The organism is Thauera sp. K11 (assembly GCF_002354895.1).
Lineage (GTDB): Bacteria > Pseudomonadota > Gammaproteobacteria > Burkholderiales > Rhodocyclaceae > Thauera > Thauera sinica.
Genome location: NZ_CP023439.1, coordinates 3934655 through 4049021, shown reverse-complemented (window position 1 = coordinate 4049021; position 114367 = coordinate 3934655). Strand labels below are relative to the sequence as shown.

The window sequence follows — 114367 nt, the reverse complement described above, 5'->3', positions numbered from 1 at the left end:
GCGGCGCTGTCGGCGCTGCTGCCGGCCGCCGCGCCGGGCGGGCTGCAGGCGCTGCTTGCCGTCACCGATGCCGAATTGCGCTACCGCAGCCGCCATGCGCGGGGGCTGGCACCGCAGCCGGTGGCCGAACTGGTGATGCTCGACGGCGACAACCCGCGCGCCCTGCGCTACCAGATCGAATCGCTGATCGAGCACGTGGCGGCGCTGCGCGACGGCGAGGATTTCGCCCGGCCGCTGCGGCAGCAGCGCGAGGCGCTGGCCTCGCTGTCGTCGTGCGCCTGGGTGGTGCCCGGGCCGGGCGAGGTGCCGGCCGCGCGCCAGTGCGAACCGCTGCGCGCGGTGCTGGGGGACATCTGGGCCTGCGGCAACCGGCTGGCGGACGCCCTGTCGCAGCGCTACTTCACCCACCTCGACGCCCGCAGCCAGGCGACCGCCTCGCTTTGAGCGAACAGGGCCAAGGCATGCCGCTCTACGACATCGACCACGACACCATCTACCGCTACGACGGCGCCGTGCTGCTGTCGCAGCAGATCGCCCACCTGCGTCCGCGCGAGTGCGCCGGCCAGCGCTGCCTGTCGCACAGCCTCGACATCGTGCCGGACGCGACGCGGCGCATCGAGCGCATCGACTTCTTCGGCAACCCGGTCACCGGCTTCGGCCTGTACGCGCCGCACGACACGCTGGCGGTGCATGCGCGCACCCGCGTGCTGGTGGAGCCGGAGACGCCGCCGCAGGCCGCGGCCGGGCCGCCGTGGGAGGCGGCGCGCGACCATCTGCGCGACGGGCTGTCGGGCCATGCGCCGCTGCAGGCCGACGCGCGCGATGCCGGGCAGTACCGCTTCGCGTCGGCCTTCGTTCCGTTCAGCGACGAATCCGCGCGCTATGCCGACTACGCGCTTCAGTGCTTCACCCCCGGACGCCCGCTGGTCGAGGCGCTGCTGGCGCTGTCGGCGCGCATGCACGCCGATTTCAGCTTCGATCCGTCTGCCACCAGCGTGGCCACGCCGGTGGCCGAGGTCTTCGCCCGGCGCCGCGGCGTGTGCCAGGACTTCTCGCACCTGATGATCGCCTGCCTGCGCGCGCTCGGGCTGGCGGCGCGCTACGTGTCGGGCTATCTGCTCACCGAGCCGCCGCCCGGCCAGCCGCGGCTGGCCGGGGCCGATGCGTCGCACGCCTGGGTGGCGGCGTGGTGCCCCGGCCTGGGCTGGGTGGAAGTGGACCCGACCAACGACGTCCGGCCCGGCACCGGCCACATCACGCTGGCCTGGGGGCGCGACTACGGCGACGTCTGTCCGCTGCGCGGCGTGATCCTGGGCGGCGGCGGCCACAGCGTGGAGGTGGCGGTCACGGTGATGCCGGTCGCGGACGAAGCCGGAGACGGCGGACATGCACCGCAATGAGGCATGGATGACCGAGATGGTGCGCACCAGCCCGGTGCGCCGGCGCAAAACCCGGATTCCGGGCAGGAACGGCATTGGCACGCTTTCTGCTCATACATGCACGGAAAGGGGAGTTCCTAAATGTCCGAAGCGTCCAACACCGGGGCTGCGCCCTACGACGAGATGCACACCGCCGACGGCAGCGTGCGTCCGCACTACACATCCTATGCAGAGTGGCTGGACGACGTGCCGCGCGCGCTGATCGACCGCAAGCGCAGTGAGGCCGACATCGCCTTCCATCGCGTCGGCATCACCTTCAACGTGTATGGCGCCGAGGGCGGCAAGGAGCGGCTGATCCCGTTCGACCTGCTGCCGCGCATCATCCCGGGCCGCGAGTGGCGCGAACTCGAACGCGGCCTGGCGCAGCGCGTGCGCGCGCTCAACGCCTTTCTCGCCGACATCTACCACGGCCAGGAGATCCTGCGCGCCGGGCGCATCCCGGCCGACCAGATCATCAACAACGCGCAGTTCCGCCCCGAGATGAAGGGGGTGGACGTGCCCGGCGGGCTGTATTCGATGATCTCGGGCATCGACCTGGTGCGCGCCGCCGGCGCCGACGGCCGCGGCGAGTTCTTCGTGCTCGAGGACAACCTGCGCGTGCCCTCGGGCGTGTCCTACCTGCTGGAGAACCGCAAGATGATGATGCGGCTCTTTCCGGACCTTTTCTCGCGCTACCACGTGCAGCCGGTCGACCACTACCCCGACCTGCTGCTGGAAACGCTGCGCGCGGTGGCGCCGGCCGGCGTGATCGATCCCACGGTCGTGGTACTGACGCCGGGCGCCTACAACAGCGCCTACTTCGAGCACAGCTTCCTCGCCCAGCAGATGGGCGTGGAACTGGTCGAAGGGCAGGACATGTTCGTGCAGGACGACGTGCTGTACATGCGCACCACCCAGGGGCCGCGGCGGGTGGACGTGATCTACCGCCGCATCGACGACGACTTCCTCGATCCGCTCGCCTTCCGTCCGGATTCCATGCTCGGCGTGCCCGGCCTGATGCGCGCCTACCGCGCCGGCCACGTGACGCTGGCCAACGCGGTGGGCACCGGCGTGGCGGACGACAAGTCGATCTACCCCTACGTGCCGGAGATGGTGCGCTTCTACCTGGGCGAGGAGCCCGTCCTCAACAACGTGCCGACCTGGATGCTGCGCGAGAAGGACGACCTCGCCTACGTGCTGGACCACCTGCCCGAACTGGTGGTGAAGGAAGTCCATGGCGCCGGCGGCTACGGCATGCTGGTCGGCCCGGCGTCGACCCGGGCCGAGATCGAGGATTTCCGCCGGCGCATCCTCCTCGCGCCGGAGAAATACATCGCCCAGCCCACGCTGTCGCTGTCGACCTGCCCGACCTTCGTCGAGGCCGGCATCGCGCCGCGCCACATCGACCTGCGTCCCTTCGTGCTGTCGGGCGGCAAGGAGATCCGCATGGTGCCCGGCGGCCTGACGCGGGTGGCGCTGAAGGAAGGCTCGCTCGTCGTCAATTCGTCGCAGGGGGGCGGCACCAAGGACACCTGGGTGGTCGATTGAGGCCGTGCGCCTAGATCCCCGCCCGATCCCATCGATGAACCGGAGGAAAGGACCATGCTGAGCCGCACCGCCGACCATCTCTACTGGATGGCCCGCTACACCGAGCGCGCCGAGAACACCGTGCGCATGATCGACGTCTCCTACCGCATGTCGATGCTGCCGCACGCCGGCGGCGACGACCACGGCAACTGGCGCGCCATCCTCGACATCAGCGAATTGTCCGCCGCCTACGCGCGCACCGGCCGGCCGCTGAGCCCGCGCGACGTGATCGAGTTCGTGCTGCTGGACCGCGACAACCTGTCCAGCGTGTGGAACTGCCTGCGCGCCGCGCGCGAGAACGCGCACGCGGTGCGCGGCAAGCTCACCGGCGAGATGTGGGAGACCACCAACGCCACCTGGCTGGAGATCCGAGACCTCACGCCCGAGCGCCTGCACGAGATGGATCTCGGCGCCTTCTTCGAATGGGTGAAGTTCCGCTCGCACCTCCTGCGCGGCGTCACCGTGGGGACGATGTTCCACGACGACGCCTTCCAGTTCGCGCGCCTGGGCACCTTCCTCGAGCGCGCCGACAACACCGCGCGCCTGCTCGACGTGAAGTACCACGCCCTGATGCCCGCCGGCGAGGACGCGCAGGGTGCCACCGACTACTACCAGTGGGGCTCGCTGCTGCGCTCGGTTTCCGCGTTCGAGACCTACCGGCAGGTGTACCGCGACGTCATCACGCCGCACAAGGTGGCCGAGCTGCTGATGCTCAACGACGCCATGCCGCGCTCGCTGCACGCCTGCCTGGACGAGGTCGTCGACATCCTCGGCCAGGTCGCCAACGCGCGCTCGTGCGAGACGATCCGCAAGGCTGGCGCGCTGCATGCCAGCCTGCACTACGGCAGCATGGACGACATCTTCGCCGTCGGCCTGCACGAGTCGCTGGAGAAGTTCCTCGCCTGCATCAACAAGCTCGGCGACCGCATCAGCAACGACTTCCTGGTGCCGGTGGCGATCGCCTGAAGTGAAACGGCCCCAGGCTCACTTCGTTCGCTGCCCCGAAGGGGCGTCAGTATGCTTGAGGCGGCTCGGCGCATATTGAAATGACGGGCGCGGCGCGGTACCCGCCGCCGTGCCACAATCCGCAGCCATGCATGGCGCGCGGCAAGCCGGCCATGCGCCGATCAACCCATTGCGATTGACCCATGACTTACTGCGTCGCCATGTGCCTGGACGAGGGCCTGGTCTGCCTGTCCGACTCCCGCACCAACGCCGGTGTGGACCACATCAACACCTTCCGCAAGATGATCGTCTTCGAGCGCCCCGGCGACCGCGTCGTGGTGCTGATGAGCGCCGGCAACCTGGCGATCACGCAGGCGGTGGTCAACCTGCTGCGCGAGCATGCCAACGTGCAGGACCACGAAAGCGTGTGGAGCGCGGCGACGATGTTCGAATGCGCGCGCATGGTGGGCGACACGGTGCGCCGGGTCTACCAGCGCGATGCGGCGGCGCTCAAGGAGTTCGGCGTCGACTTCAACGCCTCGTTCATCCTGTGCGGCCAGATCGACAACGAGCCGCCGCGGCTGTTCCAGATCTACGCCGCGGGCAATTTCATCGAGGCGTCGGAGGACACCCCGTATTTCCAGATCGGCGAATCGAAGTACGGCAAGCCGATCATCGACCGCGTGGTCAGCAGCGCCACCTCGCTCGACGAGGCCGCGAAGTGCGCGCTGATCTCGATGGATTCCACCATCCGCTCCAACCTGTCGGTCGGCCTGCCGCTGGACCTGCTGGTCTACCGCCGCGACCAGCTCAAGGTTGCGCGCCACGTCAGCATCGACTGGGACAACCCCTACTTCAACATGATCCACAGCCAGTGGGGCGCCAGCCTGCGTCGCGTCTTCGGCGAACTGCCCGACCCCAACTGGGCGACCTGGCCCGAAGGCGCCGCGGCCCCATGCGTGCCGCAGCCGGCCGAGGGAAAGGACGCGGCTTGAGCGGCCGGCCGCGCTCCCGCGCGGGAGCGCGGGCAAGGCGATCGTCGAGTAACACGGGGGACGAAAAATTTTCCGGGAAGGCTCTTGCATTTGATTTTGTTGCAGTGCAACATTGAGCCGCATCCAATTCGTACTTTCCCTGAAATCGATCACAGGAGTATCGCCATGAGCATTTCCCCCGAAAAGTTCGTCGCCGCCGGCAAGGCCAGCCTCGAGACCAGCCTGCAGGCCGCCTCCGCCGCCAGCGCCAGCCTGTTCTCCGCCGTCGAGCGTCTGTCCAGCCTGAACCTGGCCGCCGCCCGTGCGCTGTTCGACGACAGCGTCGCGCTGAGCAAGTCGGTCGCCGAAGCCAAGGACCCGAAGTCCCTGGCCTCGCTGCAACTCGGCCTGATCACCCCGGTGCTGGAAAAGAACGTCGCCTACCTCGGCAACGTCGCCAGCATCGCCGCCCAGGCCCAGGGCGAACTGAGCAAGCTGTATGAAACCGAAGCCGCGCAACTGGTGAAGAACCTGAACGCCGCGGTGGAAGACTTCGCCAAGAACGCGCCGGCCGGCTCGGAAACCGCCATCGGCGCGCTCAAGAGCGCCATCGCCAACGCCACCGCCGCCTACGAAGGCGCGACCAAGGCGGCCAAGCAGGTGTCCGAAGTCGCCCAGGCCAACGTCGAAAGCGCTACCGCCGCCGCCGTGGAAACCGTCGCCAAGACGACCCAGGCCGCCGCCTCGGTGCTGAAGTCCGTCTGATCGGCAAGACGCAGGGGTTGCGCGGCGGCTTGCCGAAGCGGACCCGAACGATCCGAAGCCGCCCGGTCCGTCCGGGCGGCTTCGCTCATTTCAAGGCCGGTGCGCAGTGCGCTTCAGCGATTCGACCAGGCGACCCGCCGCGGACTCGATCTTCATCCTGTCGCCTTCGCGGCAGTCCAGATAGTTCCGGTACGTCATGTAGGTCGGCAGATCGGCGCTGTGCAGAAAGATGGGGAAGATGATGTCCTCGTCGTGCTCGCGGCCCCGCACCCAGGCGATGTTGAACTCCTCCTTGCATACCTTGGATGCGAGATAGTCGGGCGAGAACATCGCAACGACCTTGCGGCACCGGTCCAGGCTCTCGAAGATCTCCGGCTGCCATGCACACCCGACATCCAGTGTCTTCCGGTCGAGGAAGATGCGCAGCAGCGGATTCGCGCGCAGCAGCGCCTGTTCGAAGATTTCGATGTCGTCCGCGTTCTCGTGCGCATAGCTGATGAAGACGTCGAACGTTTTTCCGGGTACCGTCGCCGCCGAGTCGGAGGCGGCGTACTGGGCCGCCCGCTGCAGGAAGAGCGCGCGCGCCTCGTTCGTCTGCTGCTCCGTCAGCGTGACGATCTTCAGCACGTCCAGCGGCAGGCCGCGCTCGAGCCAGTGGATCGCCGCGTCCAGCAGCGGGTCCAGCATGTCCGCCGCTGCGTATCCCTGATTGCCCGCCGCGACCAGAGGCATCGCCACCGACCGGAAGTCGGCATGCTCGGCGAGTATCGGCGTCAGGGCGCGGAAGATGTCTCCCACTACGGCGGGCGGTTCGCCGCGGACCAGGGGTTCGAAGCACAGGATGCGATCGAAGTGGAAGATCTCCCTGGCCGCCCCGAGGTCTTTCGACAGCCAGCACGAGAACGCCGTACGCAGATCCAGATCCTTCCCGGCCGCAAGTTCCTTGACGGAGAGTCCCTTGTTGAAGAGGGCGCCGATCAACGACGTGCGCGTCGGGAAGTAGTCGTCCGGGAAGGCGGACACCACCAGCACGTCGAACCCTTCGTCCGGCCCGATGGCAGTGAGGTCGCCCTGCATGAGTTCGATGCGCGGGGATCGGCTGCCACGAACTGGGATCGTTCCGATCAATTCCATCTCGGTCTCCGGGTCGGCGCCATAAGCAGTCGGCCCGCATGGGCGGATGCCGGCGATGAGTTGTGTTCTAGTTTCCGCCATGCGAGTGTGCAAGAGGCATACGCCCGCATGCGGGCGGGCGGTTTGCGATGGCCGGGCGCCGCCGCTACCATCCGGACGATGTCCGCGCCCGCGATGCCCCCCACCGATCTCGACGTCTTCACCTGCCCGCTCGACGGCATCCGCCTCGTCGAGGCTTCGGCCGGCACCGGCAAGACGTGGAACATCTGCGGCCTGTACCTGCGGCTGCTGCTCGAAAAGGCGGTGCCGGTCGAATCGCTGCTGGTGGTCACCTTCACCCGGGCGGCCACCGCCGAGCTGTCGACCCGCATCCGCGACCGCATCGTCGATACGCTCAGGGTGCTCGACGGCGGCCAGGCCGGCGGCGATCCCTTCGTCCCCTCGCTGATCGACACCGTGCTCGCGGCCGGCCTGGCCCGCGACGACATGGCGGCCCGTCTGCGGCGCGCGCTGCAGACCTTCGACGAGGCCGCGATCTTCACCATCCACGGCTTCTGCCAGCGCGCGCTCGCCGACACGCCGTTCGCCGCCGGGCTGCCGTACGCGCTCGAACTGGTCGAGGACGACGCCGCGCTGCGGCTCGAGGCGACGCAGGACTTCTGGCGCCGCGAGATCGCCGGCGCCGACCTGCCGCCGGCGCTCGCCGAGCGGCTGCTGCAGCGCGGCGACAGCCCGGAGCGCTGGGCGGAGCTGCTCGGCCGCGACATGGCGCGGCCGCTCGCCGAGCGGCGCTGGGACGATCCGCCCGGCGGCGCCGGCGATTTCGGCGCGGCGGCGGTGCGCCTCGAGGCGGCCTACGAGGCGGCGCAATACGCCTGGCGCGGCGGGGAGGCCGCCATCGCACAGGCGATCGATGCCGCATTGCCGGGGCTGAACGGCAAGATCTACACCCCCGATTCGGTGGCGCGCGCGCACGAGCGTTGGGCCGCATGGTTCGCCGCCGGCGACCCGGCCGCGCTGCCCGCGGGAGGCGGCAAGCTCGAATTGCTGACTAAGGAAAAGCTCGAATCGAGCGTCACCAAGGCCGGCCACGCCAAGGGCATCGCGCCGCCGCATCATCCCTTCTTCGCTGCCGCCGGCGAACTGCTCGCGGCACGCGAGGCCGCCGAGGAACGGGTCGAGGCGGCGCGCCTGGCGCTGCTGCGCCGCTTCGTGCGGCAGACCGCGGAGGAACTGCGCCGGCGCAAGCGCGAGCGCCGCCAGGTGGCCTTCGACGACATCCTGTGGAACGCCTACGACGCACTCACCGCCGGCCGCCAGCCCTGGCTCGCCGCGGCGCTCCACGCCCGTTTCCCGGTGGCGCTGATCGACGAGTTCCAGGACACCGATCCACTGCAGTTCGCCATCTTCGACCGCGTCTACAACGACGGGGGGCGCCACGGCGGCCTGTTCCTCGTCGGCGACCCCAAGCAGGCGATCTACAGCTTCCGCAGCGCCGACCTGCACACCTACCTCGCCGCCCGCGACCGTACCGACACGCGCCATACACTGCGCCACAACCAGCGCTCCGCGCCGGCCCTCATCGAAGCCTGCAACCGCCTGTTCGGCGCCAATCCGGCGGTCTTCATGCTGCCGGGGCTGACCTACGAGCGCGTCGATGCCGGCACGCGGCCGCGCGCGCCCTTCATCGACGACACCGCGAGCGGCGCGAGCGCGGCGGCCCTGCACCTGTGGCGCATCCCGCGCGAGGAAGCGCCGCCGGGCGAGGAAGAGGCGGGCGGCGACCGCCTGCCGCGCGCGCAGGCGATGCGGCGGGCGGCGCTGGCGAGCGCCGCCGAGATCGCCCGCCTGATCGCGGCCGGCGGCGCCGGCCAGGTGCGCATCGGCGAGCGCGGGCTGGCGCCGGCCGACGTCGCCGTGCTGGTGCGCAGCCACGCGCAGGGCGCCCGCATGCGCCGCGCGCTGGCCGCCTTCGGCGTCGGCAGCGTCGAGCTGTCGCAGGCCAGCGTGTTCGCCACCGAGGACGCCGAGGAACTCGAGCGCGTGCTGCTGGCGATCGCCGAGCCGGCGCGCGAGCGCCGCGTGAAGGCCGCGCTCGCCACCGCGGCGATGGGGCGCGATGCCGCCGCGCTGGCGGCGCTGGCCGCCGACGAGGCGGCCCTGCTCGCCACGCTGGACGCCTTCGCGCGCTGGCGCGACACCTGGCTCACGCGCGGCTTCGGCGTCATGCTGCGCCAGTGGATGGCCGACGACGGCGTTGCCGCGCGGCTGCTGGCGCGTACCGACGGCGAGCGCCGCCTCACCAACCTGATGCACCTGGCCGAACTGCTGCAGCAGGCCGCCGGCGGCGCTTCGCCCGAGGTGCTGCTGCGCACGCTCGCCACCTGCCGCCGCGACGGAGCGGGCGGAGACGCGGCGCAACTGCGGCTGGAATCCGACCGCAACCTGGTGCAGATCGTCACCATCCACCGCGCCAAGGGCCTGGAATACGGCGTCGTGTTCTGCCCCTTCCTGTTCGACGGACACCCCGGCCGGGCCGACGGCGGCGACATGCGTGCCTGGCACGACGACGGCGGCCGCCTGGTGCTCGACTACCGGCGCGCGGCCGGCGACGATGCCGGCATCAAGGCGCGCATGCGTCTGGAGCGCGACGCCGAGAGCCTGCGCCTGATCTACGTGGCGCTGACGCGCGCGGTGCATCGCTGCTATCTCGTGGTGGGCTGCTATGCCGCGATGCGCTTCGGCCGGCCGAGTTATGCCGAGGCGGGACGCAGCCTGCTGAACTGGATGGTGGCGGGCGGCGGCATGGACGTCGAATCCTGGCGCGAACACAAGATGACGCCGGCCGAGATCGACGCGCGCTGGCGCGGCCTGGCCAGCGCCAGCCTGCTGGATGGCCGGCCAGCGATGCGGCTCGCCGATCTGCCCGACGGCGGTGGCGAGCCGCTTCCGCCGGCGCGGGAGGCGGGCGCCCGGCCGCATGCGCTGCGCCCGCCGGTGATCGCGCCGGGCTGGAGCATCGGCAGCTTCAGCGCCTTGCTGTCGGGGGCGGTGCATGAGCAGGCGGCGCGCGACCACGATGCGCGCGTCCTGTCCACCGGCGAGTTCGGCGCACCGTCCGCCGAGCCGGAGACGGCCTGGGCGGAACTGCCCGCCGCTGCGTCCGCGGACGACGACATCCTGCGCTTTCCGCGCGGACCGGCGGCCGGCGACTGCCTGCATGCGGTGTTCGAGCGCATCGATTTCACCGCGCCCGCCGGCTGGGAGGCCGCCATCGCCGCGGCGCTGGCCGACCATCCGCAGCGCCCGGCCGCCGGCGTGGATGCGGAGCGCCTGCCGCGCATGCTGCGGCGCATGCTCGGCGACGTGCTGGCGACGCCGCTGCTGCCCGACGGCGCGCCGGTGCTGCGCCTGGAAACGCTGGCGAACGCGCGCCGGCTGGTCGAACTGGCTTTCCATCTGCCCGTTCCGCGCTTGTCCGCCGCCGGGCTCAATGCCTGGCTGGCGGCACGCGGCTACGGCATGCCGCGGCTGGCATTCGCGGAACTGGGCGGCTATCTGAAGGGTTTCGTCGATCTCGCCTTCGAGCACGAGGGCCGCTACTGGGTGCTGGACTGGAAGTCGAACCATCTCGGCGACCGGCCGGAGGACTACGCGCCAGACCGGCTGGAGGCGGCGATGAAGGCGCATGGCTACCATCTGCAGCACCTGCTCTACACCGTCGCGTTGCATCGCCATCTCGGCCGCAGCCTGCCGGGCTACGACTACGAGCGGCATTTCGGCGGCGTGCTCTACCTCTTCGTGCGCGGCGTACGGCCGGGCTGGCGGGTGGACGGGCAGCCGGCGGGGGTGTTCCTGCACCGCGCAGGGAGCGGGGTCATCGCGGCACTCGATGCCCTGCTGGCTGGAGCCGGGCAGGCCGGGGTGATCGCATGATCCTTTGCTGCGTCTGTGCCGCGCTGGCGGGTGGGTTCGGGGGCGGAGGCGTTGTCGGGGCGTTCATCCGGCCGCGCAGCGCATTCGTTCCGGCGGCTGCGGAACTCGCCGTCGCTGCGCTCGGCTCGGGCAGTCCTCGCCGCCTCCACGAAGGCGCCGCGTGGCCGGATGAGCCTCGTCGCGCCTTTGGGCGTGGGGTTCGGCGCGGTGCGGTTCGTTTGCCGGGGGAGGGGGCATGAACGGCGCGCTTTCCGCACAGTACGATCTCGCCGACGGTTTTGCCGCGCATGCCCTGGCCTGGGCGCGCAGCCTGGGTGCGCCGGAGGAAAGCCTCGCGGTGCTGCCGGCCGTCGCGCGTGCGCTGAGTCTGGCGGCGAGTGCGGGGCATGTGTGCCTGCCGCTCGCCGAACTGGAGGAGGGCGAATGGCTGGGCGAGGCGGGAGCTGCCGTTGGCGACCGGGCTGCGCTGTGCGACCGGCTGCTGGGAAGCGGCCTGGTGGCTACCGAGGAGCAGGCCAGCGGGATGCAGGTTGCCGGGATGCGGACCGCCGAGGTACGAACCGTCGGGGTGCGGATCGCCGAAGGGCGGGCCGCGGACATGCGGCCGTCGGCCCATCCCATGGTGCTCGATGCCGGCGACCGTCTTTACCTGCGCCGCTTCTTCGATCTCGAATGCCGCCTCGCCGCGGCGCTGGCGGCGCGCACGCGGGTCCGTGCGGACGGGCCGGCGGGGGAGGGTGTGGCGGCGCTGCTGGACGTGCTCTTCCCCGCACGGGAGGGCGCGGCCGTGCCCGACTGGCAGAAGCTTGCCGTCGCGCTGGCGCTGCAGGGGCGGCTGACGGTGATCAGCGGCGGGCCGGGGACCGGCAAGACGACGACCGTCGCCGCGCTGCTCGCCTGCCTGCTGCAGCGAGAGCCGGATCTGCGCATCGCGCTCGCCGCGCCGACCGGCAAGGCCGCGGCGCGGATGCTCGAAGCGCTGCGCGGCCGCGCCGCGACGCTGCCGCCGGCGTTGCGCGCGCGCCTGCCGGCCGATGCCAGCACGGTGCACCGCCTGCTGGGCGTGATGCCCGGGCCGGGGCGTTTCCGCCACGATGCGGACAATCCGCTCGCGGTGGATGTGCTGGTGGTGGACGAGGCGTCGATGCTGGATCTGGCGCTGGCGGCGCGGCTGCTCGATGCGCTGCCGCCCGATGCGCGCCTGGTGCTGCTCGGCGACAAGGACCAGCTTGCGGCGGTGGAGGCGGGGGCGGTGTTCGCCGAGTTGTCGTCCGCGCGCGTGCTGACGCCGGCCACCGTCGATCGATTGGCTGCGTCGTGCGCCATTCCGGCCGGGGTGATCTCGCAGGCGCTGGCGGCGGGCGACGGCGGCGGGCGGGACGGCGGCATGGCCGACAGCGTGATCTGGCTCACCGAGAGCCACCGCTTCCGGCGTGATTCGGGCATCGGCCGGCTCGCGGCCGACATCAATGCCGGTGCCGGCGCCGCGGCGCTGGAGTGGCTGCAGGCCGGCGCGGACGAGGCCGCGGTGTGGATCGCCGACGATGGAGCGCGGCCGGGCGCGCGGACGCTGGCGTGCATGGAGGCCGGTTATGCGCCCTACCTGGACTGCCTGCGCGACGTGCGGGGCGACACGCAGTCGCGGGCCGCGGCCGCCTTCGCGGCCTTCGACCGTTTCCGCGTGCTCGTCGCGGTGCATGAAGGGCCGCGCGGCCTGGCGGCGCTGAATGCCCATCTGGAGCGGCATCTGCGCACCGCGCTCGGCCTGCCGGCGGCGGTGGGTACGGCCGGGCGCTGGTACGCCGGGCGGCCGCTGATCGTGCTGCGCAACGATTACCTGCTCGGCCTCTACAATGGCGACGTCGGCTTGTGCCTGGCCGACGCGCAGGGCGAACTGGCGGTGTATTTCCCGCGCAGCGGCGGCGGTTACCGCGCCATCGCACCCCTGCGCCTGCCCGAGCACGACACCGCCTTCGCGCTGACGGTGCACAAGAGCCAGGGCTCGGAGTTCGACGAGGTGCTGCTGGTGCTGCCGGCGGCCCACAGCCGGGTGCTGACGCGCGAACTGCTGTATACCGGCGTTACCCGCGCCGCGCGCCGGGTGGCGCTGGCCGGCGCGCCAGAGGTGTTCGTCGCCGCCTGCGCCGCCCGCACCCGGCGCCATGCCGGCCTCGGGGCGCGGCTCGCGCAGTGCGCGGGTCGCTCCGTCCGCTGATCATCGACCAGGAGTTCAAGTGCCCCAGCCTACCCTCAAGCAGCGCAAGACGTTCGCGCTGATCCGCATCATCGGCGGCCTGTTCGCTGCCTTCTATCTCGGCTACGTCGTCGTCGCCAACCTTGCCGCCGGGGTGCCTTTCGACCGCACGCTGATGTTCACCGCGCTCGTCGCGGTGGCCGGCTTCGCCTATGCCGCGTGGTATCTGCGCGACCTGTCGGCGGTCGCACGCGAAGAGCGCGAGAGGCCGCCGGAATGACCCTGCGTCTGTCATCGGGCGGTCGTTTTTTGTATCCGCATGAATCCGGCCGTACCGGCCTTCCGCCGGCGGTGGCAGCATGCCGCGTGACAGGCGGCGGGCTCGCCCCCTGCCCGATAACCCCAACAATCCCGCCATCGGAGGTCCCTCATGGAAAAGAGCAAGCGGCTGTTGTCCATTTTGCTCATCGCCAGCTTTTCCAGCTTCACCATGGTTCCCAACGCGCAGGCCGTGATGGTGAGCACCGAACAGGCCGCGCAGGCGAGCGCGGCGCAGCAGGGCGGCGATCATCATGCGCGCCTGGGCGACATGCTCGCCCGCGCCGAGGTGCAGGCCGAACTGCAGCGCTACGGCCTCACCGAGGAGCAGGCGCGCGAGCGCATTGCCGCGCTCACCGACGAAGAGGCGGCCGCGCTGGTGAAGCGGGTCGACGATGCGCCGGCGGGTGGCATCATCGGTGCCATCCTGCTGGTGTTCTTCGTGCTGCTGCTGACCGACATCCTCGGCCTGACCAAGGTGTTTCCCTTCACCCGCTCGATTCGCTGAGCGTCCGCCCGATGTCGCAGCCCGGCGCCGCCGCGAGGCGGCGTCTCTTTCTCGGCGGCGCGGCCTGCGCGGCACTGGCGCTGGCCGGCTGCGCGGTGCAGGCGCCGCGTCTGCTGGCCGCGCCACCGGCCGGCCTGCCGCGGCGGGTGGAACTGACGTCGACGCCCTTCTTCCCGCAGGAAGAATTCCAGTGCGGACCGGCGGCGCTGGCCACCGCCCTGAGCGCGGCGGGGCTGCCGACGCGGCCGGAATCGCTGGTCGGCAAGGTATTCCTGCCCGGCCGGGAAGGTTCGCTGCAGGTCGAGATGCTGGCCGGCGCGCGCCGCTCCGGCGCGGTGGCGACGGTGATCCCCGGCGCGCTGGAGGCGGTGATGCGCGAAACCGCCGCGGGCAACCCGGTGGTGGTGCTGCAGAACCTGGGCCTGTCCTGGGCGCCGTCCTGGCACTACGCGGTGGTCATCGGCTACGACCTCGACGCCGGCCGGTTCCTGCTGCGTTCCGGGCCGATCGAGCGCCAGGAACTGCCGTTCGCCACCTTCGAACACACCTGGGAGCGCGCCGGACGCTGGGCCTTCGCCGCCCTGCCGCCCGGGCGCCTGCCGGCCACCGCGGACGAGGCCGAAGCCACCCGCGCGCTGGTCGCCTTCGAGCGCGCCGCGCCGCCACGCCAAGCGGTGCAGGCCTATGCCGCCGGCCTGGCGCGCTGGCCGGATAGCCTGACGCTGGCGATGGGGCTGGGCAACGCGCAGTACGCCGCCGGCGACCTCGAGGCCGCGCGCCGCGCCTTTGCCGATGCGGCGCAGCGCCACGATGCGGTCGTGGCCTACAACAACCTCGCGTCCGTGCTGCTGGCGCTGGGCCGCGGCACGCAGGCGCGCGAGGCGGCCCTGAAGGCCGTGGACAAGGCCGGCGACGGTCCGCTCGCCGACAGTGCTCGCGCCACCCTGCGCAGCGTGGACGAGGCGGCGGCGCGGCCCCCGCGGGCGGACCGCGGCGCAGCGTCCACCGGCGGAGGGCAGCGATGACGAAGCGGCGCACTTCCCGCTCGCCGCTCGGCGGGGCGCTGCGGCGCGCAATGACGGCGATGGCCCGTGCCGGCCTGCGCGCCGGCGGGCGCATGGCCGGCGAGGTGGCGGGCAGCCTGGCGAAGCAGGCGGTGGATGCGGCGGCGGCACGGCTTCGTCCGCCGCCCGGTCCCGGAGACTGGATCACCGGGCAGGCGATCGGCGCCGGCGGCGCGCGACGCTACTTCCTGTTCCGCCCGCCCGGTGTGTCGAATGCCGAACGCCTGCCGCTGATGGTCATGCTGCACGGCTGCGGCCAGACCGCGGCGAGCTTCGCGCGCAGCACCCGCATGAACCGGCTCGCCGTGCAAGGGCGCTTCCTGGTGCTCTACCCGGAGCAGGACCGGCGCGTGAATCCGCAAGGCTGCTGGGACTGGTACGGCACCGTCACGCGGCAGGCGCATGCCGAGGCTTCGACGCTGATGGCGGCGGTCGACCAGGTCTGCCTGCTGTATCCGGTGGATCGCACCGCGGTCGCCGTCGCCGGCCTGTCGGCGGGGGCCGGCATGGCGGCGCTGCTGGGCACGCTGCATCCGGAGCGCTTCCGCGCGGTGGTGATGCATTCCGGCGTGGCGCCGGGTGCCGCGCATTCGGCGGTGTCGGCGCTCGCCGCGATGGGCGGGCGGCGCGAGCCCGAACTGCCCGCGGCGGCGCAGTCCCTGCCGCCGCTGCTGGTGATCCAGGGCGATCGAGATCGCGTCGTCGCGCCGGCCAACGGGATTGCGGCGGCGCAGTCCTGGGCGGCCGCGGCGGGGGCCGCCGCGGCCGAGCCGCGCGCGCTGCGGCGCGGCAAGCGGCATCCGGCGATGGTGACCGACTTCAAGCTGAAGAAGAGGCTGGTCGCCAGCCTGTGCCTGGTCGAAGGGCTCGGCCATGCCTGGAGCGGCGGCGATGCGCGCCAGCCCTTCAGCGATGCGCGCGGCCCGGATGCCTCGAAGATGGCCTGGGCCTTCGTCGCGCGCCAACTGGACCGCTGAAGCGCCGGTCAGCCGAGCAGCAGCGCGTCGTCGTCGATCTGTTCGCCGCGTACGCGCTCGAACATCGCCAGCAGGTCCTTCACCGTCATCCCCTTGCGTTCCTCGCCGGAGACGTCGAGTACCACCTTGCCCTGGTGCAGCATCACCGTGCGTTCGCCCACGTCCAGCGCCTGGCGCATGCTGTGGGTGACCATCATCGTCGTCAGCCTGTGTTCGGCGACGATGCGCACCGTCAGCGCCAGCACGAAGTCGGCGGTGCGCGGATCGAGCGCCGCGGTGTGCTCGTCGAGCAGCAGCAGCCGCGACGGGCGCAGCGCGGCCATCAGCAGGCTCACCGCCTGGCGCTGGCCGCCGGACAGCAGGCCGATGCGGTCGGACAGGCGGTTTTCCAGGCCGAGCCCCAGCGTCGCCAGTTGCGCGCGAAACTCCTCGCGCAGCGCCGGCTTCACCGCCCAGCCCAGGCCGCGGCGCCGGCCGCGCAGGGTGGCGAGCGCCATGTTCTCTTCTATCGTCAGGTCCTCGCAGGTGCCGGCCATCGGGTCCTGGAACACGCGCGCGACGTGGCGGGCGCGTTCCCACACCGGCTGGCGCGTCATGTCGATGCCGTCGATCTCGATGCGGCCGGTATCGACCTTGAGTTCGCCCGACACCGCGTTCAGAAAGGTGGACTTGCCGGCGCCGTTGGAGCCGATCACGGTGACGAACTGGCCGGACGGAATGTCGAGCGACATGCCGCGCAGCGCCCGCGTCTCGATCGGCGTGCCCGGATTGAAGGTGATGTGCAGATCCTGTGCGCGCAGCATTCAGGTCTCCCGCCGGGCTGTCTGAGGCCCCTCGGGGGGCAGCGGACGAAGTGAGCGTGGGGGTCGTTTCATGTCAGTATGCGCCGAGCCGCCTCAAGCGTACTGACGCCCCCTCGGGGGGCAGCGAACGCAGTGAGCGTGGGGGTCGTTTCATCTTAGTTGCCTTTCTTGCCGGACCAGTGCTGGCGCAGCTTCGGCACCACCAGCGCGATCGTGACCAGCACCGCGGTGACGAGGTTCAGATCCTGCGCCTGCAGGCCGATGAAGTCGCTGTTGAGCGCCAGCGCGATGAAGAAGCGATAGACGATGGCGCCGACGACCACCGCGATCGTCGCCAGGTACAGCCGGCGCGAGGGCAGCAGGCTCTCGCCGACGATCACCGCGGCAAGGCCGATGACGATGGTGCCCACGCCCATCGAGATGTCGGCGCCGCCCTGGGTCTGCGCGAACAGCGCGCCGGCCAGGCCGACCAGCGCGTTGGACAGCGCCATGCCGCCCAGCACCATGAGTCCGGTATTGACGCCCTGCGCCCGCCCCATGCGCGCGTTCGAGCCGGTGGCGCGCATCGCCAGGCCGGTCTGCGTCGAGAAGAACCAGTCGAGCACGAACTTGGCCGCCAGCACGACCACCACCAGCAGCATCGGCCGCAGCACGTAGTCGGCGATCGCCTCCGGCTGCAGCACGGTGAACACCGTGGGCTCGGTGATCAGCGGCACGTTGGGCCTGCCCATGACGCGCAGGTTGATCGAATACAGCGCGATCATCATCAGGATGCTCGCGAGCAGGTCCATGATCTTGAGGCGGATGTTGAGCCAGCCGGTGATCAGGCCGGCCACCGCGCCGGCGACGGTCGCCGCCGCGGTGGCGACGAAGGGGTCGGTGCCGCTGGAGATCATCGTGGCGGCGACGGCGCCGCCGAGCGGAAAGCTGCCGTCCACGGTGAGATCGGGAAAGCGCAGCAGGCGGAACGAGATGTACACGCCCAGTGCGACGAGGCTGAAGATCAGCCCGATCTCGAATGCCCCGAGCAGGGTATAGAGCGACATGGAGACTTACCGGTGGGGGAAGAAGGCGGCGCGCGCCGATGTGCCGCGCGCGCCGGCCGGAAGTGGTGGCGCGCGTTTACTTGATGATCTGCGACGCCGACTTGAGCACCGCCTCGGACAGCTTGACGCCCTGCTTCTCGGCCGCGCCCGGATTGACGAAGAGTTCGAGCTTGGTGCTCGTCTCCGAGGCGATTACGCCCGGCTTCTCGCCCTTCAGGATGCGCGCCACCATCGCGCCGGTCTGCACGCCGAGCTTGCGGTAGTCCACGCCCAGCGCCGCGACCGCGCCGCGCTTCACGCTGTCGGTGTCGGCGGCGATCATCGGGATCTTGGCGTCGTTGCCGACCTTCACCAGCGACTCGTAGGCCGACACCACGTTGTTGTCGGTGCTGGTGTAGAACAGATCGACCTTGCCGATCAGGCTGCGCGCGGCGGAGCCGACGTCCACCGTGCGCGGCGCGGCGGCCTCGACCAGGGTCATGCCCTGCTTGGGCAGGGCCTCGCGCAGCGCCTTCACCACGACCACCGAATTCGCCTCGCCCGGGTTGTACACCACGCCGACGCGCTTGGCGGCGGGCACGACCTGCTTCATCAGCGCGATCTGCTTGTCCAGTTCCAGCACGTCGGACACGCCGGTGACGTTGGTGCCCGACGCTGCCATCGACGGCACGAGCTGGGCGGCCATCGGGTCGGTCACCGCCGTATAAACGAGCGGGATCTCCTTGGTCGCGGCGGCGACCGCCTGTGCCGACGGCGTGGCGATGGCGACGATGACGTCGGGCCTGTCGCCGATGAACTTGCGCGCGATCTGCGCTGCCGTGCCGGTGTTGCCCTGCGCGCTCTGGTACTGCCACTTCAGGTTCTTGCCTTCCTCGAAGCCCGCCGCGGCGAGACCTTCCTTGACGCCGTCGCGCACCGAGTCGAGCGCCGGATGCTCGACGATCGCTGTCACGGCGACGGATTTCTGCTGCGCGACGGCCGGTGCGGCGACCGCGAAAGACAGCATCAGGGCGCTCAGCAGGGCGGTGCAGGGCTTGGCGAAGGACATGGGCGACTCCTCGGTTGGCGGACGCGAATGCGTGGCACGGATTCTGGCCGCGCCACGCGGATTTCAGGCTCGCAGTCTACCTGCTCGCGGCGGGTCGGCAAACGGCAGCATTTCGGCGTCGGGATGAGGCGACGCGGCAGGTCTGGCGGCGGGGGATGCGTGGAGCGGACGAGCACTGTCCGAGTCCCGAGCGGCAGCGAGGTCGAGTTGCGCAGGACGCGGAGCGCATCCCCCGCCGCCAGACCGGATTGGGGCACTCTTGCGCTTCGGCCTGGTTGGGGGATGCGGCGGCGGGGATGCGCCGCGGGCGCCCGTTCAGCCCGAGAGCGCGCCGCAGAAGGACTGCGGCAGCCGTCCACGCTGGTCCACCTCGAAGACCCTGGCGCTGCCGGCGAGGCGGTCGACCAGCAGCGAGCGTGCCTTGCCCGGCATGGCAACCAGCACGAGGTTCTTGCCGAGCGCGTCGGCCAGCCCGGCCTCGTAGTTCACCCACTGCGAATTCTCGCCGTGCGGCGAGGCCAGGATGACGACCGTGCTGGCGGCGTCCATCGCCGCCTTGATCGCGCTGCGGACGTCGTCGTCGGGAGTGACGCTCGACTTCAGGTCGAAGACATCGACCTCGGCGCCGGCGTCGGCGAGCTGCCTCGCCAGCGACCGGGCCAGTTCGCTGTCCTGGACGGCGTACGACAAAAAGACCTTTTCGCTCATGGGTGGTGGACTCCGCGTACGAGGCTCCGGATGTCTCCGACGATGTTCTTCCATTCGAGCGCCGCGTTGCACTGGCTCGCAATCAGCAGCGGCGGTACGCCGTGCTCGCGCGCCCGCAGTTCGCGGTATTCGAGATGATGCAGAAGGATGAAAGTCTTCACTTCGAACGCATCCGCGTAAGCCAGTTCCATCCACTGCGCCGCACCACCTTCCAGTGTCGCTGGCGAGACCAGGAAGATGGTGGCGATGGATTCACGCACGTTTTGCTTCAGCGCCGCCGCGATGTCCTTTTCGGAACGCGCTTGGTCGCGCTGATAGGCCCACGCCGTGACACCCTCGGCCGCCAGCATCGTCTCGATCGCGTATTGCAGCAGATTGGCCTCGAATGCATCGTGCCCCGAATACGAGATGAAGACTTGCGCGCGCGCCATGGATCGGATGATAGACGATCGCCGCCCGCGGATGCATCATGCCGCGCCGCAGTCTGGACCCGTCGTGGCGGTGCAGCCATCCGGACGTGACGTTGCGCCTCAGCCGTGATCCAGTGTTTCCGCCAGCAGGCGTTCCACCTCCGGTGCGGCGGAGAACGCGACGTTGAAGCGGATCCAAGGGCTGGGCTGCATCTGCGGGCGGAACACCTTGCCCGGCGCGAGCATGATGCCCCGCTCCGCCGCTTTCGACGCCACGGAGGCGGCGTCTTCGATGCCGGGGGGGCGGGCCCACAGGAATACGCCGGCCCTGGGCTCCAGGTACACCTCCATGCCGACGCGTTCGAGCATCCGCAGGCAGGTCTCGCGCGCCCTTGCCAGCCGCGTCTGCAGGCGCTCGATGTACTTGCGGTAGTGGCCGTCGGTGAGCATCTGATAGACCAGTTGCTCGTCGAATTCGCCCGAGCACACGCCGGTCAGCGCCTTCACGTCGGCGAACTCCATCGCCAGGTCGGGGCGGGCGGCCAGGAAGCCCACGCGCAGGCTGCCCGACAGCGTCTTGGAAAAGCTGCCGACGAAGATCACCCGGTTCAACTGGTCGAGATTGGCCAGGCGCGTCGGCGGCTGGGAGTTGAAGTCCGCGTAGGTGTCGTCCTCAATGATCAAAAAGCCGTGCCGCTCGGCAAGCTGCAGGATGCGGAACGCGACCGCGGGCGCCAGGCTGCCGCCGGTCGGGTTGTGCAGCACCGAATGGGTGAAGAACACGGTCGGCGTGTGATGTTCCAGCAAGGCTTCGAGCGCGGTGGCGTCGGGGCCGTCCACCCCGCGCGGCACGCCCACCAGCGTCGCGCCGAGCAGGCGCAGGTTGCCGAAGAAGTTGAAGTAGCCGGGGTCATCGACGAAGACCACGTCGCCCGGGCGTACCAGCCGGCGCGCGATGATGTCCAGCGCCCGGCTCGCGCCCTCGGTCAGCACGATCTGCTGCGTGTCGGCGCCGATACCGGATTCCGCCAGGCGGATCTGCAACTGCTGGCGCAGCGGCAGATAGCCCGGCACCGGGCCATAGGTGGCCAGGCGCGCGTCCGGCCGGCGCGACAGCGTGCGCAGATGGCGCCTGAGCCCCTCCTCGTCCAGCCAGTCGGACGGTAGCCAGCCGGCGCTCGCCTTGATCTGCCCCGGCCGGTCGTCGAGAGCCTGGCGCAGCAGCCAGGCGACATCCACCGCCCGGTCCACGTCCGCCGGCGCGGCGGGTACCCCCGCTTCGCGCCGCGCCGCGACGTAGAAGCCCGAGCCGCGCATCGAACGCAGATAGCCCAGCGCGACCAGCCTGTCATATGCCTCGACGACGGTGAACCGGCTCACGCCGTGGCTTTCGGCCAGCTTGCGGATCGGCGGCAGGCGCATGCCGGGGCGCAGGATGCGATCGTCGATCTGGCCGCGCACGGCATTCACGATCTGCTCCACCAGCGGGGTGGAGAGGGATTCGTCGAGACTCACGAGCTGCACGTCTTGCTCCTGTCGAAAGGGCCGCTGCGGGCCGGCCTGTACTGCCGGTTCGACCGGTACGCTTCAGCGCGCCGTCACCGGAGGTGTCCGTTCAATTCGTAAAAGTGTTCGGTATTGTTTGATCCATGCTTCCCGACCGTCAAGGAGACAGACATGTCCGCCCGCCTGCTTTCGCCGCTTCTCGCCACATTCTGCCTGGCATCGCTCGCAGCCTGCGGCCAGGCGGCGCCGGCTGGCCGTATCGAGCTGCTGTGGCCGGAGCGGGCCGTCGTATATCGCGTCACCGGCGAGCCGGGCCGCATCGAGGCGTACTCGATCCGCAACGGCATCGCCCCGCTCGGCACCACCCGGCTGCCGGCCGGATTGCGTCCGGCCGCGATGGCGCTGGACGCCGGCAAGGGGCGGATCATCGTCTGGGGCGAACGGGGCGGCGCCATCATCGACGGCCACACGCTCGCGCTGCGCGCCGAATGGCACGATGACGCCGCACGGCCGGACGACGTCCCGCCACGGCACATGGCGCCCGGTCAGCCGGCGCTGGCACGGACCGAGGCGATGGCCGGGCCGCGGTAGCGTGGTCGTTGCCTGACGGGTTCTGAATGTACTGCGCCGGGGCAGGTAGCCCAGCGCGGAATGCGACTGCACCTCGTCGTGGTGACGGCGCCGCTGCTCGATGACGACGCGCGCCTCGAGGCGGTTGCGGAAGTATTCCGTGGATAGGCACTCATCACGGAATTTGCCGTTGAAATTCTCGTCGCTGCCATTCTGCCAAGGCTTGCCCGGCCGCGACGGCGTCATCTGCGCGCCCTGACCGGTCGCGCCCGGAAGCCTCCCGACCCCGGGCAATCCACGCCGCATGGTCCTGATCCCCGGGCCTGGTGGAAAACGCCCTCGTCGTCTCCCCGACTCGCCGCCCGGTACCGCGACACCTTTCCGTCCGCCATCCGCGAACGTCATTCCCGCAAAAAAATCCGCTTTCGTGCCAGCGATCAAAGATATCTGATCGTCCTGCAAAGAACGACCGATCCAACTGGCTTGAAAATTCCTTCGCCATCCACGCGATACGACATTCGGATTAACGGTGTCGAGGATGGCGTGCCATCCACTCTTGCGGCGTCGTATCCGTGGGTTTCCCAGGAATGGCGCAAAGCAATGGAAAAAGGGCGGCGAAGTAATTTATATCGCATTTTCTTCAAGCACTTACTTGCGTTGCATTGATACAAGGAGCATAATTTTGAAAGTCAGTCAGTCAGTCAGTCAGTCAGTCAGTCAGTCAGTCAGTCAGTCAGTCAGTCAGTCAGTCAGCATAGGCACGTCATCAAGCTGATGGCGCTCGCGGCGCCGCTCACGGGTGCCGTCTGGAGGTCATTTGCCTTCGGGGAGGTGATGCCGTGAACGCAGCCTTCCGACTTGTCCGCCTATTTGCCTCCGGCCTGCTCGTCTGGTCGAGTGCGCAAGCGGTTTCCGCTTCCAAAAGCGACATCCTGTCCACAGCGCGGGAGGCGCTGCAGAACGGGCAGCCGGTGCAGGCCCAGTCCCTGCTGCTGCCAGTCCATCGTTCCGGGAACCACGACAATCAAACACTGTTTCTTCTGGCGCTGTCGGCAAAGCAACTCGGTGACTGGGCGGCGAGCGAGAGATACCTGACCGAATTGCTCCAGCGCGAGCCGGCGGCTTCCCGCGTCAAGCTCGAACTGGCCGAGATCCATTACCGCAGCGGTCGCCCGGAAAAAGCCAGGCAGCTTCTGCTCGACGTCAAGGCCAGCAATCCGCCGGCCAGGGTTGGGGAAAACATCGAGGCTTTCCTGGCTTTCATCGAATCCGGGGGCGCAAAGGCATGGAGCGCCTATGCCGGCGTCGGCCTGCTCTACGACAGCAATGCCAACCAAGGGCCGGACATCGACAACATCCTGATCTACGACCTGCCGTTTACGCTCGATCGGGACGCCAAGGGCAATCATGACTGGGCCCATCTGTACAAACTCGGCGCCGGCTATACCCATGCCTTGCGGGACGATCTTGCCGTGCAGGCGGGTTTGCACCTGAACTACACCGACTACCGGCGGCTCAACGGCTTCGACACGCTGAACCTGTCCCTGTCGGTGGGGCTGGGCTGGTCGAAGGATGCCTGGTCGTTTTCCCTGCCCTACATTTTCAATGTCATCCGCTTCGGCCATTCGCAGCGTTATTACTCCATCGGCCAAGGGCTGGCGCCGCAGATCGCCTACCAGGTTTCTCCGCGGCTGTTGCTGCAAGGCAGTCTGGCCTGGCAGGACCGGCGCTACAAGGACAACAGCCCGCGTAACGGCGACGTGGTGACGTTCAGCCCTTCGTTGCGCTATGCGTTGGATGCGAGCAGCCATGTCAGCGTCGGCGGCTATGCCGGCCGGGAGAAAGCCGGCCTGGAAACCTACGGCAACCGCTCCCGGGGCGTCGAGTTCGGTTACTTCAAGGCTTTCGACAAACACCTGAATCTGCATGTTTCACCGGCTTTCAGCCACACCGATTACAGCGGTTTCGAGGCGGCCTGGCAGAAAGGCCGGGTGGACCGCCGCACCGATCTGAGCGCCAGCCTGAACTACCTGATCGCCCCGTGGAACAGCAATCTGACGCTTTCATTCACGGCGTCCGACAATCGCTCGAATATCGGGATGTATCGCTACAAGCGACAGCAGACGATGGTTTCGCTGGCCAGGCACTTTTGAAATCGAGGGAATGAAATGAAACTCAGCAAAATCGCGGCAATGGTTCTTGTCGGTCTGCACGGCGTCGCCAACAACGCCAACAGCGCGCCGTCAGGGGCAGTAGGGGATATTTCCGTTTCTGGTGCAAAAGCGGAATTCAAGGCAGGTAACAAGGATTATGACTCTGCAGTTGCCGCACAGGTCAAAACGCTAAGCGAAGGCGTGAAAATAGCTGCAGAATCATATTCTGCTGACGCGATCAAATTGCAGGATGCCATCAGGGCACAGGAGAAGACTGTAAAGGAACTGGATCAAAAACAGAGAAAACTCTTTCAGCAATCGAATGATCCACAACTCAAGTCTCTGGTTTCGCTGATCCCGGATGCGGTCAAGAGAAATAGCGATGAAATGAGAGGCGCCCTCCGGAATTTGAACGAATTGAATAGCAGCCTGGACAAGGCGATATCCTCATCCGAAAAATTTGCAAAGTGGGGGAAGGGGCTTGGTGCGGCTGCCGATATTGCCAGTGTCTACGTTGATATCAAGGACTACGGCCAATCTCGAAAGACTCTCGTGGATAACATGACGATTGTCAAGAATCTCGTGGTGGCTGGTACATCGTATATTCCAGGGTATGGGCTGCTCATCAGTGTGACAGATCTAGGGGTGGATTTGATTTCGGATTCGTTGGACCAGGGTTTGAGCATAGGACGAAAGTGGTCCCTGGAGGAAGCGGACAGATTTCGTCTCCTTGCAGTAAATGCCATTACCGAAGTCCGGGCGGAGATAGAGTTCGAGGCCAAGAATGGTGTTGCACTTGATACTCAGCAAATTCATCGCATACAGCTAAAGCATGGAATCGAGCTGTTTGAGAAGCTCTCCGCTGAAAAACCTGAAAATCGCATGTTCGATGGCGATGTGGCGGTCGCCAGCCATGAGGAGTCAATGGCTTTTGCTCGAAAGCTGATGGATGGTTTTAATCTCGATGTGTTGTCGGCAAACTCATCGAAACTTGCCGCTGCATACAGCGCCATCAACGACTACAACAGCACGATGCAGGAGCTCCAGAGGCAGGAGGCGGAAATAAATGCGCTCATCGCCAGGATGGAGCAATCCGTGGAAAAGCTGTCGACCATGACGGAGAGCCTGGAAAAGATCAGCCTTGCCAGTTGGAGCCTGGTTCCCGCCAAACCTGCCACCTCTAGCCAGCCTGTTTCTCCTGCTGTCAGCCAGGACAGCGCATCAAAAAAATCGGCGGATGATGTTCGCAGGATCGAGAATACGCTTTCCGGCACCTCGACCAACCCAGGTACCGTAACCGGGTTCGACGGGTTTTCCGTCGCCTACCACGAAGCGCCCAGGCGTCGGGATGTGGTCAACATGCCCATTGAAATCGAGAATGCGACAATGAAGCACCCTGCTGCCGAAGTCCTGCCGTCGCCGCATTACGGGCGGACGGCGATCCGGCTAGATCATGCCGCTTCTGCATCGCAATTCGATTACATGTCTTGGGGAGCCTGGTCGGGGAACCTGTCATATAGTGAACCCGACCATCAGATGAAGCTGACTTTCGGCCATTTCATCGTGGGTCGGGCAACGATGCCGAGTGAAATGCCGAAATCCGGGCAGGCCAGCTACAGCGGACAGATCATCGGGCAATACGTCGAGGCCGGGGTTGGCCATAACGATCTGGGCGGAACGGTGAACCTGACTGCAAATTTCAATACGATGAAAATTGGCGGTGGCTTCACGTTCAGGCGCGGGGACGGTTCAAATCTGATAACCACACAATTGCCCAGCAGCGCTGGAGCCATTGCTGGCAACCGGTTTCATGGTGACTCGCTCAGGTCACTTGACGGCACGGATGTCTTCGGCAACGTGATAGGAAGGTTCTACGGGAACGCGGGGAAGGAAATAGGTGGAACGGTGCATCTGTTCGCCGGTAACAAGACGATCGCCGGCATCTTCGGCGCGAAGAAGCAGTAGCACCGATGCGCTGACTTAACCGACAGGTACTGACCTTGGCGATTATTGAAGTTAGGGAGCCCGCTGTCGCACAGCGCTCATGTTTCCAGTCAATTTTTCCTTTTCCGGTTATGAAACCCATCACACTTCTCCTTGTCTTGCTTGGTCTTTTTCTTGTTCATGTCGATCTCCATGCCAATGAACAGTATTTCGTGCTTGATCGAGGGGTTACGCCTTTCCAGCCTTTGGCTGACGAACCCTACCGTTGGCTCCTGCCTGATGGCACTCAGCTTGGCAAACCGAAACGCCTTACAGACGAGCAGGGGCGGGCTTTTGTTACGAAGGCGTTGAATCAGGAAGAATACCTTCTCGATTTAATGTGGGGAAGATTCAGGGTTCATGTCGATCCGAAATGCTGGAAGGGCGCGCCAGAGAATTTTCAAGATTGTGCGAAAGTTATCGAGCGGATTGATGGCTGCAAATTGTTCGAGTGCGAGACAACGGCCTCGAATAATTTCATAGATGATTATCGGCAGAAAAATACACGGCGATCCCAATGGGTCCTAGCGGAGGTTTCTGCAAAGGAAGCCCGAGAACTTGTCGGAAGTGAAATCAAGGCGCTGGAGAAGCTCAAACTGTCAGAAATGACTTCTGCGATGGAAAAGAGTCTTGCGAACTGCCCGAAGGTTGATATGAAGGCGCCGAATCCCGAGGCAGAGGCTCTCTATCAAAGGGGCTTGGGCGAACCGATGGGTTCCGAGGAAGGCGAGGTGGCCTTCATTGAAGCTGCAAAATTAGGCTATTGGCGTGCGGCAAGCAATCTTGTAACCATTGCCTTGCAATATGAAGATATTGAATCGGCCTACCTGATTACGGCATGGCTGATCAAGCACAAGAGGCCTTCGGCATACAGCAAGCTGGCCATGATCCTGCGCGATATTATTTCGAACGATGTTGATGGACCGGTGAATACGAAAGACCTGGGGAACAAGTTGCAGTTGAAATCGGCCATGGCGGGTGACCCGAATTCCATGCTTGAAGTGGGAAAGAAAATTCAGTCTTCAGGCCATCCGAAATTGGGGAGCAAGATGATCGAATGCGCCAGAATTCTGCGCCCCGATCTAATTTAAGACGCCCAACCCGCCGGTCAAGGCGCTCCCGTAGGGCGCTGGGACACACCGCAAGCGTTGCACCCCTGAGCTTGCACGTTGAACGACGGCTTTCCTCAAACGTCAATGACTGCGCTGGGTCGGTAGTGGTCACTCGGGTGTCAAGCGTCAGCTCCGGTTGAGTAACGTCCATCCCGGACGCATGTGGCGGGCAGATTTCAGCCTGCTCTGAAATCTCCATGGCGTCTTCACCTTGGTGCTGATGTATGCGACCTCCACAACGACAGGAGAGTGCGGCGATTTCGAGTTCTTGACTTTAGCGCGTGCCCTGTTGAAGCGAGGTGCGGCAGAAAGTCGCGAAATGTCGGGACTGCAGTTTTCGGCTTTGATTGTCAGGAACACCGCGACAACCCTTGCTACAACGCGTTGAGAATGCGCAGCAGCGTGGTCCGCAGCGACGGCGGCGCCTCGGGCGCCTCGGGTGCTTCGGATGCCTCGGGCGCGCCGGCGAAGGCGAGCGCGAAGTCGAGGTTTTCGATCACCGAGGCTCGCTCGCGAGGGCTGGCGCCGCGCTGCAGCGCGGCGCGGTAGTGCGCGAGCACCGCTTTGGTGAGCGCCTCGGCTGCTTGTGTGGTGAGGCCCCCGGTATAGCAGGCGATCAGCCGGACGAGGGCGATGTCGCCCAGGCTTGCGGCGTCCCAGAAGTTGGGGTCGGCGGTGTTGTGGCGGGTGACGATCTCGGCAAGGCGCGTGGCATCCTGCTCGCAGCGCGACAGCCAGTCGGCGCGTTCTTTCGCATCCTGCGACAGGCCGGCGAGCAGGCAGGCGGTGGCCCAGTTGGTGAAGCCGTAGGCCGTGCTGCGCTGGCGGCGCTCGAAGGCGCGCTCGTAGTAGCCGGCCATGCGCCGCAGCGCTTCGCTGCGGCGGTCCGACTCGATCTCGATCAGCGCCAGGCGCTTGCAGGCGCTGCCGAGCAGGCTCAGGCGTTCCTCGGTGGTGCCGACCGGCAGCAGGTTTTCCAGGCTGCCGATCGCCGCGTTTACGGCTGCGACCAGTGCCGCGCGCTCTTCCGCCGGCAGCGGGTCGGCTTCGCCGCGCGCCAGGCACCGCTGGGCGGCATCGCGGACGATGTAGTTGGCGCGCTGTTCGGCCGCGCGCAGCGGGCAGATGCCGCGGTCGGCGTCGAGCGCCCTGTGCAGCCAGGCCATGGCCTCGCTCCAGCGCCGCGCTTCGCCCCAGGCGAAGCCGATGGCGGCGCAGACCTCGGCGAGCTGCAGCCAGTCGTCGCGCTGGCCGTCGGGGATGCGTTGGAGCATCGCCTCGATGGTGTCGGGTGCTTCGTCGTCGGGGCTGCCCGCCTGCAGGCTGCGGGCGAGATTGTCGAGGTCGGCAACCAGTTCCGACCACGCGGCATAGGGCACCCGCCGCTGCGGACGGGCGGCGGCGTCACGCCGCAGGCGGAAGTCCGGGTCGCCGTAGCACTGGTAGGCGCCCCAGGTATTGACGCCGGGGAAGCGGCGCCAGGTTTCCTCTCGCGCCGCGCGTACCGCCTCGCCGAAGGTTTCGCCGGCGAGCATGCGGCCGTAGAAGGTCTCGGCGAAGGCCAGCGCGGCGCCGTCGTCCACCGCCCAGCCGGCGGCGACCACCGCGCGCACGCCCATGCGGATGAACTGCACGCCGAGGTTGGCCGCCAGGGCGCCGCGGTCTGGCGGCAGGGCGGCGGCCGTCCTGCCGAGGTGGCAGCAGTTGATGAACACGAGTTCGGGCACCCAGCGCATCTGCTCGATATCGCCGGGAGTCAGGAAGACCTCCTTGCCGATCACCATGCCGGAGATCTTGCGTGCCGCGGGCTTGACGGCCCCCGCCTGCGTCCCTGCGGCGGCGGGCGGCTGCGGGATCTCGTATTCGTGCACGCCGTGGCCGGCCAGATGCAGGATGCGCCAGGCGTCGCGGTGCAGGTTTTCGATGATGGCGTCGGTGCCCCGGTCGATGCAGTCGGTCACGCGGAATTCGCCGCCGGACAGCAGGTCGGCGACGCGGCGCGCCTCGTCGCGCGCGCCCTGCAGGTCGCTGAACTTGTCCCAGCCCTGCAGGTCGGGGTGGCCGATCACCAGCGCGCGCGCTTCGAAGGCGTGGGCCGGGCGCGGGCGGAAGGTCTGCGTCTTGAGCTGCCGCACCAGGCCGCAGGCCACCGCCGCCGGGCGGCCGTTGTCGCTCCAGCGGTCTTCCAGCAGTTCCCAGGGGTAGCGGGCCGAGTGCTCGTCGACCAGCAGCACCAGGTCGCGCTGGTGCGGGGCCGTTTCGCGCAGGCGCAGCGGCAGCAGCATCTCGAACAGCGTGCGTGCGGCCTCCGGATTGGCCTTCGCCGATTGCGAGGCGGCGCGGATGAAGGCCTCGGCCAGCGCCAGTTGTCCGGTGGACAGGGTTTCCTCGGCGCGGGCGCGGTCGGTCGCGAACACGAAGCGCAGTACGTCGCGGCGGTCTTCGTCCTCGGCGATCTCGAGGCGGTGCCACCATTCGGGCGCCTCGTCGAAGCGGACCCGGCGGTGGCCGCCGACGCCGGCCTTGATCTGGCGCGCCGGCCAACTCACTACCGCCGCCAGTTCGCCGTCGCCCAGGATCTGCGCCAGACCGGCGGCGGCATTGATCGCCACGTCCTCGAACAGCTCGATGAACTCGATCTCGTCTATCGTCACCTGGCCGTCCAGCTCGGCTTCCATCAGCCGCGCGTTGGCGGCGACCGCGCCGCGCAGCATGGCGTCGAGCGAATCGCGCACCGGCATGCCGCCGGCGCCGGTGCCCACCAGCAGGCAGGACACGGAGGCACGGCGCGGACCGCCAGTGCGGTCGAAGCGGTCGTCCGCCCACTGCGCCACCTGCAGCGCGTAGTCGAGCAGCGCGGCGCGGGTCGCGGATTCGAGCAGGCCGGGGGTGAGTTCGCCGACCTGGCCCAGGCCAATGACGATGGCGCCGCCCGGCCTGCCTTCCGCGCGCGGATGGAAGAACAGCGCGTGCGTCTGCAGGCGGCCCGGGTACAGGCCGAGGAAGTGGCGGCGCGACAGCGCGTCGCCGAGCCGCCGGTCCAGCACCTTCTCGGCGCTGACGATGGTGTCGCCCAGATAATGGCCGACCAGCACCGGATGGCGGGCATAGGACAGGTCGCCGTGGCGGATGCTCACCGTGATGGTGGGGATGGGCGGGCGATCGTCTTCCGCGGCGGGCAGGTTGCCGCCGAAGCCGAGCCGGGGGATCTCGCGCTCGCCGGGTATGCCGTCGGCGGGCGGGGTGGGCTGCAGCACGAAGGTCGCGCCTTCGCCTTCGGCGGCGCGGGCGCGTGCCGGCGGCGTGGCGGGCAGCCGCGTGGTGGCGCCGGTCTGCAGCAGTTCGAGATAGGCGGCGAAGGCGCGCTTCTGCGTGCATAGCGCATCGTGCGCGGTGTCTGCCACGTACCAGGTGGGAACGCCGTGCAGCCGGCCGGAGGCCCAGCTCACCGTGCCGTCGCCTTCGCGCGTGGCGAGGAATTCCAGGCGCTTGCTGCCGTGGCGGCCGAGGGTTTCGTCCATCACCAGCCGGTAGTCGATCACGGTGGCCGGCTGGCAGCCGGCGACGTAGCACATCAGCGGATCGGGAGCGGCCCGGCGCAGGCGCCGCCAGGTCCGCGTCGCGTCGCGCAGGCGGGTGGCGCCGGCGGTCTTCCAGCGGGCGCGGGTTTCGGTACGGATCGTCTCCCAGCGTTCTGGCTCCGCGAAGGCGAACCCTTCGTCGTCGAACGGCAGCAGTTCGAGCAGCCCCGGGTAGTCGCGCACGATGCCGATGATGTCGTCGGTGTCCCGGGTGAAGTCGAGCAGGGCCAGCTTGGCCAGGGTGGGGTTGAAGCCGGTGAGCCAGCGCACCGCCTCGTGCGAGCCCAGGTTGGGCGTGCCCAGCATCAGGAAGCGGCTGTTGGGCAGGCGCCGCACGCGCTCCCAGAGCGCCGCGCCGGCGCCGCCGTCGGCGATCATCGCGCGCACCACCAGGCCGCCCATCGAATGCGCGACGAAGTGCACCGGCTGGCCCTGCCGCTCGGCCCGCGGCAGCCAGTCGGCCAGGCGCCGGGCGAGTTCCGCCGCGGCTTCGGTGATCGACAGGCGCCAGTCGTAGGGGAATATTTCCACCCGGTGCGTGTGGGACAGGAATTCCAGCAGCGGGCCGTAGAAGTCGTCGAGCAGATCGACCGGGGCGACGTTGCGCGCATCGCTCGCGATCTTCTTCAGGCCGCCGCGCAGCAGCGTCCAGTAGTCGAGCCAGACGCGCTCGCCGCCCGCAGACAGCCCGCTGCCCAACGTGCCCGGCAGCACGATCGCCAGCGGCCGCAACGCATCGCCTTCCTGGCTGCGCTGCACGGCGCCGCGCCAGCGCGGCTCCGCCCGCGGCGCGGCCTCGATCGGCAGGAAGCCGCCGGCTTCGCCCTCCGTGCGGGTCAGGCCGGCTTCCAGCCACTGGATGCTGCGGGCGTTGCTGAAGTAGCAGAAGTGATTGACGTCGGCGCCCTTGTCTTCGCGGAAGCGCGCCCCGCCCGGCGGGCGGCGCAGCCCGCCGGACATCGAGCCGGTGTTCACCACCAGGTCGTGGTCGGCGCCGTAGAACCAGTCGGTGGCCACCAGCTTGATCTTCTGCCACAGCGAGTCGCCCTCGATGTCGCCGGCGATCACGCTGAGGTCCGCGGTGGTGACGAGTTCGGGGTGATGCAGCAGCCGCGTCAGCGCCGAGCCAGGCATCATCGCCTCCAGGCCGGGCAGCGTGCGCGGGTCGGTGCGCTCCTTGACCACTGCGAGCAGGAAGTCCAGGCCGTCGCCGAACAGGTCGGTGCCCACCGCCTTGCCGGCGAGGAAGCCCAGCATCGACAGCCAGCGGTCGAGCCGGCCGGAAGCCAGCGTGGTGCCGCGCGCCGGGCAGGCGACGCGCACGAAGCGCTGCACCGCGATGTCGCGGCTGCGCAGCGTCTTCAGCAGCTTGACGAGGCGCGCGCCGTCCTTGCGGTAAGCCTCGTCGCGCGCCTTTTCCTCGTCGGCGTCCAGCGGCGACAGGCCCAGTTGCGGCGCGATCGTGCGGTCGGTGCGGAACACGGCCTCGAGCATCTCGGCGGTCAGCAGTTCGGCGGCACTGCCGCTGCCGGCCAGGCACAGCAGTTCGCCCACCAGGCCGCCGCGCGAGTGGCTGGCCAGATGCAGTTGCGTGCCCTTGGGCAGGGATTCGGCGAGTGCCAGCGCGTTCTCGATCGGGCTTTCGGTGAGCGTGCGGTGCTCGAAGGCGAACACCCGCTCGCCATAGACCTGCAGCAGGCGCGTGCGCGCCTTCTCGCCGGCTGCGTTGGCCGGGTCCCACAGCTTGCCGAAGCTGCCTTCGCTGCTCGAGGCGGTGCCGTGCAGGAAGAGCAGCACGGGCGAACCGGCGGGCACGGATTCCTTCGCGCCCGGCTTCTCCAGCCTGAACCGGCCGTCCAGCGGGCAGCGGAAGAGGCCGGGCCCGCCCTTGCCGAGCTGCTTGTCCTCGAACCAGGACGACAGCTTGCTCGCCGTCTGCTGCGCCAGGTCCACGCCGAAGAAGTCGAGCACGCGGATGCCCAGGCCGAGCAGGCCGCGTTCGTCGCGCGACGCCGCCGCGCCGCGTTGCGGGGTGACGGCGTCGAACTCCCACGCCTCGCCGCCGTCGCGCGACCGCGACAGCCGGCCGTGCTCGCGGACCAGGCTGTCGGCGCGAGACCACAGCACGAAGCCGTTGTCCAGTTCGATCCGCACGACGTCGTCGGCGGCGACCTGGATCTCGTTGGCCGCGCCGTCGCGCGCGCGCCCGGGAAACAGCCGCCGCGGATCGGATACGCCGACGCCGGCCGACACCTTGGGCGTCGTGGCCTGGCCCTCGGTGCCGCGGATGGTGAAGCTGCGCTGCGCCATGGAAGGACTCCGGTGCGAGGCGCGGCCGCAGGCGGCCGCGAAGCGGGTATTGAATGGAATGCGGCAAGGACGGGCGGTGCCGCGTCCGCGCCGCGGCTATTCGAAGATGCGCATGCGGCGCGCGCTCCGCGTGCCGAAGATCTGCGGTTCCTGCGGCAGCCGGGTGGAGGGCAGGTAGCGGCGGATGGCGGCGTGCCATGCGTCGTAGGTTTCGGGCCTGTCCTGCTTCAGCGTCTTCAGCGCGTAGTAGGTGAAGGCGCCGTTGGGGCGGCCGCCGAAGCCGGTGTCCCAGCTGTATTCCTCGTCGCGGCAGCCGGCCAGCAGCAGGTCGCCGCCGGTGCGGCGCATGCCGCCGATGAGGTTCATCGCGCCGGCGCGCGGCGCGGCGGGCAGCGTGCCGGGCTGCATCCACGCCTGCGGCGGCAGGTAGCGCGGGCGCGGTCCGCCGGGGTCGAGGTCGGCGTCGTCGCCGCGCGTGACCGATCCGGAATGGCAACTGTCGGAGATCAGCAGCAGGCGCACGCCGGCCGCGCGGCGGTCGAACAGGATGCGGATGTCGTCGTCCAGCAGCGGGCCGGCACGGGTGATGTCATACGGGCACAGGGCCTCGTCGCGGCCGTCGGGCTCGTCGCCGTCCTCGTCCTCCACCCAGGTGCCATGCCCCGAATAGGTGAAGACGATGGTGTCGCCCGCCTTCGCGTCGCGGACCAGCGCTCCGATCGCACCGACCATGGCGTCCCGGGTGGCCTCGGCGTCGAGCAGCGTGGTGACGGCGAAGCCTTGCGCCTGGAGGGTGGCGCTCCAGTCGCGGGCGTCGTTGACGCAGCCGGAAAGATCGCTGTCGGTGCCGGGATAGTCGTTGATGCCGATGCACAGCGCTCGCTTGGCCATGGCTCCACTCCTGCGGTGAGGGTACCCGTCCCGGGCAGTCCCGCGGATGACGGGACCATCCAAACATAGCGCATGCTCATGACGATAACCAGCCGCCCGGATGGGGCATATTGGTCCGACATGACTAAAGGATTCCGCGGCGGGGGCCGCTATATACTGCTGCACAATCGACCAATCGTTCAGGCATTTCCGATCCCGCCGGGGAGCGGCGCAAAGATTATGACTCCAGTATCGACCCGGGATCTGAAGGTGGGCATGTTCGTCGCCGAGCTGGACCGCCCCTGGCTGGAGACGCCATTCCTGCTGCAGGGCTTCCTGATCGAGGAGCAGTCGCAGATCGAGCATCTGCAGGCGCTGTGCCAGACCGTCCAGATCGATCGGGGGAAATCCGTCGGCGACTTCTTCACGGCCAGGGTCCATGAGAAGGATGCGCCGCTCGCGGGCCTGCCGCGCCCGGAAAAGCGCGATCCCCCCGACTTCGTCCGCATCGCGCGGGCGGTGCGCCGCGGCGGCACCGGCCGGCGGTCGCGCATGCCGAGCGTGCGTTCGCGCGACGAACTCAGCCTGCTCGAGGAGGAACTGCTCTACTCCGCGCCGGTGATCGAGGACGTGCAGACCAGCCTGCGCGCGCTCACCGCCAGCGTGCAGGCCGACACCGCGCTGGATCTCTCCGAAGTGTCGAAGAACGTCGCCGAGGTCGCCGAGGGCGTGGCGCGCAACCCGGAGGCGATGCTGTGGCTCGCCCGCCTGAAGAGCACCGACGAATACAGCTACGACCATGCGCTGGACGTATCGGTGCACCTGATGGTGTTCGCGCGCTTTCTCGGCCTCCCCAGGGAGCAGGTCGAGGCGCTGGGCGTCGCGGGCCTGGTCCAGGACCTCGGCAAGACGCAACTGCCCAGGGAAATCCTCGCCAAGCCGGGGCCGCTGACGCCGGAAGAACTCAGGCAGGCGCGCTACCACGTGGTGAATTCGCTGCGCATCGTGGCCAGCAAGCCCGGCCTGCATCCGGACACGCTCGAGATCATCGGCCGCCATCACGAACGCATCGACGGCAGCGGCTACCCGCTCAGGCTCAAGGGGCCGGACATCGGCCTGCTGCCGGAACTCGCCGGCCTCATGGACACCTACTGCGCGATGATCCGCGAGCGCTCCTACCGCCGGCCGCTGTCCAGCCAGCAGGCGATCGCCGAGCTGATCCGCCTGCGCGGCGACAAGTTCCGCGACACGCTGGTCGACCAGTTCGTGCAGTGCATGGGCCTGTACCCGATCGGCACGCTGGTCGAACTCAATTCCGGCGAGGTGGCGGTGGTGCTGCAGCAGAACCAGATACGCAGGCTGCAGCCCAAGGTGATGGTGCTGCTGGCGCCCGACAAATCGGTGGAGCGCTATCCGCGCACGCTGGACCTGATGCTGGAGCCGGTGGGGCCGACCGGCGAGCCCTACCGCATCCTCGGCGCGCTTCCGGACGACGCCTACGGCATCGATCCGGCGGAGTTCTATCTTGCATGAGGCCGGCGTGGGCGAGTTCGAGCCTCCGGGGGCGTTGCCGCGCCTGCGCCAGGCGCTGGCCGATCTGGCGCGCATCGCCGGCGGGGCCGACCCCTCGCGCTGCCAGGGGCTGGTCGTGTTCAGCCTCGTGCGCGAGGCCGCGCTGCTGCGGCTGGCGCCCGAGGCCGTCGCGCGCCTCAGCATGCAGATCACCGACCGTCTGCGCGCCGCGCTGCGGCCGGTGGACCGGCTGTACGTGCTCGACGAGTGGGAATGGCTGATCCTGCTGCCCCATCTGCCCAGCAGCGCGCCGGTGCATCTGGCGATGCTGAAGTTCCGCCGCACGTTCTACCAGCCGCCGCTGGCCATCGGCGGCATCGAACTGGGCCTCAACGCGGTGTGCGGCGCGGCGCTCAGCCCCGAGCACGGCGAGGACCCGCTGCATCTGGTGCAGTCGGCGCGCATCGCCGCGCTGGCCGCGTCGCAGAACGGCGAGTGGGTCGCGCTGTACGACCCCTGCATGGAGCAGGAGAGCGTCGCGCAGCGCAGCCTGGTCACCGAACTGCAGCACGATCTCGCCGACAACGCGCTGGCGCTCTTCCTGCAGCCGCAGGTGGAGGTCGCCACCGGCCGCTGCGTACATGCCGAAGCCCTGCTGCGCTGGCAGCGGCACGGCGGCGACTGGGTGCAGCCGCCGCTGATCATGGCGACCATCGAGCGCGGCGGCCTGCGCCACACCTTCAACCGCTGGCTGTTCCAGACCGCGGCGCTGACGCTGGCGCAACTGCGCGATGCCGGCGTTCCGGTCGACCTGTCGATCAACGTCACCGCGAACGATCTGCTCGACCCCGAGATGCCGGACCTCATCGCGCAGGCGCTCACGCTGTGGCACCTGCCGCCGCAGCGGCTGTGCGTGGAGATCACCGAGACGGTCGCAGTGGAGGAGTCGCAGGAGGTCGCCGACGTGCTGCATCGCCTGCGCAGCCTGGGCGTGCGGCTGGCCATCGACGACTTCGGCACCGGCTACGCCGGCATGAGCTACCTGCAGCAACTGCCGGTGCATGAGGTGAAGGTCGACCGGCGCTTCGTCATGCCGATCGCCGAATCTCCGCGCGACCGCGAGATCCTGCGCTCCATCACCGGGCTGGCGCGCACGCTGGGCCTGCGCATCGTCGCCGAGGGCGTCGAGACGCGCGAGGTGATGGATCTGCTCGGCGAACTGGGCTGTACTTCGGCGCAGGGCTATCTGCACGGCCGCGCGCTGCCGCTGCATCAGTTCATCGCATGGTGGCACGCGCACGAGGGCGGCGAGGGCTGACGTCCGGCAAGGCCGCCCGCATGCGCTGAATCCGGTCTGGCGGCGGGGGATGCGCTCCGCGTCCTGCGCAACTCGACCTCGCTTCGCTCGGGACTCGGACAGTGCTCGCCCGCTCCGCGCATCCCCCGCCGCCAGACCTGCCGCGCCGCAGCCTCCGGATGGCTGCATGACCCTTCGTGCGATTGCCCTGCCGCGTGCCGTGGCCTGAGCACGGCGCCGGCTTGGTAACATCGCGCCCATGCCCGCATCCGCTTCCGCCATCGTTCCCGCGCCCGCCGCGATCCGCCCGCCGTTCCGTCCCCGCTCGCCGTCGCCGGCGAGGTCCGTGCCATGACCGCGCAGCTCCCTCTGGGCCTGCGCGACGTCGCGGCGCTCGGCCAGATCTTCACGCCCGAACCGGTGGTGCGGGCGATGCTCGCGCTGCGCCGCAACCGCGGCCGCGTGCTCGAACCCTCGTGCGGCGACGGCGCCTTCCTGCGCCACCTGCCCGGCGCGGTGGGGCTCGAACTCGATGCCGACCACTGCCCGCCGGGCGCGCTGGCGATGGATTTCTTCGCCTACCCGCAGCACGAGCGCTTCGACACCATCATCGGCAATCCGCCCTACGTGCGCTTCCAGGACATCGGCGCCGCCACGCGCGGGCTGATCGAACGCGCGCCGCAGCCCTGCGGCCTCGACGGCCGCGCCAACCTCTACCTCTTCTTCATCGAGAAGTGCCTGCGCCACCTGCAGCCGGGCGGTGAACTGATCTTCATCACGCCGCGCGACTTCCTGAAGGCGACCTCGGCGGTGAAGCTCAACCGGCGGCTGTTCGGGGACGGGACCATCACCGACGCGATCGAACTCGGCGACGCGCGCGTGTTCCCCGACGCCGTGCCCAACTGCCTGATCTGGCGCTTCGAGAAGGACTGCTCCGCGCGCACGATGCGCCACGCGCAGATCGGCGCCGGCGACGACCTCGCCGCCGGCCTCGCCGCGCCGAACTGGCAGACGCGCCATTTCGTGGAATGCGCCGGCCACCTGATGTTCACCCGCGGCGACTATCCGCTGCGGCTGTCGGACGTCGCCTTCGTCAAGGTTGGCGCGGTGTCGGGCGCGGACGAACTGTACGTCGACGATGCGCATGGCACCCGCGACTTCGTCTGTTCCTCCACCGTCAGCACCGGCCGCACGCGGCGCATGATCTGGACCGAACCGGACAGCCCGCCGCCGCCCGTGCTGCTGCCGCACAAGGCGCGCCTGCTGCAGCGCAAGGTCACCCGCTTCGACGAGTCCAACTGGTGGCAGTGGGGCCGCGTGCATTTCCGCAGCGCGCGCGCGCGCGTGTACGTGAACGGCCGCACCCGCGTCGCCCGGCCCTTCTTCGTGCACGAATGCAGGGACTACGACGGCGCGGTGATGGCGATCTTTCCGCAGCGCGAGGATGTCGATCCCGCCGCCTTCCGCGATGCGTTGAACGCGGTCGACTGGGCCGACCTCGGCTTCGTCTGCGATGGCCGCTTCCTGTTCACCCAGCGCAGCCTGGAGAACGCGCCGCTGCCCGCGGACTTCGCCGCCTTCCAGCCGGTGCCCGGGGTTTCCCGCGGCGAGGCTCCCCGCATCGCGGTGCCCTGAACCGCGGCGCCGCTCTCGCGCCCGACACCCGTACCGACTCCGGGATCTCGCCATGGACCGCAGACGTTTCCTCGCCTCGATGCTGCTCACCACCCTGCTCGCCGCATGCGGCAAGCGGGGCGGGTTTGCCGCCGTCCCGCGCGGGGCCCTGGTGCTCGCCTTCGGCGACAGCGTCACCTACGGCACCGGCGCCGCGCAGGGCGAGGACTGGCCCTCGCTGCTGGCCGGCGAGACTGGCTGGGAGATCGTGAACGCCGGCGTCCCCGGCGATACGGCCCAGGCCGGCAAGGCGCGCATCCAGGAACTGCTCGACGAACACCGCCCCGCGCTGGTCATCGTCGAAATCGGCGGCAACGACTTCATACGGCGGCGATCCCGGGCGGAGGTAGCGGAGGACGTACGCAGCATCATCCGGGCGGTGAAGCAGGCCGGCGCGCAACTGGTGCTGGTCGCCGTGCCGGAGTTGTCGCTGCTCGGCGCGGTCGCGGGCAAGCCGTCCGATGCGCCGCTCTACGCGGAGCTGGCCAGGGCGGAGGGCGTGCCGCTGGTCGCGGACGTCTTTTCCGGCGTCCTCGGGCAGCCCGCGCTGCGCGCCGACCGCATCCATCCGAACGCCGCGGGCTATCGCCGGATGGCGTCCGGCATCCTCGAGGCACTCAGGGAACTCGGGCTGGCGCAATAGCGGAGTCCGGTGTGGGCAGCCAGTGCTCGCGGCCGCTTCAGCCCTTCCCGCCAAGGGAGGGCGCCGCCCGAGCGGGCTGGCTGTGCAAAGCCAGCCTTGGAACGAGCGCCGCCTTCGGGCGGCCGTGCGTCGCTCATGCACCCATCGCCATCAGGCTCGCGTTGCCGCCGGCCGCGGCGGTGTTGATGCTGACGCTGCGTTCATGCACCAGCCGGCCGTGGTCGTAGTCCGGCGCCGGCCGCAGCAGCGGCAGGATGGGGCCGGGCCGCGCCGCCAGCCGTGCCTGCCAGGCGTCGGCATCGGCGTCGGTGCCGTCGAACAGCAGGGCGCCGAAACCGGCGTCGAACCACTTCGCGTCCAGCTTCGCGCGGCTGCGGATCGCCTCGGGCAGCGAGGACAGCGTGCGGCGGGCGACGGCGTCGTCGCCGAACACGATGCAGTTGCCGCTGGCGAGCGCTGCCAGCAACTGGTGCAGGCAGCCGGCGGGCGTCGCCGCCACGCCGGCGACCAGGCCGCGCGGCACGAAGCGCAGGCTGTCGTCCTCGCCGGTGGGGCCGGGCAGCGCCAGGCGCAGGCCGGCCAGCCGGCGTGCGCGGCAGGCGTCGGCGCGGTCGCGCAGCAGCGCGAGTTCGTCGCCCTCGAGCAGCGTGCGGCCGTGGGCGTCCAGCCACCGCACCAGTTCGTCGAACAGCGGCGGTCCGGCGTCGCGCTCGATGCGCAGCGCGCCGTTACGGAGGTCCGCTCCCGGGCTGCGCTGCACCAGGCGGTGCAGGTAGAGCGGGCCGCCGGCCTTCGGCCCGGTGCCGGACAGCCCTTCGCCGCCGAAGGGCTGCACGCCCACGACCGCGCCGATGATGTTGCGGTTGACGTACAGGTTGCCGACCCGCGCATGCGCCCGGACCCCCTCCACGGTTTCGTCGATGCGGGTATGCACGCCCATCGTCAGGCCGTAGCCGCCGGCGTTGATGGCGTCGATCAGGGCGCTCAGCCCGTCCGCGCGAAAGCGCAGCACGTGCAGGATGGGGCCGAACTGCTCGCGGCCGAGTTCGGCCATGCTGCCGATCTCGACGATGGCCGGCGCGACGAAGGTGCCGCGGCCGCAGTCCGCCGGCACCGGCAGGCGGGTGACGCGCGCGCCCGCCGCCTGCATGGCGGCGACGTGTGCTTCCAGTCCGGCGCGCGCATCGGCGTCGATCACCGGGCCGACGTCGGTGCGCACGTCGGCCGGGTCGCCGACGCGCAGTTCGGCGAGCGCGCCGCGCAGCATCTCCAGCGTGCGTTCGGCCACGTCCTGCTGCAGGCACAGCACGCGCAGCGCCGAGCAGCGCTGCCCGGCGGAGTCGAAGGCGGAGGCGAGGACGTCGGCCACCACCTGCTCGGGCAGCGCGGTGGAATCGACGATCATCGCGTTCTGGCCGCCGGTCTCGGCGATCAGCGGAACGTTGCCGCCGCGCTGCGCCAGCGTGCGGTTGATGAGGCCGGCGACCTCGGTCGAGCCGGTGAACATCACGCCGCGCACGCGGCGGTCGGCGACCAGCGCGGCGCCCACCGTCTCGCCGCGGCCGGGCAGCAGTTGCAGCACGTCGGGCGGGATGCCGGCTTCGTGCAGCAGCGCCACCGCGCGCGCGGCGATCAGCGGCGTCTGCTCGGCGGGCTTGGCCAGCACCGGGTTGCCGGCCGCCAGCGCCGCCGCCGCCTGGCCGGTGAAGATCGCGAGCGGGAAGTTCCACGGGCTGATGCACAGCACCGGGCCGAGCGCCGGGTGGCTGGCCGCGTCGAAGCCGCGCGCCTGCGCGGCGTAGTAGCGCAGGAAATCGACCGCCTCGCGCAGTTCGGCCACCGCGTTGGCCCACGACTTGCCGGCTTCGCGCACCGCCAGCGCGAACAGGGTGTCGGCGTCGCGTTCGAAGAGGTCGGCGGCCCGTTCGAGGCAGGCGGTGCGCTGCGCGGCGGGGCGTGCCGCCCAGCCGGGGGCGGCCGCGGCGGCCGCGGTGCAGGCCGCTTCCAGCGCATCGGCGCCGGCCTCGACGACGGCGCCCACGATCTCGCCGCGATCGGCCGGGTTCGTCACCGGCACGGCCTGGCCGGCGGGGGCAGTCCGCGCCGGCGTCGGCGCCGCGGTGAAGGCGGTGGCGCGCGAGGCTGCCAGGGCGGCGGCGAAGCGCGCGCGCACCGCTTCGCTCGCCAGGTCGTGGCCCGCCGAATTGCGCCGCTGCGCGCCGAGGATGCCGGCCGGCAGCGGAATCTTCGGGTGTGGCGCGCCAGCCAGCGGCGCGGCCTGTTCGACCGGGTCGGCGATCAGTTCCTCGATGGGCACGTTCTCGTCGACGATGCGATTGACGAAGCTGGTGTTGGCGCCGTTCTCCAGAAGGCGGCGCACCAGGTAGGCGAGCAGCGTCCCGTGGTTGCCGACCGGCGCGTAGATGCGCACCAGGCGGTGGGTGCCGGGCTTGCCGACGATCTGGTCGTAGAGCGGCTCGCCCATGCCGTGCAGGCACTGGAACTCGTAGTCGCCGGCGCGCCAGTCGTCGCCGGCGAGCTGGAAGACCGCCGCCAGCGTATGCGCGTTGTGGGTGGCGAACTGCGGGTAGATCAGGTCGCGCGCGGCGAGCAGCTTCTGCGCGCAGGCGAGGTAGGACACGTCCGTATGGGCCTTGCGCGTATACACCGGGTAGCCGGCCAGGCCGTCGAGCTGGGCGCGCTTGATCTCCGCGTCCCAGTAGGCGCCCTTCACCAGCCGGATCATCATGCGCCGGCGGCCACGCCGGGCGAGGTCGACGATGAAGTCGAGCACGAAGGGCGCGCGCTTCTGGTATGCCTGCACGACGAAGCCCAGCCCCGTCCAGCCGTCGAGGTCTGGATCCAGCGCCAGCGTTTCGAGCAGGTCGAGCGAGACGTCGAGGCGGTCGGCTTCCTCGGCGTCGATGTTGAGGCCGATGTCGTAGTCCCGGGCCTGCATGCACAGCGTCTTCAGCCTGGGCAGCAGTTCGGCGGACACGCGCTCGCGCTGCGCCCAGGTGTAGCGCGGATGCAGCGCGGACAGCTTCACCGAGATGCCGTTGCCGTCGACCACGCCGCGTCCGGCCGAGGCGCGGCCGATGGCGTGGATCGCCGTCTCGTAGTCGCGGAAGTAGCGCTCGGCGTCGGCCGCGGTCATCGCCGCCTCGCCCAGCATGTCGAAGGAGTAGCGGTAGCCGCGCTGCTCGTGCGCGCGGCCGCGCTCCAGCGCCTCGTCGATCGTGCGGCCGGTGACGAACTGCTCGCCCAGCATGCGCATCGCCAGGTCCATGCCCTTGCGGATCAGCGGTTCGCCGCCGCGCGCGACGAGCCGGGTCAGCGCCGAGGCCAGCCCTTCCGCGCTGCTGGTCGACACCAGCCGGCCGGTGATCAGCAGGCCCCAGGTCGCGGCATTCACGAACAGCGACGGGCTGTTGCCGATGTGCGAGCGCCAGTCGCCGTCGGCCAGCTTGTCGCGGATCAGGCGGTCGGCGGTGGCCCTGTCGGGCACGCGCAGCAGCGACTCGGCCAGGCACATCAGCGCCACGCCTTCCTGGCTGGACAGCGAGAATTCCTTCATCAGCGCGTCGACGCCGCTGGAGCGCGCGCGCGTGGCGCGCAGCCCGGCCACCAGCGCGCGCGCCATGTCCTGCGCCCGCGACTGCATCCGCCCGTCCAGCCGCGCTGCTTCGATCAGCGGCGGCACGCAGTCGGGCTCGGGCGTGCGCCACGCGGCGTCGATGCGCTGGCGCAGCGCGCTGCGCGGGCCGTCGGGCAGCGCAGCGGCGGCGAAGGAGATGGTCGGGTTCATGATGCGGCTCCTCTGCGCGGTGCGCGGCGGGGCGGACGGAGCGGGTGTCGGGCGGAGTCCTTTTCCTGCAAGCGTAGTCGATGGCCGCGGAATCGTTTTCCACATGGCCATGATTCCCGTGGTTCGACATGGAAACAGGCAAATCGTCTGCTGCGGTGCAGCGGACCGGATCGATCCGGAGATTCCGGCCGGGCTGCGGGACGATGCCCGTCTGTCGGTCGTCGAACCGTCGCAGCGCGTCGGCGCAGGATCCGGGCCGCTCGCACCCGGGGCGGAGCCGCCTTCGCATGCGCGACCAAGGTGCTACGGCGTTTGGTGTACCATTTCCGGCCGATGCTTTCTGCCGCCTGACCGCCATGCGTTCGCGGCCGCGGCTTCTCCCGAGACAGAAAATCATGGTCCCACACCTCACCACCGCGCTTACCGGCCCGTTGCTCGAGCTGGAAAAGCAGTTCCTGGACAACGCGTCCGACATCGAAAAGTGGTTCCGCACGCAGTGGCAGGACCACATGCCCCCGTTCTACGGTTCGACCGACCTGCGCAATTCGGGCTTCAAGCTGGCGCCGGTGGACCTGAACCTGTTCCCCGGCGGGTTCAACAACCTCAACGACGCCTTCATGCCGCTGTGCGTGCAGGCGGCGCAGGCGGCGATCGAGCGCATCTGCCCCGATGCCGGCAAGCTGCTGCTGATCCCCGAGAACCACACGCGCAACCAGTTCTACCTGCAGAACGTCGCCAAGCTGGTCTCCATCCTGCGGCTGACCGGACTGGAGGTGCGCATCGGCAGCCTGCTGCCCGACGTCGCCGCGCCCACGGTGCTCGAACTGGCCAACGGCGCGTCGCTGACGCTGGAGCCGCTGCGGCGCAGCGGCAACCGCCTCGGGCTGGACGGCTTCGATCCCTGCGCGGTGCTGCTCAACAACGACCTGTCCGGTGGCGTGCCGCAGATCCTGAAGGGGCTGGACTCGCAGCGGCTGATCCCGCCGCTGCATGCCGGCTGGCATGCGCGGCGCAAGTCGAAGCACGCCGCGGCCTACGACCGGGTGGCGTGCGAGTTCGCTGCCGCCATCGGCATCGATCCGTGGCGCATCAATCCCGAGTTCGGCGTGTGCGGCCAGGTCAATTTCCAGGAGCGCACCGGCGAGGAATGCCTGGCGGCGCAGGTCGACACGCTGCTGACCCGCATCCGCGCCAAGTACAAGGAGTACGGCGTGTCCGATACGCCCTTCGTCGTGGTGAAGGCCGACGCCGGCACCTACGGCATGGGCGTCATGACGGTGAAGGACGCCTCCGAGGTGATCGGCCTGAACCGCCGCCAGCGCAACAAGATGGCGGTGATCAAGGAAGGGCTGCAGGTGCAGGAGGTCATCATCCAGGAAGGCGTGCACACCTTCGAGACGGTCGAGGACGGCGTTGCCGAACCGGTCGTCTACATGATGGACCACTACGTCGTGGGCGGTTTCTACCGCGTCCACACCGAGCGCGGCCGCGACGAGAACCTCAACGCGCCGGGCATGCACTTCAAGCCGCTCGCCTTCGACGCCTGCTGCACGCTGCCCGACAGCGCCCAGGGGCCGGACGCCCCGCCCAACCGCTTCTACGCCTACGGCGTGGTCGCGCGCCTGGCCCTGCTCGCCGCCTCGGTCGAGATCGAAGAGACGGCGCCGGCGGAGGTGGAAGCATGAGCGCCCCCGCACGGCCGCCCGAAGGGGGCGCTCGCCTTCCCTCGGGGAGGGTGTCGCGCAGCGACGGGAGGGCAGTCCGATGAGCCGCGCCCTCAAGCTCGCCTTCATCCTCGACCCGCTGGACGCGCTGAAAGCCTACAAGGATTCCAGCATCGCCATGATGCGTGCCGCCGCGGCGCGCGGGCATGCGGTGTGGACGATCCGGCGCGGCGCGCTCACCTGGCGCGACGGCGCGGTGATCGCCCGCGCGCTGCCGATCCGCCTGCTGGCCGGCGACGACCTCTGGTACGAGGCCGCCGGCGACGAGCAGGCGGTGTCGCTGGCCGGGTTCGATGCCGTGCTGATGCGCCAGGACCCGCCCTTCGACTTCGAATACGTCACCGCCACCTGGCTGCTCGAGGATGCGATGCAGGCCGGCGCGCGCGTGTTCAACGATCCGCGCGCGATCCGCGACCACTCCGAGAAGCTGGCGATCACCGAGTTTCCGCAGTTCACCCCGACCTCGCTGGTGGCGCGCGAGGCCGTCGACATCCAGGCGTTCATCGACGAGATCGGCGACGTGATCCTGAAGCCGCTCGACGGCATGGGCGGCAGCCAGATCTTCCGCGTGCGCCGCGACGACCCCAACCGCAACGTCATCATCGAGACGCTGACCCACGATGGCACGCGCACCATCATGGCGCAGCGCTACGTGCCGCAGATCGCCGAGGGCGACAAGCGCATCCTGCTCATCGGCGGCGAGGTCGTGCCGTTCTCGCTGGCGCGCATTCCGCAGGCGGGCGAGACGCGCGGCAACCTCGCCGCCGGCGGTCGCGGCGTGGCGATGCCGCTGACCGGGCGCGAGCGCGAGATCGCGGAATACCTGGCGCCCATCCTGTGGGCGCGCGGCCTGCTGATCGTCGGCCTCGACGTGATCGGCGGCCATCTCACCGAGATCAACGTCACCAGCCCCACCTGCATGGTCGAGATCGAGCAGCAGCAGGGCTTCGACGCCGCCGCGCTGGTCATCGACAAGCTCGAACGGGCCTGCGGGCTCTGATGCCGGGCGCGGTCGCCGCCGGCCGGCTCGCCGGCCTTTTCGCGCTGTGCCTGGCCGTCCTGCTGGCGGGCTGCTCGCGGCCGCAGGTGTTCCACCGTGAATCCTACGTCTTCGGCACCCAGGTCTCGGTGGCGGTCTATGGCGAGGACGAGGCGCAGGCCGACGCCGCGATCGGCGCGGTGCTGCGCGAGTTCGACCGCCTGCATCGCGCCTACCATGCCTGGGAGCCGTCCGAACTCACCGCGCTGAACGCCGCCATCGCCCGCGGCGAGGCGGCGACGGTGTCCGATGAGCTTGCCGCGATGCTGAAGGATGCGCAGCGCATCTCCGCCGCCGGCGACGGGCTCTTCGACCCCGCGCTGGGCCGGCTCATCGCGTTGTGGGGCTTTCACACCGACACCTTCGTGCCGCGTCTGCCCGACCCGGCCCGGGTGCAGGCACTGATCGCGGCGCGGCCGCACATGGCCGACCTGACGATCGACGGCAACCGCGTCTCCAGCCGCAACCCGGTGGTGCAGCTCGACCTGGGCGGCTACGCCAAGGGCTACGCGCTCGACCGCGCCGCCGCCATCCTGCGTGCGCAGGGCGTCGCCAACGCGCTGATCAACATCAGCGGCAACCTCATGGCGCTCGGCGCCAAGGGCGGCCAGCCCTGGCGCATCGGCATCCAGGACCCCCGCCCCGGCCAGCCGCCGCTGGCCACGCTGCCGCTGTACGACGGCGAGGCGATCGGCACCTCGGGCGACTACCAGCGCTACTTCGATGTCGACGGCCGGCGCTATTCCCACCTGCTCGACCCGCGCACCGGCGAGCCGGCGCGCGGCACGCACTCGCTCACCGTGCTCGTCACCCCGGCGGCCCTCGCGGGCGGCATGGCGGGCGAGGCGGCCGGCACGCTGTCCGACGCCGCCAGCAAGCCGGCCTTCATCGCCGGCGACGGCTGGCGCGCGATGACGCGCCGCTTCAACGTCGAGCATGCGCTGCGCGTGGCCGGGGACGGCCGCGTCGAGGTGACGAAGGCATTGCGCGCGCGGCTGCAGTTTGCCGCGGGTATCGATGCGGCCGTCGTGGATTGAGGCGGGCGCCGGCCGGTGCGCGACAGGGAGGCGGTCGGCCGCCTCCCTGTCGCGGCGCGCGGCCGTCTCTCAGGCGGCGCGGCGGCGGCGGCTGGCCATCAGGCCGAGCGCGCCGATGCCCACCAGGGCGAGGACGCCGGGCTCCGGCACCGGGTTCGAGGGGTCGATCGGGCGGAAATCGTCTTCGAACTGCCAGCTCACGATGTCATGGAGGCCGCCCGCCGCGCCGGTGCCCGACGTGAAGCCGATGAAGGCGTTGGTCTGGCCCAGGACGTCGACGAGATCGGCGTTGCGGGTCAGCGTCGCCGAGGTCGGGCGGGCGTTGGTCTGGGAGAGCCGGACTTCGATGTCCTTGGTGTTGCCGTTGTAGTCGATCCAGGCGAACCAGTCGGCGCCGTTGTTCATGCGCGTGCCGACGATGGCGGTGGGGCCGTTGAAACCGCCGCCGAGGTCGATGCCGATGTGGTTGCCGTTGGGGTCGTTGGAGCCGCTGCCGTTGTCCCAGGTGTCGAATTCGATGCCGACGCTGTTCTGGATGCCCTGGTAGCCGATTCCGCCGCCACCGCCGCCGGCGCTGTTGGAGACGGTCTGCACCACGAAGACGATGCCGTCGGCGCCCTGGCCGTCGCCGTCCGCGCTTCCCTGCGGGTTCGAGATGCGGAACGAGAAGAAGGTGCTGAAGGATGCCTGGTTGGCCAGGTTGATCGGATTGGTCAGGAAGGCGCTGCCCGACTGCCCGAGTCCGTTGGTCAGGCGCAGCACGTCGCGGCCGAGGTCGTCGGTGGTGGGGTCGGCGATGGTCGCGGTCGTTCCGTTCTGCTGAAAACCGGACAGGTTGGAGAAATCGTTGTAGGTGATCGTCAGGGCGTGCGCCGAGCCGACCGTGGCGAGTCCGGCGAAGGCCAGCGCCAGGTTGAGGAATTTCATGACTGACTCCGGGTAGGGAAGAAATTGCGGGCGCGATCACATAGCAACGTTCGTGCCTTCAATAAATATTTTTTGAAATCAAAGGGTTGGCGTGCCGTGCCGCAATCGTGGACGCTGCCCTGTAAAGCCGTCCGACAAGCCGGCATTCCCCTCTGGCGCCCATCCGGGGTGTGGCCGTGATGTCTGTCACGCATCCTGCGCGAATAGAATCGCGGTTTTTCCCGCCGGCTGCGCCGCGCGAAGCCATTCGAGTCCGATCCCATGCGTAGCTACCTCGCCCCGCTGTCCGCGGGTTTCGTCACCGTCCTGGTGGGCTTCACCAGTTCCGCCGCGATCGTGTTCCAGGCCGCGGCGGCGGCGGGCGCCACGCCGGCGCAGATCAGTTCGTGGATGTGGGCGCTGGGGCTGGCGATGGGGGTGACCTGCATCGGCCTGTCGCTGCGCTACCGTGCGCCGGTGGTCACCGCGTGGTCCACGCCGGGCGCGGCGCTGCTGGTCACCGCGCTGGCCGGCGTCAGCCTGGCGCAGGCGACGGGCGCCTTCGTGTTCTGCGCGCTGCTGATCCTGCTCGCCGGCGTCACGCGCGGCTTCGAGCGCATCATGGACCGCATTCCGCCGGGCATCGCCGCGGCCATGCTGGCCGGTGTGCTGGTGCGCTTCGGCATGGAGGTCTTCGTCGCGATGGGCCAGCGCTTCGGGCTGGTGTTCGCGATGTTCCTCGCCTACCTGCTCGCGCGCCGCCTGCTGCCGCGCTACGCGGTGGTGCTGGTGCTGGCGCTGGGCAGCGCGATCGCCGCGGCGCAGGGGCTGCTGGATTTCCGCGCGCTGCGCCTGGAGATGGCGGTGCCGGTGTTCACCATGCCCGAGTTCGACCTGCAGACCATGATCGGCGTCGGCGTGCCGCTGTTCGTCGTCACCATGACTTCGCAGAACGTGCCCGGCGTCGCGGTGCTGCGCGCCTCCGGCTACGGCGGGGTGCCGGTGTCGCCGCTGGTGGGCTGGACCGGCGCGGTGAACCTGGTGCTGGCGCCCTTCGGCTGCTACGCGATCAACCTCGCGGCCATCACCGCGGCGATCTGCATGGGCCGCGAGGCGCATGAAGATCCGGCCAGGCGCTACCTCGCCAGCGTGTTCGCCGGTTTCTTCTACCTGCTGGTGGGCCTGTTCGGCGCCACCGTCGGCGCGCTGTTCGCCGCCTTCCCGCGCGAACTGGTGCTGGCCATCGCCGGCCTCGCGCTGTTCGGCACCATAGGCGGCGGGCTGGCGACGGCGATGAAGGACGATGCGCAGCGCGAGCCGGCGCTGGTCACCTTCCTGGTCACCGCCTCCGGCCTGTCGCTGGGCGGCATCGGCTCGGCCTTCTGGGGCGTGGTCGCGGGCGCGATCGCGCTCGCCGTCCTGAACTGGCGCAGGTGAGGCACGCACGCGGGCTCGCCTGCGCACCCGCCATGCGGTACGTTCCGCCAATCGTCGAAACGCTTCTTCTGCCATGAGGGCCCGATGCCTCCCAAGACCCAACTCGATCGCCTCGCCATCGGCCTGATGCTCGTCTTCTGCACGATCTGGGGCGTGCAGCAGGTGGCGGTGAAGATCGCCAGCGCCGGCATCTCACCCGTGTGGCAGGCGGGCTTGCGTTCGATCGGAGCCGCGCTGCTGGTGTGGGCGTGGTCCGCGCTGCGCGGCGTGCGGCTGTTCGAGCGCGACGGCACGCTGCTGCCGGGCCTGCTCGCCGGCCTGCTGTTCGCCGGCGAATTCGCGCTGCTCTTCCTCGGGCTGCAGTTCACCACCGCGTCGCGCGGCGTGATCTTCCTCTACACCGCGCCCTTCGTCGTCGCGCTCGGCGCGGTGTGGCTGCTGCCGCACGAGCACATGCGGCGGGCGCAATGGACCGGCATGGGGCTGGCGTTTGCCGGCGTGCTGGCGCTGTTCGGCGAGAACCTGCTGCATCCGGCCGGGCGGGCGTGGATCGGCGACCTGATGGTGTTCGCCGCCGCTGTGCTGTGGGCGGGGACCACGCTCACCGTGAAGGCGTCGGCACTGGCGCGGGTGTCCGCCGAGAAGATGCTGCTGTACCAGCTCGCGGTGTCGGCGCTGGCGCTGCCCCTGCTGTCGCTGCTGCTGGGCGAGCCCGGCGTGTTCGCGCCCACGCCCGCGGTGTGGGCCAGCCTCGCGTTCCAGACGGTGGCGGTCGCCTCGGCGAGCTATCTCGGCTGGTTCTGGCTCATCCGCCACTATCCGGCGACGCGGCTGTCGTCGTTTTCCTTCCTGACGCCGGTCATGGGCGTGCTGGCCGGCGGCCTGCTGCTGGGCGAGACGCTGACGCCGGCGGTGTTCGCCGCCCTGGCGCTGGTCGGCACCGGCATCTGGGTCGCCAACCGGCCCGGCCGCCGCTAGCGCGGCGCGCGTCGGCCGGTGGCGGCGTGCTCCGCCTGCGCCAAGTGCCCGATGACGCAGGAAGGATTCTTTCGGCCCAGGCCGGCTGCTACCCCGGGAATGCGCCGCCGGCCGCCGCCGCGACCTCTGCGGAGTCTGCGCGCGCAACCGGTGCGTTGCCTTCCACGTCCAGGAATGCACCGAATCTCGCGACGGCCTCCACGCGACAGTACCGGCGGCTGGTCTCGATGCGGGCCCGCTCGCGCAGGCCGGCGAAATCGGCCGGTGCTTCGAGTGCCTCGACGGTACGCGCGGCAATCGCCTCGCGATCGAAGAAGTCTGCGAGCACCCCGTTCTCGCCATGGCGCACGACCTCCTGCACCGGCTCGGTGCGCGAGGCGATCAGGAGGCAGCCGCTGGCCATGGCTTCGAGCATCGACCAGGAGAGTACGAAGGGATAGGTCAGATAGACATGGGCGGCCGATACCTGCAGCACTTTCCGATACACGTCGTAGGGCAGTTTTCCGAGGAAATGGGTGCGGGCGGGGTCCAGGCTGACTTCCCGCAGCATCTTCTCGCGCCAGTTCGGTGCGTCCTTCGGGCGCTTCCCGTAGCTCACCTCGTCACCGCCGACGATCAGGGCATGGCATCGCTTGTGCCGGCGCTGGATAAGTTCGAGCGCCCGCATGAATACGTGGAACCCCCGATAGGGTTCGAGATTGCGGGCCACGTAGGTGATGACGGGATCGCCGGCGCGCAGGGACGTGCCGTCCTTCAGCGTGAGCCGGGCCTCGGGGTCGGGGGCGAGCCCTTCCGTCTCGATGCCTTCGTGGATGACGGCGATCTTGTCGCGATATGCCGCCGGATGGCGGCTGTGCTGCCAGCGGGTCGGGCTGACCCCGGCATCGCAGTTCTCCAGATTCAGGGTGTGGAGGGCATTCCACGTGCGTACCCGGGCACGATCGTCGAAGGTGGAGGGAAATTCGGGATCGAATGCCCAGTCGGCCTCCTGGTTGCGGTAGAACCATTCGCAGAAGTGGATGAGGCGCGCGTCCGGATACACGTCTTTCAGATAGAGCGTCTCGCCCCAGCCGGGATGGGCGATGACGATGTCCGGCCGATATCCCTGGGCCTTGAGCCCGAGCAGGGCCCGCGCCACCGCCTGGCCGTGGAGCACGGCCTGCTCCATCTGCCTCAGGTAGTGATGCTGCTCCCGGTTGGGTGGCCGATGCAGCCGGTAGCGGATGCAGGAGATCCCGGGAAGCCCCGGGGCGCTTTCGCGGCCCAGTCCCAGCACCTGCCAGCCGGGTCTACCGGCCCAACTGGCGGCGATGTGGCGAAACTGGCCGGGAAAGTTCTGGTGTATGAGCAGCACCCGCATCATCGTTCTCCAAGGCTTTCATCCCCAGGCATTTCACATCCGGGTATCTGCCGGGATGGGCGAGGTACGGCGTATCGCTGGCCTCGTGCGATTGCATGTATTCATGCGCAGGGATGCGCAAGATGGGCAAAGGCATTGACGATAACTATCGTCATATGAAAAGTCAATATACAAGCCGGACGAGACATCGCGGTCTCTCCGGCCGTCCATCCTCCCGGATGGACCTGACTTCGCATGAGCGGCGAGCGGGCGTTCCCTGCGCGGTACGCGCTTCAGCCGGATGGGGTGGTTTCGCCTTGCGCCAGGTGCTTCTTCGCCGCCTCGGCGATCACCGCGTGCAGGCCGCGCATGTCGTCGCCCTCGGCGATGCAGGCGAGCAGTTCGCGGCGCATCTGCGGCGTCCAGAACATCTGCAGGTGCCTGGCGATCGCGGCTTCCGCCTCGCTGCGGTCGGGGTAGGCGGCGAAGTAGTCGCCGATGCGGTTGGCCATGCGCACGAGGTTGTCGATGTCCATGGTGGTTTCAGGCGATGAGGGTTTCGGGAAAGGTGTAGGCGGTGCCGCGGCCGCCGCGGGCGAAACCCACCAGCGTGAGGCCGGCGTCGAGGGCCAGCCGCACCGCGTGCGCGGTGGGCGCGGAAACCGCGGCCAGGGCGCCGATGCCGGCGGCGGCGGTCTTGTAGATCATCTCGTAGCTGGCGCGGCTGGTGACGACGACGAAGCCGTCCCGCGGGTCGCCGCCCCAGCGCAGCAGGGCGCCGATGAGCTTGTCGAGTGCGTTGTGGCGGCCCACGTCCTCGCGCACCAGCAGTACTTCGCCGTCGGCGGCGGCCCAGGCGGCGGCATGCGCTCCGCCGGTCTTGCGGTGCAGCGGCTGGTCGTGGCCGAGTTCGTCCAGCGCGCGCGCCAGCGCCCGCCGCGACAGCGCGAAGCGGTGGGTGAGCGGCGCCACCGGCCGCATCGCCGCGGACAGGCTGTCGACGCCGCACAGTCCACAGCCTGTCCGTCCGGCGAGCGAGCGGCGGCGCAGCTTGAGGTGGGCGAAGCGCTCGGCGGCCAGTTCGATGCGCACCTCGATGCCTTCGCCGGTCGTGACGATGTCCATGCCGTAGATGTCCTGCCGGCGGGACACGATGCCCTCGGTGAGACTGAAGCCGTAGGCGAAATCCTCCAGGTCGGAGGGCGTCGTCAGCATCACCGCGTGGGAGATGCCGTTGTAGACGAGCGCGACGGCGATTTCCTCGACCAGCGTGTCCTGCACCGCGCGCGCCTGGCTTCCGCCCTGCCCGGCGCCGTCCCATGCCGCGGCGCTCACCGTCGCATGGTCGGGCGGCAGGTCGAAACCGTCCTTTCCCGGTTCGCCGGCCGGGTAGGCGGGCAGGAGGCGGGCGCGCGGCTCAAGCATCGACCTTGCCTTTTTCCGCCTCGCGGTGGCCCTGCAGGTAGGCTTTCTGGCGCGCGGCGAAGTCGTGGTGGCGGCGCTGCCATTCGGACGGCTGGCTCACCGGCACCACCTGCACCGCGGTGACCTTGTATTCCGGGCAGTTGGTCGCCCAGTCGGAGTTGTCGGTGGTGATGACGTTGGCGCCCGATTCCGGGAAGTGGAAGGTGGTATAGACCACGCCGGGCTGCACGCGCCCGGTGACGGTGGCGCGCAGCACGGTCTCGCCGGCGCGGCTCGCCACGCCGACCCAGTCGCCGTCCCGGATGCCGCGTTCCTCGGCGTCGTGGGGATGGATCTCCAGCCTGTCCTCGGCATGCCACACGATGTTGGCGGTGCGCCGCGTCTGCGCGCCGACGTTGTACTGGCTCAGGATGCGCCCGGTGGTCAGCAGCAGCGGGTAGCGCTTGCTGGCGCGCTCGTCGGTCGGCACGTAGGCGGTGAGCATGAAGCGGCCCTTGCCGCGCACGAAGTGGTCGACGTGCATGATCGGCGTGCCTTCGGGGGCGGCTTCGTTGCATGGCCACTGGATGCTGCCGAGTGCGTCCAGCCTGGCGTAGCCGACGCCGTGGAAGGTGGGCGTGAGGCGGGCGATCTCGTCCATGATCTCGGACGGATGCGCGTAGTCCATCGGGTAGCCCAGTGCTCTCGCCAGCGCGCAGGTCACCTCCCAGTCGGCCATGCCGGCCAGCGGCGGCATCACCTTGCGCACGCGCGAGATGCGGCGCTCCGCGTTGGTGAAGGTGCCGTCCTTTTCGAGGAAGGACGAACCGGGCAGGAAGACGTGGGCGTACTTGGCCGTCTCGTTGAGGAAGATGTCCTGCACCACCACGCACTCCATCGCCCGCAGCGCCGCCTCGACGTGCTGGGTGTTGGGGTCGGACTGGGCGATGTCCTCGCCTTCGATGTAGAGGCCGAGGAAGCTGCCGTCCAGCGCCGCCTCGAACATGTTCGGGATGCGCATGCCCGGTTCGGGGTCGATCGCGACGCCCCACTCCGATTCGAACAGGCCGCGGGTGGCGGCATCCGACACATGGCGGTAGCCGGGCAGTTCGTGCGGGAAGGAGCCCATGTCGCACGAACCCTGCACGTTGTTCTGGCCGCGCAGCGGGTTGACGCCCACGCCCATGCGTCCGACGTTGCCGGTGGCCATCGCCAGGTTCGCGATCGCCATCACCATGGTCGAGCCCTGCGAATGCTCGGTGACGCCCAGGCCGTAGTAGATGGCGGCATTGCCGCCGGTGGCGTACAGGCGGGCGGCGCCGCGCACCGCTTCGGCCGGCACGCCGGTGACCGCCGCGGTGGCTTCGGGCGAGTTCTCCGGCCGCGCGACGAAATCGCGCCACTGGCGGCAGGCGGCTTCCTCGCAGCGTTCGGCGACGAAGGCTTCGTTCACCAGCCCTTCGGTGACGATGACGTGCGCCAGCGCGTTGGCGACGGCGACGTTGGTGCCGGGCAGGAGCTTGAGGTGGTAGTCGGCCTGCACGTGCGGCGTCTTCACCAACTCGATGCTGCGCGGGTCGACCACGATCAGCTTCGCGCCCTCGCGCAGCCGGCGCTTGAGCAGCGAGCCGAACACCGGGTGGCCCTCGGTCGGGTTGGCGCCGATCACCATGACGACGTCGGCCTGCAGCACCGATTCGAAGGTCTGCGTGCCGGCCGATTCGCCCAGCGTCTGCTTGAGGCCGTAGCCGGTGGGCGAATGGCAGACGCGCGCGCAGGTGTCGACGTTGTTGTTGCCGAAGGCGGCGCGCACCAGCTTCTGCACCAGATAGGTTTCCTCGTTGGTGCAGCGCGACGAGGTGATGCCGCCCACCGCGCCGCGGCCGTACCTGGCCTGGATGCGGCGGAATTCGCCCGCGGCGTGGCCGATCGCCTCTTCCCAGCTCACCTTGCGCCAGGGCTCGTCGATGCTGGCGCGGATCATCGGCGTGGTGATGCGGTCCGGATGGGTGGCGTAGCCCCAGGCGAAGCGGCCCTTCACGCACGAATGGCCCATGTTCGCCTTGCCGTCCTTGTGCGGCACCATGCGCACCACTTCGCTGCCCTTGAGCTCGGCCTTGAACGAGCAGCCCACGCCGCAGTAGGCGCAGGTGGTGATCACGCTCTTTTCCGCCTGGCCCATGGCGATGACGGATTTTTCCATCAGCGTGGCGGTAGGGCAGGCTTGCACGCAGGCGCCGCAGGACACGCATTCGGATTCGAGGAAGGGCTGGCTGGTGCCGGCCGCGACGCGCGAATCGAAGCCGCGGCCGGAGATCGTCAGCGCGAAGGTGCCCTGGATCTCCTCGCAGGCGCGCACGCAGCGGTTGCACACGATGCACTTGGCGGGGTCGTAGGCGAAGTAGGGGTTGGACAGGTCGGGCGCGACCGCGCTCCTGCTGTCGAAATGATTGCGCCCTTCCATGCCGTAGCGCACTTCGCGCAGGCCGACCACGCCGGCCATGTCCTGCAGCTCGCAGTTGCCGTTGGCGGCGCAGGTCAGGCAGTCGAGCGGGTGGTCGGAGATGTAGAGTTCCATCACGCCGCGGCGCAGCTCGGCCAGCCGGGCGCTCTGCGTGCGCACCACCATGCCGGCCTCCGCCGGCGTCGTACAGGAGGCCGGGTAGCCGCGCCGGCCTTCGATCTCGACCAGGCACAGGCGGCACGAGCCGAACGGCTCCAGGCTGTCGGTGGCGCACAGCTTGGGGATGCGGTTGCCGGCCAGTTCCGCGGCACGCATCACCGATGTGCCGGCCGGCACGCTCACCGGGGTGCCGTCGATCTCCAGCGTCACCATCCCGGTGGACGTGCGCTTCGGCGTGCCGTAATCGGGTTCGCGAAAAATGGTCATTCTTGTCTCCTGCACATTTGCCTCGTCCGCCCGTGCCGTCCCTCGAAGGGCTCTTTCGGCCGGGCGGCGTACCTCCTGCCGCGCTTCGCTTCCCTACGGGCGACAGCGCGGGGCGTTCAGGCCGTTCAGGCCGCCGCCGTCTTGTCGATGCCGAAGTCTTCGGGGAAGTGCTTCAGCGCGGACTGCACCGGGTAGGGCGTCATGCCGCCCATCGCGCACAGCGAACCCGCCAGCATGGTGTCGCACAGCGAGTCGAGCAGCGCGATGTTCCGGCCCCGCTCCTGCCCGGCGATGATGCGGTCGATCACCTCCACGCCGCGTACCGCGCCGATGCGGCAGGGCGTGCACTTGCCGCAGGATTCCTCGGCGCAGAAGGCCATCGCGTGGCGCGCCATCTTCGCCATGTCCACGCTGTCGTCGAAGGCGACGATGCCGCCGTGGCCGACCATCGCGCCCATCGCCGCGTACTGTTCGTAGTCCAGCGGCATGTCGAACCGTGCCGCGGGCACATAGGCGCCGAGCGGTCCGCCGACCTGCGCGGTGCGCAGCGGCCGGCCGCTGGCGCTGCCGCCGCCATAGTCTTCCAGCAGTTCGCGCAGCGTGACGCCGAAGGCTTTTTCCACCAGGCCGGTGTGGCGCAGGTTGCCGGCGAGCTGGAAGGGCAGGGTGCCGCGCGAGCGGCCCAGCCCGTAGTCGCGGTAGAAGGCGGCACCGCGCGCGAGGATGAGCGGCACGGTGGCGAGGCTCATCACGTTGTTGATCACCGTCGGCCTGCCGAACAGGCCCGACACCGCCGGCAGCGGCGGCTTGGCGCGCACCACGCCGCGCTTGCCCTCGAGGCTTTCCAGCATCGAGGTTTCCTCGCCGCAGATGTAGGCGCCGGCGCCCAGGCGCACGTCGATGTCGAAGGCGCGCCCGCAGCCGGCGACGCTCGCGCCCAGCCAGCCGGCGGTGCGTGCGCGCGCGACCGCGGCCTGCAGCGTGCGGAAGGCGTGCGGGTATTCGGAGCGCACGTAGATGTAGCCCTGCGTCGCACCCACCGCCAGGCCGGCGATCGCCATGCCCTCGATCAGGCAGTAGGGGTCGCCCTCCATCAGCATGCGGTCGGAGAAGGTGCCGGAGTCGCCCTCGTCGGCATTGCAGGCGACGTACTTCTGCGCCGCCGGCGTGTCGAGCACGGTTTTCCACTTGATGCCGGTGGGGAAGGCGGCGCCGCCGCGGCCGCGCAGGCCGGAATCGGTGACCTCCTGCACCACCTCGGCCGGCGGCATGGCGGCCGCCCGTTCGAGGCCGGCGAAGCCGCCGTGCGCGCGGTAGTCGTCCAGGCTGAGCGGGTCGGTCACGCCCACGCGGGCGAAGGTCAGGCGCTCCTGGCGGGCGAGGAAGGGGATCTGCCCGGTGAGGCCGTGGCACAGCGAATGCGCCGCGCCCTGATGGAAGCCGGCGTCGAACAGCCCGGCCACGTCTTCGGGCTGCACCGGGCCGTAGGCGACGCGCCCCTGCGGCGTGTCGACCTCGACCAGCGGTTCGAGCCAGAACAGGCCGCGCGAACCGTTGCGCACGACTTCGACCTCGATGCCGCGCACCGCGGCCTCGTGGCGGATCGCGCGCGCGACCTGCTCGGCGCCGAGCGACAGCGCGCTGGAATCGATCGGGACGTAGAGGCGCACGCTCATGCCGGCGCTCCTTCGTGCTGCTGCAGTTCCTTTAAGACCGCATCGAAGCGCCGTCCGTTCATGCGGCCGAGGATGTCATCGTCCACCCGCATCGCCGGCGAACAGGCGCAGTTGCCCAGGCAATACACCGGCTCCAGGGTCACCGCGCCGTCCGCGGTGGTCTGGTGGAAACCGATGCCGAGCTTCGCCTTCACGTGCGCCTCCAGCGCCTCGGCGCCCATCGCCAGACAGGATTCGGCGCGGCACACCTGCACCACGTGGCGGCCGGGCGGGGTGCGGCGGAAATGGTGATAGAAGCTGACCACGCCCTCCACCTCGGCGCGCGAAAGATTGAGTGCCGAGGCGATCATCGGCAGCGCCTCGTCGGGCACGTAGCCGTAGCTGTCCTGGATCGCGTGCAGGATGGGCAGCGTGGCGCCGGGCAGTTCACGGCGCGCAGCGATCAGGGCGGCAAGCCCCGCCGCCGAGGGTGTCTCCTTGGTCATTGTCTTCACACCTTGCGCAAGTGTTGTGTGACAGGACGATAGGCCGGCGCCGTGTTCGTGCCAAGCGAATTATTCAGAAGAGGTGTTCGGTTTTCTAGAACGCCCCGACGAGCCCTCCGGCCTGCTCGAAAAGGGCTGAGATCATGGTGGAGCGCGGCTCGCGGGCCAGCGTGACGAGGCCGGTGTGCCACTTCACCGCGGGCGCGACCAGGCGCAGGGTATGGAAGCCGCTGGGCGCGCCGATCAGTTCCAGCACGCTGCTCGGCAGGATGCTGCCCCACGGGCCGGCGCGCACGTGGGCGAGGATGCTGAGGATGGAGTTGGTCTCCAGGCTGATCTGCGGCGCGCAGCCGAGTTCGGCGAACACCCGGTCTATGGTCTGCCGGTTCTGCATGTCGCGCGACAGCAGGCACAGCGGCTGCTGCGCGGCCCGGTGCCATTCGATCTCGTCGCGCCCGGCGAGCGGGCCGCCGCTGCGCGTCAGGAAGGCGAGGTCTTCCTCCCAGATCGGCAGGCAGTGCAGGTCGCCCGCGCTGCCGGATTCCACGTACAGGATGCCGGCCTCCAGCTCGAAGCTGCGCAACTGCGCGAGGATGGTCTGCGTGCTGGCCGAACGCACCTCGATGTTCACGCGCGGATGGCTGCGCGCGAACGGCGCGGTCAGCGCCGAGATCACCGCCAGCGCGGTCGGGATTACGCCGACGCGCAACTGGCCGCTGAGCCCGCCGCGCATCACGTCCAGCGCCTGGCGCAGATCCTCCGCGTCGGCCACCGCGCGCTTGGCGTGCGCCACCACGCATTCGCCCTCGGGCGTGAAGCCGGCGAACTGCTGGCCGCGCTCGACCAGCACCACGCCCAGCTCCTGTTCGAGGTCGCGGATGCCGGTCGACAGCGTGGACGGCGATACGTGGCAGGACGCGGCGGCCTTGCCGAAGTGGCGCTCGCGCGCCAGCGCGATCAGGTAGAGGTACTTGCGCGAGATCATCGGCGCGAGCGTACACCCGAACGCACCCGCGGGTGCATCGGCTATAGTTCCTGCGTCATCCCTTCCGGCCGCCCGCCATGCCGCGTCCCAGCATCGAGTTCTGGTTCGAATTCGCCAGCACGTATTCCTATCTGACGGTGATGCGCATCGGCGACGCCGCGCGGCGGGCGGAGGTCGACGTCGTCTGGCGGCCCTTCCTGCTCGGGCCGGTGTTCCTCGCCCTGGGCTGGAACGATTCGCCGTTCAACATCTACCCGCCCAAGGGGCGCTACATGTGGCGCGACCTCGCGCGGCTGGCGGACAAGTACGGCCTGCCGTTCCGCCTGCCCGGCCGTTTTCCGCGCAACGGCCTGCTGGCGGCCCGGGTGGCGCTGATCGGCGCCCGGGAAGGCTGGGTGGAGCGCTTTTCGCAGGCGGTCATGGCGGCGAACTTCGCCGAGGACCGCGAAATCTCCGAGCCGGCGGTGATCGCCGACATCCTTGCCGCGCTGGCGCTGCCCGCCGACGACATCCTGCAGCGGGCGCAGGCCGCACCCAACAAGCTGGCGCTGCGCGAGCAGACGGACCGCGCCGTGGAACTGGGGCTGTTCGGCGCGCCGAGTTTCCGCGTCGATGGCGAGCTGTTCTGGGGCAACGACCGCCTGGAAGACGCGCTCGCCTGGGCGCGCGGCGAGCGGCTGCCGCCGGCGGTCGGCTGAAATCCGCCGGCGGCGCCTGGCGCACGCAGGGGCCGCCGCGCCTCGGACAGAGCCGTGCTGCTGCCGGCGTCAGCGCTTGCCGGCGGCCTCGCGCGCTTGTTCCGCCTGCTCCGCTTCGTATTCGCGGATGCGCTTGTCGTAGCGTGCGCGGTCGGCCTCCGCCTGGCGTGCCCGCTTGGCGGCCTCGGCTTCGGCCTTCGCGCGCGCGCTGGCGCGTGCGGCGTCCTTCTCGGCGCGTGCGGCTTCGGCTTCGCGTTCGGCCTTCTGCAGATCCGCTTCGCGCTGGGAGCGCAGACGCTCGGCCTCGGGCGTCGGCTGCACCGTGGCATCGCCGGCCGGAGATGGCGCCGCCGGTGCGAGAGGGGCATTCGTGACGTCGCTGCGCTTGGCCTCGGCGGCGGCGCGTTGGCGTTCGGCCAGCTCGATGCGGCGCGCCTCGGCCTCGATCCCGCGCGCGCGCCGGATGGTCTCGAGCCGCTGGGCCCTTGCCTCGTCGATGCAGCGGTTGACGAGGAACTTCTTGTAGCACGCGGCTTCGGTGCTGCGGTAGTCCGACTCGGCCTCATCCCGCAGGGCCTGTCCCTGCGCCTTCAGGCGCGCGGCCTGCTGCGACGGGGTTTCCGTTCCGGCGGCGGCCGACGGCGCGGCTGCCTGGCCGGCGGAGTCTTCCGCCACCGCTTCCTGTGCGCAGGCGGGGGCGAGCGCAGTGCAGGAGGCGGACAGGGTCAGCAGCAGGGCGGCGAGACGGCGGGACATGCGCGGCAACTCCGGTGGGTTCGGGTGAAGACGTCGGTCGGGCGCGTAGAATACCGCCTTTATTTCGCCCGGCGCGCCCGCGCGCTCGTTTCAAGACGTGATCAGCCTCCGCAACCTGCGCCTCGCCCGCGGCGCCAAGACCCTGATCGAAGGCGCGAGCCTGCAGATCTTCCCCGGCTGGAAGGTCGGCCTGACGGGCGCCAACGGCAGCGGCAAGTCCAGCCTGTTCGCGCTGCTGCGCGGCCGGCTCCACCCCGACCAGGGCGACCTCGAGATGCCGCCCGGCTGGGTCGTCGCCCATGTCGCGCAGGAAACCCCCGGCCTGCCACAGCCGGCGATCGAGTACGTGCTGGACGGCGATGCCGAACTGCGCAGGGTGCAGGCCGACCTGGCCGCCGCCGAGGCCGCCCACGACGGCGCGCGCATCGGCGAGCTGCATGCCCGCCTGCACGAGATCGGCGGCTACGCGGCGCCCGCCCGCGCCGCGGCGCTGCTCGACGGCCTGGGCTTCCTGCCCGCCGAGGTCGCGCGCCCGGTGGCGGATTTTTCCGGCGGCTGGCGCATGCGGCTGAACCTCGCGCAGGCGCTGATGTGCCGCTCCGACCTGCTGCTGCTGGACGAGCCGACCAACCACCTCGACCTCGACGCGGTGATCTGGCTGGAAGCCTGGCTGCGCGACTACCGCGGCACGCTGCTCTTGATCTCGCACGACCGCGAATTCCTCGATGCCTGCGTCACCCACGTCGCCCACATCGAACAGAAGAAGCTCGCCCTCTACACCGGCGGCTATTCCGATTTCGAGCGCCAGCGCGGCGAGCGCCTGCTGCAGCAGCAGGCGATGTACGAGAAGCAACAGCGCGAGATCGCGCACATGGAGGACTACATCCGCCGCTTCCGCGCCAAGGCCACCAAGGCGCGCCAGGCGCAGAGCCGCATCAAGGCGCTCGAGCGCATGGAGCGCATCGCCGCGGCCCATATCGATACACCCTTCACCTTCGGTTTCCGCGAGGCGCCGCCGGCACCCGATCCGCTGCTGCAGATCGAGGACGGCGCGGCCGGCTACGGCGGCCGCATGGTGCTCGAGCGCATCGGCCTCACGCTGCGCCCGGGCGAGCGTGTCGGCCTGCTCGGCCGCAACGGCGCCGGCAAGTCGACGCTGATCAAGCTGCTGGCGGACGAACTGCCGCTTGCCGCCGGCCGCCGGCTGGAAGGCAAGGGCCTGGCCACCGGCTATTTCGCGCAGCATCAGCTCGAAACCCTGCGGCCGGACGAATCCGCGCTGCAGCACGTGATGCGTCTCGATCCGGGCGCGCGCGAGCAGGATCTGCGCGACTACCTCGGCGGCTTCGACTTTCGCGGCGACGGCGCCGGCGGCACGTCCACGCCGGCGACCACGCCCTGCGGGCCGTTCTCCGGCGGCGAGAAGTCGCGCCTCGCGCTGGCGCTGCTGATCTGGCAGCGGCCCAACCTGCTGCTGCTGGACGAACCCACCAACCACCTCGACCTGGAGATGCGCCACGCGCTGACGATGGCGCTGCAGGACTATGAGGGCGCGATGGTGCTGGTGTCGCACGACCGGGCGCTGCTGCGCGCCACCTGCGACCGCTTCGTGCTGGTCGACGGCGGCCGCATCCAGCCCTTCGACGGCGATCTCGACGACTACCGCGACTGGCTCGCCGCACGCCGCGCCGAAGCCGCGGCGGCGGCGCAGTGCCCGGACCAGGCGGCCGACAAGGCCGCGCGCAAGGCCGACCGCGCCCAGGCCGCGGCCGACCGCCAGGCGCGGCTGGCGGCGCGCCGGCCGCTGGTGAAGGAGATCGAGCAGATCGACAAGCGCCTGGCGGCGTGGAACGAGGAAAAGGCCGGGCTCGACGCGCAACTCGCCGATCCGGCGCTCTACACCGGCCCGCAGGCGGGCGAGGTGCCGGCGCTGGGCAAGCGCCAGGCCGAGCTGGCCGGACGCATCGAGGAGGCGGAACTGCGCTGGCTGGAACTGCACGAGGCGCTGGAGGCGATTCCGGCGGATTGACCGGCGCCGGCCCGGAACCGGCAGGGCGCATGGCCCCGTACGCGGACGTCAGCCCGGGAGCCAGCGCGCCGGATCGATGTCCCACGTGGCGAAGTCCTCGTGCCCGGCGATGCGGTCCTGCGAATGGCGCAGATCGATCGTCTCGGGCGCGAGGTAGTACCCCTTCGTGTGGTACATGACCAGGACCGACGGATGCATCAGGTCGTCGCCATGCTGGCGCTGCACCACCGCCAGCCGGCCGCTCGCCAGGCGCACCAGCGAACCGGTGGGGTAGATCCCCACCGAGCGGATGAAAGCCTGGACCAGCTTGGGGTTGAAGTGGAACTTGCCCCACTCCAGCAGCTTGCGCAGCGCCTCGGTGGGCACCATGCCGCGGTGATAGACGCGGTTCGAGGTGATCGCGTCGTACACGTCGACGATCGCCCCCATCTGGCCGTACAGGCTGATCTCGTCTCCCTTCAGCCCGTTCGGGTAGCCGGTGCCGTCGAAGCGTTCGTGGTGCTGGGCCGCCACGTCGAGCGCGATGTCGCTGATGCCGGGCGTGGCCTGCAGGATGATCTTGCTCTGCACCACGTGGCTCTTCATCTTGACGGCTTCGGCGTCGGTGAGCTTGGCCGGCTTGTTCAGGATCTCGTCGGGCACCTTCGCCTTGCCCACGTCGTGCAGCAGGGCGCCGATCGCGATCTCGCGGATGGTGGGGCGGTCCAGGCCCAGTGCGCGCGCGAACGTGGTCATCAGCGTGCACACCGACACCGAGTGCTGGAAGGTGTATTCGTCGTGGCTCTTCAGCCGTGCCAGTGGCAGCAGGGCATCCTGGTTGCGGAAGATCGAGTCGACGATGCGCTCGACCAGCGGCTCGACCTTCTCGAGTTCGATCTGCCTGCCCAGGCGCACGTCGTCCATCATGTCGCGCACGATGCGGTTGGCCTCGCGATGCAGGGCGACGGCGCGGGTCACCTCGTCGGCGAGGGAGGAGCGCGCCGCGGGCGCTTCCGGCGCGGAGGCGATGGTCTCGAGTTCGTCCTGCGCCGCCCTGTCGGTTTCCTGCTGCGTGGGTGCCTCCAGCACGTCGGCACCGCGCTCGGTGTCGATGTAGATCTCCTGTACGCCGATTTCGCGGACCTTGGCCACGGTCTCCTCGTCCTTCACCGCGAAGCGGCTGCGCAGGAAGTTGTGGTCCATCCACCCGCAATTGAGGTCGTGGATGTACATGCCGGGGCGGAGCTGGCCGATCGCGATGCGCTTGATCATTGTCTTTGCATATGGAGTTTGCGCGATTCTAGCCGCAGGCCGGAGCGGAGAGGGGGGAAGAATCCACGCTCGCCCGCAGATGGGGCCGGCGCGGGCGGGCTGAGGCGGGTTTCGCGGATGTTAGAATCGCCGCTTTCCCGCTCAGGAGCGCCCGGTGCGTATCGTCTGTCTCGACCTCGAAGGTGTCCTGGTCCCCGAAATCTGGATCGAATTCGCTGAGCGTACCGGCATCCCCGGGCTGCGCCGCACCACGCGCGACGAGCCGGACTACGACACGCTGATGAAGTACCGCCTGAACATCCTCGCGGAAAGGAAGCTCGGCCTGCCCGACATCCAGAAGGTCATCGCCGGCATGGGGCCGATGTCCGGCGCGCGCGAGTTTCTCGACGACCTGCGCGACGCCTACCAGGTCGTGATCCTGTCCGACACCTTCTACGAGTTCGCCAAGCCGCTGATGAAGCAGCTCGGCATGCCCACGCTGTTCTGCCACAGCCTCGAAGCCGACGGCGAGGGCATCCTGGTGAACTACCACCTGCGCATGCCGGACCAGAAGCGCGAGGCGGTCAGGCGCTTCAAGGAACTCAACTTCAAGGTCGTCGCCGCGGGCGATTCCTACAACGACACCGCGATGCTGGGCGAAGCCGACGGCGGCATCCTGTTCCACCCGCCGGAAAACGTCGTCCGCGAATTCCCGCAGTATCCGGTGGTGCGCGACTACGGCGCGCTGCGCCAGGAAATCGACAAGGCTTTCGCCAGCGCCCGCTGATTCCGGCGACGGCCCGCACGCGGCCGCCGCCCGCCACGTTCGCCGCCCCCGCGGGGGCCGGGTTTCTTCAATTCACGTCTTGCAGCACACTGCCATGCACCGCGAACGCTTCTACACGCTTTCCGCCTCCTGCCCCGACCGTGTCGGCATCGTCGCCCGGGTGTCCGGCTTCTTCGCCGGGCACGGCGGCTGGATACTCGAGACGTCCCTGCACGCCGAGCCGCCGGCCGACCCTGCCGGCAGCGGCGAATCCGTCGGCCGCTACTTCATGCGCATCGAGATCAAGGCCGATTCGCTGCCCTTCCACCTCGCCGAGCTGCGCGAGCGCTTCCGCCCGCTGGCCGAGGAGCTGGAAATGGACTGGAAGATCACCGACTCGGCGGTCAAGAAGCGCGTCGTGCTGCTGGTGAGCAAGCAGGAGCACTGCCTGTACGACCTGCTCGCGCGCTGGAAGTCGAAGGAACTCGACATCGAGATCCCCTGCGTGATCTCCAACCACGACACCTTCCGCGGCTTCGTCGAGTGGCACGGCATCCCCTTCCATCACGTGCCGGTCGCGCCCGACAACAAGACGGGGGCCTATGCCGAGGTGCAGCGCATCTTCGAGGAAGTGCGCGGCGACACCATGGTGCTGGCGCGCTACATGCAGATCCTGTCGCCCGGGCTGTGTGCCGCCTACCCGGGCCGCATCATCAACATCCACCACAGTTTCCTGCCCAGCTTCGTCGGCGCCAGGCCCTACCACCAGGCTTGGGCCAAGGGCGTCAAGCTGATCGGCGCCACCTGCCACTACGTGACTGCCGATCTCGACCAGGGGCCGATCATCGAGCAGGACGTGATCCGCATCGACCACTCCGACGCGGTCGAGGACATGGTGCGCTACGGCAAGGACATCGAGAAGACCGTTCTCGCCCGCGGCCTGCGCTACCACCTGGAAGACCGCGTGCTGGTGCACGGCAACAAGACGATCGTGTTCCGCTGAAAGGTCCGCAGCCGGCGCGCCGACCGGAAAGCCGCCGCGCCGGCCACGATCGGCGCCGGGGCGGCGGCGGCCGGGCTCACGACCGCGACGGATAGTCGGTCACGAAACGGGTACGCACCCGCCGGGCGCGTTCCACCTTCTCCGTATCGCCGTTGCGTGCCGCATGGTCGATGAGTTCGTCCATGTACTCGGTGAGCACCAGCACGCCGGCCGACGTCTGCACCAGGCAGCAGGCCATCTGTGCGGCGGCGATGCCGGAGATGCCGCGGTATTCGGCGAGGAGGGCAACTTCCTCGTCGCTGATGCCGCAGTAATCGAGGCAGTCTCGAATCGATAGCATGTGGATGTCCTCCAGAAAAACCGTCGTCTGATGCGACGTGTCGCCCGTCCTGGAACCGGTCCAGGCAGGATTGGCCATCATACGTCATCCGCATTACAGATGTAAGTATGTGATTTTTAAAGATAAATGCTGTGGTGCACAAAGTGGCGGAAGTGCCGCGGCGGCCGACCTCTTCCACCACTGCCGCCACCCGCGCAGAGGCGGCGGCACGTGATTCCGCCGCCGCCGGGACCTTCTCCGGGGATGGCCGGCGGCGGACGGGACGCGCAGGCCCCGCGAAAAAAACGGCGCCCCGCAGGGCGCCGCAGCATGCCTGGCGCGCAGGGGCGCCGCGGACGTGCTCAGTTCTGGTACGCGGTCTCGCCGTGGGCGGTGATGTCGAGACCTTCGCGCTCCTCGTCCTCCGGCACACGCAGGCCGATCAGCACATCGACGATCTTGTAGGAGACGAAGGACACGACGCCGCTCCACACGATGGTCAGCAGCACGCTCTTGGCCTGGATCCAGACCTGGCTCGCGATCGAGAAGTCCGCCGCGCCGGTGCCGCCGAAGGCGGGGGCGGCGAGCACGCCGGTGAGGATGGCGCCGACGATGCCGCCCACGCCATGCACGCCGAACACGTCGAAGGCGTCATCCACGCGGAGCATGCGCTTGAGGCCGCTGACGCCCCACAGGCACACCAGGCCGGCGATCAGGCCCAGCACGATCGAACCCATCGGTCCGACGAATCCGGCCGCCGGGGTCACCGCGACGAGGCCCGCCACCGCGCCGGACGCGGCGCCGAGCATCGAAGGCTTGCTCTTGAACAGCGCTTCGCCGGCGATCCAGGACAGCGTTGCCGCGCCGGTGGCCAGGATGGTGTTGATGAAGGCGAGCGCGGCTCCCGAGGTGGCGCCGAGCGCCGAACCGGCGTTGAAGCCGAACCAGCCCACCCACAGCAGCGAGGCACCGACCATGGTCAGCGTCAGCGAATGCGGGGTCAGCGCCTCGCGGCCGAAGCCGATGCGCTTGCCCACCAGGTAGGCACCCACCAGGCCGGCGACGCCGGCGTTGATGTGCACCACGGTGCCGCCGGCGAAGTCGAGCGCGCCGTCCTCGAACAGCAGGCCGCCCGCGGACCACACCATGTGCGCCATCGGCAGGTAGCTGAAGGTGAACCACAGCACCGAGAACAGCAGCACCGACGAGAACTTGATGCGCTCGGCGAAGGCTCCGATGATCAGCGCGCAGGTGATGGCGGCGAAGGTCGACTGGAAGGCGACGAACACGTATTCGGGCAGGCTGCCCGACAGCGTGTCGATGGTGACGCCGTTCAGGAAGATCTTGTCCAGGCTGCCGATGAAGGTGCCTTCGCCGCCGAATGCCAGGCTGTAGCCATACAGCGCCCACAGCACGGTGATCAGCGAGAAGATCACGAAGACCTGCATCAGCACCGACAGCATGTTCTTGCTGCGTGCCAGCCCGCCGTAGAACAGCGCCAGGCCGGGGATCACCATCAGGATCACCAGCATCGTCGAGGTCAGCATCCAGGCGACGTCGCCGTGGTCGACCTGTACCGCGGCTGCGGCCGCGTCCTGGGCGCACGAGGTGCCCGCGAAGCCGGCGGCGGCGGCTGCCAGCAGGATCGAAAGCAGTTTGGAGCGAAGTTTCATTTTTGTTCTCCCTTACAGGGCGTCGGTGCCGGTTTCGCCGGTGCGGATGCGGATGGCCTGCTCGAGGTCGAAGACGAAGATCTTGCCGTCGCCGATCTTGCCGGTGGCGGCCGACTTCTCGATCGCCTCGATGGCCTGGTCGAGGATGTCGTCGGAAATCGCGGCTTCGATCTTCACCTTGGGCAGGAAGTCGACCACGTATTCGGCGCCGCGGTAGAGTTCCGTGTGGCCCTTCTGGCGGCCGAAGCCCTTGACCTCGGTGACGGTGATGCCCTGCACGCCGATCGCGGACAGCGCCTCGCGCACTTCGTCGAGCTTGAAGGGTTTGATGATGGCGGCGATGAATTTCATTTCAATCTCCTCGGGGCCAGCCGCCTCGTTCCATGCGGCGGCCGGGCGGTTGCGTTGAAGGATCAGAAGGCGCGGCTGATCGACAGGATCACGCGTTCGTCGCCGAGATCCGACTTGCTGTCGTCGGTATCGACGTAGTGCAGGCCGAGATCGAAGCCGCCCAGCGACTTGGTGACGCCGACTTTCCAGTCGTTGTAGGAGGTGCCGTAGCCGCCCTCGATCTTCTGGCGGCCGATGTGCGCATTCAGCTTCAGGCCGTCGACGATCTCGTAGCTGGCCGACAGGTCGAAGTACTGGCTGCCGTCGGATTTCTTCGTGCCGAACAGGTCGGTGAAACTGTACGAATACTTGAAGGTCAGGAATTCCCACGACACGCCGACATAGCCTTCCAGCGTGTTCGGGCTGTTGAAGCCCTTCGGATAGCTGCCCGGGTAGTAGTACTGCAGCAGGCCGACGTCGTAGCCGAAGGCACCGACCGTGCCCTTGTAGCCGCCATAGACGTCGAGTTCGAGGCTGTTGCTGACCTTGGGATCGGCATCGGACAGCCACGACACGTTCGTGCCCCACACGCCGGCGTAGAGGCCGCTGGCGTGCGCATAGTCGAAGCCGCCCTGTAGCGCCGGCTTCTCGTCGGTCTGGCTGTAGCCGCGATAGGCATAGTCGGAGACGATGCCGACGTTGGCGGTGAAGGGGCTGGCTTCCTCGGCGTGCGCGGTGCCGGCGATCGGCAGCAGCGTCATCAGGGCCGCGACCGAGACGGCGGTGAGGGTGGGCTTGCTCATTGTTTTCTCCTTGTGAGAGTGAAGGTGCTGACGGCTGACCTTAAGCATGCGCCGTGCCATATCCATGAAATCGGCGCCAGAAAAGGGATTCGAGGCAGCCGCAGGTATGCCGTCATGGCGTGCTAATGCTGCATTGCAGGAAAAATCACGCGCAACGGCAGCCTGGATGCACCAGTGTGGTGCGTGACAATGGCATCGGGCACCAAATAGGAGGGGCGAGGTGTTTTCCGCCCCGGAATCCGGCCCTGGGCGCCGTGCTAAACTGGCGCCCGTCCCCCATCAGGTAGTGAAGACGCCGCCATGAGCACCCCCCGCTTCCTCGACGAAATCGGTTCCAGGCTGTCCGAACTGGCTGCCAACAGTCCCGCACGCGACATCGAGAAGAACGTCAAGGCCATGCTGGGCAGCGCGTTCAGCCGCCTCGACCTGGTGACGCGCGAGGAATTCGACGTGCAGCGCGAGGTGCTTGCGCAGGCGCGGCAGAAGCTCGGCGAACTCGAGGCGCGTGTCGCCGAACTCGAGGCGAAGCTGGCCGCAGGCGGCGGCAGGCCCGCCTGATCCCTTTCCGGCGGCCGCTCCGGCCGCCATCCGTTTGTCATCGTCCGGGCCTCTCCGCTAGACTGGGCACCCCCCTGTCAGGAGATCCGCATGTCACTTGCGCTGGTCCGCACCCGCGCGCTCGACGGCCTGGATGCGCCCGAGGTCACCGTCGAGGTCCATCTCGCCAATGGCCTGCCGGCGTTCAATCTGGTCGGCCTGCCCGACACCGAGGTGCGCGAGGCGCGCGACCGGGTGCGGGCCGCCATCCTGACCTCGCAGTTCGAGTTCCCGCAGCGCCGCATCACCGTCAACCTCGCGCCGGCCGACCTGCCCAAGGAGGGCGGGCGCTTCGACCTGCCGATCGCCGTCGGCATTCTCGCCGCGTCGGGCCAGGTGAGCGGCGAACTGCTCGATTCGCTCGAGTTCTGCGGCGAACTGTCGCTGACCGGCGGCCTGCGCGCGGTGCGCGGCGTGCTGGCGGCGGCGCTCGCCGCGGCACGGGCCGGGCGCGGCCTCGTCCTCGCCGCCGACAACGGCGGCGAAGCGGCGCTCGCGCGCGAGGCGAGGGTGCTGCCCGCCACCAGCCTGCTCGCGGTATGCGCCCACCTGAACGGGCATGAGGCGCTGGTCCGCCACAGCGTGGCCGCGCCGGCCGGCGAAGCGGCCGCGGCGCCGGATCTGGCCGACGTGCGCGGCCAGTTGCAGGCGCGGCGCGCGCTCGAAGTGGCGGCAGCCGGCGGGCACTCGCTGCTGATGTTCGGCCCGCCCGGAACCGGCAAGTCCATGCTCGCCCAGCGCCTGCCCGGACTGCTGCCGCCGATGGACGAGGCCGAGGCGCTCGAGAGTGCGGCGGTGTTCTCGCTCGAAGGCGGCTTCGAGCCGTCGGCCTGGGGCAGGCGGCCCTTCCGGGCGCCGCATCACTCCGCCTCGGCCGCCGCGCTGGTGGGCGGCGGCGCGTTGCCGCGGCCCGGCGAGATCTCGCTGGCCAACCACGGCGTGCTGTTTCTCGACGAACTGCCGGAGTTCGACCGCCGCGTGCTCGAGTCGCTGCGCGAGCCGCTGGAATCGGGCGTCGTCACCGTGTCGCGCGCGCGCCGGCGGGCCGAGTTTCCGGCGCGCTTCCAACTGGTTGCGGCGATGAATCCCTGCCCCTGCGGCTATGCCGGACATCCGGCGCGCGCCTGCAACTGCACGCCGGACCAGGTGGCGCGCTACCGTCGCCGGCTGTCGGGCCCGCTGCTGGACCGCATCGACCTCACCGTGGAAGTGCCGGCGCTCGCGCACGAGGACCTCGCCGCCGCGCCGGCGGGCGAATCGTCGGCGACGGTGCGTGCCCGCGTGTCGCAGGCGCGCGCCCTGCAGCACGAGCGCCAGGGCGGTCCCAACGCCAGGCTGGAACCCGGGCGGGTGGAGGAAATCTGCGCGCCGGATGCCGCGGGTGCCGCGCTGCTCAAACAGGCGATGAGCCGGCTGAACCTGTCGGCGCGCGCCTACCATCGCGTGCTGCGTGTGGCGCGCACGCTCGCCGATCTCGCCGGCGCGGAACGCCCCAACATGGTGCATGTGGCCGAGGCGATCCAGTACCGCCGCAGCCTGGACGGGCGATAGGGCGCCGCGGCGTCAGGCAGCCTCGCCCAGGTAGGCCGCGCGCACCTTCGGGTCGGCCAGCAGCGCCTCGCCGGTGCCGGTCAGGGTGATCCTGCCCGATTCCATCACGTAGCCGCGCTGCGCGAATTCCAGCGCCAGGTTGGCGTTCTGCTCGACGAGCAGGATGGTCACGCCTTCCCTGGCGACCGACTGCACGACCTCGAAGATCTTCTCCACGACCAGCGGCGCCAGGCCCATCGACGGTTCGTCGAGCAGCAGCAGTCTGGGGCGCGACAGCAGCGCGCGGCCGATCGCCACCATCTGCTGTTCGCCGCCCGACAGCGTGCCCGCGATCTGGTGCAGGCGTTCCTTCACCCGCGGCAGCATGGTGTAGACGCGTTCCAGGTCGGCGTCGATGCCGGCGGCGTCGCTGCGGGTGTAGGCGCCCATGCGCAGGTTCTCTTCCACCGTCAGCCGGGTGAAGATGCCGCGCCCTTCGGGCACCAGCGCGATGCCGCGGCGCAGGCGCCGGTGGGCCGGCACGGCGTTCATCTTGTCGCCGGCGTAGCTGATTTCGCCGCCGGCCACCGGCAGCACGCCGGCGATCGCGTTCAGCGTGGTGGTCTTGCCGGCGCCGTTGGCGCCGATCAGGCAGACGAGTTCGCCGGCGTAGAGTTCGAGATCGATGCCCTTCACCGCCTTGATGCCGCCGTAGGCGATCTGCAGGTTCTGCAACTGCAGCAGCGGCGATACCGGATTAGTGTGCATGCTTGCCTCCGCCGAGGTAGGCGGCGATCACCGCTTCGTTCTTCTGCACTTCGGCGGGCACGTCCTCGGCGATCTTCCTGCCGAAATCGAGCACGGCGACGCGGTTGCACAGGCCCATCACCAGCTTCACGTCGTGCTCGATCAGCATCACCGTGATGCCGTCGCGGCGGATCTGCTCGATCAGCACCTTCAACTGCGCGGTTTCGGTGGCGTTCATGCCGGCCGCCGGTTCGTCCAGCGCCAGCAACTGCGGCTCGGTGGCCAGCGCGCGGGCGATCTCGAGCCGGCGCTGGTCGCCGTAGGACAGGTTCTTCGACACCACGTCGGCGAAGTGCGCGATGCCGACGTACTTGAGCAGTTCGTAGGCGCGCTCGGTGGTCAGGCGCTCTTCCTCGCGGGTGAAGCGGTTCTGCGTCAGCACGCCCCACACGCCCGCCTTGGTGCGGATGTGGTGGCCGGCCATGACGTTCTCGAGCGCGGTCAGCTCGCGGAACAGGCGGATGTTCTGGAAGGTGCGGGCGATGCCGCGGCCCACCACCTTGTGCGGCTTGCCCGCCGGCAGCTCGGAGCCGTTGAAGACGAACTCGCCGCCGTCCGGCGTGTAGGCGCCGGTCAGCACGTTGAAGAAGGTCGTCTTGCCGGCGCCGTTGGGGCCGATCAGGCCATACACCTCGCCCTTGCGGATGGTCAGCGACACGTCTGACAGCGCCTGCAGGCCGCCGAAGCGCTTGCCGATGCCGCGGGCTTCGAGCAGCGTGATCACTTGGCGCCCTCCTGCTTGAGCTTCTCGGTCAGGTGCCGGTCGTGGGAGTAGCGGGCGCGCGCCGGGATCATGCCCGCCGGGCGCAGCAGCATCATCAGGATCATGGCCAGGGACAGCAGCAGCATGCGCAGCACTTCGGGGTCGAGCAGCACGTGGCCGAACAGCGTCTGCTGCAGCGGCACCGCGACGTCGCGCAGGATCTCGGGCAGCAGGGCGAGCACGAAGGCGCCGACCACCGCGCCGGCGATGTTGCCCATGCCGCCGAACACCACCATGGTGAGCACCGCGATGGACTCCATCAGGCTGAAGCTCTCCGGGCTGACGAAACCCTGGAAGGCGCCGAACAGACAGCCCGACACGCCGCCGAAGGTGGCGCCGAGCGAGAACGCCAGCAGCTTCATGTTGCGGGTGTTGATGCCGATCGCCTTGGCCGCCAGTTCGTCGTCGCGCATCGCCGCCCAGGCACGGCCGATGCGCGAGATCTGCAGGCGCTGGATGAAGAGGATGGAGCCCGTCACCGCCAGCAGGAAGAAGTAGTAGTAGAGGAACAGCGAGTTGATCGTGAAGTTCTCGCCGATCTGGATGTTGCGCGACAGGTCCCAGCCGAACAGGTTGATCGGGTCGATCATGTTGATGCCCTGCGGCCCGTTGGTGATGTTCACCGGGTAGTTCAGGTTCAGCATGAAGATGCGCACGATCTCCCCGAAGCCCAGCGTCACGATGGCGAGGTAGTCGCCCCTCAGCCGCAGCACCGGAAAGCCCAGCGCGATGCCGGCCAGCGCGGCGAAGCCGGCGCCCAGCGGCAGGATCACCCAGAACGGCAGATGGACCTCGAAGTGCGGCGAGGCGAGGAAGGCGAAGGTGTACGCGCCCACCGCGTAGAACGCGATGTAGCCCAGGTCGAGCAGACCGGCGAAGCCCACCACCAGGTTCAGGCCCAGCGCCAGCATCATGTACAGCAGCGCGAAGTCGAGGATGCGCACCCAGCTCCGGCCGAACTGCCAGGCGATCAGCGGCGCGGCCAGCGCGATGATGATGATCAGCCAGCGCGCGGCCATGGGGTTGCGTTTGCCCAGCCAGGGGATGGCGGCGGCGAGTTCGTTCATGGTGTGGTCGCTCCCTTATGCGCGGTCCGACACGCGTTCGCCCAGCAGCCCGGTCGGGCGGAAGATCAGCACCAGCCCGAGGATGATGAAGGCGAAGATGTCCTGGTACGAGGAGTTCAGGAAGCCGAAGGTGAGGTGTTCGATGTAGCCCGCGCCGAAGGATTCGACCAGGCCGAGCACGACGCCGCCGAGCATGGCGCCGCCGAGGTTGCCGATGCCGCCCAGCACCGCGGCGGTGAAGGCTTTCAGGCCGGGCATGAAACCCATGCCGTAGTGGGCGATGCCGTAGTTGCTGGCGAACATCACGCCCGCCACCGCGGCCAGCGCCGCGCCGATGACGAAGGTGAAGGCGATCACCGCATTGGTGTCCACGCCCATCAGGCTGGCGACGCGGTGGTTCTCGGCGGTGGCGCGCATCGCGCGGCCGATCTTGGTGCGATTGACCAGCAGCAGCAGGCCGACCATCAGCGAGGCCGAGACGAGGACGATGGTGACCTGCACCGGGGTCACGAACACGCCCTCGATCGGCTGCAGCGGCGTGGTCGAGATCAGTTGCGGATAGGTGTGGTAGTTGCGCCCCCAGATGATCATCGCGATCGTCTGCAGCAGGAAGGACATGCCGATGGCGGTGATCAGCGGCGCCAGCCGCGGCGCGTTGCGCAGGCGCCGGTAGGCCAGGCGCTCCATCGTGAAACCGAGCAGCATGCACACGACGATCGCCACCAGCAGCGCGATCGACAGCATCACCAGCGGCGACATGCCGGGCGCCATGCCCATGAGGAACATCATGGTCTGCAGTGCGACCAGCGCGCCGACCATCAGCACGTCGCCGTGCGCGAAGTTGATCAGGCCGAGGATGCCGTAGACCATCGTGTAGCCCAGCGCGATCAGCGCATACACGCTGCCGATCACCAGGCCGTTGATGAGTTGCTGGATGAGGGTTTCCATGTTGCCTTTGCCGAGTCTGACGGGCCGCCAGGCAGGCGCGGCCGGGGATCGAGAAGACGGGCCGGGCGGCGCGGAAGGTGCCGCGTCCCGCCCGGCCCGCCCCTTCACGCCGCGTCAGGCGTGAAGGGAAGGAATCACATCGGAACCCAGTTGCCGTCCTTGAAACTGTAGATCGTCACCGCGCCTTCCTTGATGTCGCCCTTGCCGTCGAACGACACGTTGCCCGTCACCCCGGCGAAGTCGCTCTTCTTCAGTTCGGGCAGGTACTTCGACGGCTCCGGCGAGCCGGCCTTCTCCATCGCCTTCACGATCGCCATCGCCGCGTCGTAGGCATACGGCGCGTAGAGCTGCACCTCGCCGTTGAAGCGCTTCCTGTACTGGTCGCGGAACGCCGCGCCACCCGGCATCTTGTCCAGCGGCAGGCCGGCCATCGAGCAGTAGGTGGTGGCGGTCATCGCGTCGCCGGCGAGCTTGATCATCTCCGGGCTGCAGCCGCCGTCGCCGGTCAGGAACTTGGCGTTCACGCCGAGCTGCTTCAACTGGCGCAGCATCGGGCCGGCCTGCGCGTCCATGCCGCCGAAGAAGATCACGTCGGGGCCGGTGGCGCGGATCTTGGTCAGGATGGCGTTGAAGTCGGTGGCCTTGTCGGTGGTGAATTCGCGCGCCACGACCTGGGCGCCGGCGGCCTTCACCGCCTTTTCGGTCTCGTCGGCCAGGCCCTGGCCGTAGGCGGTGCGGTCGTCGATGATCGCCACCTTCTTCGCCCCCAGCCCCTTCACCGCGAAGCTGCCCAGCGCGCCGCCCTGCTGTACGTCGTTGGCGATGGTGCGGAACACGCCCTTGAAGTTCTGCAGCGTCAGCTTCGGATTGGTCGATGCCGGAGAGATCTGCGGGATGCCGCCCTGGTCGTAGATGCGCGAGGCGGGGATCGAGGTGCCGGAGTTCAGGTGGCCGACCACGCCCTTGACGCCCGCATCGACGAGGCGCTGCGCCACGGTGGTGCCGGTGCGCGGGTCGGCCTGGTCGTCCTCGCCGATCAGTTCGAACCTGACCTTCTTGCCGCCGATGGTGACACCCTGCGCATTGATCGTTTCGATGGCCAGCCGCGTGCCGTTCTCGAGGTCCTTGCCGAGGTGGGCGATGGTGCCGGTCAGCGGCGCGGCGCTGCCCAGCTTGACGACGGCTTCCTGCGCCTGGGCGGCGCCCAGGCCGATGCTCATGACTGCGGCTGCGACGACGGTTTTCTTCATGCTTGATCCTCCAGCGAAATCGAGTGAGGGGGGAGCGTGGGATTGAAGCCGAAACGCGCCCGTATTGTGCCCAAAAAAGCATCGGGCGAGCGCTGTGCGCATGCGCATTGCGCAGCACGGCATATGCTGCGATGCACAAACCGTGCCACGCCGCAGGAACCGGGCCGGGAGGGCCCGGGCGCCCCGCGGCGGTGCGCGTCAGATCCCCGCCACGCACCCCGGCGGGGCGTGCATGCTGCGGCGGATCAGTCGAACGCCTCCCACTTGCCGCCCTTGTAGTGGTACATGCTGACGCCGCCGACCTTGATGTCGCCCTTCGGATCGAACGCGATGTCGCCGGTCACGCCCTTGAAGGAGACCTTCTGCAGGGCTGGCGTGTATTTGGCCGGATCGGTCGAGCCGGCGCTCTTCATCGCCTCGATCAGCGCCGTCGCCGCATCGTAGGCATACGGCGCGTAGAGCTGGATCTCGGCGTTGAAGCGCTGCTTGAAGCGGGCGAGGAAGGCATCGCCGCCCGGCATCTTCCCGATCGGGATGCCGGCCTGGGTGCAGAACACCTTGTCGCTCATCGCGTCGCCGGCGAGTTTGACCATCTCCGCCGTACATACGCCGTCGCCGCCGAGGAAGGTGGCGTTCATGCCGAGCTGGCGCAACTGGCGCAGCATCGGGCCGCCCTGCGCGTCCATGCCGCCGTAGAACACCGCGTCGGGGTTCTTGCCCTTGATCTTGGTGAGGATGGCCATGAAGTCGGTGGCCTTGTCGGTGGTGAACTCGCGGCCCACGACCTCGGAGCCCATCTTCTTCATGCTGTCGGCGAAGGCGTCGGCCAGGCCCTGGCCGTAGGCGGTGCGGTCGTCGATGATCGCGATGCGCTTCACCTTCAGCGCTCCGGTGGCGTACTTCGCCATCGCCTCGCCCTGCTGCAGGTCGTTGGCGATCACGCGGTAGGTGGTCTTGAAGCCCTGCTGCGTCAGCTTCGGGTTGGTGGAGGAGGGCGTGATCATCGGGATGCCGGCCTGCTCGTAGATGCGCGAGGCGGGAATGGAGGCGCCCGAGGTCAGGTGGCCGACGACGCCCTTCACGCCGTTGTCGCTCAGGCGCTGGGCGACGGTGGTGGCGGTGCGCGGGTCGGCCTGGTCGTCCTCGCTGACGAGTTCGAACTTCACCGCCTGCCCGCCGATCGTGATGCCCTTGGCGTTGGCGTCGTCCAGCGCCAGGCGCACGCCGTTCTCCGTGTCCTTGCCGATATGGGCGATGGGCCCGGTGAGCGGGCCGGCGTTGCCGATCTTGACGACCGTCTGGGCGTGTGCTGCCGTCATGCCCAGGCCGGCGAGGGCGAGGGCAACCAGGGTTTTCTTTTGCATGTGAAACCTCCGAAATGTCGCAAACAAGCACCGCGCCGGGCATTGCAAAGCGCCCGGTGTTCGCCGATTCTAGCCCAGGCGCCTGCCGCGGGGCTTCGAGCTTTCGCAGGAATGCACGTCCCCGCGCGGCGGCGCCCTGCAAACGAAACCATGGAGGGAGTCTTTCGATGAAGCGCATCGTGGTCTGGCTGTGTTCCCTGCTGTCGGCGATCGGCCTCGCCGCCTGCGACTACATCAACCTGCGCGAACTCGAACCGGGCGTATCCACCGAGCAGCAGGTGCGCGACCGTTTCGGTCCGCCGCAGATGGAATGGCGCAACGACGATGGTTCCGTCACCTGGGAATATTCGCGCCAGCCCGAGGGCATCGAATGCTTCATGATCACGATCGGCGCCGACCGCATCCTGCGCAGCATCGACCAGGTGTTGAACGAGCGGACCTTCGCGCGGGTCGAAACCGGCATGAACGGCGACCAGGTGAGGCGGCTGCTGGGCAAGCCGGCGTCCAGCCAGTTCTTCCAGCTCAAGCAGGAAACCGTGTGGGAATGGAAGATCGACCACGGCCAGGCGACCGGCGGCGAACCCGCCTATTTCACCGTGTCGTTCAACACCGACGGCCGCGTGGTCGGCACCGGCCGCTACACGAAGCATCGAGGTTGATCGGGAGGCAAGGAATGGACGCCCCATCCACTGCGGCGGCGCGCAGCGCCCGCCCCTGGCTGTTCGCGCTGCTGCTGGTCGTGTGCACGTCGATCCTGGGCGGCTGCGCCGCATTCGCGCCGCCGCGGCCCTTCACCACCGAGGCCGAGGCGCTCGCCGCGCGCGGCGAGCCCACCCGGCGCTGGCAGAACGAGGACGGCACCACCACGCTGGAATACGCGACCCAGCCCTACGGCCACACCTGCCTGATGGTGCAGGTCGACGCCGGCGGCATCGTGCTGCGGCAGTGGGATGCGCTCGACGGCGACAACCTGGCGCGGGTGACGAAAGGCATGACGCGCGACGAGGTGTCGCGCCTGCTCGGCCAGCACCGTTCCGAGCAGTTCTTCAAGCTGTCGGGCGAGGAAGTGTGGGACTGGAACATCCGCAACGAATACGGCGCCTCGATCGCCACGCTGTTCAACGTGCATTTCATCGACGGCAAGGTCGTGCGCACCAGCCAGACCTACGTGTATCCGCCCGACGGGGCGATGTGGGGCCCCTGGGGGCACCCCTACCCTTTTGGCTATCCGTATCCGCTGCACCCGAGATTCCACGGCTACGGATACTGGCCCTACTGGTGGTAAGCCCGCGCCGGGATTGCAGGGCAATCGCATGAGTGCCCCGAATCCGGTCTGACGGCGGGGGATGCGCTCCGCGTTCTGCGCAACTCGACTTCGCTGCGCTCGGGACTCGGACAGTGCTCGCCCGCTCCGCGCATCCCCCGCCGCCAGACCTGCCGCGTCGCGCCATCCCGACGGCTGCAAGACCCTTCGTGCGATCGCCCTGCCGGATTGGCAGATCTCGGCCTGAGCCGATAGAATCCGGCACTTCTGCCGAGGAGCGCTGCGACCCGCCGCACGACGTGCGGGCCAGGCTCGGCAACCGATCAACGGCGCTCACAAACCTTCAGCCGGTTTGTGGCGCCGTTCGCATTCGTGCATGGCGTTCCCGGTGATTGCAGAACGACCGAGGTAAGACCCCATGCAAGCCGACCGTATCGCCGAACTTCGCCAGCTTCTCGCCGCGCGCATCCTGATCCTGGATGGCGCGATGGGCACGATGATCCAGCAGCAGAAGCTCGGCGAGGCGGACTATCGCGGCGACCGCTTCCGCGACCATCCGCGCGACCTCAAGGGCAACAACGACCTGCTGGTGCTGACGCGCCCCGACATGGTCGCCGGCATCCACCGCGCCTACCTCGAGGCCGGCGCCGACATCATCGAGACCAACACCTTCAACGCCACCCGCGTGTCGCAGGCGGAATACGGCCTGGAAGGGCTGGCCCACGAACTGAACGTCGCCGGCGCCCGCCTGGTGCGCGAACTGTGCGACGAATACACCGCGAAGGACCCCGCCCGGCCGCGCTTCTGCGCCGGCGTGCTGGGGCCGACCTCGCGCACGCTGTCGATCTCGCCCGACGTCAACGACCCGGGTTTCCGCAACATCGGCTTCGATGCGCTGGCCGACGACTACTACGCCTCGGCGCAGGGGCTGCTCGAAGGCGGCGCCGACATCCTGCTGATCGAGACGGTGTTCGACACGCTCAACGCCAAGGCCGCGGTGTTCGCCATCGAAAAGCTGTTCGGCGACCTCGGCCGGCGCTGGCCGGTGATGGTCTCCGGCACCATCACCGACGCCTCCGGCCGCACGCTGTCGGGCCAGACCGCCGAAGCCTTCTGGAACTCGCTCAGCCACGCGCAGCCGATCGGCTTCGGCCTCAACTGCGCGCTCGGCGCCGACCAGTTGCGCCAGTACGTCGAAGAACTGGCCAATGTCTGCGACACGCACGTCTCCGCCCACCCCAACGCCGGCCTGCCCAACCCGCTGTCGCCCACCGGCTACGATGAGACGCCCGAGCATCTCGCCGGCGAGATCCAGGAATGGGCGCGGAGCGGCCTGGTGAACATCGTCGGCGGCTGTTGCGGCACCACGCCGGCGCACATCGCCGCGATCGCGCGCGCGGTGGCGGACATCGCCCCGCGCCGCGTGCCGGAGATCGACAAGAAACTGCGCCTGTCGGGCCTGGAACCCTTCAACGTCGGCGGCGACAGCCTGTTCGTGAACGTCGGCGAGCGCACCAACGTCACCGGCTCCAAAGCCTTCGCGCGCATGATCCTCGAAGGCCGCTTCGACGACGCGCTCGCGGTGGCGCGCCAGCAGGTCGAGAACGGCGCCCAGGTCATCGACATCAACATGGACGAGGCGATGCTGGATTCGGTCGCCGCGATGGAGCGCTTCTGCAAGCTCATCGCCTCTGAACCCGACATCTCGCGCGTGCCCATCATGCTCGACTCGTCGAAATGGGCGGTGATCGAGGCCGGCCTGAAGTGCATCCAGGGCAAGGGCGTGGTCAATTCCATCTCGATGAAGGAAGGCGAGGCCGAGTTCCTGCGCCAGGCCCGGCTCGCGCGCCGCTACGGTGCGGCGGTGATCGTGATGGCCTTCGACGAGCAGGGCCAGGCCGACACCTTCAAGCGCAAGACCGAGATCTGCGAGCGCGCCTACCGGCTGCTGGTGAAGCCGGCGGCCGAAGGCGGCGCAGGCTTCCCGGCCGAGGACATCATCTTCGACGCGAACATCTTCGCCATCGCCACCGGTATCGAGGAACACGACAACTACGCGGTCGATTTCATCCAGGCGGTGGCCTGGATCAAGGCGAACCTGCCGTGGGCCAAGACCTCCGGCGGCGTCTCCAACGTCAGCTTCAGCTTCCGCGGCAACGACCCGGTGCGCGAGGCCATCCACACCGTGTTCCTGTACCACGCGATCAAGGCCGGCCTGTCCATGGGCATCGTCAATGCCGGCCAGTTGGGCGTGTATGACGAACTCGACCCCGTGCTGCGTGACAAGGTCGAGGACGTGGTGATGAACCGCCGCCCCGGCGCCGGCGAGGCGCTGGTCGAGTTTGCGCAGACGGTGAAGGGCCAGGCCAGGGATGCCGGGCCGGACCTCGCCTGGCGCGGGTGGCCGGTGGAAGAGCGCCTGTCGCACGCGCTGGTGAAGGGCATCACCGACTACGTGGTCGCCGACACCGAGGAGGTGAGGGCGAAGCTCGAAGCCGACGGCAAGCCGCCGCTGGCGGTCATCGAAGGCCCGCTGATGTCGGGCATGAACGTGGTCGGCGACCTCTTCGGCGCGGGCAGGATGTTCCTGCCGCAGGTGGTGAAGTCCGCGCGCGTCATGAAGCAGGCCGTCGCCCACCTCATTCCCTACATCGAAGCCGAAAAGCTTCGCACCGGCGCCAGCAGCAAGGGCCGCATCGTCATCGCCACGGTGAAGGGCGACGTGCACGACATCGGCAAGAACATCGTCGGCGTCGTGCTCGGCTGCAACGGCTACGAAGTGATCGACCTCGGCGTGATGGTGCCGGCGGCCAGGATTCTGGAAGCGGCGAAGGAGCACGGCGCCCAGGCGATCGGCCTCTCCGGCCTGATCACGCCCTCGCTGGAAGAAATGGCCCACGTCGCCGGCGAGATGCAGCGCCAGGGCTTCGACGTGCCGCTGCTCATCGGCGGCGCCACCACCAGCCGCAACCACACGGCGATCAAGATCGCGCCGCATTACGGCAAGGCGGTGGTCTATGTGCCCGACGCCTCGCGCGCGGTCGGCGTGGTCACCGCGCTGCTGTCCGACGAGAAGAGCCACGCCTTCAAGGCCGAGGTGGCGGCCGACTACGAGAAGATCCGTGCGCTGCACGCCAACAAGAAGGGCGTGCAACTGGTCGGCCTGGAGGCGGCGCGGGCCAATGCCTACGACCCGCTCGCGGCAGCCGGCTACCTGCCGCCCGAACCCGACAGCCTTGGGGTGACGGCGCTCGACGTCGATCTGGAGTCGCTGCGCGACTACATCGACTGGGGCCCCTTCTTCCAGACCTGGGACCTCGCCGGCAGCTTCCCCGCGATCCTGGACGACGAAGTCGTCGGCGAGACGGCGCGCAACGTCTACAACGATGCGCGGGCCATGCTCGAAGACCTCATCGCCGGCCAGTGGGTGCAGGCGAAGGCAGTGTTCGGCCTCTTCCCCGCCAACAGCGTGGGCGACGACATCGAGTTCTACGCCGACGAAGCGCGCAGCGAGCCGATGATGACCTGGCACGGCCTGCGCCAGCAGCACGAACGCCCGCCCGGCAAGCCGCACTGGTGCCTGGCCGACTTCATCGCGCCCAGGGCCAGCGGCGTGCGCGATTGGTGCGGCGCCTTCGCGGTGACCGCCGGCCTCGGCATCGAGCACAAGCTGGCCGAATTCGAAGCCGCCCACGACGACTACCACGCCATCATGCTCAAGAGCCTGGCCGACCGCCTCGCCGAAGCCACGGCCGAATGGCTGCACGAGCGCGTGCGCAGGGAATACTGGGGCTACGCTGCCGACGAGGCGCTGGACAACGCCGCGCTCATCAAGGAGCAGTATCGCGGCATCCGCCCCGCGCCCGGCTACCCCGCCTGCCCGGACCACACGGTGAAGGCAGCGCTGTTCCAGTTGCTCGACGCGCCGGCCAACACCGGCATGGGGCTGACCGAATCGATGGCGATGACCCCGGCGGCGAGCGTGTCCGGCTTCTACTTCGCGCATCCGGAAAGCCATTATTTTGCGATCAGCAAGATCGGCCGGGATCAACTGGAGGATTGGGCGAAGCGGACGGGTCTTGCCGAAGACGTGGCGGCGCGCTGGCTGGCGCCGCTGCTCTGAATCGGCGGGCGTCCCGGCCTGAGCCGAACGGACTCAGAGCCGGTCCAGCGGGCTCGTGACGCCGTGTCCGCCCCGGTTCGGCACGTGGGTATGGATCATCGTTGTCGATACGTCGGCGTGGCCCAGTAGTTCCTGCTCCGTGCGGATGTCGTAGCCGCCCTCCAGCAGATGGGTGGCGAACGAGTGGCGCAGGGTATGCAACGTAACCGGCTTGTGGAGGCCTATGGTCGTCGTGGCCCGCCGTACCGCCCGCTGCAGCCGCTGTTCAAAGAGATGGTACCGCCCGGTTCCACTTGCTGGATCGACCGCAAGGCGTCCGGATGGCCAAACCCAGAACCACGCCCACGACAATCCGGCACGGGGATACTTGCGCTCCAGCGCATCCGGCATCCACACGCCCGGCAACCCGGCTGCCCGGTCCGCCTCCCACACACGGCGGGCTGCGACAAGCTGTTGCAGCAAGACATCCTTCATGGACGCTGGCAGCATCACCCGCCTGTCCTTGCCACCCTTGCCTTCGCGCACGACGATCTCGTTGCGATCGAAATCCACATCCTTTACCCGCAGGCGCAGCGCCTCCATCAAGCGCATCCCTGTTCCATACAGCAAACGCGCCAGCTTGCCCTCGATGCCATCCATGGCATCCAGCAGCCGCGCGACCTCGGCACGAGAAAGCACGACGGGCACATGCTCGCGCTTCTTCGGGCGACCGATCTCCTTCATCCATGGCAGATCGATGCCGAGTACTTCCCGGTACAGAAACAGCAGCGCCGAAAGCGCCTGATTGTGGGTGGAGGGCGCCACCGAGCCCTCGTTGGCCAGCCAGCCCAGGAAGTCCTGTACCTCAGCCGCGCCCATCTCCCGTGGATGGCGCATGCCCTGGTGCCGTATGAAAGCCCGGACCCAATGGACATAGGCCTTCTCGGTTCGTATGCTATGGTGCTTATACCGGATGCACGCCCGCACCTGATCGAGTAGCCGCGGCGGCCTGCCAGCCGGGGTGTCATGGGCGTTGCCGGGTTTGGCGGTGTTGTCTATGCTGTTCATATATACAGCATAGATGTGCAAAGGGTTGAATGCAATGACAAATGCGATTTCCGTTGTGTGCTGGATTATCCAGCATCGCCCGGTTTATCCGTCATTTTTGCTGTCTACAACACGTTAGACCGCATTATGCCTCGTTACGACTTTGAGCTTTACGCGGATTGCTTTCAATTCCACATTCAGGACGTATCTGCGGATGCTGACCAACTAGGATGGTCGGACGAGGCGTTGGCTCGACAGTTGGCAGTTGCCCCAGGCGTTGTAGGAGTTGGAACTGTTCTCAACGACATGGTCGCCGTCTCTTTGGACTTGGTAGACGAATCACCGCCTTTGTCGCTCGACTGTTGGGATCATGTTGTAGAGTGTTCAATGTCAGTTCAAAGCGGGCGCATTCTCGCAGCTGGCTGGTTGGGCGACTCTCCTGATGCAACCCATATAGAAGTTAAGCCAGATACTTATCGCGTTCGAGTGAGCTATTCCGTGTTAGATCCAAGCTCCGAAACTGGACTCAAAGAGAAAGGACGCTATCTCTTGCAGCTATGGCCAGCCCCAGCAGATGCAACCATTGTGCTCAAGCAGGGTGCGGTCTAACAATTCATTCAAGCCGACGCCACTTCGTGGCGCGGCTTAATTCAGGCGTTAGCCAACATAAGGCCGAGGCTCATGTCGTATAAAAAAATGGTTGCCATATTTGTTGATGTCATTGGATACAAGAACACCACCGACTTTGACAAAAAATATGAACTGCATAGACTCTTCCATGAAGAAGTAGCCATTCATGCGGAACGCCAGTTAGCCATACCTCATGTAGCCTACGATAGAAAAGTCTTTGGCTTTTCCGACTGCGCATATTTTTTCTTCTATTACAAAGAAAACATCGGTGAAGAAAGAAAGGACGATGTGAAGCTTTCTCATATAGCCGCCTACAATGTTTCATTAACAATTCTTAGGCTTATGAGCAAAGGATATCTTGCTAGAGGTGGTCTGTCCGTCGGTGATGTACTGATTGATGAGCTAGGCTTTTTTGGCCCGGCTGTAGAGCGTGCGCATGAAATTGAGTCAAAAGAAGCTAACGTTCCAAGATTGCAGTTTGATCACGATATTGGGAAAGAGGTTTTTGATTGGGAACACAATCTCGACAATAAAGATCCGGCCCTGCTAAGTGACCTGCCCCCGACTTTTCGGACCAGTTGAAACCTGAGAGGATGGCTTCGATGAAGAAGGGGAAGTCATGCGCAAGAGTCGTTTTTCAGAAGAGCAGATGGTGAAGATTCTGCGGGAGGCAGATCGCTTGCCGGTGGCGGAGGTGTCGAAGAAGCACGGCGTGAGCGAGCAGACGATCTACACGTGGCGCAAGCGCTTTGGTGCGATGAACGCGGACGAGGTCAAACGGCTGCGGCAGTTGGAAGCGGAGAACGCGCGACTCAAGAAGATGGTGGCCGATCGGGACCTGGAGATCGACGTCATGAAGGAGATCGCGGCAAAAAAATGGTGAGCACCTGGGCACGCCGAGCGCAGGTGCATTATGCGGTCAGGCGAGGTATCTCGCAGCGCCGGGCGTGCGCGCTGATGTCGGTGTCGCGCTCGACGCTGGGCTACGCGTCGTGCCTGGACGAACGCGATCGTCCGCTGATCGGCCAGTTGCGACGCTTGGCGGCCCAGTACCCACGCTACGGCTATCGGCGCATTCGCATCTTTCTGCGCCGGGCCGGATACCACTTGAGCACCGGCCGCACCTGGCGGCTGTGGCGCAAGGCCGGCCTGCAGGTGCCGCGCAAGCGTCCCCGGCGTCGGGTTGCCAGTCAGCGCGATCAGGTACAGCGAGCTTCACGGATGAACGGGATCTGGGCCTACGACTTCGTCTTCGACACCTGCGCCAACGGACAGCCCATCAAGTGCCTGACGGTGATCGATGAGCACACGCGCGAGGCACTGGCGATCGATGTGGCCGGCAGCATCCGCTCCGAGCGCGTCATCGAAGTGTTGAGCCGCTTGATCAGCGAGCGCGGTGCGCCCAAGGCACTGCGTTCGGACAACGGTCCGGAGTTTGTCTCGGCCCGGCTGCTTCAGTGGGCGAGCGATCAGGGATTGCAGATGGCGTTGTCGCAGCCGGGCAAACCCTGGCAGAACGGCACCGACGAGAGTTTCAACGGCAAGCTACGGGATGAATGCCTGTCCATGGAGTATTTTCGTAACCGCCTTGAAGCACGCGTGCTGATCGAGCAGTGGCGCCGCCATTACAATGAAGTTCGACCGCATTCGGCGCTGGGCTACCTGACCCCGGCGCAGTTCGTTCAGAACCAGTCAGGCAACCACCACCAAGCCATCCCTCTCACGTAATTCGTGGTCCGAAGAATCAGGGCAGGTCATAAGCATGTACACGGAATGCCCCTTTGTCTCCGAGCATGATGGAAAGTCGTATTTTGTAAACCCGTTCAATGTCCTACAGCGCAGCGGTCAATTCGTCATTGGCCAAGACATTATTACCCTTGATTCGATCAAGAAAACATTACTCACTAAAGTTGAAGGCGATCTGGTTAAGTTTTCTCACGATTCAAGGGTCGTGGAGAAGCTTGAATGGATCAGAAAATATGCGTCCGATAAAGAGCTTTTAGTAAAGCAAGATTTGTCTCAAGTCTCCTTTAGCATAATGAACGTATCGAATAATGTCGGCTAACCCTGCGGTCCACCGGACGCTGCGCGATAAAGCCGCGCAGCGCCGGTGACCTTCACGTTATGTCTCAGGAGAAAATTATGTCTATTCATGATGAAGCAGAAAAAATTCGTCGCAAGCTGGATGAAGAAAACAGCACTACTGTGTCAGTCGCCTTATTCGGCCAACCCGGCGCAGGGAAATCATCACTGATCAATAAAATTGTTGGGCAAAAAGTCGCGGAAGTTGGCGTTGAAACAGATAAAACCGTCGCGGCGGCATCGTATGAGGCAAAAGGATTGCGGTTTGTCGATTTGCCAGGATACGGGACGAAAAACTTCCCAAAGGAATCCTACTTCCAAAAGTTTGATATTCAGCAATTTGATCTATTTTTATGCGTCACAAGTGGCAAGCTTCATCAAGCCGATACCGAATTTTTTCAAGAATTAGCAAGGCGAGGAAAAGTATGCATTTTCGTCGTAAACAAACACGATGAGCTTTGGGAAGATGGAATAGCGATTGAAGAACTAGAACAACGAAAAATTAATGACATAACAAAGCATGTTGGTCAGCCTGTAAAAGTTGTCTTTACTAGTTGCAGGAACGGCACCGGCTTAGATGCTCTCAGCATTGAAATTCAGAACAACCTCGACGGAGCGAAGCGAGAGCGCTGGGCACGGGGAGCCAAAGCATACAGCGCTCGTTTCCTGCAAGAAAAAAAATCAGCCTGCGAGAAATATGTTTCTTATGCGGCAGCGGCTGCCGCAGCCAACGGGATTAACCCGGTCCCCGGGGTCGATGTTGCAGTCGATATTTCAATAATCATGAAGCTATTCAAAGAAATCCGTGATGATTACGGACTAACCGACAACTTCCTGACTAACCTCAAGCAGTCATCAATTCCTGTTGTGGGGCGTCTTGCAAATAATGTCGTTCAATATGCTGCCAAAGAAGGCATCTTAATATTGCTAAAAAGGTTTGCTGGTCGGCAGGCAGTCAAAACATTTGCAAAATATATCCCATTTGTTGGACAAGCCATTGCAGCCAGTCTCGGCTATGCAATCACATCCAATGTTGGCAATAGCTATCTCAGTGACTGCCATGAACTTGCCGAAGAAATACTAAATAACAAACTCGGTGAATAAATATGTGGTGGCTTGCAATACCTGTTATTGGATTGGTCGGTAAAGCCATCTACGATGCGGTGACCGATGAAGATGAAGCGCCATCCCCACGGAGAAAAACAACTCTTGAATTGAATCTTGAGCGTTTAGAGGAACAACTACGATCTCATTCTGGATACAAAATAGCGATTCTCGGCCAGCCCGGGGCGGGTAAATCATCTTTGCTCAAAAAGATGACCAACGGAAAAGTTAAACCCTTGCCCGTTATCGGTGCTCAAACTGACGCAACAGACTGGTCTAGTGACACCGCTTGCAACTTACTCAGCGTTTACGAACGCTATGTGTTTGCAGACGTTCCGGGTTACGACACCTCATCACACCCTCTTTATGTATTTTCTTCATCTTTTCCATTCAGATATTTTGATGCATTTATTTTCGTGATTCATGGAAAGCTACACTCTTCGGATGAGGATGTTTTTCGCTTAATTGCCAGATCGGGAAAGAAGATTTCTATCGCAAAATCATTTTCTGACAGTCTTGAAAGCGACGATATCATGTCTGTTGAAAACGATATACGAATGCGCCTCTCACTTTCAGATTCAGCTTCCATACTGTTCTTTAGCAATAGGACAGGCGTTGGCATTGATTCTGTTTTTAATTCAATTAAAAATTAGCACAAAGACATAACATGGCGGTCCACCGGACGCTGCGCGATAAGGCCGCGCAGCGTCCGGTGACCTCTACGTTCGGCGTCACCATCACGCAGGCAGTACAGGGAGGTAATTTTATGACTCGAAAAGACGCAATCCACAAACTGCTAGACGATGCTGCCATGGAGTTACTTGGGTTCATCAAAGATTGCGAGTCAAAGTTCAAGGACCGCGATCGCTGGGTGCCTGCGGCGGAGATTAAGGACAGCCTCGACCTCAATTTTGTCGCCGTTCCGCGGAGCGGAAAGCAGTACGGTCCGAAAGGATGGGTGTTTGCCACGCTCGCACGGATGCTTGAGGACAAGTCGCTCGTCGAATACAAAAAGACCGGGAGCCGCGCTTTTTATAGGTCTGCTCACAAGTGAACGAAAAGCACGCTACCCACTGCACGACACCGAACCCGGCAGTCGAGCGGACCTTCGCGAAAAGCCGCGCAGGCCGCTCACTTCTACGTTAGCGCCTAATCAATTTTCAACCACCAGAAGGAGAAATCATGCTGCGAATCGCCACGCTAGTTACCGCAACTCTCATTTTTTCTCATAGCGCATATGCGCAGGAGGTAATCAAGGTAAGCCGTGCAGAATATGCTGCTGATGTAAGCAATTCAGCTGATTGCACAGATAAGCTAGGACAGTTGTGCGATGGCAAATCACGGTGTGTTGTTAAGGCTACAAACTCCCTTTGCGGGGACCCTAAGGACGGCATCGTTAAGACACTGACGGTCGAGTTCTCCTGTGGGAAGACAGGGAAGCAGGTTTCCGCAAGAGAAAATTCCAACGCGACACTAAATTGCCAATAAGTCCGCTAACCCTTCGCTCCAGCCGACCGTCAAAAAGCTGCGCTTTTTGTCGTCGGCTGAGCTAGCACGTTAGGCATCTGAATATGGACCTAATACCATGCAATCGTTAGACGCAAACTTTTGGATAGGACTGGCCCTTGCCATCCCTCTCTCCGTTCTTGGAAATCTTGCGACTCCATGGTTTCAACAATTATTAAGTCGGCAGAGTGAGCGTCGCGCAAAGGCGCATGTGGAAGAAATGCTCAGTGAGCTTTCTGAAATTGAAGAACTCGCAAAGAACCCGAGCATCCTTATGCTCGACTTGCTTCGTGAAGTACTTTTTATCATTCTCATAACGACTGCATCCGCAGTTATTTTTGGCACGATGGCTTGGCTGAATAGTTTTTTTCCAACGAACAAATGGCTAAGCGTCTCCCCTCTCATGCTTATCTCGGTAGGCATAATGATTGCGAAATACTCCTTTGACGCCACGATCAAGGCACGAAACGTCCGTCACTTGAATAAGCATCGCGAGGTCATAAAAAGAAGACTAAAGGAGCTGGGGCATGACGTCGCCTAACCCATCATTCCACCGGACCTGCGCGAAAAACCGCGCAGACCGGTGAATTCAAACGTTAGACATTTCATATGCGCATCGAAGGCACTCTTTCCAAGTGGAATGACGACCGGGGCTTCGGATTCATCACTCCGGCCCAAGGTGGTCAGGAGATTTTTGTCCATATTTCTACGTTTCCCAAGGACGGGGTACGCCCTACGCTCGGAGAAAAGCTCACCTTCGAGATTGAAACCGACAAAAACGGAAAGAAACGGGCGAAGAACCTCTTTTGTCCAGAGCGTCCAACTGCTAAACGTCCTCCCACTGCACCTTCTGTACCTTCCCGTAGACCTGCCTCCTACCACCGCACAGAACGTCCTGGCTTTTTCGCTCGGGTCATTCCGTTGCTCGTTGTGGTGGGGTTGGTTGCCTACGGTTACAGTGAATACACTCGCCGTGCCGCTCCGTTGACTGCAAGCTCAGCCAAGCCAGAAATTCAGACACCGCCGCAGACCTATACCTGCGACGGTCGCACCCACTGTTCACAAATGACGTCCTGCGCTGAAGCCAAATTTTTCCTTCGCAATTGCCCCAACGTTCAAATGGACGGCAACAATGATGGCGTACCCTGCGAGCAACAGTGGTGCACGAGTCCTTTCGCAAAATGAAAGTGCCGTCTCACCAGCGCCGACTTTTCTTGGTCACCGCCATGTCTAACATTCCGCTCCAGAGGGACGCTTCGCCGGCAAGCCGGCTTCGCGCCCCTGAGCTAGCACGTTGGGCCGCAAGGCCGCACAGGTGGATCACATGAAGAAAATTGTTGTTGTAGCTCTCTCTTTGGCTGTTTCCGGTAGCGCGTTCGCCCAGGCATCTAAGCCGGGTACGTACTACGTCAAGGAGGCGGCACTTGAGGAACGATTGGCGCCGAGTGCGAGTGGAAGCGTAACCAATCGAATCTACCGAAGACAAAAGGTTGAGGTTTTTGAAATCAAGGATGGCTGGGCTCGCGTTTCCAAATACTATGACGGAGCGGTTGAAGGGAAGGCCAGTCAAGTGGCCCGATGGGTTCTTGCCAGTGGTCTTTCTTCAACTCAACCCGCTGAGCTTCCCCAGCCGTCAATCCAATCCGATCCGCGCATCGCTAAGGACGCGATCCCCAAGGTTGGCCAACACGGCCTGACTGAGCAAGACGTTCAAATCCTTCACAAGGGTGCGCTGAGGTTCCTAAATTCCGGGAAGTGCTCCCGCGTTGAGTACGGAGACAAAAGCACGAGTAAAGCCAATACCTATTACGTCAACTGCGGTGGTCCCAATTTGTTCTTCACCCCAGGTGACGTGTGATTGCGGCCCAACCCATCATTCCACCGGACCTTGCGCATAGAGCCGCGCAAGGCCGGTGAATTCAAACGTTAGCGAGCGACGAATTGGCACGAACGAAAGGAGCCAACAACTATGGACTCAACAGCCTCTATTGACCATCCGCTAGCGATTGTTACGCAAAGACTCTTCGAGGACGAGCCTTCCGAACGGCAACAAGAGATCGCTAGGGAGGTTATCGCGTTCTATGAGAATGGGCGTGATGATGTTTTCTTTAGCATTGCCGACCAGATGCTGACAAAAGCGGTCACCCAAAAGATAGAAAGCCATTTGAAAAAACTTATCGCTTTGTCCGAAGAAAGATCGGTCAACGGATTCTCTTTTGAATTCGAAATCGCCTAACCAATTGTTCTAGATGCGCACAGAATACTTTCCGGCTTGGAACAAGTTTATAACGCTGACCTTACGCACGTTGGTCGAATTCTGAGTAATCCTGACTATCGAGAATCGGTAACAAAGCTGATAAGAGAAAAAATTGACCGATATATTGAATTGTTTAAAGCGCGAAACATAGATATTTTTGACGTGTATGGAAATACGATTCAATATAAAACCGGCGCAGACTACAAGGAATATGTCGGTAGAGCTTTCGAAGAAGCCGGATGGAATATTAGCAGAACCCCCGTTACCGGCGATCAAGGGGCCGACCTCGTATGTATTAAGGCTGGATTAAAGCTCGTCGTGCAATGTAAGTTTTATTCAGGAAATGTAGGCAATGCAGCTGTTCAGGAAGTACATGCTGCAAGAGGTTTCTATGATGCAACCCATGCCGCGGTAATCAGCAATGTCGGTTTTACGCGCTCTGCAATTGAGCTTGCCGGGAAGCTTGGTATTCTGCTTGTACCTGATGAAAAGTTGGAACAATTTGTACGAGGATAGATCACTTGACAACTAAATCGCTCGCTAACTAATCGGTCAAGCGGGACGCTACGCCGGCAAGCCGGCTCCGCGCCCCTTACCTCCAACGTTATGCGGCAAGAGTGCGAAATGCCGGTTGCGGCCACCAGCGGCCATTTGCAGGATAAAGAGAGGTAAAAGACTGGAATCCGGTTGATGTTTGTACTAATGGCGACTTGCCATCACCCCAAGGACATAGGCATGTGGCGTACTTTTTTCACTATTCTTTTGGGAGCACTGTTTTCGACGTTTCTTTGGGCTGCCGAGCCAACAGATCTGAAAAAGCTTGAGGCGGTACTAAGAGATGGTGATTTCGTGACTTTTCCGGTCCGTCTGTCAAAAGACTCACAACTCGAACTACGGTTGCACTGCACGAACGATGTAGGCAGTATTTTGTTTTGGGATATTCCGTCGCCACGTAAATACCAAAACAACAGTCGCACCTGGCAGCCACCGGTCGAACTGGAAGCTGAAACAGTACGGCAACTAAAACAGGCATCATATTTTCGATTTGGCTGTGAAAGTCTCAAAGGACCAGAGTGGGTACAAGTCGAATACCCCCCACTCGTCCCCGGTGTCCGCGTGGCTGTTGACCGGGCAGGTGCAATTCTTGAAGGCAATATAGCGATCATCAGGGTTGCATTGCTGATGCCGAAACAGGACTTTGACACGATCAACAAAGCCCCTTATATACAAATCCGTAGTCTTATGGTTTTTAGTTGCGCGGAGAGGAAAAAGCTTACTGGCGCAAACCGATATTATCTTGATCATTTCAATATACTGACGACGATTTCCTATACGCAGCAAGGAATCGAGCATGGTGAATATGTTGACGTGATGGCTGACTTACCAATCATGGAAGTTGCCTGTGACCCAGAAAAGCTAAAGGCACTTCCCCCAATTTGACCTAGCATCGAACGCCTGTTTTTCTCCGGCCAGATTGTCGCCTTTGGTCGCTAGTGACCAATCAGGAATGAATGCCATATAAAAAATCCGCATAACCCATCATTCCACCGGACGCTGCGCGATAGAGCCGCGCACCGCCGGTGAATTCAACCGTTAGGCCTTTTACCCAATATATTCGCAATCTTTAGGAAATTTACGCATTGGACATCCCACGGATATTCAACATCACGGAAAGTATGCACCGCATCCACAATCCGTTTACGCCTGATAAGTTCGCCACTCTCGGTGCTGCGCTGCGCCTAGAGTCAGGAGCGCGAGTGCTTGACCTTGGTAGTGGTTCAGGCGAGATGCTATGCACTTGGGCACGCGACCACGGCATTGTCGGTACTGGCATCGACATGAGTCCCCTGTTCACCGCACAGGCGAAACAGCGTGCTGAAGAACTCGGCGTTGCCCATCAAGTCGAGTTCATTCACAACAACGCAGCGGGCTACGTCTCTGACGAGAAAGCTGATGTGGCAGCTTGTGTCGGTGCCACCTGGATTGGTGGAGGCGTCGCTGGCACTATCGAGCTTCTGGCCAAAAGCCTGCGTACCGGCGGAATCATTTTGATTGGCGAGCCTTACTGGCGGCAGTTGCCGCCAACGGAAGATATTGCCAAGAAGTGTTTTGCCAACTCAATCTCCGACTTCCTCATTCTTTCAGAGCTTGTCGCGTCCTTCGGCAACCTTGATTACGACGTTGTTGAGATGGTTCTAGCCAATCAAGACGGTTGGGACAGGTACGAAGCGGCCAAGTGGCTCACAATGCGCCGATGGCTTGAGGAAAATCCCGACGATGAGTTGGCAGAGGAGATCCGTTCCAGGCTGAGCACAGAGCCTGAACGCCACGCAGCCTACACGCGCGAGTATTTGGGTTGGGGCGTTTTCGCGCTCATGCCCCGATTCGATTCCAAAAAGGCTTAACAATTCATTCAAGCCGACGCCGCTTCGCGGCGCGGCTTAATTTCAGCATTAGCCCCCAAGACATGCAGTTCCTCCAGCAGTCGTGGCAAAGAGCCTGGGTTGCGTTGGGCGCGCAGCCTGATCGAGCCCTGTTCGAACAGGTGGTCGATTGCTACAAGGAGTCGCATCGCAAGTACCACACGCTTCAGCATCTCCGGGAGTGTCTTGAGAAATTGCAGCCTGTGCTCGAGTTGGCCGAGCATCCTGGTGAGGTCGAGCTTGCACTGTGGTTCCATGATGCGGTGTATGAATTGAGGCGCGAAGACAATGAATTGCAAAGTGCGCTTTGGGCCAAGCGGGAACTCGCAGCGAGTGGTGTGCCGCTGGAAGCGGGGGAGCGGGTCCAGGCGCTCGTGTTGGCCACCAGGCATTCGGCATTGCCGGTATCCCAGGATGAGCGCTTGCTTGTGGATATCGACCTTTCCATCCTTGGAGCGGAGCCCGAGCGATTTGCCGAGTACGAGCGCCAAGTGCGGGAAGAATATGGCTGGGTGCCTCGCTGGCTGTTTCGCCGCAAGCGGTTGGCTGTACTTCGTGAATTCATAGGCCGCATCTCGATTTTCAGCACCGAGCATTTCCATGATCAGCTTGAGGACCAGGCGCGTGAGAACCTTGAGCACTCCATTACCCGGCTTGCGGGCTGACATTTCCTTCCACGCGATGGCCTTCGGCAGCGTGTGGAGCCAGGCTTGACACCAGTCGTAGCATGTCAAAATCCAAGAAAATCGTTGTTTCATTTCTTCTGCTGTTTTTGGCAGGCTTCATGGTTCCAGAGCGGATCAAGATTCCCGTGGCGGGTGCTTCGAAAAATGACTGGAATCAGCAGTCATTCTGGTTTGAGCCTTGGGGTACTTCTGGTGTGCATAAAGGCATCGATATCTTTGCGGATCATGGCCGGCCTGTCGTGAGTACAACGGACGGCATGGTTCTTTACACTGGCAACCTCGCAAAAGGTGGCAATGTAGTTGTTGTCCTGGGCCCGAAATGGCGGCTTCACTATTTTGCGCATCTAGAGACTATTGATACTTCGTTTCTCAGTCTTGTATTGTCAGGCGAGGCAGTAGGTACGGTGGGCGATAGCGGGAATGCCAAAGGCAAGCCACCTCATCTCCATTATTCCATCGTCCGGTTGCTGCCCGTGCCTTGGGCCATCGATGCTTCCACACAAGGCTACAAGAAAGCATTCTTTATCAATCCTGGTTCATATCTGGGTGGTCAGGTATAACAGGTCGTTCGGGCGGGGCGCGCTACGTGCGCCCGCTTGACTCCAGCGTTGGAGCGCATGTTCAAGGCCATCGCGGCTTGGTGGAAACTCGAGGTGCAAGAGCGTCGTGACGCTCTCGTGTTCGAGCGCCAGGTGGTTGTGCGCCTTGACGACGTCCGCGTTTCCGTAGCCTATCCGGGTCTTCTCAAAGTCGAACAGCCGCGGCGCGGGGCGGCTCCGGCCGCCGGCTGGCGGGTCGTCCCGCCGCGCCGGCCGTCGAAGCCATCCTGAGCCGCACCCCGCTCCTGATCCGCTGCCGGAAACGGGAGTGCCATCGGGCGAAAGATTCCGTAGATCAAAGATTTCCTTCCTTTCGGCAAACGCGCCGCTCCGCGCGGAATGGAAAGATGTGCCCATGAGACCGGCGGGGCGCACCGCGCCGAGACGCTGCTGGTAGACATCTGCGGAAGGATCGATCTCTATGGCAAGCAAGAAGCACCTCATGGCCTTCGCCATGTTCTTCGTACTGCCCGGTGCGCGATGCGCGCCGGCGGCGCCGAACGCGGAAGGCACGCCCTGGAACCAGCGCACCTGGGAGCAGCGATTCGTCCAGTCGGACTACGAGGACGCATTCACCTTCAAGCATGGCGAAACCTTCTATCGCGACCCCTTCGTCTGGGCCGTCACGAAGGAGTTCGCCGAACGCTTCGGCATGCCCAGGCAGTGGATCGACCCGGCGCTGAAAGGTGCGCTCGCCGTCGCCTGGCGCATCACCACCATCGGACGGCCCCTGTGCGGCCTGGGCGGCGATCCCGAAGCATGCTCGCCGGCCTTCACCTGCCAGATGGACATCTACGTCGATAACGACGCACCGATCCCGTGGCGATTCGACGACGTCGAGCGCGACTTCCTGTGGCCCGGGCTCAGTTCCCTCGACTACGTGCCCAGGCGGCCGCCGGCGCCGAGACGGTCGCGCTATGACTTCGAGGATGGCCGTCTTGGCAGCAAGGGGGTGCCGTTCCACAAGACGGGTTGGGAATACAGGAATGGAGACACCGAGATCGGATTCTTCATTTCCTATTTCGACCGCGCCTATGAGCCGGGAATAACGCTGCTGGGCTTCAGGAGTGCCTGCCCCAGCCGCTCGAGCAATGGCGCTGCCGCCCTGCGGTTCTTCACCGAGGAAGAGCAGAGCCGGACGCAGGGGTGGATAGAGAAGTTCGTCCACACCGTCGAGTTCTCCGATGCCTTCATGCGCAGGATCACCGACATCTACCGGCGCGAACGGGAAAGGCACCAGAAAGAGCATTCCGCCTGCGGACAGATGACGCAGCGGCTTCTCCCCGGCCCGAAGCGATACACCGGCGTCCGGCTCATCGACCTGCTCGGCCGGCCGGGCATGCGCGCCAGCCCGTTGCCCGAAAGGGAAGCGGATGCGGGCCGCCGGGTGGGCGTGACGGCGGCTCCGTAACCCGGTTGCCGAATATGGGAACCGCCGCACGCGCGACGGTCCGGCCTGGGAAGAGGAAACCGCGGATCCCTGCCGCAGGGCGCGCAGTCGCCGTGCGATGCCGGCGAGGGCGTGTGCATTGGGGTAAGCTGCCGGCTGACCTCAAACCGGAGCACGGACATGGGCAGCGTCGAGATCACTGCAGAGAATTTCAACGACGTCATCGGCAGGAACGACATCGTCTTCCTCGATTTCTGGGCCGCCTGGTGCGGCCCTTGCCGGAATTTCGCGCCGGCCTACGAGGCCGCCGCCGATGCCAATCCGGACATCGTGTTCGGCAAGATCGACACCGAGGCGCAGCAGGAACTGGCCGCCACGTTCCAGATCCGTTCCATCCCGACGATCGCGGCGATCCGCGAGGGCATCATGGTGTTCCGGGAGTCCGGCGCGCTGCCGGCGAATGCGCTGAACCAGGTCATCGAAGGGGTGCGTTCGCTCGACATGGATGCGGTGCGCGCCGACATCGCCGCGCAGCAACAGCAGCAGTGAGGCGCGCGGTACGGGCGGCCCGTCCGTACCGGTCAAGAAAACGGCGGCCGGGATTTCCCGGCCGCCGTTCTTTTCGTGGCGCTGCCGTCCGCGCTCAGCAGGGGCAGCGGCTGCCGCTGCGTTCGGCACTGGGGAAGCGCGCTTCCAGGCAGTAGCGGTAGAACTCCTCGCGCGTAAAGGGCGTGGCCTCGGGGTGGCGCGAGCGCATGTGGTCGAGGTAGTACTCGTAGTCGTGGATGCCGATCACCAGGCGGCAGGTCTGCACCACCTTCTTTGCCACGTCGCGCAGGCCGGTGAGCCAGTTCGATCCCAGGCTGTAGCGTTCGAACTCGGCCTCCGACATGGGCACCGCGTCCGCCTGCCGCGCGCGCGTCTCGGCCACGTAGCGCGCGTAGGCGTCGTCGAGCCCGGCCTCCGCCGCGGCCGGCGCCATGGCGGCGCCGGCCTTGCTGCGTCCGGTGAGGCAGGAGAGGTCAAGCATTGGCGACCGCCGGGCGGTATGTCACCGGCGCCTCCATCGCGGTCGGCGTACGGCTGGCCAGGGCCTTGCGGATCACGCCGAAGGCGGCGATCACCATCGTCACCGCGACGATCATGAAGAAGCCGCACAGCGCCGCATTGATCTGGTTGTTGAAGGCGACGCGGCTCATCTCTTCGATGGATTTTGCCGGCGCCAGCACGGTGCCCTGTGCGGCGGCCTCGTTGAACCTGTTTGCCAGGGCGAGGAAGCCGATCTTCGGGTTGTCGCTGAAGATCTTCTGCCAGCCGGCGCTCATCGAGGTGATGAAGAGCCAGGTGGTCGGCACCAGGGTGACCCAGGCATAGCGCTCCTTCTTCATCTTGAAGAGCACCACGGTCCCGAGGATCAGCGCCATCGAAGCCAGCATCTGGTTGCCGATGCCGAACAGCGGCCACAGCGTGTTGATGCCGCCGAGCGGGTCGGTGACGCCCTGATAGACGAAGTAGCCCCAGCCCGCGACCGCGAGCGAGGTGCCGATCAGGTTGCCGACCAGGCTGCGCGTCTGGTGCAGGCCGGGGATGACGATGCCGGCCAGGTCCTGCACCATGAAGCGGCAGGCGCGCGTGCCGGCGTCGACCGCGGTGAGGATGAACAGCGCCTCGAACAGGATCGCGAAGTGGTACCAGAAGGCCATCATCGCCTTGCTGTTGAAGATGTCGGTGACGATCACCGCCATGCCCACCGCGAAGGTCGGCGCACCGCCCGCACGCGACAGGATGGTGTGCTCGCCGACGTCCCTGGCCATCTGCGTCAGTATCTCGGGGGTGACGACGAAGCCCCAGCCGTTGATGACCGTCGCGGCCGACTCCACCGTCGTGCCGATCACCGCGGCGGGCGAGTTCAGCGCGAAGTAGACGCCGGGGTCGAGGATGGTCGCGCAGATCAGCGCCATGATCGCCACCAGCGACTCGCCCAGCATGCCGCCGTAGCCGATCATGCGCATCTGGCTTTCGCGCTCCACCAGCTTGGGCGTGGTGCCGGAGGAGACCAGGGCGTGGAAGCCCGAGCATGCGCCGCAGGCGATGGTGATGAACAGGAAGGGGAACAGGCTGCCCGAAAACACCGGGCCGGTGCCGTCGATGAAGCGCGATACCGCGGGCATCTTCAGGTCGGGCAGGACGATGACGATGCCGATCGCCAGGCCGACGATGACGCCGAGCTTGAGGAAGGTGGAAAGGTAGTCGCGCGGCGCCAGCAGCAGCCAGACCGGCAGCACCGAGGCGATGAAGCCGTAGATGACCAGCGCCAGCGTGAGCTGCGGGCCGGTCAGCGTGAACAGGGGGCCCCAGTATTCGCTCCTGGCGATGTCTTCGCCGAACACGATGGCGGCCATCATCAGCACGAAGCCGATCACCGAGATCTCGGCGATGCGCCCCGGGCGGATGAAGCGCATGTAGATGCCCATGAACAGCGCGATCGGGATCGTCATCGCGATGGTGAAGGTGCCCCATGGGCTCTCCGCCAGCGCCTTCACCACGATCAGCGCCAGCGCCGACAGGATGATGACCATCACCGCCAGGGCACCCAGCATCACGACCACGCCGGCGAAGGGCCCCAGTTCCTGCTTGGCCATCTCGCCCAGCGAGCGGCCGTTGCGCCGCGTGGAGATGAACAGCACGAGGAAGTCCTGCACCGCGCCGGCGAGCATGACGCCGACGAGGATCCAGATCGTGCCGGGCAGGAAGCCCATCTGCGCCGCCAGGATGGGGCCGACCAGCGGGCCGGCGCCGGCGATGGCGGCGAAGTGGTGGCCGAACAGCACCCACTTGTTGGTCGGCACGTAGTCCAGGCCGTCGTTGTAGCGTTCGGCCGGCGTCATGCGCCGGTCGTCCAGCTCGAATACCTTCTCGGCGATGAACTTGCTGTAGAAACGATAGGAAATGGCGTAGCAGGACACTGCCGCCAGCACCAGCCACACTGCATTCACATGTTCGCCACGGCTGAGGGCGAGCATGGCAAAGCCGGCCGCCCCCACCAGGGCGACGAGCAACCACACTATTTTGGATTTCACGCGGGGTCTCCGAAAGTTGCAACGGAATCCGGGGCGTGCCGACTGTCTCCCGGGCGGGCAAACCACGGCATCGACGGACCCGCCGCGAGGGCGAATTATTGTTATGAGCCGTTGATGCAACCGGACGAATGCATTCTAGGCGCAGCCGATGGCTTTGTCTCTTGTGCAGGTGCGCAAACGGCGCTTTCCGTTGCGCCCGGCAGCCGCTCCGTCCGTTCGCGCGCGCTGCCGGCGGATGTCGCGAACATCGTCTCGCTGCGGCGCAGAAGCTGTCAGAATTCACGCCTTTCCGGCCTGCCCCGCGTCCGCCCGTGATCATCCGCCCCCGCCCGCACTGGATCCACCTTCTGTTCGTCCGCCGCGGCTCGCTGCTGCCGCGCATCCTGTCGCAGCAGATCTTCGTGCTGCTGCTGTCCTGCGCGGTGGTGGTCGTGCACGGGCAACTGTTCCACTGGAAGGTGACGCTGACTTCGGCGCCGTTCTCGCTGATGGGGGTGGCGCTGGCGATCTTCCTCGGCTTTCGCATCAACGCGAGCTACGACCGCTACTGGGAGGCGCGCAGGCTGTGGGGCACGGTGCTCATCGAGGGGCGCAACCTGGCGCGGCACGCGCTGACGCTCACCGGCGGCGGCGTCGATGCGCGGCCCTTCGTGCTGGGGCTGATCGCCTTCGCGATGGCGATGCGCAACCAGTTTCGCGGCCGGCCGCGGCAGGAGGGGCTGGAGGGTCTGCTGCCGGCGGAAACGGTCGCGCGCGTGCAGGCGGCGCGCTGCGCCCCGGCGCTGATCCTGCTGTGGCTGGGGCAGTGGCTGCAGGGCGTGCGCGAGGCGGGGCACCTGTCGCCGATGCTGGCGCAGCACATGGAGCGGTCGGTAGACGAGCTGTCCGCCGCGCTCGGCGGCTGCGAGCGCATCGCCAACACGCCGCTGCCCTTCACCTACACGGTGATCCTGCATCGCAGCTCCTACCTCTACTGCATGATGCTGCCGTTCGGCCTGGTGGACACGATCGGCTGGATGACGCCGCTGGTGGTGGGCTTCGTGTCCTACACCTTCTTCGCGCTGGAAGCGCTCAGCGACGAGATCGAGGAGCCGTTCGGCACGATGCCCAACGATCTGGCGCTCGATGCGATCGTCGCCGGGATCGAAGCCAGCCTGCGCGAACTGCTGGGCGAGACGCCGGCCCCGGCGCCGCAGCCCGACGCGGCGTTCATCCTCAACTGAGCGTGCGCCGCGGCAGACCTATTCGAACAGCGCGCCCACGCTCTCGCCGCTGTGGATGCGCTCGATCGCCGCGGCGAACAGCGGCGCCACGCTGAGCACGGCGATCCTGTCGAGGCGCTTGTCCGGCGGCAGATGCACCGTGTTGGTGACGACGAGGGAGTCGATGCCGGCGTTGCGCAGGCGCTCGATCGCCGGGCCGCACAGCACGCCGTGGGTGGCGCCCGCATGCACGCTGCGCGCGCCGGCCGCCCTCAGCGTGGCGGCCGACGACACCAGGGTGCCGGCGGTGGAGATCTCGTCGTCGAAGATCACCGCGTCGCGGCCGGCCACGTCGCCGACGACGTCGCCGTGCTTCACCGCGGTGTCGCTGGTGCGGCGCTTGTCGATGATCGCCATCGGGATGCCCAGCCGCTCCGAGAAGCGGCCGACGCGCTTGGCGCCGCCGGCGTCGGTGGCCACCGCGACCATGTTGCTGATGTCGTAGTTGTTGCAGAAATGCTCGGCGATCGACGGAATGGCGGTGAGGTGGTCTACCGGCACGCTGAAGAAGCCATGCACCTGGTCGGCGTGCAGGTCCATCGTCAGCACGCGGTGCGCGCCGGCGGTCTTGAGCATGTCGGCGATGAGCCGGCCGGTGATCGAGATGCGCGGCGCATCCTTCTTGTCCGAGCGCGCGTAGGAATAGTAGGGAATCACCGCCGTGATGCGCTGGGCCGAGGCGCTGCGCAGCGCGTCGAGCGTGATCAGCAGCTCCATGATGTGGTCGCTCACCGGTTCGGTGAAGGACTGCACCACATAGACGTCGCGCTCGCGCACGTTGTCGCCGATCTGCACGCGCAGGTTGTCGTTGGAAAAGCGCGAGATGTCGAGCCGGCCGAGCCGCCGTCCGAGGCGGGCGCAGATTTCGGTGGCAAGGTCGCGGCTGGCGTTGCAGGCGAAGATCTGGAGGGCGTGTCTGCTCATCGGTGGCCTCGGGCGGAATGGCGCAGGCGTCGGAACGGGCGCAGGCGGCGGGAAGCTGCGTTGTACTCCCTTACGGGTAGAGCAGGAAAGGCCGGCGCTCGTCGCACCAGGCCGCTTCGTCGGCCGCGGCGGGCCGGTCGAGCCCGGCCGGCGGGGCGGAATCGTCGTCCACCCATTCGCGCAGCAGCGGCGAACCGTTGATCAGGTCGATCGCCAGCCGGCCGCGCTCGTACTCGTACGGGAAGTCGCGCCACAGCGGGTAGGCGGGATGCAGCCTGCGGATGGCCTTGAAGGCGAGCGCCTGCAGCCGCCACGGGCGGAAGGCGGCGTGGTCGTAGTGCGCCGGGTCCTCGACGTGGATCTGCACGCCGTTGCACAGCTTGCCGGCGTGCTTGTGGAAGGTGGGCTCGAACCAGCAGTCGCGCAGCACGCAGCCGGCAAGCCAGTCCGGCGCCAGGCGGCGCATCTCGGCGATGACGGCGCGGGCGTCGAGGTCGGGTGCGCCGAACAGCTCCAGCGGGCGGGTGGTGCCGCGGCCCTCGGAGAGCGTCGTGCCTTCCAGCATCACGGTGCCGGCGTAGCAGCGCGCCATCGACAGGTTGGGTGCGTTGGGGCTGGGGTTGATCCAGCTACGCTCGCCCAGCGGCCAGCCGCAGCCCGGCGCGGCATCGGGCTGCCAGCCCCGCATCGCGACGACCTGGCAATCGACGTCGAGCTTCAGCGTGGCGACGAACCAGCGCGCCAGTTCGCCCATGGTGAGGCCGTGGCGCATCGGCAGCGGGCCGGCGCCGACGAAGCTTTCCCAGCCCGGGCGCAGCGTCGTGCCTTCCACCGGCCGGCCGGCCGGGTTGGGGCGGTCGAGCACCCACACCGCCTTGCCGTGCCTCGCCGCTTCTTCCAGCACGTAGCGCAGCGTGGTGATGAAGGTATAGATGCGGCAGCCGAGATCCTGCAGGTCGACCAGCAGCACGTCGAAGCTGTCCATCATCGCCGCGGTGGGGCGCCGCACTTCGCCGTACAGGCTGAACACCGGGATGCGGTGCAGCGGATCGACGAAGTCGGGCGACTCCACCATGTTGTCCTGCTTGTCGCCGCGCAGGCCGTGCTGCGGGCCGAAGGCGGCCGACAGGCGGATGTCGGGCAGCGCCGCAAGGGCGTCGAGCGAATGCGTCAGGCCGCGGGTGACCGAGGCCGGATGGGCGAGCAGCGCGACGCGGCGGCCGGCGAGCGGGCGGCGCAGCGCGGCGTCGTCCAGCAGGCGGTCGAGGCCGGATTCGAGCGGCGCGGGCATGGCCGTTCAGCCCTTTGCCGGCGGCGTGGTCAGCACCATCGCAAAGCTGGCGCGCTGGTGGAAATCGGGCATCGGCGCCGCATGGTGCAAGGCCCAGTAGGCGAGTCCGCCGCCGGCAGTCTCGAGCACTGCCGCCACGCCGACCGGCAGGCTGGTGCCCGGCGCGCAGGCGGGCAGGGCGGCCGCCGGCAGCACCACGTCCAGGCCGAGCGCATCGTCCTCCCGCTGGAACACGATCTGCGGCGCGACGTGCGGATCGTTCGCCGCGTCGCGCACGCGGCAGGCGCCGAAGGCGTAGGCAGCCCACTGCCCGGACGGCGAAAAGTTGAACTCGCGGTACGCCTCCTCGCCGGGTTCCCCGACGAACACCTCGAAGCAGGTGTGCTTCCACAGATCGTCTGCGGGGCCGGGCGGCTGCGGCGCGGGAATCCACAATCCCGCCACCTCGCCCTCCAGACGGAAGGCAAACGCGAAACTGCCGTCCTCCAGGCTGCGGGCCGAGAGCCGGATGCCGCGCACCGTGGTGGCCGGGCTGGTGGGGTGGGGGCAGAGGGCGACGGTGATGGTCGGCGCGGGGGGGCGGTCGGAGAACGGACGGTTCACGGCGAAGTCGGGTCGAATGGCGAAAGGCGCCCGCCGGCGGCGGGCGGCGCGGCCGCAATGGTAGCGTGTAAGCGGGTCCGCGCGGGCCGCCCCGTGCATGCCCGCTCAGTCCTGTGCGCCGTCCGGCTTGCCGAAAGCCTTCTCCCATTCCGCGTCCGACAGGGCGATTTCTTCCACCTCCGGCTTGCGCGGATCGGGTCGCCGCCGCCGTTCGCGTTCGCCGAAACGCGGCCCGACATCCACCTGCCGGCGGTCCACGCCGGAGCGCCGGTCCGCGCTGCATCGCCTTCCATGCTTGGTGTGATCGCTCATGCCTGGGGCACCCGAAACAGGGCGGCCGTCCCGTACGTGGCCGCGCTGCGGGGCGGTGCGGGATCATGGTTGTCGTGTTGCAGCGCCTGTCACAAATGATAGTGCAGCATCGCAGGCGCTGCCGGAGGCGGGAATGCGCCGCTGCAATGTCCCCGCCATTCGATCGCCGGCGGCCGAGGCGCGCCGGCGCGGACGGCATCCGGTCTGCAGCCGGCCCCGCCAGGCGCTACACTTGCGCCCTTTCACACCGTGCCAACGCATCGCCGGAGCGATCCATGTCCGCCAGCCATCCGTCCGTCCAGCGCATCCTCACCGGGATCACCCCGTCGGGTACGCCCCACCTCGGCAACTACGCCGGCGCGATCCGCCCCGCGATCGCCGCCAGCCGCCAGCAGGGCGTGGAGAGCTTCTACTTCCTGGCCGACTACCACGCGCTGATCAAGACCACCGACCCGGCGCGGGTGCAGCGCTCGACGCTGGAGATCTCCGCCACCTGGCTGGCGGCGGGGCTGGACACGGAGCGGGTGTGGTTCTACCGCCAGTCCGACATCCCCGGGATCCCCGAACTCGCCTGGCTGCTCGCCTGCGTGGCCGGCAAGGGCCTGCTCAACCGCGCCCATGCCTACAAGGCGGCGGTGGACAAGAACGTCGCCGCCCAGGAGGACGCGGATGCCGGCGTGAACATGGGCCTTTTCATGTATCCGGTGCTGATGGCCGCCGACATCCTGATGTTCAAGTCGCACAAGGTGCCGGTGGGCCGCGACCAGATCCAGCACATCGAGATGGCGCGCGACATGGCGGCGAGCTTCAATCACCTGTACGGCGAGCATTTCGTGCTGCCCGAGGCCGAGGTCGACGCCTCGGTGGCGACGCTGCCCGGCCTGGACGGCCGCAAGATGAGCAAGAGCTACGACAACACCATTCCGCTGTTCGCCCCGGCGGCCGAACTCAAGCGGCTGATCTTTTCCATCGTCACCGACTCGAAGGCGCCCGGCGAGCCCAAGGATGCCGAGGGTTCGGCGCTGTTCCAGCTCTACCAGGCTTTCGCCGGCGCCGAGGAGGCGCGGGCGATGCGCACCGCCTTCGAGGACGGCATCGCCTGGGGCGAGGCCAAGCAGGCGCTGTTCGAGCGCATCGACGCCGTGGTGGCGCCGATGCGCGAGAAGTACGAGGCGCTGATCGCCGAGCCGGAACGCATCGAGCGCCATCTGCAGGAAGGGGCGGCGAAGGCGCGCGCCATCGCCACGCCCTTCATGGCCGAGCTGCGCCATGCGGTCGGCCTGCGCAACCTCGCCACCGCGCTCACCGCCGGGGCGGCCGACAAGCCCAGGACTGCCGCGCTGCCGCAATTCAAGCAGTACCGCGAGGCCGACGGCCGCTTCTATTTCAAGTTCGTCGATGGCGACGGCCGCCTGCTGGTGCAGAGCGCGGGCTTCGAGTCGCCGCGCGAGGCCGGGCGCTGCGTCGCCGCGCTGAAGCAGGGCACGCCGTTCGACATCGACGGCGACGGCGTGTACCTGGACGGGGCGCGCATCGGCGAACTGGCCGAGGCCGCGCAGGCCGTGCAGGTGCGCGAGGCGCTGGCGGCGCTGGCCGCCTGACGCGTCCGCGCCTTCGTCCGGCCCGCCGCGCCGGCATCCGGTCCTCCGCTGCCACTTACGTCACGGCGGCTGCCGCAGCGGTGGTTTTTCGATCGACGAATGCCGGATAATTGGTGCAACGCAATGCGATACCCGCAAGACCGTCCGTGATCTCCGAAGCCCCAGCCGCCGCAGCGCCCGATTCCGACCCCACCGATCCGGCAGCGTCTGCGCGGGCCGGGCACGCCGATGCCGGGGCGGCCGACGGGCCTGCTGCTCCATCCCGGCCGCGCGTGGGCTTCTTCCGCCTGCTGCGCTGGCTGCTGCTGATCGTCCTGCTCGTCGGCCTGACGGCGCTCGCCATCCTGGCGGCGGACGAGATCCACAGTTCGCGCCTGCAGGCGCGCTACCTCGCCCGCTATGCCGCGGATCTGAACTACGGCGTGGTCGAGGGCGCGAGCGATGCGATCCGCTTTCCCACGCACGGCCCCTTCGACCAGCGCATGGGCTACGTCGATCTGCCACTCATCACCCAGCGCCTCGCCGAGCGCGGTTTCGTGCCGACGCACCAGGCGCGCTTCTCCGACGAACTGATGAACTACACCGGCCACGGCTTCTTCACGCCCTACCGCGAGAAGACCCGCGCCGGTCTCGATCTGGCGGACTGCCACGGCGAACCGCTGTACCAGTTCCGCTACCCCTACCGCCACTACGCCGATTTCGCCGCCGTCCCGCCGCTGGTGGGCCAGGCGCTGATGTTCATCGAGAACCGCGACCTGCTCGATGCGTCGCGCCCCAGGCTGAACCCGGCCGTCGACTGGGTGCGCTTCACGCGTGCGGTGCTGGCGCAGATCGGCCGCATGGTCAACGAGGATCTCGATGCGCCCGGCGGCAGCACGCTGGCGACGCAGATCGAGAAATACCGCCATTCGCCTGACGGCGTGACGTACGACGCGCGCGAGAAACTGCGCCAGATGGTGTCGGCCAGCGTGCGCGCCTACCGCGGCGGCGAGGAAACCCTGCCGGTGCGCCGCGAACTGCTGCTCGACTACCTCAACACCGTGCCGTTGTCGGCCGCGCCCGGCCACGGCGAGGTCAATGGCCTGGGCGACGGCCTGTGGGTATGGTTCGGCGCCGATTTCGACAAGGTCAATGCGCTGCTCGCCGCGCCGCCCGGCGAGGGCAGTGCGCTGGCGGCGCAGGGCCGCGCGCTGCGCCAGGTGGTGGCGCTGATGATCGCGCACCGGCGCCCGTCCTTCTATCTGGCGCGCAGCGGCCGCGACGACCTTGCGCAGCTTACCGACAGCTACGTGCGCCTGCTCGCCGATGCCGGCGCCGTCGCTCCGGCGCTGCGCGACGCGGCGCTCGCCGAGCCGCTCAAGTTCCGCGATCTGGTGGCCGATCCGGCGCTGCTGCCGGCCGACCTCGGCAAGGGTGCGACGGCGATCCGCGCGCGCCTGGCCGGCATGCTCGACGCCTCGCTGTACGAACTCGACCGCTTCGACGTGGCCGCCGCCGCCACCCTCAACGGCCCGCTGCAGCAGGCGGTGAGCGATTTCCTCGGCAAGCTGCGCGACCCCGAGTTCGCGCGCAGCCAGGGCCTGATCGGCGAGCGCATGCTGGCGCCGGCGACGATGGACGGGGTGCGCTACAGCTTCAACCTCGTCGAACGCACGCCCGGCGGCAACCGCGTGCGGGTGCAGACCGACACCTCCGACCAGTTGTTCGACATCAACGAGGGCAGCAAGCTCGAACTGGGCTCCACCGCCAAGCTGCGCGTGCTGGCGACCTACCTCGAGATCGTCGCCGAACTGCATGGGCGCTTCGCCGGGCAGTCGGCCGACGAACTGCGCCGCATCAAGGTGGAGCAGCGCGACAATCTCACCCGCTGGGCGATCGAGTATCTCTCCTCCGCCCGCGACGGCAGCCTGCCGGCGATGCTCGAGGCCGCGCTCGAGCGCCGCTATTCCGCCAGCCCCGGCGAGAGCTTCTTCACCGGCGGCGGCGTGCATACGTTCAACAACTTCAATGCCGGCGACAACGATCGCAGTCCGACGATGCGCGAGGCGCTGCAGGGCTCGATCAACCTGCCCTTCGTGCGCCTGATGCGCGACGTCGTGCGCCACACCATGTACCAGGTGCCGGGCAGTACCGCGCAACTGCTGGACGATGCCGACGATCCCCGGCGCATGCAGTACCTCGCCCGCTTCGCCGACCGCGAGGGCCAGGTGTTCCTGCGGCGCTTCTGGCGCAAGTACCAGGGCAAGACGCCCGCCGAAATCCAGGCCACCTTCCTCGACGGCCTGCGCCCGGGCGCCGACCGCCTCGCCGCGGTGTTCCGCTACCTGTCGCCGCAGGGCGCGCCCGAGGAGCTCGCGGCCTTCCTGCGCAAGCGCCTCGCGGATGCCGACCTGACGGACGCCCGCATCGGGCAGTTGTACCAGCGCCATGCGCCCGAAGCCTTCGACCTGCCCGACCGCGGCTACGTGGCGCGCGTGCATCCGCTGGAACTGTGGCTGGTCGGCTACCTGTCGGCCAAGCCGGAGGCGAGCTGGCCGGAGACGGTGGAAGCGAGCGCCGACGAGCGCCAGGCGGTGTATCGCTGGCTGTTCCGCACCCGCTTCAAGGGCGCGCAGGATTCGCGCATCTACACCATGCTGGAGGTCGAGGCATTCCTCGAGATCCACCGCCGCTGGGCGCGCCTGGGCTATCCCTTCGGCCACCTGGTGCCGTCCTACGCCACTGCGCTCGGCAGCTCGGGGGACCGGCCGGCGGCGCTGGCGGAGCTGATGGGCATCATCGTCAACGACGGCGTGCGGCTGCCCACCGCGCGCATCGAGGGCCTGCACTTCGCGGCCGGCACGCCCTACGAGACGCGCTTTGCCCGCCGCGCCGCCGCAGGCGAGCGGGTGATGCCGCCCGAGGTGGCGGCGGCGCTGCGCAACGCACTGTCCGAGGTGGTCGAGGGCGGCACCGCGCGGCGCCTTTCGGGCGCATTCAAGCTCGCCGACGGCACCACCCTGGCGGTGGGCGGCAAGACCGGCACCGGCGACAACCGCATCGCCATCGGCCGCGGCGGCGCCAGGGGCCTGGCGCTGAACCGCACCGCGACCTTCGTCTTCTACATCGGCGGGAACCACTTCGGCACGCTGACCGCCTACGTCATCGGCCCCGAGGCCGCCTCCTACCGCTTCACCTCCGGCCTGCCGGTGCAGATCCTGAAGTCCATGGGGCCGATGCTGCTGCCCCGCCTCGAACCGCAGGCCGCCGGCGGCTGCCCGTCGCCGCGGCTTGAGGTCGCGGCCACGCCCGGCAATAATCCGACGCTTCCGACAACGACGATGGAGACAGCCGATGAGTGACCGTGAAGCCATCATCCCGAAGGGGATGGAATACGTGTACGACAAGATCCACTACGCCCCCGCGGTGCGGGTCGGCGACACGGTCTATGTGTCCGGCCAGATCGGGCGCGACGACGACATGAAGCTGGTCGAAGGGACCGAGGCGCAGATCGTGCAAGCCTTCGAGAACCTGAAGACGGTGCTCGAAGCCGCCGGCGCGCAGATGAGCGACATCGTGGACCTCACCACCTTCCACACCGACATGCGCGACCTGCAACTGTTCATGAAGATCAAGGACCGCTACCTGACGCGGGACTTCCCGGCGTGGACCGCCATCGGCGCGGCCTCGCTCGGCGGCGCGCCCGGCTACATCATCGAGATCAAGGCCGTGGCGGTGCTGCGGCGCTGAGGCGCCGCGCGCCGCATCGCCTGTCTTGTCCGTCCGGCCGAAACTCCGCTCGCTGCCCGACCGGCTGCGCCAGATCGCCCTGTTCGAGGTCGGCGGCCTGCTGTTGATCACGCCGCCGTTCGTGTGGCTGAGCGGCGTGCCGGTACTCGACTCGATCGGCCTGCTGGCGGTGCTGGCGCTGATGGCGGCGGTGTGGAACGGCGTCTACAACACCGCCTTCGACTGGTTCGAAGGCCGGCTCACCGGCCGTACCGCGGACCGCCGCCCGTTCCGCCTGCGCTGCCTGCATGCCGCCGGCTTCGAGACCGGCCTGCTGCTGCTGACGCTGCCGGTCATCGTGCAATGGACCGGCATGGGCTGGATCGACGCCCTGGTCGCCGACATCGGCCTGGCGATCGGCTACACGGTCTATGCGCTGGTGTTCAACCTCGGCTACGACCGCATGTTCCCGATCGGCGACGCCGCCGCGCCGTCCGGCACCGCCGCCGACCCGCGGCGCTGAGGCGGCGCGTTCGCGCCGAGCCGCCTCGAGCATACCGACGCCCCCTCGGGCGCAGCGGGCGCCATGAGCGTGGGGGGCGCCGCCGCAGTATGCGCCGAGCCGCCTCAAGCGTACTGCCGCCCCTCGGGGGGCAGCGAACGCAGTGAGCGTGGGGGTCTCAGTTGCTTGCCTGCTGCACGATCACGGCCTGCGCCGGCATCGGCGCGGGGAAGCCGGCTGCCGCGAGCGCCTCGCGGATCACGCGGTTGCCGTCGAAATACACCTGCCAGTAGTGGTTGTTGTGGCAGAAGGGGCGCACCGCCAGGACGGGGCCGACCAGGTTGAAGTCCAGGATCTCGACTTCGGGCGCCGGCTCGGCAAGCACGTTGGGCACCTCGGCCAGCTTCTCGCGCAGCAGGGCCATTGCCGCGACGTGGTCGGCGCTGCCGGCGAGCTGGCACTTCAGTTCCACGCGGCGGTAGGCGTTGGCGCTGAAGTTCTGGATCGTATCGCTGAATATCTTGCCGTTGCCGACCATCGTCAGGACGTTGTCGGGCGTGTCGATCGCGGTGGCGAACAGGCCGATCTCCTTGACCGTGCCGACGATGCCGGCCGCGCTGATGAAGTCGCCCACCTTGAACGGGCGCAGCACGACGAGGAAGATGCCGGCGGCGAGGTTGCCGAGCAGGCCGCCCCATGCAGCGCCGATGGCGATGCCGATACCTGCCACCAGGGCGGCGAAGGTCGTCGTCTGCACGCCGAAGTAGCCGAGGATGGCCACCACCAGCACGATGTTCAGGGTCACGGCGAGGAAGCTGCCGACGTAGCGCATCAGCGTCGGATCGACCTTCTGCCGGCTCATGGCCTGCTGCAGCAGGCGTACGGCGAAGCTGATCAGCCAGCGGCCGACGATCCAGAAGACGATCGCGCCGAGGATCTTGAGGCCGATGTCGGTTGCGTAGGTCACTGCCAACTGCCGGTAGTTTTCCATCTGCTCCATGGTCTTGCTCCGCGGTGATTGTGGGGGTTGGGAGATTCTGCCATCCAATCAGCCTAGACCGGGAGTTTGATGCTTGCATGAATATGCGCCGTTTTTTCCGGCTGCGGCAGGACGGCGCGGCCGCGGCCGCTGGCGGCGAGGATTGCAATCTCGTCTCCCGCGGCCTATCGTGCGGCGCATTTTCGCCCGGACCGCCACCGTGACCGCCTCGCCCGCCCGCTTCCCCGATGCCGATCTCACGCCGCTCAACACCTTCGGCCTGCCCGCCCGCGCCGGCAGGCTGGTTCTCCTGACCGCAGCGGAGCAGGTGCGGGCGCTGGCGGCCGAGCCCGGCTGGGCCGTCACGCCGCGGCTGGTGCTGGGCGGGGGCAGCAACCTGATCTTCACCGGCGATTTCGCCGGGACGGTACTGAAAGTGGAGATCGCCGGCCGCAGCCTGGTGTCGGAAGACGGCGAATCCAGGGTGGTGCAGGCGGGGGCGGGCGAGAACTGGCACGACTTCGTGCGCTGGACGCTGGCGCGGGGCTGGCCGGGGCTGGAGAACCTGTCGCTGATCCCGGGCACGGTGGGCGCGGCGCCGATCCAGAACATCGGCGCCTACGGGCTGGAGATGGCCGAGCGCTTCGCGTCGCTGGACGCGGTCGAGCTGGCGAGCGGCGAGGCGCGCCTCTTCTTCGCGCAGGACTGCGCCTTCGGCTACCGCGACAGCGTGTTCAAGCGCAATCCCGGGCGCTGGCTGGTGACGGCGGTGCGCTTCCGCCTGCCGAAGAACTGGGTGCCGGTGGCGCGCTATGCCGACGTGGCGCACGAGCTGGCCGCGCTCGGCATCGCGCAGCCGACCGCGCTGCAGGTGTCCGACGCGGTGATCGCGATCCGCCGCCGCAAGCTGCCGGACCCGGCGGCCATCGGCAATGCCGGCAGCTTCTTCAAGAATCCGGTGGTCGATGCGGCCACGCACGCGCGGCTGGCGGCGGCGCACCCTGCGCTGCCGGCCTATCCGCAGGGCGGCGGCAGCGTCAAGCTGGCGGCCGGCTGGCTGATCGAGCACGCGGGCTGGAAGGGGCGCGACCTCGGCCCGGTGGGATGCTTCGAGCACCAGGCACTGGTACTGGTGAATCGCGGCGGAGCCACCGGCGAGGACGTGCGCCGGATCGCGCGGGCGATCCAGGCCGACGTGCTTGCGCGCTTCGGCGTGGTGCTCGAAACCGAGCCGGTGTTCGTCTGAGCCCTGCGCGCGCCGGCGGCCGCTCCCGTCAGGCGGAAAGCGCGGCGGCCGCGACCGCCTGGTGGGGCGGCAGGTGATGGGTCTCGCGGTCTGCGGCCGTCTTGTCGGCTACGCGGACGATGTGTCCGTTGGCGTCGTGATGCGCGACCATGATCCGCATCGCATGCCAGTCCTGGACCGTTTCCGTGCTCTGGCCGGCCCGGGCGGCGAGTGCGTGCAGCGGCACGGAGCCGACGCTGCGGCGGCGGTCCTTGCCGCGAAAGCGCAGGTAGTTGTAGCGCGCCCAGGCCATCAGGCTGCCGCTCATCGCCGCGATCACCGCCGCATACACCGCGAGCAGGTCGACGAAGCGTTCCAGGCCGCCGAGGTCGAACATGTGGACCTTGAACTGCCAGCCGAACATGGCCCAGCCGAGGAGGGTGGCCAGCGGCAGCCACAGCCCGAGCCAGATCAGCCAGAACAGCGTGGTGAGCGTCTTCGACACGGCGCGCTGCGGCCATGTCTGCAGGTCGGGCCGGTCGATGATCAGGGGATGTTTGCCGGCCGTATGCCGCGATCTGGGCTTTTCCATGTTGCGCGCTGTTTGCCTCGTAGAACGACGCTCGGCAGGGCGACCACCGAGGTCATGACATTCAGGATCCAGTAGACCAGCGGATACCAGATCATCCAGTAGTAGTAGCGACCATAGCCGCGCTCGTAGCGCGAATCGAGGAACATGCTCACGGCGAACTGAAAGAGGCAGGTCGTGCCGATGATGAGGCCGCTCCATGCCGGCACCAGCGTGGCGACGTGCAGCATCGGCGGCAGCTCGACGAACAGCCCGATCACGAAGAGGGCGGCGATGATCGCCATCGCGTAGGCCCAGGCGACGCTGCAGAAGTACTCCAGGTAGATCGGCCACAGGCGGCGGTGGCGCCAGCGCGTCAGCACGCGGTACTGCGCGAACAGCACCTGGGTGCCGCCCATGGCCCAGCGCAGGCGCTGGCGCCACAGCCCGCGCAGCGTCTCGGGCATCAGGATCCAGCACAGCGCGTTGGGTTCGAAGCGCACGTCCCAGTGGCGAACCTCGAGCCGCCAGCTCACGTCGATGTCCTCGGTGAGGGCCTGCGGATTCCAGTAGCCGACGTCGTGCAGCGCACTGCGGCGGAAGCAGACCATCACCCCCGACACGGTGAAGACCTTGCCGTAGGTGCGCTGCGCGCGCTTGATCAGGCCGATGATGGACGAGAACTCGCCTACCTGGATGCGCCCGAGCAGCGTGGAGCGGGTGCGGATGCGCGGGTTGCCCGTCACCGCGCCGACGCGGGGCGAGCGCAGCAGGTGGCGCATCATCCACTTCAGGCAGTGCGGATCGACCAGCGAGTCGCCGTCGATGCACAGGAAGTAGTCGTGCCGCGCCACCATCGCGGCGGTGTTCAGGCCCACTGCCTTGCCCTGGTTGCGCGCCAGGTGCACCACGCGGATGCGGTCGTCGTGCGCCGCCAGCGATTCGATCAGGCTGCCGGTGTCGTCGACGCTGCCGTCGTTGATCAGCAGGATCTCGATTTCCGGATAGTCCAGCGCCTGCAGCGCGGCGACCGTCTCGGCGATGTTGGCGGCCTCGTCGTGGCAGGGCACCAGCACGCTGACCGGCGGGTATTCGGGAAGGGGCGGCGGTTCGTCGTACGGGCGGTCGTGCCGCTCGTAGTGCCGGTAGTAGTACAGCCCGCCCGTCATCCACAGGTAGGACATGAACAGCGGGTAGTAGAAGGCGAAGCCGAACAGGATGCCGACGATAGTGGTGGCGGTTTCCGTCATGGTCGTTCTCCAGCGTGGGCGCTGCGATCAGAAGCGCCAGTCGATGTGCGCATACAGGTAGTTCTTGCGTTCATGCTCGCCGTCGTATGGAAACTGGCGCGTACCCACGCCGTAGCGCAGCGACAGGTCGCGGCCCAGGCCCCATTCGTGCTCGTAGCGCAGGTCGTGGAAGGCATTCCAGCCGTAGTCCTCCTCGAAGCCCTGCTGGCGGTAGCCGCCCAGCGTGACGGCGAGGCGGTGGTTGAAGCGCCGGTCGTACTCCCGCCACAGCAGCCAGTCGGACGACAGCGTGGCCGAGATCGCCAGATCGTTCCTCGGGTTGAAGTACACCCGGTCGCCCAGCGTGTTGTGGCTTGCGTAGAGGGCAGCCTGCAGGTCGAGCGTGTGGCGCGTGCGGCTTGCGAGACGCTCGAACCAGGTCGCCGACAGCGCGTTGCGCAGGTTGCCGTCGCTGAAGCGGTAGTGCGACCAGTCGGCGGCGATGCGGCGCGACTCGTCCACGCGGTAGGCGAGGCCCGCCACGCTGCGGCGGGCGTTCAGGAACGGATCGCCGTCGTCGGGGCGCCACCGGCCCTTGAGCGGCAGGTCGTCGGTGCGGGTCTCGTGCAGGAGGCGGAACGACCAGTGGTCGTCGGCCTGCCATGCCAGCGACGCGGCGACGCCGGTGGAGCGCGCATTGGTGGTTTCGCGCCCCGCCTCCAGCCTCGCCTGCCAGTCCGCGCGCGTCAGTTCGACACCGACCGCCCCGCGCGCGTGGGCCGCGTCGTTGTCGTCGAAGCTCGCCGCGGCGCGGTGGTGGTGGCCGAAGACGCGCACCGCATCGCCCAGGCGCGGGCTGTACAGCCAGACGTCGTGCGTGATGTCGTCGTTGCCGGTGATCGCCCCGCTGCCGCGGCCCGCGGTGACCTCGGCGACGAGCTGGGCACGCCTCGCCGCGGCATCGTCCTCGGCAAGGCGGCGGACGGCCGGATGTTCCGGGGCGAGCGCCGTGACTTCCGCCACGCCCCCGGATGCGGCGGCGAAGTCGCCGACCGCGTGCGCCGATTCGGCCAGGCCGATGCGCGCGCGCAGGTTGTCCGGCGCCAGCGCCAGCACGCGCGCGTAGCGTGCCGCTGCCGCCCGCGGATGGCCGTGCATCGCGTCGAGCGCGGCGGCTTCCAGATCGTTGCCGGCGTCGTCCGGCGCCAGCCGCTGTGCCGCCCGGAGCTGTGCCTGCGCCTGCTGCGGCCGATCGGCGAAGCGGGCGAACTGCGCGAGCAGCCGCCGCGTGCCGGCATCGTCGGGC

Annotated in this window: 99 protein-coding genes, 1 pseudogene and 1 riboswitch (2 of these 101 cut by a window edge); of the genes and pseudogenes, 58 read left to right on the top strand and 42 right to left on the bottom strand. The window is 67.3% G+C overall.

Annotated features, from left to right (window positions below; genetic code table 11):
- The 6 genes from CCZ27_RS17695 to phaP form a co-directional block, all read left to right on the top strand.
- Positions 1-444 carry the 3' portion of a circularly permuted type 2 ATP-grasp protein gene (locus CCZ27_RS17695; RefSeq protein WP_096450404.1) on the top strand. It extends 2217 nt beyond the left edge of the window, so only the last 444 of its 2661 coding nucleotides appear in the window; the start codon falls outside the window, past its left edge; it ends in the stop codon at positions 442-444.
- A gap of 17 nt (positions 445-461) precedes the next feature.
- On the top strand, positions 462-1400 hold the full coding sequence (locus tag CCZ27_RS17690; protein ID WP_096450402.1) for a transglutaminase family protein: 939 nt from the start codon (positions 462-464) through the stop codon (positions 1398-1400).
- A gap of 120 nt (positions 1401-1520) precedes the next feature.
- Positions 1521-2966, top strand: a complete 1446-nt coding sequence (locus CCZ27_RS17685) for a circularly permuted type 2 ATP-grasp protein (RefSeq protein WP_232516457.1) — start codon at positions 1521-1523, stop codon at positions 2964-2966.
- Between the two features lie 54 nt (positions 2967-3020).
- On the top strand, positions 3021-3971 hold the full coding sequence (locus CCZ27_RS17680) for an alpha-E domain-containing protein (RefSeq protein WP_096450400.1): 951 nt from the start codon (positions 3021-3023) through the stop codon (positions 3969-3971).
- Between the two features lie 182 nt (positions 3972-4153).
- Entirely contained in the window at positions 4154-4945 is a 792-nt protein-coding gene (locus CCZ27_RS17675; protein WP_096450398.1) for a proteasome-type protease, read from the top strand.
- Between the two features lie 165 nt (positions 4946-5110).
- A complete protein-coding gene (gene phaP, locus CCZ27_RS17670) occupies positions 5111-5689 on the top strand; it encodes a TIGR01841 family phasin (protein ID WP_096450396.1) in 579 nt (192 codons plus the stop codon).
- A 90-nt stretch (positions 5690-5779) separates the two neighbouring features.
- On the opposite strand, the gene CCZ27_RS17665 is transcribed toward phaP, so the two are convergent.
- A complete protein-coding gene (locus tag CCZ27_RS17665; protein ID WP_157748629.1) occupies positions 5780-6916 on the bottom strand; it encodes a toll/interleukin-1 receptor domain-containing protein in 1137 nt (378 codons plus the stop codon).
- A gap of 81 nt (positions 6917-6997) precedes the next feature.
- Between CCZ27_RS17665 and recB the strand changes: the two genes are divergently transcribed.
- The 6 genes from recB to CCZ27_RS17635 all read left to right on the top strand — a co-directional run bounded on the left by recB (position 6998) and on the right by CCZ27_RS17635 (position 15820).
- Positions 6998-10759 (top strand): exodeoxyribonuclease V subunit beta, encoded by a 3762-nt coding sequence (recB, locus tag CCZ27_RS17660; RefSeq protein WP_232516456.1) that lies wholly within the window; start codon positions 6998-7000, stop codon positions 10757-10759.
- Positions 10760-10994: 235 nt separating this feature from the next.
- Positions 10995-12974, top strand: coding sequence for an exodeoxyribonuclease V subunit alpha (gene recD / locus CCZ27_RS17655; RefSeq protein WP_096450389.1), 1980 nt, complete (start codon positions 10995-10997; stop codon positions 12972-12974).
- A 19-nt stretch (positions 12975-12993) separates the two neighbouring features.
- Complete coding sequence (locus CCZ27_RS17650; RefSeq protein ID WP_096450387.1) at positions 12994-13233, top strand: hypothetical protein; 240 nt, start codon at positions 12994-12996, stop codon at positions 13231-13233.
- A 150-nt stretch (positions 13234-13383) separates the two neighbouring features.
- Complete coding sequence (locus tag CCZ27_RS17645; RefSeq protein ID WP_096450385.1) at positions 13384-13779, top strand: PA2779 family protein; 396 nt, start codon at positions 13384-13386, stop codon at positions 13777-13779.
- Between the two features lie 11 nt (positions 13780-13790).
- Entirely contained in the window at positions 13791-14804 is a 1014-nt protein-coding gene (locus CCZ27_RS17640; protein WP_096450383.1) for a PA2778 family cysteine peptidase, read from the top strand.
- A complete protein-coding gene (locus CCZ27_RS17635) occupies positions 14801-15820 on the top strand; it encodes an extracellular catalytic domain type 1 short-chain-length polyhydroxyalkanoate depolymerase (protein WP_096450381.1) in 1020 nt (339 codons plus the stop codon). The genes CCZ27_RS17640 and CCZ27_RS17635 overlap by 4 nt, the downstream gene beginning before the upstream one ends.
- A gap of 8 nt (positions 15821-15828) precedes the next feature.
- On the opposite strand, the gene CCZ27_RS17630 is transcribed toward CCZ27_RS17635, so the two are convergent.
- From CCZ27_RS17630 to CCZ27_RS17605, 6 genes are all read right to left on the bottom strand, one after another.
- A complete protein-coding gene (locus CCZ27_RS17630; protein WP_096450379.1) occupies positions 15829-16623 on the bottom strand; it encodes an ABC transporter ATP-binding protein in 795 nt (264 codons plus the stop codon).
- Between the two features lie 155 nt (positions 16624-16778).
- Positions 16779-17669 (bottom strand): ABC transporter permease, encoded by an 891-nt coding sequence (locus CCZ27_RS17625; RefSeq protein WP_096450377.1) that lies wholly within the window; start codon positions 17667-17669, stop codon positions 16779-16781.
- A gap of 76 nt (positions 17670-17745) precedes the next feature.
- The gene (locus tag CCZ27_RS17620; protein WP_096450375.1) at positions 17746-18717 is read right to left on the bottom strand and encodes an ABC transporter substrate-binding protein; all 972 of its coding nucleotides are present in this window, start codon (positions 18715-18717) and stop codon (positions 17746-17748) included.
- Between the two features lie 315 nt (positions 18718-19032).
- Positions 19033-19425 (bottom strand): toll/interleukin-1 receptor domain-containing protein, encoded by a 393-nt coding sequence (locus CCZ27_RS17615; protein WP_157748628.1) that lies wholly within the window; start codon positions 19423-19425, stop codon positions 19033-19035.
- Positions 19422-19856, bottom strand: a complete 435-nt coding sequence (locus CCZ27_RS17610) for a TIR domain-containing protein (protein WP_096450371.1) — start codon at positions 19854-19856, stop codon at positions 19422-19424. Before CCZ27_RS17610 ends, CCZ27_RS17615 begins: the two co-directional genes overlap by 4 nt.
- A gap of 99 nt (positions 19857-19955) precedes the next feature.
- Positions 19956-21359 carry an aminotransferase-like domain-containing protein gene (locus CCZ27_RS17605; RefSeq protein ID WP_096450369.1) on the bottom strand — a complete coding sequence of 468 codons (1404 nt, stop codon included), beginning with the start codon at positions 21357-21359 and terminating at the stop codon, positions 19956-19958.
- 153 nt (positions 21360-21512) lie between these two features.
- Between CCZ27_RS17605 and CCZ27_RS24030 the strand changes: the two genes are divergently transcribed.
- Complete coding sequence (locus tag CCZ27_RS24030; RefSeq protein ID WP_198363383.1) at positions 21513-21932, top strand: hypothetical protein; 420 nt, start codon at positions 21513-21515, stop codon at positions 21930-21932.
- Positions 21933-21983: 51 nt separating this feature from the next.
- Here CCZ27_RS24030 and CCZ27_RS17600 read toward each other — a convergent pair.
- A pseudogene (locus CCZ27_RS17600) lies at positions 21984-22217 on the bottom strand (integrase core domain-containing protein); the annotation flags it as partial.
- 533 nt (positions 22218-22750) lie between these two features.
- Here CCZ27_RS17600 and CCZ27_RS17595 point away from each other — a divergent pair.
- From CCZ27_RS17595 to CCZ27_RS23675, 3 genes are read left to right on the top strand one after another with little or no spacing between them, the layout of a single operon-like run.
- On the top strand, positions 22751-24064 hold the full coding sequence (locus CCZ27_RS17595) for a surface lipoprotein assembly modifier (RefSeq protein WP_096450367.1): 1314 nt from the start codon (positions 22751-22753) through the stop codon (positions 24062-24064).
- Between the two features lie 15 nt (positions 24065-24079).
- Positions 24080-26029 carry a transferrin-binding protein-like solute binding protein gene (locus tag CCZ27_RS17590; protein WP_096450365.1) on the top strand — a complete coding sequence of 650 codons (1950 nt, stop codon included), beginning with the start codon at positions 24080-24082 and terminating at the stop codon, positions 26027-26029.
- A 35-nt stretch (positions 26030-26064) separates the two neighbouring features.
- The gene (locus CCZ27_RS23675; protein ID WP_157748626.1) at positions 26065-27138 is read left to right on the top strand and encodes a hypothetical protein; all 1074 of its coding nucleotides are present in this window, start codon (positions 26065-26067) and stop codon (positions 27136-27138) included.
- Positions 27139-27533: 395 nt separating this feature from the next.
- On the opposite strand, the gene CCZ27_RS17580 is transcribed toward CCZ27_RS23675, so the two are convergent.
- Positions 27534-33050 (bottom strand): DUF7379 domain-containing protein, encoded by a 5517-nt coding sequence (locus CCZ27_RS17580; RefSeq protein ID WP_096450361.1) that lies wholly within the window; start codon positions 33048-33050, stop codon positions 27534-27536.
- 96 nt (positions 33051-33146) lie between these two features.
- On the bottom strand, positions 33147-33941 hold the full coding sequence (locus tag CCZ27_RS17575; RefSeq protein WP_096450359.1) for a caspase family protein: 795 nt from the start codon (positions 33939-33941) through the stop codon (positions 33147-33149).
- 219 nt (positions 33942-34160) lie between these two features.
- Between CCZ27_RS17575 and CCZ27_RS17570 the strand changes: the two genes are divergently transcribed.
- The 4 genes from CCZ27_RS17570 to CCZ27_RS17555 all read left to right on the top strand — a co-directional run bounded on the left by CCZ27_RS17570 (position 34161) and on the right by CCZ27_RS17555 (position 39046).
- The gene (locus CCZ27_RS17570) at positions 34161-35453 is read left to right on the top strand and encodes a cyclic di-GMP phosphodiesterase (protein WP_232516455.1); all 1293 of its coding nucleotides are present in this window, start codon (positions 34161-34163) and stop codon (positions 35451-35453) included.
- Positions 35446-36750, top strand: a complete 1305-nt coding sequence (locus CCZ27_RS17565; protein ID WP_096450357.1) for a putative bifunctional diguanylate cyclase/phosphodiesterase — start codon at positions 35446-35448, stop codon at positions 36748-36750. Before CCZ27_RS17570 ends, CCZ27_RS17565 begins: the two co-directional genes overlap by 8 nt.
- Before the next feature lie 330 nt (positions 36751-37080).
- Positions 37081-38364: an Eco57I restriction-modification methylase domain-containing protein gene (locus CCZ27_RS17560; protein WP_096450355.1), complete on the top strand. Its 1284-nt coding sequence runs from the start codon at positions 37081-37083 to the stop codon at positions 38362-38364.
- A 52-nt stretch (positions 38365-38416) separates the two neighbouring features.
- Positions 38417-39046, top strand: a complete 630-nt coding sequence (locus CCZ27_RS17555) for a GDSL-type esterase/lipase family protein (protein WP_096450353.1) — start codon at positions 38417-38419, stop codon at positions 39044-39046.
- A 133-nt stretch (positions 39047-39179) separates the two neighbouring features.
- On the opposite strand, the gene putA is transcribed toward CCZ27_RS17555, so the two are convergent.
- A complete protein-coding gene (gene putA, locus CCZ27_RS17550) occupies positions 39180-42854 on the bottom strand; it encodes a trifunctional transcriptional regulator/proline dehydrogenase/L-glutamate gamma-semialdehyde dehydrogenase (protein ID WP_232516454.1) in 3675 nt (1224 codons plus the stop codon).
- A gap of 395 nt (positions 42855-43249) precedes the next feature.
- Here putA and gshA point away from each other — a divergent pair, with 395 nt between their 5' ends.
- The 3 genes from gshA (at position 43250) to CCZ27_RS17535 (ending at position 46654) form a co-directional block, all read left to right on the top strand.
- On the top strand, positions 43250-44539 hold the full coding sequence (gene gshA / locus CCZ27_RS17545) for a glutamate--cysteine ligase (protein WP_096450349.1): 1290 nt from the start codon (positions 43250-43252) through the stop codon (positions 44537-44539).
- 79 nt (positions 44540-44618) lie between these two features.
- Positions 44619-45578, top strand: coding sequence for a glutathione synthase (gshB, locus tag CCZ27_RS17540; protein WP_096450346.1), 960 nt, complete (start codon positions 44619-44621; stop codon positions 45576-45578).
- Positions 45578-46654 (top strand): FAD:protein FMN transferase, encoded by a 1077-nt coding sequence (locus CCZ27_RS17535; protein ID WP_096450344.1) that lies wholly within the window; start codon positions 45578-45580, stop codon positions 46652-46654. Before gshB ends, CCZ27_RS17535 begins: the two co-directional genes overlap by 1 nt.
- A 69-nt stretch (positions 46655-46723) precedes the next feature.
- On the opposite strand, the gene CCZ27_RS17530 is transcribed toward CCZ27_RS17535, so the two are convergent.
- Positions 46724-47581, bottom strand: coding sequence for a lectin-like domain-containing protein (locus CCZ27_RS17530; RefSeq protein WP_096450342.1), 858 nt, complete (start codon positions 47579-47581; stop codon positions 46724-46726).
- 261 nt (positions 47582-47842) lie between these two features.
- On the opposite strand from CCZ27_RS17530, the gene CCZ27_RS17525 reads away from it, so the two are divergent.
- Positions 47843-48997 carry a benzoate/H(+) symporter BenE family transporter gene (locus tag CCZ27_RS17525; RefSeq protein WP_096450340.1) on the top strand — a complete coding sequence of 385 codons (1155 nt, stop codon included), beginning with the start codon at positions 47843-47845 and terminating at the stop codon, positions 48995-48997.
- 84 nt (positions 48998-49081) lie between these two features.
- Entirely contained in the window at positions 49082-49975 is an 894-nt protein-coding gene (locus CCZ27_RS17520) for a DMT family transporter (protein ID WP_096450338.1), read from the top strand.
- A gap of 88 nt (positions 49976-50063) precedes the next feature.
- Here CCZ27_RS17520 and CCZ27_RS17515 read toward each other — a convergent pair whose 3' ends face one another.
- From CCZ27_RS17515 to CCZ27_RS17485, 7 genes are all read right to left on the bottom strand, one after another.
- Complete coding sequence (locus tag CCZ27_RS17515; protein ID WP_198363166.1) at positions 50064-51338, bottom strand: glycosyltransferase family 4 protein; 1275 nt, start codon at positions 51336-51338, stop codon at positions 50064-50066.
- Positions 51339-51607: 269 nt separating this feature from the next.
- Positions 51608-51850, bottom strand: coding sequence for a formate dehydrogenase subunit delta (locus CCZ27_RS17510; RefSeq protein WP_096450336.1), 243 nt, complete (start codon positions 51848-51850; stop codon positions 51608-51610).
- Positions 51851-51857: 7 nt separating this feature from the next.
- Complete coding sequence (fdhD, locus tag CCZ27_RS17505; RefSeq protein WP_096450334.1) at positions 51858-52739, bottom strand: formate dehydrogenase accessory sulfurtransferase FdhD; 882 nt, start codon at positions 52737-52739, stop codon at positions 51858-51860.
- Positions 52732-55608 (bottom strand): formate dehydrogenase subunit alpha, encoded by a 2877-nt coding sequence (fdhF, locus tag CCZ27_RS17500; RefSeq protein WP_096450332.1) that lies wholly within the window; start codon positions 55606-55608, stop codon positions 52732-52734. The genes fdhD and fdhF overlap by 8 nt, the downstream gene beginning before the upstream one ends.
- A 125-nt stretch (positions 55609-55733) precedes the next feature.
- Positions 55734-57284, bottom strand: a complete 1551-nt coding sequence (locus CCZ27_RS17495; protein ID WP_096450330.1) for a formate dehydrogenase beta subunit — start codon at positions 57282-57284, stop codon at positions 55734-55736.
- Positions 57281-57769 carry a formate dehydrogenase subunit gamma gene (locus CCZ27_RS17490; RefSeq protein WP_096450328.1) on the bottom strand — a complete coding sequence of 163 codons (489 nt, stop codon included), beginning with the start codon at positions 57767-57769 and terminating at the stop codon, positions 57281-57283. The genes CCZ27_RS17495 and CCZ27_RS17490 overlap by 4 nt, the downstream gene beginning before the upstream one ends.
- A gap of 94 nt (positions 57770-57863) precedes the next feature.
- Complete coding sequence (locus tag CCZ27_RS17485) at positions 57864-58754, bottom strand: LysR substrate-binding domain-containing protein (protein WP_096450326.1); 891 nt, start codon at positions 58752-58754, stop codon at positions 57864-57866.
- 77 nt (positions 58755-58831) lie between these two features.
- Here CCZ27_RS17485 and CCZ27_RS17480 point away from each other — a divergent pair, with 77 nt between their 5' ends.
- Positions 58832-59452, top strand: coding sequence for a 2-hydroxychromene-2-carboxylate isomerase (locus tag CCZ27_RS17480; protein WP_096450324.1), 621 nt, complete (start codon positions 58832-58834; stop codon positions 59450-59452).
- 69 nt (positions 59453-59521) lie between these two features.
- Here the strand turns inward: CCZ27_RS17480 and CCZ27_RS17475 are convergent, their stop codons facing one another.
- Entirely contained in the window at positions 59522-60208 is a 687-nt protein-coding gene (locus CCZ27_RS17475; RefSeq protein ID WP_096450321.1) for a hypothetical protein, read from the bottom strand.
- A 97-nt stretch (positions 60209-60305) separates the two neighbouring features.
- Here CCZ27_RS17475 and CCZ27_RS17470 point away from each other — a divergent pair, with 97 nt between their 5' ends.
- Positions 60306-62237 carry an ATP-binding cassette domain-containing protein gene (locus tag CCZ27_RS17470; RefSeq protein ID WP_096450319.1) on the top strand — a complete coding sequence of 644 codons (1932 nt, stop codon included), beginning with the start codon at positions 60306-60308 and terminating at the stop codon, positions 62235-62237.
- A 48-nt stretch (positions 62238-62285) separates the two neighbouring features.
- Here CCZ27_RS17470 and CCZ27_RS17465 read toward each other — a convergent pair whose 3' ends face one another.
- Complete coding sequence (locus tag CCZ27_RS17465) at positions 62286-63488, bottom strand: HD-GYP domain-containing protein (RefSeq protein WP_096450317.1); 1203 nt, start codon at positions 63486-63488, stop codon at positions 62286-62288.
- 154 nt (positions 63489-63642) lie between these two features.
- On the opposite strand from CCZ27_RS17465, the gene thrH reads away from it, so the two are divergent.
- Together thrH and purU are read left to right on the top strand one after the other, a co-directional pair.
- Positions 63643-64254 carry a bifunctional phosphoserine phosphatase/homoserine phosphotransferase ThrH gene (gene thrH / locus CCZ27_RS17460; protein ID WP_096450315.1) on the top strand — a complete coding sequence of 204 codons (612 nt, stop codon included), beginning with the start codon at positions 63643-63645 and terminating at the stop codon, positions 64252-64254.
- A gap of 94 nt (positions 64255-64348) precedes the next feature.
- Positions 64349-65236, top strand: a complete 888-nt coding sequence (gene purU, locus CCZ27_RS17455; protein WP_096450313.1) for a formyltetrahydrofolate deformylase — start codon at positions 64349-64351, stop codon at positions 65234-65236.
- A gap of 76 nt (positions 65237-65312) precedes the next feature.
- Here the strand turns inward: purU and CCZ27_RS17450 are convergent, their stop codons facing one another.
- From CCZ27_RS17450 to CCZ27_RS17435, 4 genes are all read right to left on the bottom strand, one after another.
- Complete coding sequence (locus CCZ27_RS17450) at positions 65313-65576, bottom strand: hypothetical protein (RefSeq protein WP_096452740.1); 264 nt, start codon at positions 65574-65576, stop codon at positions 65313-65315.
- 341 nt (positions 65577-65917) lie between these two features.
- Positions 65918-67228 carry an ammonium transporter gene (locus CCZ27_RS17445; RefSeq protein ID WP_096450311.1) on the bottom strand — a complete coding sequence of 437 codons (1311 nt, stop codon included), beginning with the start codon at positions 67226-67228 and terminating at the stop codon, positions 65918-65920.
- Positions 67229-67240: 12 nt separating this feature from the next.
- Positions 67241-67579: a P-II family nitrogen regulator gene (gene glnK / locus CCZ27_RS17440; RefSeq protein ID WP_096450309.1), complete on the bottom strand. Its 339-nt coding sequence runs from the start codon at positions 67577-67579 to the stop codon at positions 67241-67243.
- Positions 67580-67641: 62 nt separating this feature from the next.
- On the bottom strand, positions 67642-68361 hold the full coding sequence (locus CCZ27_RS17435) for a TorF family putative porin (protein WP_096450307.1): 720 nt from the start codon (positions 68359-68361) through the stop codon (positions 67642-67644).
- Positions 68362-68661: 300 nt separating this feature from the next.
- On the opposite strand from CCZ27_RS17435, the gene CCZ27_RS17430 reads away from it, so the two are divergent.
- On the top strand, positions 68662-68919 hold the full coding sequence (locus tag CCZ27_RS17430; protein WP_096450305.1) for an accessory factor UbiK family protein: 258 nt from the start codon (positions 68662-68664) through the stop codon (positions 68917-68919).
- Between the two features lie 90 nt (positions 68920-69009).
- Entirely contained in the window at positions 69010-70509 is a 1500-nt protein-coding gene (locus tag CCZ27_RS17425; protein ID WP_096450303.1) for a YifB family Mg chelatase-like AAA ATPase, read from the top strand.
- Between the two features lie 12 nt (positions 70510-70521).
- On the opposite strand, the gene CCZ27_RS17420 is transcribed toward CCZ27_RS17425, so the two are convergent.
- The 6 genes from CCZ27_RS17420 to CCZ27_RS17395 form a co-directional block, all read right to left on the bottom strand.
- Positions 70522-71256 (bottom strand): ABC transporter ATP-binding protein, encoded by a 735-nt coding sequence (locus CCZ27_RS17420; protein WP_096450301.1) that lies wholly within the window; start codon positions 71254-71256, stop codon positions 70522-70524.
- Positions 71246-72019, bottom strand: a complete 774-nt coding sequence (locus tag CCZ27_RS17415; protein ID WP_096450299.1) for an ABC transporter ATP-binding protein — start codon at positions 72017-72019, stop codon at positions 71246-71248. The genes CCZ27_RS17420 and CCZ27_RS17415 overlap by 11 nt, the downstream gene beginning before the upstream one ends.
- The gene (locus tag CCZ27_RS17410; RefSeq protein WP_096450297.1) at positions 72016-73125 is read right to left on the bottom strand and encodes an ABC transporter permease subunit; all 1110 of its coding nucleotides are present in this window, start codon (positions 73123-73125) and stop codon (positions 72016-72018) included. The genes CCZ27_RS17415 and CCZ27_RS17410 overlap by 4 nt, the downstream gene beginning before the upstream one ends.
- 15 nt (positions 73126-73140) lie before the next feature.
- Positions 73141-74073, bottom strand: a complete 933-nt coding sequence (locus CCZ27_RS17405) for a branched-chain amino acid ABC transporter permease (RefSeq protein WP_096450295.1) — start codon at positions 74071-74073, stop codon at positions 73141-73143.
- 134 nt (positions 74074-74207) lie between these two features.
- Entirely contained in the window at positions 74208-75323 is a 1116-nt protein-coding gene (locus tag CCZ27_RS17400) for a branched-chain amino acid ABC transporter substrate-binding protein (protein ID WP_096450293.1), read from the bottom strand.
- 245 nt (positions 75324-75568) lie between these two features.
- Entirely contained in the window at positions 75569-76687 is a 1119-nt protein-coding gene (locus CCZ27_RS17395; RefSeq protein ID WP_096450291.1) for a branched-chain amino acid ABC transporter substrate-binding protein, read from the bottom strand.
- Positions 76688-76854: 167 nt separating this feature from the next.
- On the opposite strand from CCZ27_RS17395, the gene bamE reads away from it, so the two are divergent.
- The 3 genes from bamE (at position 76855) to metH (ending at position 82074) form a co-directional block, all read left to right on the top strand.
- Positions 76855-77346 (top strand): outer membrane protein assembly factor BamE domain-containing protein, encoded by a 492-nt coding sequence (bamE, locus tag CCZ27_RS17390; RefSeq protein WP_096450289.1) that lies wholly within the window; start codon positions 76855-76857, stop codon positions 77344-77346.
- 14 nt (positions 77347-77360) lie between these two features.
- Positions 77361-77972 carry a hypothetical protein gene (locus tag CCZ27_RS17385; protein WP_096450287.1) on the top strand — a complete coding sequence of 204 codons (612 nt, stop codon included), beginning with the start codon at positions 77361-77363 and terminating at the stop codon, positions 77970-77972.
- 245 nt (positions 77973-78217) lie between these two features.
- Positions 78218-78293: riboswitch (S-adenosyl-L-homocysteine riboswitch) on the top strand.
- Positions 78294-78369: 76 nt separating this feature from the next.
- Positions 78370-82074: a methionine synthase gene (gene metH / locus CCZ27_RS17380; protein ID WP_096450285.1), complete on the top strand. Its 3705-nt coding sequence runs from the start codon at positions 78370-78372 to the stop codon at positions 82072-82074.
- Positions 82075-82107: 33 nt separating this feature from the next.
- Here the strand turns inward: metH and CCZ27_RS17375 are convergent, their stop codons facing one another.
- On the bottom strand, positions 82108-83121 hold the full coding sequence (locus CCZ27_RS17375) for an integron integrase (RefSeq protein WP_096450283.1): 1014 nt from the start codon (positions 83119-83121) through the stop codon (positions 82108-82110).
- Between CCZ27_RS17375 and CCZ27_RS23670 the strand changes: the two genes are divergently transcribed.
- The 18 genes from CCZ27_RS23670 (at position 83080) to CCZ27_RS17305 (ending at position 96326) form a co-directional block, all read left to right on the top strand.
- Positions 83080-83709, top strand: a complete 630-nt coding sequence (locus CCZ27_RS23670; protein ID WP_157748625.1) for a hypothetical protein — start codon at positions 83080-83082, stop codon at positions 83707-83709. The genes CCZ27_RS17375 and CCZ27_RS23670 overlap by 42 nt on opposite strands.
- Positions 83710-83796: 87 nt before the next feature.
- Positions 83797-84312 carry a hypothetical protein gene (locus CCZ27_RS23665; RefSeq protein ID WP_157748624.1) on the top strand — a complete coding sequence of 172 codons (516 nt, stop codon included), beginning with the start codon at positions 83797-83799 and terminating at the stop codon, positions 84310-84312.
- 37 nt (positions 84313-84349) lie between these two features.
- Positions 84350-85458, top strand: a protein-coding gene (locus tag CCZ27_RS17370) for an IS3 family transposase (protein ID WP_096445019.1) whose coding sequence is annotated in 2 segments (ribosomal slippage) — positions 84350-84608 and positions 84608-85458 — 1110 coding nt in all. Because the reading frame shifts where the segments join, the coding sequence is not laid out codon by codon here.
- A 414-nt stretch (positions 85459-85872) separates the two neighbouring features.
- Positions 85873-86916, top strand: a complete 1044-nt coding sequence (locus CCZ27_RS17365) for a GTPase (protein WP_157748623.1) — start codon at positions 85873-85875, stop codon at positions 86914-86916.
- A gap of 2 nt (positions 86917-86918) precedes the next feature.
- Entirely contained in the window at positions 86919-87569 is a 651-nt protein-coding gene (locus CCZ27_RS17360) for a Rab family GTPase (protein WP_096450279.1), read from the top strand.
- A 14-nt stretch (positions 87570-87583) separates the two neighbouring features.
- Positions 87584-87970 carry a hypothetical protein gene (locus tag CCZ27_RS17355; RefSeq protein ID WP_198363164.1) on the top strand — a complete coding sequence of 129 codons (387 nt, stop codon included), beginning with the start codon at positions 87584-87586 and terminating at the stop codon, positions 87968-87970.
- A gap of 531 nt (positions 87971-88501) precedes the next feature.
- Positions 88502-88963 (top strand): hypothetical protein, encoded by a 462-nt coding sequence (locus CCZ27_RS23660; protein WP_157748622.1) that lies wholly within the window; start codon positions 88502-88504, stop codon positions 88961-88963.
- A 68-nt stretch (positions 88964-89031) separates the two neighbouring features.
- Positions 89032-89607 carry a cold shock domain-containing protein gene (locus CCZ27_RS17345; protein ID WP_096450275.1) on the top strand — a complete coding sequence of 192 codons (576 nt, stop codon included), beginning with the start codon at positions 89032-89034 and terminating at the stop codon, positions 89605-89607.
- 139 nt (positions 89608-89746) lie between these two features.
- Positions 89747-90280 carry an SH3 domain-containing protein gene (locus tag CCZ27_RS17340; protein ID WP_096452736.1) on the top strand — a complete coding sequence of 178 codons (534 nt, stop codon included), beginning with the start codon at positions 89747-89749 and terminating at the stop codon, positions 90278-90280.
- Between the two features lie 111 nt (positions 90281-90391).
- Positions 90392-90658, top strand: coding sequence for a hypothetical protein (locus CCZ27_RS17335; protein WP_096450273.1), 267 nt, complete (start codon positions 90392-90394; stop codon positions 90656-90658).
- Between the two features lie 36 nt (positions 90659-90694).
- Positions 90695-91195 carry a restriction endonuclease gene (locus CCZ27_RS17330; protein WP_157748621.1) on the top strand — a complete coding sequence of 167 codons (501 nt, stop codon included), beginning with the start codon at positions 90695-90697 and terminating at the stop codon, positions 91193-91195.
- A gap of 219 nt (positions 91196-91414) precedes the next feature.
- Positions 91415-92119 (top strand): hypothetical protein, encoded by a 705-nt coding sequence (locus tag CCZ27_RS23655; protein WP_157748620.1) that lies wholly within the window; start codon positions 91415-91417, stop codon positions 92117-92119.
- Positions 92120-92319: 200 nt separating this feature from the next.
- Positions 92320-93084: an SAM-dependent methyltransferase gene (locus CCZ27_RS17325; protein ID WP_096450269.1), complete on the top strand. Its 765-nt coding sequence runs from the start codon at positions 92320-92322 to the stop codon at positions 93082-93084.
- A gap of 62 nt (positions 93085-93146) precedes the next feature.
- Positions 93147-93767, top strand: coding sequence for an HD domain-containing protein (locus CCZ27_RS17320; RefSeq protein WP_096450267.1), 621 nt, complete (start codon positions 93147-93149; stop codon positions 93765-93767).
- A 62-nt stretch (positions 93768-93829) separates the two neighbouring features.
- Positions 93830-94348 carry a M23 family metallopeptidase gene (locus tag CCZ27_RS17315; RefSeq protein WP_096450265.1) on the top strand — a complete coding sequence of 173 codons (519 nt, stop codon included), beginning with the start codon at positions 93830-93832 and terminating at the stop codon, positions 94346-94348.
- Positions 94349-94405: 57 nt separating this feature from the next.
- Complete coding sequence (locus CCZ27_RS23650) at positions 94406-94618, top strand: hypothetical protein (RefSeq protein ID WP_157748619.1); 213 nt, start codon at positions 94406-94408, stop codon at positions 94616-94618.
- 190 nt (positions 94619-94808) lie between these two features.
- Positions 94809-95798 carry a hypothetical protein gene (locus CCZ27_RS17310; protein ID WP_096450263.1) on the top strand — a complete coding sequence of 330 codons (990 nt, stop codon included), beginning with the start codon at positions 94809-94811 and terminating at the stop codon, positions 95796-95798.
- A gap of 159 nt (positions 95799-95957) precedes the next feature.
- Positions 95958-96326: a thioredoxin family protein gene (locus CCZ27_RS17305; RefSeq protein WP_096450261.1), complete on the top strand. Its 369-nt coding sequence runs from the start codon at positions 95958-95960 to the stop codon at positions 96324-96326.
- 94 nt (positions 96327-96420) lie between these two features.
- Here the strand turns inward: CCZ27_RS17305 and CCZ27_RS24565 are convergent, their stop codons facing one another.
- Complete coding sequence (locus CCZ27_RS24565; RefSeq protein WP_096450259.1) at positions 96421-96807, bottom strand: CstA-like transporter-associated (seleno)protein; 387 nt, start codon at positions 96805-96807, stop codon at positions 96421-96423.
- Positions 96800-98857: a carbon starvation CstA family protein gene (locus tag CCZ27_RS17295; RefSeq protein WP_096450257.1), complete on the bottom strand. Its 2058-nt coding sequence runs from the start codon at positions 98855-98857 to the stop codon at positions 96800-96802. The genes CCZ27_RS24565 and CCZ27_RS17295 overlap by 8 nt, the downstream gene beginning before the upstream one ends.
- Positions 98858-99168: 311 nt before the next feature.
- Between CCZ27_RS17295 and CCZ27_RS17290 the strand changes: the two genes are divergently transcribed.
- Positions 99169-100080, top strand: a complete 912-nt coding sequence (locus tag CCZ27_RS17290) for a bestrophin family protein (protein WP_096450255.1) — start codon at positions 99169-99171, stop codon at positions 100078-100080.
- 18 nt (positions 100081-100098) lie between these two features.
- Here CCZ27_RS17290 and CCZ27_RS17285 read toward each other — a convergent pair whose 3' ends face one another.
- From CCZ27_RS17285 to CCZ27_RS17270, 4 genes are all read right to left on the bottom strand, one after another.
- Positions 100099-101043 (bottom strand): ribose-phosphate diphosphokinase, encoded by a 945-nt coding sequence (locus tag CCZ27_RS17285; protein WP_096450253.1) that lies wholly within the window; start codon positions 101041-101043, stop codon positions 100099-100101.
- Between the two features lie 70 nt (positions 101044-101113).
- Positions 101114-102334, bottom strand: a complete 1221-nt coding sequence (locus tag CCZ27_RS17280; protein WP_096450251.1) for an exo-beta-N-acetylmuramidase NamZ family protein — start codon at positions 102332-102334, stop codon at positions 101114-101116.
- Between the two features lie 6 nt (positions 102335-102340).
- Positions 102341-102937, bottom strand: a complete 597-nt coding sequence (locus CCZ27_RS17275; RefSeq protein ID WP_096450249.1) for a DOMON-like domain-containing protein — start codon at positions 102935-102937, stop codon at positions 102341-102343.
- Between the two features lie 105 nt (positions 102938-103042).
- Complete coding sequence (locus tag CCZ27_RS17270; protein ID WP_096450247.1) at positions 103043-103249, bottom strand: hypothetical protein; 207 nt, start codon at positions 103247-103249, stop codon at positions 103043-103045.
- Positions 103250-103524: 275 nt separating this feature from the next.
- Between CCZ27_RS17270 and CCZ27_RS17265 the strand changes: the two genes are divergently transcribed.
- From CCZ27_RS17265 to CCZ27_RS17250, 4 genes are all read left to right on the top strand, one after another.
- Positions 103525-104850 (top strand): tryptophan--tRNA ligase, encoded by a 1326-nt coding sequence (locus CCZ27_RS17265; protein ID WP_096450245.1) that lies wholly within the window; start codon positions 103525-103527, stop codon positions 104848-104850.
- A 272-nt stretch (positions 104851-105122) separates the two neighbouring features.
- Entirely contained in the window at positions 105123-108191 is a 3069-nt protein-coding gene (locus tag CCZ27_RS17260; RefSeq protein ID WP_096450243.1) for a transglycosylase domain-containing protein, read from the top strand.
- Positions 108184-108579: a RidA family protein gene (locus CCZ27_RS17255; RefSeq protein WP_096450241.1), complete on the top strand. Its 396-nt coding sequence runs from the start codon at positions 108184-108186 to the stop codon at positions 108577-108579. Before CCZ27_RS17260 ends, CCZ27_RS17255 begins: the two co-directional genes overlap by 8 nt.
- A 25-nt stretch (positions 108580-108604) precedes the next feature.
- On the top strand, positions 108605-109081 hold the full coding sequence (locus CCZ27_RS17250) for a PACE efflux transporter (protein ID WP_096450239.1): 477 nt from the start codon (positions 108605-108607) through the stop codon (positions 109079-109081).
- A 157-nt stretch (positions 109082-109238) separates the two neighbouring features.
- Here the strand turns inward: CCZ27_RS17250 and CCZ27_RS17245 are convergent, their stop codons facing one another.
- Positions 109239-110060 (bottom strand): mechanosensitive ion channel family protein, encoded by an 822-nt coding sequence (locus CCZ27_RS17245; RefSeq protein ID WP_096450237.1) that lies wholly within the window; start codon positions 110058-110060, stop codon positions 109239-109241.
- Positions 110061-110259: 199 nt separating this feature from the next.
- Here CCZ27_RS17245 and murB point away from each other — a divergent pair, with 199 nt between their 5' ends.
- The gene (gene murB / locus CCZ27_RS17240) at positions 110260-111285 is read left to right on the top strand and encodes a UDP-N-acetylmuramate dehydrogenase (RefSeq protein WP_096452734.1); all 1026 of its coding nucleotides are present in this window, start codon (positions 110260-110262) and stop codon (positions 111283-111285) included.
- 28 nt (positions 111286-111313) lie between these two features.
- Here murB and pgaD read toward each other — a convergent pair whose 3' ends face one another.
- The 3 genes in view from pgaD to pgaA are tightly spaced (at most 41 nt apart) and all read right to left on the bottom strand, a layout consistent with a single transcriptional unit that may run on beyond the window.
- Entirely contained in the window at positions 111314-111769 is a 456-nt protein-coding gene (gene pgaD / locus CCZ27_RS17235) for a poly-beta-1,6-N-acetyl-D-glucosamine biosynthesis protein PgaD (protein ID WP_232516453.1), read from the bottom strand.
- 41 nt (positions 111770-111810) lie between these two features.
- Positions 111811-113082, bottom strand: coding sequence for a poly-beta-1,6-N-acetyl-D-glucosamine synthase (gene pgaC / locus CCZ27_RS17230; RefSeq protein WP_096450233.1), 1272 nt, complete (start codon positions 113080-113082; stop codon positions 111811-111813).
- A gap of 27 nt (positions 113083-113109) precedes the next feature.
- A protein-coding gene (gene pgaA, locus CCZ27_RS17225; protein WP_096450231.1) for a poly-beta-1,6 N-acetyl-D-glucosamine export porin PgaA crosses the window boundary here: on the bottom strand, positions 113110-114367 show its 3' portion. The gene runs 575 nt beyond the window's last position; only the last 1258 of its 1833 coding nucleotides appear in the window; its start codon lies off the right edge, out of view; its stop codon occupies positions 113110-113112.

Excerpts from the sequence above, each read along its gene's own strand:
- CCZ27_RS17320 (WP_096450267.1), top strand. The coding sequence starts at position 93,147 with ATGCAGTTCCTCCAGCAGTCGTGGCAAAGAGCCTGGGTTGCGTTGGGC.
- CCZ27_RS17365 (WP_157748623.1), top strand. The coding sequence starts at position 85,873 with ATGTCTATTCATGATGAAGCAGAAAAAATTCGTCGCAAGCTGGATGAA.
- CCZ27_RS17480 (WP_096450324.1), top strand. The coding sequence starts at position 58,832 with ATGCCGCGTCCCAGCATCGAGTTCTGGTTCGAATTCGCCAGCACGTAT.
- CCZ27_RS17385 (WP_096450287.1), top strand. The coding sequence starts at position 77,361 with ATGGACGCCCCATCCACTGCGGCGGCGCGCAGCGCCCGCCCCTGGCTG.
- CCZ27_RS17445 (WP_096450311.1), bottom strand. The coding sequence starts at position 67,228 with ATGAAACTTCGCTCCAAACTGCTTTCGATCCTGCTGGCAGCCGCCGCC.
- CCZ27_RS17375 (WP_096450283.1), bottom strand. The coding sequence starts at position 83,121 with ATGAACAGCATAGACAACACCGCCAAACCCGGCAACGCCCATGACACC.
- CCZ27_RS17425 (WP_096450303.1), top strand. The coding sequence starts at position 69,010 with ATGTCACTTGCGCTGGTCCGCACCCGCGCGCTCGACGGCCTGGATGCG.
- CCZ27_RS17345 (WP_096450275.1), top strand. The coding sequence starts at position 89,032 with ATGCGCATCGAAGGCACTCTTTCCAAGTGGAATGACGACCGGGGCTTC.
- CCZ27_RS17620 (WP_096450375.1), bottom strand. The coding sequence starts at position 18,717 with ATGTCCTTCGCCAAGCCCTGCACCGCCCTGCTGAGCGCCCTGATGCTG.
- CCZ27_RS17535 (WP_096450344.1), top strand. The coding sequence starts at position 45,578 with ATGCCGGGCGCGGTCGCCGCCGGCCGGCTCGCCGGCCTTTTCGCGCTG.
- fdhF (WP_096450332.1), bottom strand. The coding sequence starts at position 55,608 with ATGACCATTTTTCGCGAACCCGATTACGGCACGCCGAAGCGCACGTCC.
- CCZ27_RS17435 (WP_096450307.1), bottom strand. The coding sequence starts at position 68,361 with ATGAGCAAGCCCACCCTCACCGCCGTCTCGGTCGCGGCCCTGATGACG.
- CCZ27_RS17630 (WP_096450379.1), bottom strand. The coding sequence starts at position 16,623 with ATGCTGCGCGCACAGGATCTGCACATCACCTTCAATCCGGGCACGCCG.
- purU (WP_096450313.1), top strand. The coding sequence starts at position 64,349 with ATGCACCGCGAACGCTTCTACACGCTTTCCGCCTCCTGCCCCGACCGT.
- CCZ27_RS23655 (WP_157748620.1), top strand. The coding sequence starts at position 91,415 with ATGTGGCGTACTTTTTTCACTATTCTTTTGGGAGCACTGTTTTCGACG.
- CCZ27_RS23660 (WP_157748622.1), top strand. The coding sequence starts at position 88,502 with ATGCAATCGTTAGACGCAAACTTTTGGATAGGACTGGCCCTTGCCATC.
- CCZ27_RS17450 (WP_096452740.1), bottom strand. The coding sequence starts at position 65,576 with ATGCTATCGATTCGAGACTGCCTCGATTACTGCGGCATCAGCGACGAG.
- pgaC (WP_096450233.1), bottom strand. The coding sequence starts at position 113,082 with ATGACGGAAACCGCCACCACTATCGTCGGCATCCTGTTCGGCTTCGCC.
- CCZ27_RS17310 (WP_096450263.1), top strand. The coding sequence starts at position 94,809 with ATGGCAAGCAAGAAGCACCTCATGGCCTTCGCCATGTTCTTCGTACTG.
- CCZ27_RS17245 (WP_096450237.1), bottom strand. The coding sequence starts at position 110,060 with ATGGAGCAGATGGAAAACTACCGGCAGTTGGCAGTGACCTACGCAACC.
- CCZ27_RS17520 (WP_096450338.1), top strand. The coding sequence starts at position 49,082 with ATGCCTCCCAAGACCCAACTCGATCGCCTCGCCATCGGCCTGATGCTC.
- CCZ27_RS17580 (WP_096450361.1), bottom strand. The coding sequence starts at position 33,050 with ATGGCGCAGCGCAGCTTCACCATCCGCGGCACCGAGGGCCAGGCCACG.
- metH (WP_096450285.1), top strand. The coding sequence starts at position 78,370 with ATGCAAGCCGACCGTATCGCCGAACTTCGCCAGCTTCTCGCCGCGCGC.
- CCZ27_RS17485 (WP_096450326.1), bottom strand. The coding sequence starts at position 58,754 with ATGATCTCGCGCAAGTACCTCTACCTGATCGCGCTGGCGCGCGAGCGC.
- CCZ27_RS23665 (WP_157748624.1), top strand. The coding sequence starts at position 83,797 with ATGGTTGCCATATTTGTTGATGTCATTGGATACAAGAACACCACCGAC.
- CCZ27_RS17285 (WP_096450253.1), bottom strand. The coding sequence starts at position 101,043 with ATGAGCAGACACGCCCTCCAGATCTTCGCCTGCAACGCCAGCCGCGAC.
- CCZ27_RS17475 (WP_096450321.1), bottom strand. The coding sequence starts at position 60,208 with ATGTCCCGCCGTCTCGCCGCCCTGCTGCTGACCCTGTCCGCCTCCTGC.
- CCZ27_RS17355 (WP_198363164.1), top strand. The coding sequence starts at position 87,584 with ATGGCGGTCCACCGGACGCTGCGCGATAAGGCCGCGCAGCGTCCGGTG.
- glnK (WP_096450309.1), bottom strand. The coding sequence starts at position 67,579 with ATGAAATTCATCGCCGCCATCATCAAACCCTTCAAGCTCGACGAAGTG.
- CCZ27_RS17690 (WP_096450402.1), top strand. The coding sequence starts at position 462 with ATGCCGCTCTACGACATCGACCACGACACCATCTACCGCTACGACGGC.
- CCZ27_RS17400 (WP_096450293.1), bottom strand. The coding sequence starts at position 75,323 with ATGAAGAAAACCGTCGTCGCAGCCGCAGTCATGAGCATCGGCCTGGGC.
- gshB (WP_096450346.1), top strand. The coding sequence starts at position 44,619 with ATGAGCCGCGCCCTCAAGCTCGCCTTCATCCTCGACCCGCTGGACGCG.
- bamE (WP_096450289.1), top strand. The coding sequence starts at position 76,855 with ATGAAGCGCATCGTGGTCTGGCTGTGTTCCCTGCTGTCGGCGATCGGC.
- CCZ27_RS17645 (WP_096450385.1), top strand. The coding sequence starts at position 13,384 with ATGGAAAAGAGCAAGCGGCTGTTGTCCATTTTGCTCATCGCCAGCTTT.
- CCZ27_RS17525 (WP_096450340.1), top strand. The coding sequence starts at position 47,843 with ATGCGTAGCTACCTCGCCCCGCTGTCCGCGGGTTTCGTCACCGTCCTG.
- CCZ27_RS17575 (WP_096450359.1), bottom strand. The coding sequence starts at position 33,941 with ATGGCCAAGCGAGCGCTGTGCATCGGCATCAACGACTATCCCGGCACC.
- gshA (WP_096450349.1), top strand. The coding sequence starts at position 43,250 with ATGGTCCCACACCTCACCACCGCGCTTACCGGCCCGTTGCTCGAGCTG.
- CCZ27_RS17635 (WP_096450381.1), top strand. The coding sequence starts at position 14,801 with ATGACGAAGCGGCGCACTTCCCGCTCGCCGCTCGGCGGGGCGCTGCGG.
- CCZ27_RS17340 (WP_096452736.1), top strand. The coding sequence starts at position 89,747 with ATGAAGAAAATTGTTGTTGTAGCTCTCTCTTTGGCTGTTTCCGGTAGC.
- CCZ27_RS17675 (WP_096450398.1), top strand. The coding sequence starts at position 4,154 with ATGACTTACTGCGTCGCCATGTGCCTGGACGAGGGCCTGGTCTGCCTG.
- CCZ27_RS17265 (WP_096450245.1), top strand. The coding sequence starts at position 103,525 with ATGTCCGCCAGCCATCCGTCCGTCCAGCGCATCCTCACCGGGATCACC.
- phaP (WP_096450396.1), top strand. The coding sequence starts at position 5,111 with ATGAGCATTTCCCCCGAAAAGTTCGTCGCCGCCGGCAAGGCCAGCCTC.
- putA (WP_232516454.1), bottom strand. The coding sequence starts at position 42,854 with ATGAACCCGACCATCTCCTTCGCCGCCGCTGCGCTGCCCGACGGCCCG.
- fdhD (WP_096450334.1), bottom strand. The coding sequence starts at position 52,739 with ATGCTTGAGCCGCGCGCCCGCCTCCTGCCCGCCTACCCGGCCGGCGAA.
- CCZ27_RS17430 (WP_096450305.1), top strand. The coding sequence starts at position 68,662 with ATGAGCACCCCCCGCTTCCTCGACGAAATCGGTTCCAGGCTGTCCGAA.
- CCZ27_RS17610 (WP_096450371.1), bottom strand. The coding sequence starts at position 19,856 with ATGGCGCGCGCGCAAGTCTTCATCTCGTATTCGGGGCACGATGCATTC.
- CCZ27_RS17555 (WP_096450353.1), top strand. The coding sequence starts at position 38,417 with ATGGACCGCAGACGTTTCCTCGCCTCGATGCTGCTCACCACCCTGCTC.
- CCZ27_RS17335 (WP_096450273.1), top strand. The coding sequence starts at position 90,392 with ATGGACTCAACAGCCTCTATTGACCATCCGCTAGCGATTGTTACGCAA.
- CCZ27_RS17410 (WP_096450297.1), bottom strand. The coding sequence starts at position 73,125 with ATGAACGAACTCGCCGCCGCCATCCCCTGGCTGGGCAAACGCAACCCC.
- CCZ27_RS17530 (WP_096450342.1), bottom strand. The coding sequence starts at position 47,581 with ATGAAATTCCTCAACCTGGCGCTGGCCTTCGCCGGACTCGCCACGGTC.
- recD (WP_096450389.1), top strand. The coding sequence starts at position 10,995 with ATGAACGGCGCGCTTTCCGCACAGTACGATCTCGCCGACGGTTTTGCC.
- CCZ27_RS17490 (WP_096450328.1), bottom strand. The coding sequence starts at position 57,769 with ATGACCAAGGAGACACCCTCGGCGGCGGGGCTTGCCGCCCTGATCGCT.
- CCZ27_RS23670 (WP_157748625.1), top strand. The coding sequence starts at position 83,080 with ATGGGCGTTGCCGGGTTTGGCGGTGTTGTCTATGCTGTTCATATATAC.
- CCZ27_RS17270 (WP_096450247.1), bottom strand. The coding sequence starts at position 103,249 with ATGAGCGATCACACCAAGCATGGAAGGCGATGCAGCGCGGACCGGCGC.
- CCZ27_RS17255 (WP_096450241.1), top strand. The coding sequence starts at position 108,184 with ATGAGTGACCGTGAAGCCATCATCCCGAAGGGGATGGAATACGTGTAC.
- CCZ27_RS24030 (WP_198363383.1), top strand. The coding sequence starts at position 21,513 with ATGTCCGCCCGCCTGCTTTCGCCGCTTCTCGCCACATTCTGCCTGGCA.
- CCZ27_RS17590 (WP_096450365.1), top strand. The coding sequence starts at position 24,080 with ATGAAACTCAGCAAAATCGCGGCAATGGTTCTTGTCGGTCTGCACGGC.
- CCZ27_RS17360 (WP_096450279.1), top strand. The coding sequence starts at position 86,919 with ATGTGGTGGCTTGCAATACCTGTTATTGGATTGGTCGGTAAAGCCATC.
- CCZ27_RS17465 (WP_096450317.1), bottom strand. The coding sequence starts at position 63,488 with ATGATCAAGCGCATCGCGATCGGCCAGCTCCGCCCCGGCATGTACATC.
- CCZ27_RS17315 (WP_096450265.1), top strand. The coding sequence starts at position 93,830 with ATGTCAAAATCCAAGAAAATCGTTGTTTCATTTCTTCTGCTGTTTTTG.
- CCZ27_RS17510 (WP_096450336.1), bottom strand. The coding sequence starts at position 51,850 with ATGGACATCGACAACCTCGTGCGCATGGCCAACCGCATCGGCGACTAC.
- CCZ27_RS17625 (WP_096450377.1), bottom strand. The coding sequence starts at position 17,669 with ATGTCGCTCTATACCCTGCTCGGGGCATTCGAGATCGGGCTGATCTTC.
- CCZ27_RS17640 (WP_096450383.1), top strand. The coding sequence starts at position 13,791 with ATGTCGCAGCCCGGCGCCGCCGCGAGGCGGCGTCTCTTTCTCGGCGGC.
- CCZ27_RS17395 (WP_096450291.1), bottom strand. The coding sequence starts at position 76,687 with ATGCAAAAGAAAACCCTGGTTGCCCTCGCCCTCGCCGGCCTGGGCATG.
- CCZ27_RS17680 (WP_096450400.1), top strand. The coding sequence starts at position 3,021 with ATGCTGAGCCGCACCGCCGACCATCTCTACTGGATGGCCCGCTACACC.
- CCZ27_RS17570 (WP_232516455.1), top strand. The coding sequence starts at position 34,161 with ATGACTCCAGTATCGACCCGGGATCTGAAGGTGGGCATGTTCGTCGCC.
- CCZ27_RS23650 (WP_157748619.1), top strand. The coding sequence starts at position 94,406 with ATGTTCAAGGCCATCGCGGCTTGGTGGAAACTCGAGGTGCAAGAGCGT.
- CCZ27_RS17405 (WP_096450295.1), bottom strand. The coding sequence starts at position 74,073 with ATGGAAACCCTCATCCAGCAACTCATCAACGGCCTGGTGATCGGCAGC.
- CCZ27_RS17515 (WP_198363166.1), bottom strand. The coding sequence starts at position 51,338 with ATGATGCGGGTGCTGCTCATACACCAGAACTTTCCCGGCCAGTTTCGC.
- CCZ27_RS17420 (WP_096450301.1), bottom strand. The coding sequence starts at position 71,256 with ATGCACACTAATCCGGTATCGCCGCTGCTGCAGTTGCAGAACCTGCAG.
- CCZ27_RS17305 (WP_096450261.1), top strand. The coding sequence starts at position 95,958 with ATGGGCAGCGTCGAGATCACTGCAGAGAATTTCAACGACGTCATCGGC.
- CCZ27_RS17560 (WP_096450355.1), top strand. The coding sequence starts at position 37,081 with ATGACCGCGCAGCTCCCTCTGGGCCTGCGCGACGTCGCGGCGCTCGGC.
- CCZ27_RS17615 (WP_157748628.1), bottom strand. The coding sequence starts at position 19,425 with ATGAGCGAAAAGGTCTTTTTGTCGTACGCCGTCCAGGACAGCGAACTG.
- CCZ27_RS17495 (WP_096450330.1), bottom strand. The coding sequence starts at position 57,284 with ATGAGCGTGCGCCTCTACGTCCCGATCGATTCCAGCGCGCTGTCGCTC.
- CCZ27_RS24565 (WP_096450259.1), bottom strand. The coding sequence starts at position 96,807 with ATGCTTGACCTCTCCTGCCTCACCGGACGCAGCAAGGCCGGCGCCGCC.
- recB (WP_232516456.1), top strand. The coding sequence starts at position 6,998 with ATGCCCCCCACCGATCTCGACGTCTTCACCTGCCCGCTCGACGGCATC.
- CCZ27_RS17280 (WP_096450251.1), bottom strand. The coding sequence starts at position 102,334 with ATGCCCGCGCCGCTCGAATCCGGCCTCGACCGCCTGCTGGACGACGCC.
- CCZ27_RS17685 (WP_232516457.1), top strand. The coding sequence starts at position 1,521 with ATGTCCGAAGCGTCCAACACCGGGGCTGCGCCCTACGACGAGATGCAC.